The following is a 109,586-nucleotide window of genomic DNA, read 5'->3' on the forward strand; positions in this document are numbered from 1 at the left end:
CGTTCTCCAGCTGGGAGGCCTTGGGGAAGGCGACCCACTGGTCGTTGCCGGAGCCGTCGGACATGAGCGCCAGGCGGACGCCGGCGACCGGGCCGGAGAACGGCAGGCCGGAGATCTGCGTGGACGCGCTCGCGGCGTTGATCGCGAGGGCGTCGTAGAACTCGTCCGGCGCGATGCTGAGGACCGTGATGACGATCTGGACCTCGTTGCGCAGGCCCTCGACGAACGAGGGGCGCAGCGGCCGGTCGATCAGACGGCAGACCAGGATCGCCTCGGTGGAGGGGCGGCCCTCGCGGCGGAAGAACGAGCCGGGGATCTTGCCGGCGGCGTAGGAGCGCTCCTCGACGTCGACGGTCAGCGGGAAGAAGTCGAAGTTGTCCTTCGGGTTCTTCGAGGCCGACGTGGCCGAGAGGAGCATGGTGTCCTCGTCGAGGTAGGCGGCGACGGCGCCCTGAGCCTGCTGCGCGAGGCGGCCGGTCTCGAAGCGGACGGTGCGGGTGCCGTACGAGCCGTTGTCGAGAACGGCTTCGGCGAATGTGATTTCAGGACCTTCCAAGAGGTCTGTCTCCTTAACGTCTGCAGCGGCGCCCCTTCTGGGCGCCGGCGTTCGTCGGAGCAGCGGTCCGGTCAGGAATCGAGACGATCCCACGGCAGGGCTTCGCGCCGTGCCGTCGTGTGGAGGGCGTTCGTGCTGGCCACCAGTAGAAGAGCTCCGGGCTGTCGCGACCTGTGCCGCGAGCGGGACGTGCCGCCTGCGACTCGTGCCGCGGCGGCCCGTGCTCTGTCGCACGCTGCCGCCGTCCGGGACTCCACCACCGAGGACCAGCTTCCTGCCGGCCTGCTCCGTGGCTCGAATCCTGGGTCGACCGGCGGTCGCTTTCGGATTCGGAACCGGTTCATGCTATCAGCCGCGGTGCGGTTCCTCCATGGACCGCGCCGACCCGGCGGGCCCTCCGCCCGTCAGCCCCGCGTCTCGTGCATCAGCAGCTCGACGCGCAGCCCGCCCCTCACCGTCACGATGCGGGCCGGCACGCGGGGCGACCTCCCCGCCTCCGAGAGCCGGGCGAGGGCGGCCTCGACCACGTTCTCGAGACCGCGCGGCACCTGGCCGACGAGCCCCGAGGGGCGCTGGGCCGCGAACAGGCGGACCGGCATCGGAGCGTCCACGCGCTCCTCCTCCGCGGTGCGGCGCGGGATCACGGCCGTGACCTCGTCTTCGCCGAGGGCGAGCACCCGCGCGATCTCGTCCTGGTGCGGCCGGGAGTCGGCGAGGCGGAGGAGGGTGTCGCCGCGCCGCGACTTCGGGCGCAGCTCGTAGTCGTAGTCGTCGAGCTTGCCCGAGCCGCGGTCGTCGGAGGGGAGGGGGTTCGCGTCGCCGCGTCCGAACGGGAAGAGCTTCATGCCCCCATTGTCCAGCGCGCGGCCCCTCCCCCGCTCGCGTCAGGCGGTGCGCCGCATCCGGGCGATCGCCGCGAGCACCAGGACGAGCACGACGGCGACGAAGCCGAGCAGGACCGGGACGGCCGGCAGGAGCGCGAGCGCGGCACCGATCGCCAGGACCGGCACCGCGAGGCCGAGGTAGGCGGCGAGGAACACGGCCGCGAGCACCTCGCCTCGGGTCTCGTCGGTGGCGAGCGAGCCGGCGACTCCGAGCGCCAGGCGGAAGAGCAGGCCCACGCCCGCTCCCGCGAGCACCCCGCCGACGATGAAGGCGGACACCGAGACGATCACGGCGCCGGTCGCGACCAGCAGCAGCCCGGCCGTCAGCGCCACGGCCGCGAGGCGGAGCGCCGTCCGCGAGGACAGCCGGATCGAGACCAGCTGCGCGACGGCTCCGGCGGCGAAGACCCCGAAGGAGACCGCGCCCGCCTCGAGGTGGGAGGTCTCGCCGAAGCGCCCGGCGAGGAAGGTCGGCGCCAGCGAGGTGAAGAGGCCGAACACGGCGAACCCGGCGAACGCGCCGACCGCGGCCGAGAGGAAGACGCCGCGGGACGCGGCCGGCACGGCCAGGCGCTGCGGACGGTACGCCGGGAGGACCTCGCGCCGCTCGACCGTCTCGGGGACGAGCGCGACGCCGATCCCGAGGACGACCAGGAGGACGAGGAACACGGCGTACGGGACGACCAGGGGCTCGCGCACCGTCACGGCGAACACCCCGCCGACGAGCGGGCCGAGCGCCAGCCCGCCCATGTTCACCAGGGCGGAGACGGCGCGGGAGGTGCCGGGGCCCTCCTCCGGGCGGGCGACGGCGCGCAGCTCCGAGAGATGGGCGGTGGCCGTCGCGGTGAGCGCGCCGACGCCGAGCCCGGTCAGCAGGCGGGCGAGGATCAGCCCGGGCACGTCCGGCCAGAGCAGGAACACGGCGGCCGCCAGGACCTCGACGAGGATCGACGCGAGCAGGATCCGGCGGCGGCCGAGCCAGTCGCTGACGTGCCCGGCGAGGAAGAGGCTCGCCACGACTCCGACCGCGTACGCGGCGAAGACCACGGTGACGACGAAGGCCGGGAACCCGTCGCGCTGCTGGTAGATCGCGTAGAGCGGTGTCGGCACGGTCGAGAACGCCATCACCGTGAGGAAGGCGACGGCGATCACCCAGAAGCCGTGACGGTGCGGGAGCTCGCGGCGATGGACGGACGGGAGGGAGCGCTCGGTGGTGGTCACAGTGTCCACAGTGCTCCGCCCCATCATCCGTTTCCAACGGAGGATCTCGGATGAATTGATCGTCCCTGTTGGATAATGGGCGCATGGACGACCGCCAGCTCGCCGCCTTCGTCGCCGTCGCCGAGGAGCTCAGCTTCACCCGGGCGGCCGCGCGCCTGTTCGTCGTGCAGTCGACCCTCTCGGCGAGCATCCGCTCGCTCGAGCAGGAGCTCGGCTCGCCGCTGTTCGCCCGCTCGACCCGGCGGGTGGCGCTCACCGCGGTCGGCGAGGCGCTCCTGCCCTCGGCCCGATCGGCGATCGACAGCCTCGACCGGATGCGCTCGCTCGCGGCCGACGACGCGGCGGGGCTCCGCGGGCGGGTGCGGGTGGGCACCTTCTCCGCCCTCGACCTCGTCGACCTGCCCGGCGCGCTCGGCGTCTTCCGCACTCGGCACCCGCTGGTGGACCTGCTCCTGCGCACCTCGACCACCGGCTCCACCGGTCTCGCCGAGGACCTGCGCCGCGGCCTGCTCGACGCCGCTCTGCTGGCACTGCCGGCGACGCAGCTGCGGGGCCTGGCGGTGACGCGGCTGGTGCGCAGCGACTACGTCCTGCTGGTGGAGAGCGCGCATCCGCTCGCCGCGGCGGGACCGCCCTCCCCGCAGGACCTCGACGGGCTCACCTTCGTGGACACGCCCGCCGGCTTCGGCAACAGGGTCGCCGTCGACCTCGCCTTCCGCGAAGCCGGGGCGTCGCGCCGGGTGGCCACCGAGGTCGCCGATCTGCCGGGGATCCCCCGCTTCGTGCAGGCGGGGCTGGGGCCGGCGATCGTGCCGCGCGCGGGCGTCGAGCCGCTGGAGGGCGTCACGGCCCTCGCGCTCGACTGGCCGGGGCTGGTCTGGGAGCTCTCGGTCTGCACGGCGCCGCGCCCCTCCGCCGCGGTGCAGGCGCTCACGGCCGTGCTGGCGGAGCGCTCGGCCTAGGCCTCAGCCCTCGCGCAGGGGGCCGCGGACGATCGAGTCGCCGGAGTGCTCCGGGTCGTCGTCGAACGGCTCCTGGGAGACGTCCACGAGCGAGTACTCGGCGAGGTCGACGTCGTCGGGCACGGCGAAGACGCCGTCGGTCCCGTCGAGCACGCCGAGGCCGACCAGCCCGGAGGCGTCGGCGGCGAGGAGCCAGACCTCCCGGTACGAGTCGTCCGCGCTCTGCGCATCGAGGTGCACGTGCAGGCGGCGGGCGCCGTCGGCGTCCTCCAGTTCCGCGGTTCCGCTCGCTCCCTGCCAGTCGGGGAGAGCGGCGAGATCAGCGCGAGCCACGACGGCAGTGGTGTCGTCGCTCCGCGAGGCCTGCCACCAGGCTCCGCCCGCGACCCCGATGACGAGCGCGCCGAGAGCTGCCAGAACGGCGCTCAGAGCGCGGGGCCGGCGGCGGCGCGCAGGACGGTGCCGTCCCCGGGGAAGGGCGAGCGGAGGCGGCACGGCAGCCGCCGACGACGGCAGGGCGCCGGGCCCGAGGTCGCCGAGGGCGAGCTCCTCGCGGATGCGGTCCCAGACGATCGCGGGCGGCGCCTCCAGCTCGACAGCACGGCTCGCACGGCCCAGGCCCGCGGCGTGGCCGAGCTCGACCAGCTGCCGGGCGCAGTCGGGGCAGTCGCGCAGGTGGGCCTGCTCGGCGTCGCTCGAGTGCTCGCCGAGGGCGAGCAGGGCGAGCTCGTCGGGATCGAGGTGGGTCATGTGCTGCTCACCTCCAGGCGGGAGCGGAGCCGGTCGAGGCTGCGGCGGATGTGGCTCTTGACGGTACCCAGCGGCAGGCCGGTGCGCTCGGCGATCTCGGTGTGGGTGAGGTCCTCGTAGAAGGCGAGGCCGATCACCCGCCGGGGGACGGGATCCAGGCGGGCCAGCTCGTCGGCGATCAGGATCCGCGCCTCGATGTCGACGGGGGCCTCCCCCTCCTCGACCGGCGTGACGGCGACGAGGGCCTCGGTGAGCCTCCGCTCGCGCGCCCGCGCCTCGTGCGCGTCCGCGATCCTCCTCCGGGAGATCCCCACCAGCCAGGCTCCGAGAGCCGCCCGTCCGGGGTCGAAGCCCGAGCGCGAGGTCCAGGCCGAGACGAAGACGCGCTGCACCACGTCCTCCGCGTCGCCGCGGTCGCCCAGCGAGCGCAGCGCCAGCGTGAAGACCAGCGGCGACCAGCGCGAGTACGCCTCGGCGAGCGCCGCCTCCTCCCCTGCGGCGAAGCGGCGGCTGAGCCGGGCCACGAGAGCGCTGTCGGCCTCGGCGCCGTCGGCGGGCTCGATGGTCTCGATCAGGGGATCCCTCCAGGGCTGCGGGGAGCGCTGCCGCCCGGGGGCGTGCGGCGCTGCGAGGCTCATCGTACGTCGCTGAGGCTCGGGCGGGCGGATCAGCCGGCCGGGACGGCCGTGACCACCACGTTGCTGAGGTAGTGGCGGGTGTCGTAGTCGAAGTCGCCGCCGCAGGTGATCAGGACCAGCCGCGGCGGTCCGTCGGCGGCGAACACGGCCGAGAGGTCGACCGTGGTCTTCTCCGTGGTCTCCACCGTCGAGACGGTGTACGCGCGCTCCGAGCCGTCCGCGCCGGTGAGGGTCACGGTCTGGCCCGGGACCGCCTCCTTCAGCTCGACGAACGGCCCGAGGCCGTAGGCGAGGGAGTCGACGTGCGCGGCGATCACGACCGTGCCCTCCGGCTCGTCGAGGCCGGCGCCGAAGCGGTACCAGCCGGCGACCTGCGTGTCGGGCACGAGCTCCATCGTGCCGTCGTCCGCGACTCCGACCGGCTCGACGGCCATGTCGACGGGGAGCCCGTCGACGACGAGCCGCTCGGGAGCGAGCGCGGTGGGGGCGGGGGTCGCGCCGAGCCGGGCGTCCGCCACCGGGACGGACGGCACCGCTTCCGGCAGGGCCGCCGCGGGCGAGGAGGGGACCGTGGCCGGCACCGGCTGCTGGGGCGCCGAGGAGACGGCGGCGGGAGCGGGCTCCACCCGGGACTCCTGCGCCGCGCATCCGGCGAGACCGGCACCGGCCACGATCAGCCCGACCACGGCGAGGACGCGCAGAGGGAAGGGGCTCCGGCTCATGGCGTCCTCCTGGGTCGTGGTCGGGGGTGCAGGGACGGCCGCGCTCCAGCACGGCCGACCCGGCGGTCGGATCCTCGGGTCAGCGACGCGAGGCGGCGGTGCGGCGGCCGATCAGCACAGCGCCGGCAGCGGCGAGGGCGGCGAGCAGTGCTCCGCCCCACCAGCCCGCGGCGGCGTCGGGGCGGTTGTCCGCCGCGAGGCCGGCCTCACCGGCGGGGACGCCCGACGGCGAGGAGTGCAGTCCGTCGATGGTCTGCGTCGCGAGAGCGAGGTTGCCCTTCTCCAGGCTGCCCCAGGCGTAGACGATCGTGTTCACGCCCTCCTGGACCTGCACGTCGGCCGGGCCGATGACCGGCGCGGTGGTCCCGGTCGCGGCGACCACGGTCGAGATCGTGGCCGGGGCGAGGTTCAGCACGCCCTCGTTCGGGTTCGTCACGTTCGTCAGGACGGGCGACCCTCCGGCGAGGATGTCCACGGCCGGAGCGGCGGCGATGTGGCGGACCGTGAGCCGGCCCTCGCCCGCGGCGGTCTTCGAGATGTCGTTGGTGAAGAGGGTCGCGGTGGGGGTGTTGTCCGGCTTGAGGTGCGCCGCGACGGTGTAGCTCTTCCCCGCCTCGAGGCTGATGTCGATCGGGCCGATCACGGGGGCGCTGGCGTCCGCGGCGGTGGAGGCCGTGATGGCGACCTTGTAGGTGCCGGTGGGGAGGTCGAGCGGGCCGGCGAGCGAGCCGGGGGTGAAGTCGTCGAGCGTCAGCTTGCCGTCGACGTAGACGTCGACCGGGGTGTCGGGGACGGCGTGCAGGACCGAGAGGTCGGCCGAGTCGGCGTCGGCGGCGGCGGCGGGCGTGGCGGCGATGCCGACGACGGCCAGGGTTCCGATGCAGGCACCGGCGAGCAGGCTGCGGGAGAAGCGGGAGGTGGTCACGGTGTTCCTCTTTCACGATGGGACCCGCGTGGGGTCGGGGGGTGGTCGAGAAGGGCCTTCACCACTACTTCCGGCCGCGGCGCCTCCTCGGATGCACCCGGTCTGAGATTCTTCGAAAGAATTCCTGCCGGACGCGTCGAGGGCCCCTCGCAGCGCTGGCCCGAGCGCCCGCGCCGGGCTAGCCTCCGACCAGGAGGTGCGGAGGATGGGCAGGCGCGGCGTGGTCCTCCTCCTCGCCGCCGCGGCGCTCACCACGGCGGCGGTCGCGGGCGTGCAGGGCTCCCTCGCCCCCCGGGCGCCGGTCGCCGACCAGGCCGCCGCCGCCTCCGACGCCCCCGCCCAGTGCGACGACGCCCGGGAGCTGCTGGCCGCCTCGTCCGCCTTCGAGGGCGGAGCGGGCGTGCCGGCCGGCCACCTCGTGGCCTGCCTCGACGAGGACCACCGGCGCCTCACGATCCACAACCGCACCCCCGTCGTCTGGAGTCTCGGCGACTCCTCGGTGCGGGGCGTGACGAGCGGGACGGACGGAGTGACGGGGCTGCTGAGCCTGCACGCGTCGCAGTCCTCCTCCGGGCTGCTCCTCGCACCCGGATCGGCGGCCTCGGTCTCGGCCGGCGACGGGAGGATCCGACCGCGGCCCGACGAGCCCTCGACCCGGCTGCAGCTCGCGCTCACCGCGGTGGTCGCGGCTCAGGATCAGGCGATCGGCCCCTCCGCCGGTCCTGACAGCATCATCCGCGGCGCCGCGCTCACCTGCGCGGTCGTGGTCGCGGAGTCGGACACCGGCTGGCGGGTGACCTCGCCGCGGGCTCTCGCCGCGGCGGCCGAGGACCCGGTGTGCGCGCGCGACTGGGCCCGCGCCCAGCGCAGCGCGGCGGCCTGGCGGATCGCCCTGCCCGGGCTCGTCGACGCCGTGGAGGCTCCCGGCCGCCCCGAGGAGGACACGGCGCTCCAGCGGGCCGCGGCCGACTGGTTCTCGGCCTCGAGCGGCTACTCGTGGGGCGGAGTCGACCGCCCCGCTCCCCTGCCCTGACCGGCGCCGCGCGCCTCGTCCGCCCGGGAACGCGGAACGGGCCGCCCTCCGCGAGGAGGACGGCCCGTTCGGCAAGAAGTTCGCGGTGTCATCGAGACCGCGCCCTGCTCCGGGAGGAGCTAGCGGCGCAGACCGAGACGCTCGATCAGCGAGCGGTAGCGGTTGATGTCCACATCCGACAGGTAGCCGAGGAGTCGACGACGCTGACCCACGAGCAGCAGGAGACCACGACGCGAGTGGTGGTCGTGCTTGTGCTCCTTGAGGTGCTCGGTGAGGTCCTTGATCCGCTTGGTCAGGACGGCCACCTGCACCTCGGGGGATCCGGTGTCACCGGGGTGGGTCGCGTACTCTTCGATGATCGCCTTCTTGACATCTGCTTCGAGTGCCATATATGGGATCCCCTCTCTCTCGTTGCGCGGTGCCCGGCGCCTGATGCGTGGGCTCTCTTGATCCGCGGCCGTCGAACGGCAACCGGACGACTCTACCAGAGGGAGGGCGGCATCAGGAGCCGGTGGCCCGGTTCCAGAGCACGACGAGCCACGGCGAGACCAGCAGCTGCCAGTAGACGAGCACGAGGACGTTGAGGACCACGCCGATCCAGCCGGCGATCGGCGGGCGCTTCTCGCGACGCCGGGCGCGGAGGGTGGAGACGGCGAGCAGGATCCCGGCGAGCAGGACCGCGTGCACGAGCGCGGTGTAGAGCACGCCGACCAGCAGGTCGCTGACGGCCTGGTCGCCCGGGTAGGCGCCGAGCGAGATCAGGGCGTACCAGACGAAGAACGACAGCGGGACGGCGAGGACGGCCAGGAGGACCGAGACGATCCCGGCTCCGTAGCGGCGGAGGAACCCGCGGGCTCCCGAGGCCGTGGCACCGGTCCGAGCGGCTCCGGCGCGGACGCCGCCCGTGGAGCTGCGCCGACCGCCCGTGGCGGCCGCCGCGCGACGCGCGCCCGCCTCGGCGGCGGTGCGGATCGAGCGTCGCGAGGGGGCGGCTCCGGCTGCTCGCGGGGCAGGAGGACCCTGACGCCCGGGCGCGCCGTCGGATGACGTGCTCATGCCTCTCACCCTAGGGGATGACCCCTGAGCCCCCGGATCGGCGCGACGCGGCCCGCCGGGGCGGCGGAGTCAGCAGAATGGAGCGAGTGAGCCAGACCCCCCGCGCCCCCCGGCGCAGCCACGTCCTCGACGTCTCCCCCCTCCGCGAGTCCCCGGCCTTCGCCCGGCTCTGGGCCGGCAACGTGATCTCGGGCATCGGCGGCCAGATGACGATCGTCGCGGTCGGCCTGCACATCTACGAGCTCACCGGATCGACCCTCGCGGTCGCGCTGGTCGGCGTGGTGGCGCTGGTCCCGACCGTGATCGCCGGCCTCTACGGCGGGATGCTCGCCGACGCGTTCGACCGCCGCCTGGTGCTCCTGCTCGCCGCGGTCGTGGCCTGGGGCTCGACCGCGGGGATCGCGGCCCTCGCCTGGCTCGGCGCCGAGACCCCGCTCTCCCTCTACGTGCTCACCGCCGTGAACGCGGTGGCGACGACGGTGATCGTGACCACCCGGATGACGCTGGCTCCGCGGCTGCTCCGCACCGAGCTGGTCCCCGCCGCCGCCGCGCTGGGCGGCATCGCGAGCGGAGTCGAGGTGACCGTGGGGCCCGCCCTCGCCGGCGTGCTGGTCGCCTCCTCCGGCTTCGCGATCACGTACACGATCGACGTCGTGCTGTTCCTCGCCGCGTTCCTCGGCATCGCGGGGCTGCCGGCGCTCGTGCCCGAGGGCGAGCGGCAGCGGCCGGGGCTGGAGTCCCTCCGCTACGGCCTGGGCTTCCTGAAGGGCGCCCCGAACATCCGGATGTCCTTCCTGGTCGACATCGTGGCCATGACCTTCGGACAGCCGCGCGTGGTCTTCCCGGCGGCCGCCGCCGTGCTGCTCGGCGGAGGCGCGGTGACGGTGGGCGCCCTCACGGCCGCGTTCGCGATCGGGGCGCTGATCAGCGGCGTCTTCTCCGGCCGGCTCACCGGGGTCCGCCGACAGGGCCTCGCGATCGGCCGCTCGATCCAGGTGTACGGAGCGTTCGTGGTCGCGTTCGGCGCGGTCCTGCTCGGTGCCGCACTCGTGCAGCACGACGCGTCGGCGCCGAACGCGGTGCTCATCGCGCTGGCGGCGGTCGCCCTGGCCGGCGCGGGCGCCTCCGACAACGTCAGCTCGATCTTCCGGCAGACGATGCTGCAGACCGCGGTCCCCGACAACATGCGGGGTCGGCTCCAGGGCGTGTTCATCGTCGTGGTGACGGGCGGCCCGCGGGTCGGCGACCTCTACACGGGACTGCTCGCCTCGCTCGCGCTGCTCTGGCTGCCGCCGCTCGCGGGCGGGCTCGCGATCATCGCGATCCTCGCCGCGGTGCTGCGACTCCGACCGGGGTTCCGTGGGTACGACGCCCTGCACCCGACGGCCTGAGCGGAGGGGCGTCTCCCTCGAGCCGGACGGGACAGCGCGCCCGCCCGCTCGGCTCAGGCCGGCGGACGGGCGCGCCGGGGATCAGTCACCGGAGGCCGCGTCGGCGCCGCCGCCGTCGGTCAGCCGGTCGTCCGAGACCAGTCCGCTGTCGTCGTCGCGGCCCTCGACCCGCACCGGGCGGTAGACGTGGAAGCCGTCGTCGTCGGGCTCCAGCTCCCAGACCACCTCGACCTCCTCGCCGTCGATGTCGGCCAGGCGGGTGAAGGAGCGCTGCGGGGAGCCGTCGATCATCTCGAGGCGGATGCTCTCCTGCTCCGCTCCGCTGTCGAGGATGGCGGTGTACGTCGATTCGGTGTCCATGCCTCGACGCTAGACACGCGCGGTGAGGCGTCGCCACCCCTTGCGGCGGCGCACGGTCCGCGTAGCGTCGGCACCATGACCGACACCGACATCACTCCCGCCGACTCCGACGACCGCGAGCAGATCACCGAGATGGTGAAGAGCGCCGGGATCGGGCTCCTCACCACCGTCAACGCCACCGGGCAGCTCGTCAGCCGTCCGCTCAAGGCCCAGGACATCGACTTCGACGGCGAGCTGTGGTTCTTCACGCAGGACCCGTCGCCCAAGGTCGACGACATCCGCGCGAACCCGAGCGTCAACGTCGCGTTCGAGTCGAAGAAGGGCTACCTGTCGGTGGCCGGCTCGGCGACCGTCGTGCACGACCCGGCGAAGGTGGACGAGCTGTGGTCCCCGGCCGTCGCCGGCTGGTTCCCCGACGGCAAGGACGACCCGACCGTCGCGCTGATCCGCGTCGAGGCCGAGACCGTCGAGCTGTGGGCGACCGACGAGCCGCGTCCGGTGGTGCTGTTCAAGGTCCTCAAGGCCGCCGTCACCGGCGGACAGCCCGACATCGGAGAGAACCGCACCGTCTCCTTCGAGTGATCCCTCCTCCGGGGCGCCGCCGGGGCGCGGCGCCTCGCGGGGACAGGCGTCAGGCGCCGCCGAAGCGCTCGGTGCGGACGCGCTCGGGCGCGTGGCCCTGCTCGACCAGGGCGGTGGCGACGGCCTCGACGAACGAGGTCGGGCCGCACACGTAGACGGTCGGCTCGAGCGAGGCCGGCAGAGCCGCCTCGGCGAGCAGCTCCGGAGTGACGCGGCCGGCCGGACGTGCCGCTCCCGCCGGCGCCACCCGGGTGAAGACGTGGTCCACCGCGACTCCGCCCGTCGCGGCCGGCCGCTCGGCGAGCGCCGCCAGCTCCTCGCGGTAGTAGGTGAAGACGGGCGAGCGGACCGAGTAGAGCAGCTGCATCCGCGCCGCGCTCCCGGACCGGGCGTGCTCGCGCGCCATCGCCATCAGCGGCACCACGCCGCTCCCGCCCGCGATCAGCTGCACCGGCTCCGCCTGCTCGGGGCGCCAGACGAACCAGCCGCCGATCGGACCGCGGATCTCGAGCCGGTCGCCCGCTTCGAGGCCGTCGACCAGGTACGGGGAGACCTCCCCGTCGTCCAGCCGCTCGACCGCGAGCTCGACCCGCTCCCCGTCGGCCGGGGCGCCGATCGAGTAGGAGCGGCTCGCCTGGTAGCCGTCGGGCGCGGTGAGGCGCACGTCGAGGTGCTGCCCCGCCAGGTGGCCCGGCCACCCGGGCACGCGGAGCACCAGGAGGCGCGACGTGGGCGTGAGCGGCGCGACCGACTCGGCCACCGCCTCCGTCCACATCACCAGTAGCGCTCCTCTTTCCAGGGGTCCCCGTGCATGTGGTAGCCGTTCTGCTCCCAGAAGCCGGGCTCGTCGCCGGGCATCAGGCGGAGCGTCCGGACCCACTTCGCGCTCTTCCAGAAGTAGAGGTGCGGCACCAGGAGCCGGGCGGGGCCGCCGTGCTCGGCCGCGAGGGGCTTCCCCTCGAACTCGGTGACGACCCAGGCCCTCCCGCCTCGGATCTCGGCGAGCGGGAGGTTCGTCGTGTAGCCGCCGAAGCTCTGCGCCATGACGAAGCCGGCGTCCGTTTCCAGGCCCTCCAGCAGCGTGTCGACCGAGACGCCGCGCCAGCTGGTGCCGAGCTTCGACCACCGGGTCACGCAGTGGATGTCGGTGTGCACGTCCTCGTGCGGGAGCGCGTCGAACTCCTCCCGGTTCCAGCGGCGCACGCCCGCGGGGCCGCCGTCGATCGAGAAGGCCCACTCGTGGATGTTCGGGGTGGGCCCGATCGAGAGGACGGGGAAGCCGTTCTCGAGGTGCTGGCCCGGCGGGAGGTCCGGGTCCGCCTCCCTCTTGCCGAAGAAGCCCCGCGTGATGATGCCCATGTCCGCCCTCGTCGTCCTCGGGGCCTGGCCCCGGATCGCTGGAAACCGCTCGTCGCGCTCACGCTACCGCTCGGTGCTACCGCATGCGGGCCCGCCGGGCGAGCCCGGGACCGTGTCGGACGTCGGTGCCAGGATCGGGGCATGAGACGAACCGTCGTGCCGCCGTACCTCCTCGTCCGCATCGCCCGCCTCGACGATCCGGCCTTCGCCCGGGCCGCGCGGGCCGCGAGCCGCTCGCTCGAGCAGGACGTGCCGTTCCGGCGCGTCCGGCCCGGAGAGCCCGCGCCCGACCGCGGGGCGCCGACCGCCACCGCGACGTCCTCGCCGCGCACCCGCGTGCAGTCGCTCCAGCGCACCATCGCGGACGCGCGGACCGAGGAGACCCTGCCCGGCACGGTCGTCCGCCGCGAGGGCGAGGCGGCCACGGGGGACGCGGCCGTCGACGAGGCGTACGACGGCCTCGGCGCGATGTCGGCCTTCCTGCAGGGTGCGTACGGCCGCGACTCGATCGACGACGCCTGGCTGCCGCTCGACGCGACCGTGCACTTCGGCGACGACTACGACAACGCCTTCTGGGACGGCTCGCGGATGGTCTTCGGCGACGGGGACGGCCAGGTGTTCCGCCGCTTCACCGTCTCGCAGAGCGTGATCGGCCACGAGCTCGCCCACGGCATCACCGAGTACACGGCGAACCTCGTCTACCGCGGCCAGTCCGGAGCGCTCAACGAGTCGGTCTCGGACGTGTTCGGAGCCCTGCTGGAGCAGTACGGCGCAGGCGAGAGCGCCGACGAGGCGAGCTGGCTGATCGGCGAGGGGCTCTTCACCGACGAGGTGCAGGGCACGGCCCTGCGGTCGATGATCGCCCCCGGCACCGCGTACGACGACGACGTCCTCGGCTCCGACCCTCAGCCGGGCTCGATGGCCGACTACGTCGAGACCGACGACGACAACGGCGGAGTGCACATCAACTCGGGGATCCCCAACCGCGCGTTCGCCGTGGCGGCGACGACCCTCGGCGGGAAGGCGTGGGAGCGCGCAGGGCAGGTCTGGTACGACGTGCTGACCGGGGGCGTCCTCACCGCGACGGCCGACTTCGAGGCGTTCGCCGCGCTCACCGTGCAGGCCGCCGCCGAGCGCTACGGATCCGGCTCCGAGGTCGAGGCCGCCGTGCGCACCGGCTGGACGACGGTCGGCGTGACCCCGTCCGCCTGAGCCGGTCCGATCGAGGGCGGAGGCGGGTAGCATCGCGCGCATGGACGTCATCGTGTCGCGCAGCGGCGGATTCGCCGGCCTCCGCCGGGTGTGGCGGGTCGACGTCGAGCAGCAGCCCGACGAGGGCGCGTGGCGCGACCTGCTCGGCTCGCTCCCCTGGGACGCCGCCGACGGCGAGTCCCCCGGCCGGGCCGACCGCTTCGTCTACGAGATCCGCGTGCAGACGCACCTCGTCCGCCTCGGCGAGACCGAGCTCGACGGAGCCTGGCGCGAGCTGGTCGACCGCGTGAAGAAGGCGCAGCCCCGTTAGGAGCTGCGCCTTCGTCGTGTGCTCGGAGCTACTTGGTGCCGAGCAGGTCGATCACGAAGATCAGGGTCTTGCCGGAGAGCGGGTGCCCTCCGCCGGCCGGGCCGTACGCCAGCGCGGGCGGGCAGATCAGCTTGCGGCGGCCGCCGACCTTCATCCCCGGGATGCCCTGCTGCCAGGCGCGGATGAGGTTGTTGAGGGGGAAGTTGATCGACTGGTCGCGGCTCCAGGAGGAGTCGAACTCCTCGCCGGTGTCGTACTCGACGCCGAGGTAGTGGACCTCGACGGTCGAGCCGGGCTGCGCCTCGGCGCCGTCGCCGACGACGATGTCCTCGACGACGAGGGTGTCGGGGGCCGGGCCCTCAGGGGCGTCGACCTCGGGCTTGGTCAGGTTCTCGCTGCTCATGCCTCGATCCTACGGCGCTCGGGAGCGGAGTCTGGGAGCGGGCTGCGAGCACTCACTCCACGAGCGTGAGGCGCTGCGTCGGCCGGGTCATCGCGACGTAGAGCGATGCGGCGCCGCGCTCGCCGGTCTGCGCGATGAGGCGAGGGCGGGCGATGATCACGGAGTCGAACTCGAGCCCCTTGGCGTCGTTCGTCGACAGCACGGCGATTGCACGGTCGAGCCCGGTCGCTCCGCGGCCCACCTCCCGGCCGAACCGCTCCTCGAGGCGCTCGGCGATCGCGGCGAGGTCGTCGTCGGGCGCGAGGACCGCGAGCGTCCCCTCCGCCTCGATCGCCCGGTCCTCGACGACGGCCGCCAGCACGCGCTCGGCGAGGCTCGCGTCGCCGCGGTCGCGGATCGTCCGCACCGGCCACTCGGTGGAGCGCACGGCCTCCCCCGGCGTGATCTCCAGCCCGTTCTCGCGCGCCGTCCGCTCGGCGAAGGCGACGATCTGCGCGGGCGTGCGGTAGTTGACCGTCAGCTCCTCCAGGCGCCACGGCGCCGCCTCCACTCCCCGGCCCTGGCGGCCGAAGGCGTCGCGGAGCGCGGCGTCCCAGCTCGAGGCGGCGGAGGCGCCGGACGCCTGCGCGACGTCGCCCACGATCGTGAACGAGCGCATCGGGCAGCGGCGCAGCAGCACCCGCCACTGCATCGGCGAGAGCTCCTGCGCCTCGTCGACCACGACGTGCCCGTAGGTCCAGGTGCGGTCGGCCGCGGCCCGCTCGGCGGTGGTGCCGAGCACAGAGCGCTCGGCGAAGCCGGCCGCGAGGTCCTTGGCGTTGACGAGGCCGTCGACGCCCATGTTACGGATGGCGGCCTCCGCGTTCTCGACGTCGCGCTTGCGCTGCTCCTTCTCGGCCTTCTTCGAGGCGTCGGCGAGGTCGTCGTAGGCGCCGAGCAGCTCCGCGGCCTCGTCGAGCAGCGGCACGTCGGAGACCGTGAACGGAGCGTCGCGGTCGCGGCGGAGGAGGGAGCGCTGCGCGGCGGTCCAGCGCGGCGTGAGCGTCGCGAACCAGTTCGGACGGGCGTAGAGGTCCTGCAGCAGCTTCTCGGGGGTCAGCGGGATCCACGCGGTGTTGAGAGCGACGCGGACGTCGTGGGCGGTCCGCACGTCCTCGCGCAGCACCGCCTCGTCGGCCTCGTCGACCGTGCTGCCGTGGCTCCGCAGCTGATCGGCGAGCTGGCGGGTGAGCTGCGAGAGCAGCGTCTTGACGAAGGAGACGCGCGCCTCGTTGTGCGGCTTGCGGGTGTCGCGCGCCCGGGTGATCGCGCGCTCCACGTCCTGCGGCTCCAGACGGAGCTTCTCGCCGTTGACGTCGAGCACCTGGGTCTCGGCCGGGACGGTCTGGCGGGAGCGGACCGCGCGCTTGAGCAGCTCCGCCATCCGCGCCGAGCCCTTCACGCGGGCGACCGCGGGCACGTCCTCCTCGACGAGGTCGAGGCCCGGGTAGAGCTGGCCGAGCGTCGAGAGGACGACGCCCGTCTCGCCGAGCGAGGGCAGCACCGCCTCGATGTAGCGGAGGAAGGACCGCGAGGGGCCGACCACGAGCACGCCGGAGGAGGCGATGCGGTCGCGGTAGGAGTAGAGGAGGTAGGCGGCCCGGTGCAGGGCGACCGCGGTCTTGCCGGTGCCCGGCCCGCCCTGCACGACGAGCACGCCGCGCAGCTCGGACCGGATGATGCGGTCCTGCTCGCTCTGGATGGTCGCGACGATGTCGTGCATCCGGCCGGTGCGCTGCGCGCCGAGGGCCGCCATGAGCGCGCCCTCGCCCTGCAGCACGGTGCCCTCGCGCAGCAGCTCCTCGTCGAAGACCTCGTCCTCGAAGCGGAGGACCTCGCGGCCCCGAGTGGTGAGGTGGCGCCGGGCGCGCGTCCCCATCGGCCGGGCGGCGGTGGCCTGGTAGAACGCGGCCGACTGCGGGGCGCGCCAGTCGAGCAGCAGCGTGTCCTGCTCCTCGTCGCGCAGGCCGATCCGGCCGATGTAGCGGTGCTCGGCGTCGGCGTCCGCGAGCGTCAGCCGGCCGAAGGCGAGCCGGTCGTCGGCGCCGGTGAGCGAGCGGATGCGGTCCTCGTAGAGCCGCGCGTAGGCGTCGCGCTCGGAGCGGCTCTGGTGGTTGCCGCCGACGCTCTCGATGCGGACGGTGTCCAGAGCCTCGCGGGCCTGGGCGATCAGCTCGTCGAGGCGGGCGTAGAGCGCCGCCACGTAGTCGCGCTCCCGAGAGAGCTCGGTGGCCTGCACAGTGCTGCCGTCCGTCATCGTCCGCCTTCCGAGGGTCCGCCGCCGCGGGCCGGGAGGCGCGGGATGCGCTCCGGGGGCCGCGGGAAAACAGGCGGTCCAGTCTACCGAGCGATCCGAAGCGGCCCGTCCCGACAGCGGGATCCGGATGCCTCTTGCGCTCGGCGCCGCGGAGGAGCATCCTCTCTCTCACGAAGAGCTCGACGCCCCGTCCGAGCAGCCGGCCCTGCCGCTGCCGCAGGGCGTCGAGCTCTTTCTCGCGGGAGCCCGTCCGCCGTCCGGTCATCGACCGGGAAGAGAACCGGACGGCTCCGCGTTGCACGCCCCATGGCCACTCCGAGCAGCAGCGTCACCGCCCCCTCCCGCGCCTCGATCGACCTCACGGAGTCGGCGCGCGCCGGCTGGGAGTCGTGGCTCGCCCGACGCGTCGAGCGCGTCACCGGACCCCGGGGCGATCTCGCCCTCGTCGAGACGCGCTGGCTCGAGCCCGGCGAGAGCGTCGACGACGAGCAGGCGCTGGCCGGCTACGGCCCCTCGGCGACCCTGACGCGGATGCGCCGCGAGAACCTCGACACCGGCGAGCCGGAGTACGGCTACCGCGTCTGGGACGCGGCCTCCGACGGCATCCGCTCCTTCGACGCCATCGAGACCTTCCCGTTCGACGCCGCCTGGGTGCTCGAGGCGTGGTTCGAGCCGGTCGCCGAGGATCGCACGGTCCCGTTCGAGCACCTGCGCGACAACGGCGCCACCCGCGAGCTCGTCGTGCCCGGCGACATCACCTTCTCGCTCGTGGACGACGGGCGCGCCCGCGAGTACACGGTCGCGGCGTTCGACGACGGCGGCACGCTCCTCGTCCCGTTCGGCGATCCGACCAACCGCAGCGACGACCCGGAGCTCGCGAGCTACCCCGTCGGCCGCTTCCTCGTCGTGCAGCGGATCGGCGGCGCGGCCGACGCGGGCACCCCCGGTCCGGTGCTCCTGGACTTCAACCGGGCGTACATCCCGCCGTGCGGCTTCTCGCCCCACTACAACTGCCCGCTGCCGCCCGCGCAGAACCGGCTCGGCGTGCCCGTGACGGCCGGCGAGCGCCGCGTGCGCAGCGCCTCCGCCTAGCGCGCCGGGGCTGAGCGGGGGCGGCCCCGGCTCAGCGGGTGAGCACCGCCCGGCGGGCGACGAGCTCGTCGAGCAGGACCTGCTCGTCGACCGCTCCGGTGCGTCCGCCGCGGCCGAGCAGGAGGTGCTGCCGGTGGTGCGCGAGCCGCGTCGCCGAGCGGAGGAAGTCCCGCATCGCCCGCGGCCGGTCCCCTCCCGCGCTCCGGGCCCAGCGGGCGGCGGTGCGGCGCCCCTCCGCGGTGCCGATCATCCGCACCTCGGCCGGCGAGAGCCAGCCGGCGACGGCGTAGTCGTCGAGCCGCTGGAGCGTCACGCGCCGCTCCTGCCGGCGCAGCAGCACCACCACGACCACGGCGACCGCGAACAGCGGCACCTGGACCACGCCGTAGAAGCCGAACCAGTCGGACACCAGGAACGACGAGCCGTTCCAGAGCGCGTGCAGGAACGCGGCGAGCGCCAGCCCGAGCAGGGCGATGGGCAGCCGCGCGACGGCGGGCCGGTTCGAGGCGAAGCCGAGGGCCGCGCCCGTGCAGGCGGTGAAGAGCACGTGCGCGAAGGGCGAGAGCACCCCGCGGAGGAAGAAGGTCACGGCGAGCGAGCCGAGACCGCCCTCCACCAGCGCGCTGCCGAAGTAGAGGATGTTCTCGACGAAGGCGAACCCGGAGGCGACGACGGCCGCGTAGACGATGCCGTCGACGGGTCCGTCGAAGGTCCGGCGCCAGATCAGCAGGACGAGGAGGACGCCGATCCCCTTGGCCGTCTCCTCGACCAGCGGCGCCTGGATCACGGCGCCGACGAAGTCGGATCCGCTCGGCTGCTGCCCGGACGCGTAGACGGCGATCTGCACGCCGAGGTCGACCAGGAGCGCGATCGCGACGGATCCGGCCGCACCCCAGAGGAACGCGAACCACAGGCCCAGCGCGGGCTCCGGCTCCCACCGGTCGACCCAGCGGACGCCCAGCAGAACCACGGTCAGCGGGACGAGGGCGATGACCGCGCAGATCCCCGCGGCGCTGACGCCGAGTCCGAGAACCACGTAGGCGAGCACGAGCAGCAGCAGGATCCCGAGGAGCGCCACGCCGATCGAGCCGAGCACGGTCGGCACGACGGAGGGGCGGGCGGTGGCGGGCGGTGCGGGCGGCGGATAGGCGCTCATGGGGCCGACAGTAGGGCACGGGCGGGGTGCGCTGTCGGCGGTTGACACGCGCCGGGCGCGTGGAGGAGGGCCGGGGTGCGGACGCCCGTGTCCGATTCCCGCTCCTGCTCGACGTCGCCGCGTGCGAGGCTCGAGGCGTGCCCGACTCCGATCCGCTCTTCGAGGAGCGCTACCGCGCCGTCGCCTCCCGCGACTCCCGGTTCGACGGGCGGTTCCTGACCGGCGTGCACTCCACCGGCATCTACTGCCGTCCGAGCTGCCCCGCCATCACGCCGCGGCGCGCGAACGTGCGCTTCTACCCGACGGCCGCCGCCGCGCACGAGGCGGGGCTCCGCGCCTGCAAGCGCTGCCTGCCGGACGCCGTCCCCGGCTCCCCCGAGTGGAACCTGCGCGACGACACGGCGGCGCGCGCCATGCGTTTGATCGCCGACGGAGTGGTCGACCGCGAGGGGGTCGAGGGGCTGGCCGCCCGGCTCGGCTACGGCGCGCGCCACCTCGGCCGCATCCTGCGCGAGGAGCTGGGCGCGCCTCCGCTGGCCCTCGCTCGCGCCCAGCGCGCCCAGACCGCCCGGCTCCTGCTCACGAGCACCGACCTGCCCGTGTCCGACGTCGCCTTCGCCGCCGGCTTCACGAGCATCCGGCAGTTCAACGCGACCCTGGCGGAGGTGTACGAGCGGACCCCGACGGCCCTGCGCGCCTCGGCCCGCGGCACGCGCTCCGAGGCGAGCGTCCACGACGGCGCGACCACGCTGGAGCTCCGGCTGGCAGTGCGGGCTCCGTTCGATCCCGGGGTGCTCGACGTGCTCGGCGGCACCGCGCTCCCGGGCATCGAGGAGGCGTCCCCCGGCGGCTACGCGCGCTCGCTCGTCCTGCCCGGGGGCGCGGCGCTGATCCGGCTGGCGGCGGACGGGGAGAGCGTCCGCTGCAGCGCGACGCTCGTCTCCGTCGCCGACGTCGGGCCGCTGGTCGCCCGGGTGAGGCGGCTGCTCGACCTGGACGCGGACGCCCGCGCCGTGGACGAGGCCCTCGCGGCCGATCCCGCACTCGCTCCGAGCGTCGCCGCCCGCCCCGGTGTCCGCGTGCCCGGCTCCGTCGATCCGGCCGAGACGCTGGTGCGCGCGCTGCTCGGCCGGCGGGAGGCCGCACGGCTGGTCGCGGCGCTCGGCGCGACGCTCCCGGAGTCCGTGGCGAGCGGATCGATCGCACGCGCCTTCCCCTCCCCCGCGGTGATCGCCGAGCACGCCGCCGACGTGCTCCGCGGATCCGCCGACGTGCTGGTGCGGACCTGCACGCTGCTCGCCGAGGGAGCCCTGCGGCTCGACGCCGACCGGGAGGAGCTCGCCGAGCAGCTGCTGGCGGTCCCCGGGATCGACGCGGCCACGGCGGCCGAGGTGGCGCAGCGGGCGACCGGAGATCCGGACGTCCTGCTCACAGGGGATCCCGTGCTCCGGCGGGGCGCGGCGGCGCTCGGCCTGCCCGCCGGCGAACGCGGGCTGGCCGAGGCCGGGCGCCGCTGGGCGCCCTGGCGCAGCTACGCCGGGGCGCGCCTCGCGGCCGCGGTCACGCCTCCGGCGCGGGGTCGATGATCGGGAGCGCCGCGGTCATCGCCTCGATGCCCGAGAGCCGCGCCGGCGAGATCAGCCGCATGACCTCCTCGCGGGACATGAGCCCCGCCTCGACGACGAGGTCGGCGATGTTGCGGCCGGTCGCGAGGGCGGCCTTCGCGAGGGCGGCGGACGCGGTGTAGCCGATGCTCGGCGTGAGCGCCGTCACGACCCCGACCGAGGAGGCGACCATGGCCTCGAGCCGGTCGACGTTCGCGGTGATGCCGTCGATGCAGTTCTCGCGGAGCGTCCTGCAGGCCTGCGTCATCCAGGTGATGCTCTGCAGCAGCGAGTGCGCGATCACCGGCTCGAAGGCGTTGAGCTGGAGCTGACCCGCCTCGGCCGCCATCGTGACCGTGACGTCGGCCCCGGCCACCGAGTAGGCGACCTGGTTGACCACCTCGGGGATGACCGGGTTCACCTTGCCGGGCATGATGCTGGATCCCGCCTGGCGCGGAGGCAGGTTGATCTCGCCGAAGCCGGCCTGAGGGCCCGAGGAGAGGAGCCTCAGGTCGTTGCAGATCTTGGACAGCTTGATCGCGGAGCGCTTGAGCGCGCTCGAGAACGACATGAAGACGCCGGTGTCGCTCGTCGCCTCGACGAGGTCCTGCGCCATCTCGAGGTCGAGGTCGGTGATCTCGTTGAGGTGGCGGACCGCGGCTGCGCCGTAGCGCGGATCGGCGGTGATGCCGGTGCCGATCGCGGTGGCTCCGATGTTGACCTCGGCGAGCAGCCAGATGGTCTCGGAGAGGCGGGCGTGGTCCTCGCCGAGGGTCGTCGCGAAGCCGTGGAACTCCTGGCCGAGCGTCATCGGCACCGCGTCCTGCAGCTGCGTGCGGCCGACCTTCAGGACGCTTCCGAACTCGACCGCCTTGCGGGAGAACGACTCGCGCAGCAGCGCCAGCTCGTCGAGCAGGCGGCGCAGCGACCAGGTCATCGCGATCTTGATCGCGGTCGGGTAGACGTCGTTGGTGGACTGGCTGCGGTTGACGTCGTCGAGCGGGTGCAGGTGGGCGTAGTCGCCCCGCTCGAAGCCGCCGATCTCGAGTGCGACGTTGGCGACGACCTCGTTCGCGTTCATGTTCGTCGAGGTGCCGGCGCCGCCCTGGATCACGCCGACCACGAACTGGTCGTGGAACTCGCCGTCGATGATGCGGCGGCACGCGGCGTCGATCAGCTCGGCCTTGGCGGGGGCGAGGCTGCCGAGCTCGGTGTTCGCCCGGGCGGCCGCGAGCTTGACCGTGGCGAGGGACCGGACGAGATCGGGGTAGATCGAGATGGGGCGCTTCGAGATCGGGAAGTTGTCGAGGGCCCGCGCCGTGTGGATGCCCCAGTAGGCCTCGGCGGGGATCTCCATCGAGCCGAGGGAGTCGCTCTCGGTGCGCGTGGCGGGGGTCTCGGTGTCGTCCAGGGCTCTGCCTTCCGGGTCGCGGTCGGGGAGGGTGCTCGGTGCGAGGGTCACGTCCAGCTCCGTTGCTGTCGTCGTGCGGCCCCGGAGGGTGCAGGGGGCTCGCGAACTGCGCGGCCAGCCTATCGCCGGGGCGCGGGGCGGCGGCGGACGCGGGCGCGGAGCGTCCGGTCGACGGGCGCGGAACGACCGCGCCTCCCGCCGCCGGAGCGGACAGGAGGCGCGGGACGCGGGAAGCGGCGGATCAGCGGTAGTCGCTGCCCGACGCGAGGGCCGCGAGCGGCACGAGCACGACCACGACGAGCACGGCGATCGCGAAGAGCAGGACGAGGCCGAGCATGACGGAGTTGAGCACGATGCCCCAGATCGAGAGCGTGCGGCCGGTCGGCTCCCTCCGCAGGCCCAGGATGCCGAAGACGAGGCCCGCGGCCGGAGCGATCACGGTCAGTCCGAAGAAGACGGAGGTGACGCCGAGGATCAGGCTGGTGAGCGAGAACGGGGTCGAGGGCGCCGGGGCGAGGGCCGCGGGCGGGACGGCGGGGGTGCCGTAGGAGGCGCGGGCCTGCTGCGAGGAGGCGGGCTCCTCGGCGGCGGGGCGCTCCCCGGCGGACGGCCGCTCCTCGGTGAGGACGGCGGTCGCGCCCAGGTCCACGGTCGGCTGCTCGTCGGCGGGTGTGGAGAGGCGGGCGGTGCGGTCGTCGGTGGTCACGGTGTGCTCCTTCTCGGGTGCCGGTCGCCCGGCGGGATGCGGTCCCGCCGGGCGGGCCGGCGGTGCTGCCGGTGTGCTCCGGCGATGCCTCCACGCTACGGACGAGCCCGGACCCGCCCCATCCGGGGAACCCCCGGAACTCGGGGGCGATCCCCCGCCTCGACGCGGGGGCGGGTGCGAGACTGGTCCCGGCGCGAGGAGGCGGCGACGATGGACGACGACGAGCTGCGGCACCGAACCCGGGACCGCAAGGGCGCCCGGGCCGTCTGGTTCGCCGGGCTGTCGGCGCTCGCCGGCTTCGTGGTGATCTCCCCCGTGATCTCCCTCACGGCGACCGTGATGGTGTGGGGGTCGCGGCGACGGATCGGCACCCTCAGCGACCGGAACGGGCTGGTCGCCGTCAACTGGCAGCTCACCTACCTCGCGCTCCAGCTGATGCTGGTCCCGCTGCACCTCGCGCTGGTATCGGTGCGCGACTCGCTCGGCGCCGACTGGCCGCTCGCGACGATCTCGGCGATCCTCGCGCTGGCCGTGCTCAACCTCGTGCTGTGCGTCGTCCTCGGAGTCCGGTCCGGCCAGGGCCGTACCGTGCGCCTCTGGATCGCCGTGCCCTTCGCCCGCTCCACCCGTGCGCCGCGCTGACCGTCCGGGGACACCGGGCACGGCGGCTCTCCGCTCCTGGGACTCCGCCCGGCGTGTCCGCGGCGCGGTGCCCCCCTCCACGTCGCGGCGGCGGGCAGGGTGGTGGAGTGATCGCCTTCCCTCCGCCCGTCTACGTCGTGGCCGACGACGGAGTGCGGCTGGCCACCTACTCCGTCGGCGAGGAGAGCGCCCCGACCGTCCTCGCCGTGCACGGCTTCGCCTCCCACGCCGTTCTCAACTGGGAGACGTCGGGCTGGCTGCGGACGCTGCACCGGGCCGGGTACCGCGTCGTGGCGCTCGACCAGCGCGGGCACGGCGCGAGCGAGAAGCCGCACCACTCCGACTCCTACAGCGTGGACGCCATGGTGGCCGACCTGGTGCGGGTGCTCGACTCCTACGACCTCGACGCGCCCCACGTCCTCGGCTACTCCCTCGGCGCCCGGATGAGCTGGGTGCTGGGACTCGAGCACCCGGAGCGGCTCGCATCGCTGAGCCTCGGCGGGCTGACCGTGGGCGAGCCCCTCCGCTCCTTCGACGCGGAGGCGGCCCGGGCCCGCGTCGCCTCCGGTGGCGAGATCGACGACGGCTTCACCCGCGCCTTCATCGGCATGGCGGAGGGCGTGCAGGGCAACGACCTCGCGGCACTGGTGGCGGTGGCCGACGGCGTCCGCGGCGGGGCGCACCCGGAGCACGGGCGGCACCCCGGCCTGCCGACGCTGCTCGTGACCGGCGGCGCGGATCCGATCGCTCCCGGCGGAGAGCTGCTGGCGGCGGAGACGGGGGCGCGGTTCGTGAGCGTCCCCGGCCGCGACCACACCAGCACCGTGCCCGCGCGGGGCTTCAAGGACGCGGTGCTGGCGTTCCTGGCGGAGCAGCGATGAGCCGGCCCCTCGCCGGACGGGAGCACCGCGAGCGCCGAGGCCCGCGGCGTAGCATCCCCCTCATGCAGGCGATCCGCATCGAGAACCCCGGCCCCGACTCCCGACTCGTGCTGGAGGAGGTGCCGACGCCCTCCCCCGGACCCGGCGAGGTCCTCGTCCGCGTGGCGGCCGCCGGCGTCAACCGCGCCGACCTCGGCCAGCGCGGCGGGGTCTACCCGCCGCCGCCCGGCGCCTCCGAGATCCTCGGGATGGAGGTGTCCGGCACGGTCGTCGCGCTCGGCGAGGACGCGACCGGGTTCTCGGAGGGCGACGAGGTCTGCGCGCTGCTCTCCGGCGGCGGCTACGCGGAGTACGTCGCGGTCGACGCGGGCCTGGTGCTGCCGGTGCCGGACGGCGTCGGCCTCGTCTCGGCCGCCGCCCTCCCGGAGACGACGTCCACCGTCTGGTCGAACCTCGTGATGGTGGCCGGGCTCGGATCCGGCGACACCGTCCTCCTCCACGGAGGCGGGAGCGGGATCGGGACCACGGGCATCCAGGTCGCCGCCGCCCTCGGCGCCCGCGTCGCCGTCACGGCCGGCAGCCCCCGCAAGCTCGAGGCGTGCCGCGCGCTCGGGGCCGACGTCCTGATCGACTACCGCGAGGAGGATTTCGTCGAGCGGATCCGCGAGGCGACCGGCGGGCGCGGCGTCGACGTGATCCTCGACCCCGTCGGCGGCGACTACCTGGCCCGTGACCTGGAGGCGCTGGCCGTGGGCGGGCGCGTGGTGTTCATCGGCAACCAGTCCGGTGCGCTGGGCTCGCTCGACCTCGGGGTCCTGATGCGCAAGCGCGGGGCGGTGCACGCCACGACCCTCCGCGCCCGGCCCCTGGAGGAGCGGCGCGCGATCGTCGCGCGGGTGCGCGCAGAGGTCTGGCCGCTGGTCGCCGCCGGGACGGTGCGCCCGGTGGTGGACGAGGTGGTCCCGCTCGCCGAGGCCGAGCGGGCGCACGACGTGATGCGCTCCTCCGGCCACATCGGCAAGCTGCTGCTCACCCCGTGACGCCCCGCACCGGAGGAGGCCCCCGCCGCCCGCGGTGAGCGGGAGCGGGGGCCTCCTCCGATGACGCCCTTCGGCGGGGCGTCAGACGGCGGAGCGCAGGAGTCCGAGCGAGCGGTTGATGCCGTCGACGTCCACCGCGGCCGGATCGAACGATGCTCCGGCGGCGAGGCCGAGAGCCTCGAGCGCCTCCGCGTGGTCAGCCGAGGACGGGTCCGTCGCCGCCCGCACCGTGTCGGCCCAGGCCGCGGGGCCTCCCGGCACGTCGAGCGGAGCCGCGCCGCGCGCGCCCGTGCAGCGCGGCAGAGCCGTCGACAGCGGCGCGATCGCCTCCAGGCGGATGACGTGGCGCCACTCGTCCTCGAGGTCGTAGACGTAGAAGAGCTCGTCCTGCTCCTGCTCGAGCACCTCGGCGAGCGCGACGCCCGCCTCGTCCACGAGGTCGGCGCCGAACTCCTCCGCGTCGGACGGCGAGCCGATCGGAGCCTGCTCCTCGTCGGGCACGCCCACGCTGAAGTAGTGCGGCTGCGCGTCGGTCCAGCCCAGCGAGAGCTGGAGCGCGAGGTGCAGATCGCGCAGCGACGACTCGGAGGAGAGCTCGAGGCGCCGCCAGACGACGGGCTTGGTCCCGAGCAGGGCGACGTGGAGCGCGTAGGCCGTCGCCGTGTCCTGGGTCGCCTCGTCGAGGATCTCGAGGCGGGTGGCCTCGCGCTCTCCGAGGAGGACGACCGTCGCGCGGACGACGGAGGCGAGGACGGGCGCCAGGCCCTCCGGCACCGCGTAGCCGAACTCGGGCGAGTGCAGCAGCAGCCCGAGCTCGGCGGTGTCGTCGAGCATCCGCTCGGCCGTGCCGACCATGCGCTCGCGCTCGTCGAGGGCCTCGTCGAGCGAGACTCCGGAGTCGGCTGCCAGCTCGTCGACCAGCTCGCCGACGACCAGGCCCGGGTGGATCTCGGCCTGGCAGGCTACCGCGATGCGGACCAGTACGGCATCGGTGGTGGTGACCGCGCGCTCCTCCGGGGAGAAGGCGCCGTCCTCGGTGTCGGCGGCCGCCAGCGCGGTCTGGGCGCTGAGGATCCACTGCTCGAGGAAGCGGGCGACGTAGGCGATGCGCTCGGCGGCGGCCTCGTGGGCATCGGAGCTGCGCCAGAGCACGGCGGCCTCGCCGAGACCTGCGGCGGATCCCTCCTGCTCGAGCACAGCGGAGCCGACCAGCGCGTCCCACCAGGCCGAGACCGGGATGCGGACGGAGTCGTCGCTCGGGGTGGATCCCGCGGAGGAGATGCCCGCCTCGACCGCGATCTCGCGGGCGGCGCGCTCTGTGAGGGTCGCGCCGTCGTCGGCGGCGAGGTGCTCGACCACGACGTCGGCGGCGTGCACGAGAGCGGTGGCGCGCACGGCGGAGAGCTGCTCCTCGGCCGGGACCTCGTCGAGCTCGGCGAGGTCGTCGAGCACGGCCTCCACGAAGGAGCCGGCGAGGTCGAGGACCTCGTCGAGGACGGCCTGGCACTCGTCCAGCTCCTCGTCGGTGCCGGTCCAGAGGTCCTCGTCGGTGAGGAAGTCGAGGAAGTGCTCGACGACCTCGGCGACGGTGAAGAGGGTGTCGTCGAGGTCGGCCTCGCTCTCCTCCCCCGACAGGTCGGCCTCGATCTGGTCGAAGACGGCCTCGAGCAGCTCGGCGTCGGGCTGGGCGAAGGAGCCGCGCGGGCGCAGGTCGCGGGTCATCGCGAAGAGGTCGGTCAGCACCTCGACGGCCTCGTCGGCCTCGAGGTGCTCGTGCTGCATTCCCACCTCGGCGAGGTGCGAGCGGTACCAGCTGCGGAACCGCACCATCAGCGCGGTCTCGGCCGTGCGGCCGCCGCCCTGACCGCCGGACCCGCCCTGACCGCCTCCGGATCGTCCCTGGTTGCGCTTCTTGCCCATGATTCCTCCGCGACCGCTCCACTCACGACGAAGCGCTCCAGCCTACCCAGTGCGGGCGCGCGGCGGCACGCGCGGTCGCCCCCTGTTCACCCTGTGCGCACCGGGTCCGCTCCCTCTGATGCGGCCGATCGCCCGAGTCCTGGGATCAGCGCGCTGTGGGAGTCCTCGCCGCCCGGGCCCCTGCCACACGGGTCGCGATGATGAGAAATCTCGCAGCGATCGGGCGGCGAGGCTTGCGCTCGGACCCTCCGCTTCGGTGGAGTGTCCGGATGACCGACACGACGGACACCGCCGAGACCGCTCCCGGGAAGGCGTCGCTCAAGCGGGTGATCACCGGGCCGCTGCTGTTCGCCTTCATCGTGGGCGACACGCTCGGCGCCGGCATCTACACCCTGGTCGGCACGATGGCCGAGGACGTGGGCGGCGTGATCTGGCTGCCGCTGCTGATCGCGCTGGTCGTCGCCCTGCTCACCGCGGGCACGTACGCCGAGCTGATCACCAAGTACCCGCACGCCGGAGGGGCGGCGCGCTACGTGGACCGCGCGTTCGGGAAGCCGTACCTCTCGTTCCTGATCGGCTTCCTGATGATGGCCTCCGGCATCACGACGGCCGCCTCCCTGGCGAACGCGTTCGCGGGCGACTACCTCGGGGCTCTGCTGGACGTGCCGCCGATCCCCACCGCGATCGTCTTCATCGCGATCCTCACCCTGGTGAACCTGCGCGGGGTGAAGGAGTCGCTGACGGCGAACCTGGTCGCCTCGGTGATCGAGGTGAGCGGACTGGTCATCGTCATCGTCTGCGCCGCGGTCTTCTTCGGCTCCGGCGACGGCGACGCCTCCCGCGTGCTCGAGTTCAACCCCGACGTCGCTCCGCTGCAGGGGGCGTTCGCCGCCTCGATCGTCGCCTTCTTCTCGTTCCTCGGATTCGAGGCCGCGGCGAACATGGCCGAGGAGGTGCGGAACCCCTCGAAGGTCTACCCGCGGGCCCTCTTCGGTGCGCTGATCACCGCCGCCGTGGTCTATCTCCTGATCGCGCTCGGCGCCGTGATCGTGCTGCCGAACGACGAGCTCGCGGCCTCCAGCGGCCCCCTGCTGGACGTGGTCGCGGCGAGCGGAGTGGCGGTGCCGCCGTGGCTGTTCGGCCTGATCGCGCTGGTCGCCATCGCGAACGGCGCTCTGCTGTTCATGGTGATGGCGTCGCGGGTCGGCTTCGGGCTCGCCACCTCCGGGCTGCTGCCGAGCGCTTTCGGGAAGGTGCTGCCGGGCCGCCGCACGCCGTGGGTGTCGATCGTGGTCGTCGGCGGAGTGACGATGCTGCTCAGCCTGATCGGCGACGTCGGCACGCTCGCCGAGACGACGGTGCTGCTGCTCCTGCTGGTGTTCATCGCGGCGAACGTGTCGGTGCTGGTGCTGAAGAAGGACCGCGTCGACCACGCCCACTACTCCGTGCCGCGGGTGGTGCCGGTGCTCGCGACCATCGCGAGCGTGGTGCTGCTGACGCAGCAGACGGGCGTGGTCTGGCTGGCGACAGCGGGCTACGTGGTCGTGGGGACGCTGCTGTTCCTCGCCACCCGCCTGGGGAAGCGGAAGCACGCGGAGCGGACCCCGGACTGATCCGGGCCGGCGGCGATCCGTCGCGAGCGGCCCGTCCGCGGATCCCCTGCGGGCCGTCCGCGGCGGATCGATCGCGGGGGGCGGTGAGGAGTGGGATCGTGAGGCTATGACCGTCACGCTCGAGCCGATGCCCGCCGCCGCTCTCGCCGCCTGGATGCGGGTAGAGCGCTCGGCGTACATCGAGGACCGGATGCGCGCGGGCGACGACGAGGCGGCCGCGACGCGCAACGCCAACGCCTCGTACGAGAAGTACTTCCCGGGCGGCTCCCCCGCCGCCGGGCACGACGTGCTCCTCGTCTCCGAGTACGGCCGCGCGGTCGGGTCGCTCTGGCTCGGCCCGCACCCGAGCGGACTCGAGGCGTCGGGTACGTCTGGGACGTGCAGATCGACGCCGCCGAGCGCGGCAGCGGCCTCGGCCGGGCGGCGATGCTGCTCGCGGAGTCGCACGTCCGCTCCCGCGGCGGCTCCGCCCTCGCGCTGAACGTGTTCGGCTTCAACACCGCCGCGCGGACGCTGTACGAGTCGCTCGGCTACGAGACGACCTCCCTGCAGATGCGCAAGCCGCTGGCCTGAGCGGGGGCTGCTCGACTCCGGGAAGGGGCACGACCCGGTCGCGCAGAACGCCGCACGCCGTACTCGAGGGCGGACGCCGACGGGCGCCCACCGACGAGCACAGCGGCGGTGGTGGAACCGCCGGAAATCAGCGGGACCCTGCGGTCAGCTCGTGGAGGCGACGGCGGTCGGGTCGCCGGCGCCGGACGGACGCGGGGTGTCACCCGGTCCGGTCGGCACCGACGCGCCGGTCGGCACCACGGTGCCGCCGGTCGCCATCCCCCGGCCGAAGGCCTGGCCCTGGAGGATCGCGCCGAGGTCGACGCCGGTCGCCGACCTGACGCTGTCGAACGTCGCGGCGAGACCCGCCGCCTGCTCGCGCGCGATGTGGGTGCCGGCCGTGTCGCCGCCGATCAGCGTCACCGAGCCGACGTTCTGGTAGCCCTTCGCGAACTCGGCCATGAGCGAGGGCAGCTGCCCGATGAGCTCGCGACCCAGGATCGCCTCCTGGTTCTCGCGGAGCGCCTCCGCCTCGGCCGCGATGGCCGCCGCGCTCGCCTCGCCCTTCGCGCGGATGGCCTCCGCCTCGGCGGTCGCGTTCGCGCGCAGCGCCTCGGCCTCTGCGCCCGCCTTGGCCCGCAGTGCGTGGGCCTCGGCCTCGGCGCGGGCGCTCACGGCGGCGGCCTCGGCGGCGGCGGACGCCTGGCGCGCCTCCGCCTGGCGCTGGACGGCGTACGCCTCGGCGTCCGAGACCTGCTGCGCGACCTGGCGGTCCGTCTCGGCCTTCTTCTCGCGTCCGTAGGCGTCGGCGTCGGCCTCGGTCTGACGGCGGTACTTCTCGGCGTCCGCGACGCGCTTGACGTCGGCGTCGAGCTCGGCCTGCCGGTTCTCGGCGCGCTGCACGAGGACGGCCTGCTCGCGCTCGGCGCGGGCCAGGTTCTCGGCCTGCTCGGCCTCGGCGTTGGCGCGGCCGACCTCGGACTTGGCGGCGGCGGTGTTCTTGTCGTAGGCGGTCTGCTCGATCAGGTTCGCCTCGTCCGTGGCGAGCTGGCGGGCCTTGACCTCGCGGGCGGCGTTGATCCGCGCGACGTCGGCCTCGCGGCGGACACGCTCGATCTCCTGCGCTCCGAGCGCCTCGATGTAGCCGTTGCGGTCGGTGACGCCCTGGATCGCGAAGGAGTCGAGGACGAGGCCCTGGGCGAGCAGGTCGCCCTTGATGCCCTCGGCGATCTCGTCTCCCAGCTTCTGCCGGTCCTGCATGACCTCCTCGACGCTGAGCTTGGCGACGACGCCGCGGAGGGCGCCCTCGAGCTGCTCGGTCGTGAAGACGTCGATGGACTGGTCCTGCGACGCGAAGCGCTCGGCGGCGGCGCGGACCTGGTCGGCCGTGGACCCGATCTTGACCAGGGCGACGCCCGCCAGGTGGATGGTCACGCCGTTCTTGGTCTGCGCGACCGGCTCCATCTTGATCTGGCGGGAGCGCAGCGAGATGCGGTCTGACCGCTGGGTCAGCTTGTTCACGAACGCGCCGCCGCCGGTGATGACGGTCATGTTCGAGGTGAGGCCGTCCTCGCCCTTCTGCTTCTTCCCGACGATCACGATCGCCTCGTCGGCCTGCGGCACCTGGTACCAGGCGCGGAAGAGGAAGAAGCCGATGAGGGCGATCAGCAGGAGTGCGCCGACGGCGACTCCGGCGAGGACGATCCAGAGGAGATCCGGTTCCATGGGCGGGCGACCTTTCGTCCGACCCGCGCGACGCGGGTACCTGAGAGACGTACAGGTTCCATCGTGTCACAGCGCCTCGGACGGCCGCGTCGGCCGGAGGGGGGATACTGCGGACGCCGCCGAGAGCGGTTCGCGAGGGGGCGGGCCCGGACGAGGACGCCACGAACGAGGGCGTCGCGCGGAGTGCCGCGGAGGAGATCAGTGCTGGGGTACCTGGACTCGAACCAAGAACAACTGAACCAGAATCAGCCGTGTTGCCAATTACACCATACCCCAATGGTCATCCGGAGGTGATCCCGGGACCAGGCGGCGACCGGATCGGGACCCGAGCGCCGAGAGACGACAGTACCCTACGCGGGCATCCCGCTCAAATCGAGCCGCGGACGACGCTGCCCTCGGACTCCGGGGCGGCCTCGCCGAGGCGGGCGCGGACGAGGTCGCGGTTGATCGCGGAGGCGACCTGGGCGCCCGATCCGGCGGCGACGATCAGCTGCTGCGGGCCGGGAGGGGTGACCTCGCCGGCGGCGTAGAGGCCGGGGACGGACGTGCGGCCACCGGCGTCGACGCGGAGGAAGCCGTCGGCGTCGCGGTCGGGGCCGGCCGCGTCCAGGTAGTCCAGCGCGGGCGTCCAGACGGGGCGGACGAACGCGCCGGTGCGCGGCACGACGTCGCCGTCGACGAGGCGGACGCCGGTCATCTCGGCGCGCTCCCCGGCGAGGTCGGCGACCGGGCGCCGGTCGACCCGGATGCCGATGGAGGCGAGCAGCGACTCGTCGGCGTCGCTCACCGTCCCGACGCCGTTGGTGAAGACGATCAGGTCGGTCGACCACTGCGAGAGGAGCATGGCCCGCTCCGCGAGGTCGTCGGTCTCGCCGATCAGGGCGAGCGCCTCCCCCGCCTTCTCGTAGCCGTCGCACTCCATGCAGCTGTGCACGGCGGTGCCGTAGTAGGCGCGCAGGCTCGGGAGCGCGGGCGGCGTCTCGAGGAGCCCCGCGGCGACCACGACGGCGGTGGCGACGACCGAGCGGTCCGCGCTGCCGCGCACGCCGCGCGCGCCGACCACGAATTCGCCGCCGGAGCGCTCGACCGACGTGACGAGGGCGTTGTGCACCTCGGCGGCCTCGTAGCGCTCGAACTCCTCGCGGCCGAGGCGGCGCAGCTCGAGCGGCGAGATGCCGTCGCGGGTGAGGAACCCGTGCGAGTGCAGGGTCGCAGCGTTCCGCGGGCGGTTGCTGTCGAGCAGCAGCACGCTGCGGCGCGCCCGGACGAGGTTGAGCGCGGTCGAGAGCCCGGCGGGGCCCCCGCCGATCACGACGACGTCGTAGCGTCCGCCGACCGTCTCCGCCACGGTCAGGCCTGCCGGGAGGTGCCGAGGTGAGCGCCCAGGCGGTCGAGGCGGGCGATCGACTCCTGCTTGCCGAGGATCTCCATCGACTCGAACAGCGGCGGCGAGACGCGGCGTCCGGAGACCGCCGTGCGCAGCGGCCCGTAGGCGATGCGGGGCTTGAGGCCGAGGCCCTCGATCAGCGCGGAGGCGAGCGCCTCCTGGATCGAGGCCGTCAGCCACTCGGACGCGGGGACGAGCTCGAGGGCGCCGATCGAGGCGGCGAGCACCTCGCCGGCGTTCGCGGGCAGGCCCTTCAGCGCGTCCTCGTCGTACTCGAGCGCGTCGGACGCGGTGAAGAGGAACCCGAGCATGCCGGGGGCCTCCCCGAGCAGGCCGATCCGCTCCTGCACGAGGGGTGCGGCGGCGTCGAGCACGGCGCGCTGCTCGGCGGTCGGCTCGCCCGCGAGCACTCCGGCCGCCACGAGGTACGGGATCGTCCGCTCGGTGAAGTCGTCGACGGCCAGGAGGCGGATGTGATCGCCGTTGATCGACTCGGCCTTCTTGAGGTCGAAGCGGGCCGGATTGGGGTTCACGTCGGCGACGTCGAAGGCGGCGACCATCTCGTCGATCGAGAAGACGTCGCGGTCGTGCGTGAGCGACCAGCCGAGCAGGGCGAGGTAGTTGACCAGGCCCTCCGGGATGAAGCCGCGGTCGCGGTGGTGGAAGAGGTTCGAGGACGGATCGCGCTTGGAGAGCTTCTTGCTGCCGTCGCCCATCACGTAGGGGAGGTGCCCGAAGCGCGGGACGAAGGTCGTCACTCCGATGTCGATCAGCGCGTGGTACAGCGCGATCTGCCGGGCGGTCGAGGGGAGGATGTCCTCGCCGCGCAGCACGTGGGTGATCTGCATGATCGCGTCGTCGACCGGGTTCACCAGCGTGTAGAGCGGCTGGCCGTTGGGGCGCACCACGACGAAGTCGCTGAAGGAGCCGGCGGGGAACGTGATCGGGCCGCGGACCAGGTCGTCGAAGGACAGGTCGGCGTCCGGCACGCGCAGGCGCAGCGCCGGGGCGCGGCCCTCGGCGCGGAAGGCGGCGCGCTCCTCCTCGGTGAGATCGCGGTCGTGGTTGTCGTACCCGTGCTGCTTCGCGCGGCCGGCCGCCTCGTTGCGCGCGTCGATCTCCTCGGCCGTGGAGTAGCTCTCGTAGAGGTGCCCCGAGGCCGTCAGGCGCGCGATCACGTCGAGGTAGACATCGGTGCGCTCGGACTGCCGGTACGGGCCGTGCGGGCCGCCGACTCCGACGCCCTCGTCCCAGTCGAGCTTCAGCCAGCGCAGCGCGTCGAGGATCTGCTCCACGCTCTCCTCGCTGTCGCGGGCGGCGTCCGTGTCCTCGATGCGGAAGACGAACGTGCCGCCGGTGTGGCGCGCGTACGCCCAGTTGAACAGGGCGGTGCGGATGAGGCCGACGTGCGGGGTCCCGGTCGGCGAGGGGCAGAAGCGGACGCGGACGTCGCTCCCGGTCGCGGTCGTGAACGGGTGCGCGTCCGGCGCGCTTTCCAGGGGCGGGGTGAGCTCAGACATACGAGGCCGATCCTACCGGCGGGAGCCGGTGCGGCGCCCGGGATCGCGGGGGCCGTGGCGCCTCCGCCCCGGGCACGGTGCGCGCCTCGCGGCGACTGCTTCTACCGGACAGCACTGCTCCGAGTCAACGGACTCCCCGAGCGAGCAGGAGCAGTGGTGCGCTGACCCCGGGCCTCTCGTCGAGAGGGCCCGAGCGCCGCACCGCAGGCCGCGCCGGGCCTCCGCGCGAGCGTGCCCGGAAGGAGCACTGATGAGCACGATCGATCTCGACCCCCGCACCGACCGCCCGAGCGCCCTCACCGAGGCGGCGCGGGAGGAGAAGGACGCCCGCACGCTCTCGCTCTTCCAGGCGGCTGTGAGCGCGGAGGCCGCCGAGGGCGCGCGCATCCGCGAGCGCATCGTGCTCGACCACCTGGGCCTGGCCGAGGCCATGGCCCGCCGGGTCTCCCGGAGTGGAGGCGACTGGGCGGATCTGCGCCAGGTCGCCTACGTGGGCCTCGTGAAGGCCGCCCGCCGCTTCACTCCCGAGCGCGGCGACAGCTTCGCCGCGTTCGCCGTCCCCACGATCACCGGCGAGCTCAAGCGCCACCTCCGCGACCTCGGCTGGATGATCCGGCCGCCGCGCGGCGTGCAGGAGCTGCACCGCCGCTCCGCCGTCGTCGCCGACGAGCTCGCGCAGGAGCTCGGCCGGCACCCCACCGACCAGGAGATCGCCCGCCGCCTCGGAGTGGACGCGACGGAGGTGGCCGACGCGCGCCTCGCGGGGCATCCGCTCTCCCTCGACGAGACCGTGGGCGAGGGCGGCGTCGGCCTGGGCGACACTCTCGGCGGCGAGGACGACCGGCTGCTCGAGATCGACCGGCGGCACGGGCTCGCCGAGGCCCTCGCCGAGCTCGAGGAGGGCCAGCGCGAGCTCCTGCGGATGCGCTTCGTCGAGGAGCGCACCCAGCAGCAGATCGCCGACGCCCTGGGGACGACGCAGATGCAGGTCTCGCGCCTGCAGCGGCGGATCCTCGCGCAGCTCGCCGACCGGCTCGGCGCCCCCTCGCGCAGCCATCAGCCGCGTGCTCCCCGGGCCCGCGTGGCCACGGTCACTCCGGTCCGACCGGCGACGCGGCTGAAGTCCGCCTGAGGTGGGCCTCGGCACGCGACGGGAGCGACGCGAGGGCGGCGAGGACGTCGTCGACCTGGACCGCGAGCAGCGCCGGGTCCGGCTCGGCAGAGAAGACGTCTCCGCGGCGGAGGGAGGCGTCGGTCAGCACGACGTGCGGCCCCGAGGCCGGAGGGCCCCAGGCCTCGGGCGGTGCCGGACCGAAGATCACGACCGAGGGGACGCCGTACGCGGAGGCGAGGTGCGCGGCTCCGGTGTCGACGGTCACTACGACCTCGGCGGCCGCGACGACCGCGGCGAACCCGCTGAGCGCGAGCTCCCCCGCCAGCACCTCGCCCGTGCCGGCGAGCTCGGCGACGCGGCGGGCGCGGTCGGCCTCGTTCGCGCCTCCGGTGTAGACGACGCGGTGCCCCTCGGCGGTGAGGGCGCGCGCCACCGCGGCGAAGCGCTCCTCCGGCCACTCGCGAGAGCCGTAGAAGGCCCCGATGTGCACGACGGCGGCTCCGGGGGCCGAGGCGGGCTCCTCGGGGACGGCGATCGCGACGTCCTCGGGGTCGGCGTCGAGACCGATCGAGTTCACCAGGCGGGCCCAGCGGGCGCGCTCGAGCTCGCCGTCGATCCAGAGCGGCCGCGGGTCCTCCGGGCCCGCGCCCGGGTCCAGCGCCGGGACGCGGAACTCGAGCGTGCGCTCGGGCGCGATCTCGCGCAGCCGCAGCCGCGACTCCGGGCCGTTGCCGTGGAGGTTCACGCCGAGCTCGACGCGGCCGGCGGCCATCGGCAGCGGGTCGTCGAGTCCGTGGAGGGTGGGCACGAGCGCGTCCAGGCCCTCGACCAGGTCGACGATCGGCTCGAGCCAGGGCGTGGTCGCCATGATCAGCCGGTGGTCCGGGAAGCCTCGGCGCAGGGCCTTGAGCGCCGGGACGGCGACGAGCAGGTCGCCGAGCTTGAGGGCGCGCAGCGCGAGGATCTCCGGAGTCCCGTCCGGGGCGGTGAGAGCGCGCACGGCGCCTCCTTCCTGTCGGAGTCCCCGTACCCCGCTGCGCGCACCTCAGACGCGCCGCCCGCAGATGCGAGCGACGCGCCCGGACGGACCGACTTCTCCGGAAGGGGGTTTACATCCCCGGTCGAGGGGTACGAGGAGAAGGTGAACGACTCCTCCTCCCGGAGCGCCGACGAGCGCGCGAGGGCCCCGCGCCTGCGGGGGATCCTCTTCGACCGCGATGCGACGCTCGTGGTCGACGTGCCCTACAACGGCGACCCAGCGCAGGTCTCCCCGATGCCCACCGCCGTCGCCGCGGTCGAGCGGGCGCGCGAGGCGGGGCTGGCCGTGGGCGTGGTCACCAACCAGTCCGGGATCGCCCGCGGGATCATCGACCGCGGCCAGGCCGACGCGGTGAACCGGCGCGTGGACGAGCTGTTCGGTGGCTTCGACGTGTGGATGCTCTGCCCCCACGGCCCGGAGGACGGCTGCTCCTGCCGGAAGCCCCGGCCCGGCATGGTGCTCGGCGCCGCCGAGCAGCTGGGACTGCCGGCACGGTCCCTCGCCGTGATCGGCGACATCGGGGCCGACGTCCGCGCCGCCGCCGCGGCCGGCGCCCGTGGAGTGCTGGTGCCGACTCCGATCACCCGCGCCGAGGAGGTGGACGCCGCTCCGCTGCAGGCGGCGACGCTCCTCGAGGCGGTCGAGCTGCTGCTCGCGATGCAGCCCGCCGAGGACGCCGAGTGAAGCGCCGCGTGCTCGTCGCCCGCCTGGACAGCGCGGGAGACGTCCTGCTGTGCGGACCCGCCGTCCGCGCGATCGCGGCCGACGCCGAGGTGCTGCTGCTGAGCGGTCCGCAGGGAGCGCCCGCGGCCGCGCTGCTGCCGGGTCCCTCCTCCGTCCGCACCTGGTGGTGCCCGTGGATCGGCGACGCCTCCCGCCCCGTCGACTCCGAGCTCGTCGACGAGCTGCGCGCGATCGTCGAGGAGTTCGCGCCGGACGAGGCCGTGATCCTCACCTCCTTCCACCAGTCGCCGCTTCCGCTGGCCCTGCTGCTCCGCCTCGCCGGTGTCGCCCGCATCACGGGCGCCTCAGTCGACTTCGCGGGCGCCCTGCTCGATGTGCGCCTCGTGCCGGGCGAGACCCTCGAGGAGGACCAGCCGGAGCCGGAGCGCGCGCTCGCGATCGCGGCGGCGGCCGGCTTCGCGCTGCCCGCCGGCGACGACGGACGGCTCCGCGTGCGCCGCGAGGGCGTGCTGCCCGCCGCTCTCGAGGGGATCGGCCCCTACGCGGTCGTGCACCCCGGGGCAGCCGTCCCCGCCCGCGCCTGGCCCGCGGCGAACGCGGCCCGCGCCGTCGAGCTGCTGGCGGACGCGGGCCTCGCTGTCGTCGTCACCGGCGGCCCGGGCGAGCGCTCCCTCACGGCCGAGGTCGCGGGCACCCGCGGCATCGACCTCGGCGGGGCGACGGACTTCCCCGGCGCCGCCGAGGTGCTGGCCGGCGCCGAGGTCGTGATCTGCGGCAACACCGGCCCCGCGCACCTCGCCGCCGCGGTCGGCACCCCCGTGGTCAGCCTCTTCGCGCCGGTCGTCCCGGCCGTGCGCTGGGCGCCCTACGGCGTCCCGGTCGCGCTGCTCGGCGACCAGGAGGCGCCCTGCGCCGGCTCGCGCGCCCGCGTGTGCCCCGTCCCCGGCCATCCCTGCCTCGCGGGGGTGAGCGCCGAGGAGGCGGTCGCCGCCGCCCTCCGACTCCGACCCACGACTTCCCCGAGAGAGGCCATCGCATGAGGATCCTGCTCTGGCACGTGCACGGCGGCTGGGCGGACGCCTTCGTCCGCGGCGCCCACACCTACCTGCTCCCCACGACTCCGGCCCGCGACGGCTGGGGCCTGGGCACCGGCGGCCGCGACTGGCCGAGCGCCGTCGAGATCGCGCCCGAGGAGCTGCACGACGCCGACGTCGACGCGGTCCTCCTCCAGAGGCCCGAGGAGCTCGCCGAGGCCGAGCGCCTGCTCGGGCGACGCCTCGGCCGCGACGTACCCGCCGTCTACGTGGAGCACAACACACCCCGCGGGGACGTGCCGGACAACCGCCACCCGCTCGCCGACCGCGACGACCTGCTGATCGTCCACGTCACCCACTTCAACGCCCTGATGTGGGACACCGGATCGACGCGGACGACGGTGATCGAGCACGGGATCCACGACCCGGGTCCCCTCTACACCGGCGAGCTGCCGCACTTCGGCGTGGTCGTCAACGAGCCCGTCCGCCGGGGCCGGGTCGCCGGGACCGACCTGCTCCCCCGCTTCGGCGCCGTCGCTCCGCTGGACGTCTTCGGGATGAAGACCGACCGGCTCGCCGAGCTGCCGGGCCTGGAGGACGTGACGGTCCTCGGCGACGTCCGCACGCAGGCGATGCACGCGGCCCTGGCCCGCCGCCGGGTCTACCTGCACCCGTTCCGCTGGACCTCCCTCGGCCTCGCGCTGCTGGAGGCGATGCATCTCGGGATGCCCGTCGTCGCGCTCGACGTGACGGAGGCGGGGCGCGCCGTCCCGCCCGAGGCCGGAGCGGTCTCGAACGACCTCGACGCCCTCGTCGCCTCGGCCCGGGCGCTCGTCGAGGACCCGGACCGCGCCGCCCGCGCCGGCGCCGTCGCCCGCGAGGCCGCGCTCGCGCGCTACGGCCTCGCCCGGTTCCACCGCGACTGGGACGAGGTCCTCGCCGACCTCCCGGGACGCCGGTCGCCGGAGCCCGCTCTGGAAGGGAGCACCCGATGAAGCAGCACCTCTCCTCCGCGCCCGCGCTCACGATCGCCATGGTCTCGGAGCACGCGAGCCCGCTGGCGACCCTCGGCGGCGTCGACGCCGGCGGCCAGAACGTCCACGTGGCGGCGCTCGCCGACGCCCTCGCGCGCCGCGGCCACCGCGTGGTCGTCTACACCCGCCGCGACGACCCCTCCCTGCCCCGGCGCGTGCCCTTCACCTCGGGAGTCGAGGTCGTGCACATCGACGCCGGGCCGCCGCGCCGGGTGTCCAAGGACGAGCTGCTGCCCTTCATGGGCGACTTCGCCGTCGACCTCGCCGAGGAGTGGCTGCAGGAGCGGCCGGACCTCGTGCACAGCCACTTCTGGATGTCCGGGGTCGCCGCGCTCGACGCCTCCGAGCGGGTGGAGCGAGCCACGGGTCGGCGCGTGCCCGTCCTCCACACCTTCCACGCGCTGGGCGTGGTCAAGCGCCGCCAGCAGGGCGCGCTCGACACCAGCCCCGAGGAGCGCGCCTGGCTCGAGCCCGGAGTGGGCCAGAAGGCCGACGGCGTCGTCGCCACCTGCTCGGACGAGGCCTTCGAGCTCAAGGGGCTCGGCGTGCCGACCTCGCGCATCTCGGTGGTGCCCTGCGGAGTCGACATCGACCGGTTCTCGGTCGAGGGCCCGGTCGCGCCCCGCAGAGAGCGCTCGCGGCTCATGACCATCGGACGCCTGGTGCCGCGCAAGGGCATGGGCATCGCGATCGAGGCGCTCGCGCACCTGGTCGCGGCCGGCCACGACGCCGAGCTCGTCGTGGTCGGGGGCTCCGGCTCCGGCGACGCGCTGACGGCGGACCCCGAGTACCAGCGGCTGCACGGCGTGGCCGAGAGCCTCGGCGTCGCGGACCGTGTCGACTTCGTCGGCCAGCTCTCGCAGACCGAGATGCCCGCGATGCTCCGCTCGGCCGACGTCGTGGTCTGCGCGCCCTGGTACGAGCCGTTCGGCATCACTCCGCTCGAGGCGATGGCCTGCGGCGTGCCGGTCGTCGCCTCCTCCGTGGGCGGCCTGATCGACACCGTGGTCGAGGACGTCACCGGGGTCCACGTGCCTCCGCGCGATCCGGTCGCCCTGGCCGCCGCCCTCGGCTCGCTGCTGGAGGACCCCGACCGCGCCCGCGCCTACGGGGCCGCCGGCCGCGAGCGCGTCGAGTCCCGCTACTCCTGGGACCGCGTCGCCGCCGACACCGAGCGCGCCTACGTCACGACGCTCGCCGGCCTCGGCGACGAGTCGCTCCTCACCGGCGCCACGAGCGCACCCTCATCCCCCACCACCCGGAAGGCGGCTCCGCGACGATGACCATCGACACCGCGACCATCGACACCGTTCTGGACACCCCGGCCGACGCCGCCCGGCGCCTCGTCGACGACCACGTGGCGCGCGCGCTCGACGCGGTCGCGCAGCTGGAGCGCCACTCCGACAGGATCGCCGCCTGGGGCGTCGAGCTCGCCGACCGCCTGCACTCCGGCGCGCGCCTGCTCGCCGCGGGCAACGGCGGCTCCGCGGCGGAGGCGCAGCACCTCACCGCCGAGCTCGTCGGCCGCTTCGACGGCGACCGCGTCCCCTTCTCCGCCATCTCGCTGCACGCCGAGACGTCGAGCCTGACCGCGATCGGCAACGACTACGGCTTCGACCACGTGTTCTCGCGCCAGGTCACCGCGCACGCCCGGGCGGGCGACGTCGTGGTCCTGCTCTCCACCAGCGGACGCAGCGCGAACCTCCTCCACGCCGCGGAGGCCGCCCGTGCGGCGGGCGCCCGGTCGTGGGCGCTGACCGGCGAGGGGCCGAACCCGCTCACCGAGCTCTGCGACGAGGCGATCGCCCTCGAGGGCCACGGCTCCAACGTGCAGGAGGCGCAGCTGGTGCTCGTGCACGCGCTCTGCCGGGCCTTCGAGCACCGGATCCGCGCGCGGACGGCGGCCGCCTCGTGAGCCGCCTGCGCCTCGTCGTCGTCGGCGACGTGATGCTCGACGTCGACCTCTCCGGACCCGCCGAGCGGCTCAGCCCGGACGCCCCCGTCCCCGTGGTCGACGTGTCGGCCCGCAGCGCCCGCGCCGGCGGTGCCGGGCTGGTCGCCCGGATGCTCGCCCGCGACGGGCACGAGGTGACGCTGGTGACCGCGCTCGCCGAGGACTCGGATCCGGACGTGGCGGAGCTGCGCGCCGAGCTGTCCGGCGTCCGCCTGGTCGCCGGGCCCTCGGGAGCGCCGACGCCGGTGAAGACCCGCGTCGCCGCCTCCGGCCAGGCCGTCGTGCGGATCGACCGCGGCTGCGAGACGCCGCCCGTCCCCGGCGTCACCGACGCGATGCTCGCCGCCCTCGCCGACGCCGACGCCGTGATCGTCGCCGACTACGGCCGCCGCCTGACCGAGGAGCCGTCGCTCCGCACGGCGCTCGACGCGCTCACCGTGCCGCTGGTGTGGGATCCGCACCCGCGGGGCTCGCAGCCGGTCGCCGCCACCTCCCTCGCCACCCCGAACCTGGCCGAGGCCACCGCCTTCTCGGGAGCCGTCGGCCGCGGAGTGACGCGCGCCGAGTCCGCCGCGACCACCCTCCTCGAGCGCTGGGGCTGCGGTGCGGTCACCGTGACGATGGGATCCTCCGGCGCCCTGCTGCGCTCCCGCGGCGCCGGCGTCCCGGTCGTCGCACCGGCCGTCGCCGTGCCGCCCACCGACCCGTGCGGCGCGGGCGACCGGTTCGCCGCCTCCGCCGCGGTCGCCCTCGCCGAGGGCGCGAGCACCTCGGAGGCGGTGCAGGCGGCGGTCGCCGCGGCCGGCGCCTACCTCCTCGCGGGAGGGGTCGCCTCACTGTCCGCTCCCGCCGACCCCGCACCCCTCCACGGCGGCGGGGTGGACGCCCTGCGCGTCGCCGAGTCCGTCCGCGCGGCAGGAGGAACGGTGGTCGCGACGGGCGGCTGCTTCGACCTGCTCCACGCCGGCCACGCCCGCACCCTCTCCGCAGCACGCGCTCTCGGCGACTGCCTGATCGTCTGCCTCAACTCGGACGACTCCGTCCGGCGCCTCAAGGGCGCGGCACGGCCGATCATCCCCGAGGACGACCGCGTCGACCTGCTGCTCGCGCTCGAGTGCGTCGACGCCGTGCTGGTCTTCGGCGAGGACACGCCGGACGAGGCGCTGCGCCGCATCCGCCCCGACGTCTGGGTGAAGGGCGGCGACTACTCCGCCGAGTCCCTCCCCGAGACGGCGACGGTGGCGAAGTGGGGCGGCCGGGTCCTGACCGTGCCGTACCACCCGGGCCGCTCGACCACCCATCTCGCCGCCGCGCTCGCGCGCGTCGGCTGACCCGCGGCCCACGAGGCCCGCAGACCACCCCCGGAAGGAAACCATGAGCACCACTCCCACCCCCATCGGCCGCGTCCTGATCACCGGAGGAGCCTCCGGGCTCGGTGCGGCCGTCGCCGCCGCGGTCGCCGCCGCCGGCGGCACCCCGATCGTGCTCGACCGCGACGTCTCGTCGGTGAAGGAGGGCGTCGCCGCCTACCAGGTCGACGTCGCGAAGACCCGCGAGGCCGAGAAGGCGGTCGTCGAGATCGCCCGCGAGCACGGCGGGCTCGACGCCGTCGTGACCGCGGCCGGCATCGACCGCTGCGGCCGCCTCGTGGACGTGGAGCCGGAGGAGTGGGAGCGCGTCATCTCCGTCAACCTCCTCGGCACCGCGGCCGTCGTCCGGGCGGCCCTGCCCTTCCTCACCGAGACCCACGGCCGCGTCGTCACCGTCGCCTCCTCGCTCGCGATCAAGGCCGTCTCGGACGCGACCGCGTACTGCGCCTCGAAGTTCGGCGTGCTCGGCTTCACCCGCGCGCTCGCGGCCGAGACCAAGGGCGAGATCGGCGTGACCACGCTGATCCCGTCGGGCATGAAGACGCGCTTCTTCGACGACCGCGACGAGCAGTACAAGCCGGGTCCGGACGCGCTGCTGAACGATCCGGAGAACGTGGCGAACGCCGTCATGTTCGTCCTCGGCCAGCCGCGCGGCTGCGAGGTCCGCGAGCTCGTCATCACGCACGAGGAGGAGCCGTCCTGGCCGTGATCCGCTGATCCGGGCGCGCCCCGGATCCCCCTCCGCGAGACGCCGCCTCGGTCCGCACGCCCCGGCGCGTCGCGTACCGAGGTGGCGTCTCGCGGTTCAGCGGGTGGAGGCGAGCACCCCGCGGACGTCCTCGAGCACCGCCTCGACGCGCACATCGCCGACGAACGTGACGTCGTGCTCGCAGCGCGGAGCGGTCCAGCCGACCTGCGTGGCGTCGCGCCCGCAGACCGGGCAGTGCGTGGTCCAGCTCAGCTGCACCCGATGGCGCTGCCGCCCGAGGGCCGCGGCGTTGATCGCGTTGCCCACCCAGAAGACCCCGACCGTCGGAGCGCCGACCGCGGCGGCGAGATGGCGTGGTCCGGAGTCGTTGCCGAGCACGAGGTCGGCGAGCGAGAGCAGCGGAGCGAGGTCCGGGAGGTCCACGACGCCCGCCCAGGAGACCGCTCCCGGCGCTCCGGCGACGATCTCGTCGGCGGCGGGCACGTCCGAGGCGTCGCCCACCACCAGCACGCGCGCGCCGTCCGCCAGCAGCTCCGTCGCCACGGCGGCGAAGGAGGCGGCGGGCCAGCGGCGGCGGGGATCGGTCGCGCCGGGGTGGATCAGCACCAGCGGGCCGCCCGCGGGCAGCGCGGCGGCGAGGCGGTCCCGCCGCTCCGGATCCACGGCGAGCGCCGGCTCGAGGCGGGTCGCGGGCGCTCCGGCCAGCCCGACGATCTCGAGCGCCCGCAGCATCTCGTGCTGGTAGTAGACGTAGGGGATCGTGCGCTCGAGCTCCGCGGCGTCGTCGGTGCGCGACCCGATCGTGTGGCGCGCGCCGAGGCGCTGGAGGAACGGGTTGGAGTAGCGCCCGCCGCCGTGCAGCTGCACGGCCAGGTCGAAGCGGCGCGCGCGCATCCGCTCGGTGAAGTCCTCGACGACCCGGGGGTCCTCCCCCTCTCCGTCGCGGACGCCCTGCGCCACCGGCAGGATCTCGACGTCGGCGATCGGCGACTCGACGCCCGTCAGCAGGACCCGGTGCGCGGGCGTCCCGAGCAGGGTGATCTCGGCTCCCGGGTAGGCGGCCGCGAGGGCGTCGACGGCGGGCAGCGCGAACAGCAGGTCGCCGAGTCCGCCGCCGCGCAGGACGGCGATCCTCTCGACTCCGGCGAAGGGCTCTCGGAGGGGGGCGATGGCGACCACGACGGGTTCCTCTCAGGTGCGGAGGGCGCGCGGGCGCCGCTCCGGGGACGGTGCACTCCTCCACTTCCCCGCCGGGACCGATCCGAAACCGGATCGGGGGCGAGCCCGTCGCCGATCCGGGGGTGGATTCCCGAGGCGGCGTGTCTAGGCGCGCACCACCCGGGTACCGGACAGATGCGTCCGCCACTCCGCGGGCGCCCCCGACCGAGAGGTGACCGTGACCATCGACATCACGACCCCCGCCACGACCGCCGCCGACGCCGTCCGCCGCGCGCGGACCGCGTTCCCCGCGTGGGCCGCCACCGCGCCCGCCGAGCGCGGCGCCCTGCTCCGTGCCGCCGCCCACCGCGTGGCCGAGCGCGAGCAGGAGCTCGCCGACCTCAACACGCAGGAGACGGGCAAGCCCGCCGGCGACGCGCTGGGCGGCGTGCGCGCCGGTGTCGACACGCTGCTCCAGTACGCCGAGCTCGGCCCGCTGCACCGCGGGAGGAGCCTGCGCGGAGGGGCTCTCAACGTCGATCTGGCCCTGCCGCACCCGCGCGGTGTCGTGCTCGCCCTCACTCCGTGGAACGACCCGGTCGCCGTCGCTGCGGGCCTCCTGGGCGCCGCGATCGTCTCCGGTGACGTCGTCGTGCACAAGCCGAGCGAGCGCAGTCCGGGCACGGGCGCCCTCTTCACGAGCATCCTCGCCGAGGCGCTGCCCGAGGGCGTGCTGACCCTGGTCGAGGGCGACGGGGCGGTCGGCGACGAGCTGGCGCGCACCGAGGGCGTCGACGTCCTCGCCCACGTCGGCTCGACCGCCACCGGCCGCGCGCTCGCCCGGGTCGCCGCCCTCACCGGCAGGCACGTGATCCTCGAGAACGGCGGCAACGACGCGCTCGTCGTCGACCGCGACGTCGACCCGGTCTGGGCCGCCGAGCAGGCCGCGCTGGGCGCCTTCGCCAACGCCGGCCAGATCTGCACCTCCGTCGAGCGGATCTACGTGCACCGCGACATCGCCGAGGCGTTCACGGCGGCGCTGGTCGCCGAGGCCGACCGCTGGAGCGCGGGCCCGCTCCCCCGCCTCGTCGACGCCCGCATGCGCGACGCCGTCCACGAGCACGTCACGGAGGCGCTCGGCAGCGGCGCGCGCGCCCTCACCGGCGGCACTCCCGGGGACGGCACCTTCTACCCCGCGACCGTCCTGGCCGACTGCACCGAGTCGATGCTGGTGATGACGGAGGAGACCTTCGGGCCCGTCGCGCCGATCCGCGTCGTCGACTCCTTCGACGAGGGCCTGGACCTGGCCGCCGCGAGCCCCTACGGTCTGGCCGCCTCGATCCTCACCGCCGACATGGAGCACGCCCATCGGGCCGCGGCGACGCTGCCGGTGGGCACCGTCAAGGTCAACGGCGTCTTCGGAGGAGCCCCGGGCGGCAGCGCCCAGCCCCGCGGAGCGTCCGGCTCCGGCTTCGGCTACGGCCCGGAGCTGCTCGACGAGATGACCACGACCACGGTCGTGCACTTCGGCCTGCCCGTTCTGCCGGGAGGCGCGCGATGAGCCTCGAGGGCTCGGCGCTCCAGCGGGCGAGCGCCCTCCTGGCGCACGTCCACGAGCGCCCGCCGGTCGTCGCCGTGATCGGGGACCTCATCCTCGACTCCTGGTGGCTCGGCGAGGCGGAGCGCGTCACGCGGGAGGCGCCCGCGCCGGTCCTGCGGCTCGAGGACGTCGTCGACGTCGCGGGCGGGGCCGCCAACACCGCCGCCAACCTGCGCGCGCTGGGCGCCGTCGTCCGCACGGTCGGCGTGGCCGGACGCGACTCCGAGGGCGACCGGCTCGTGCGCGCCCTCGAGCGGGCCGGCCTGGACACCTCCCGGGTCGTCCGCACCGGCGCTGCGACGACGATCAAGACCCGCGTGGTCGGCGGCGACAGCGTGATGCTGCGCGTCGACTCCGGCCCGCACCACCCGGCCGACGACGAGCTGGCCCTGCTCGCCGGTGCCGCCGCCGAGGCCGCCGCGGGCGCCGACGCCGTCCTGGTCTGCGACTACGGCTCGGGGATCCTCCGCGAGGCCGTCGAACGCCTGCTCGCCGTCGGGCGCCCCGGCCTCCTCGTGATCGACGCGCACGAGCTCGCCGACTGGGCCTTCGCCCGGCCGGACCTCGTCACCCCGAACGCCAAGGAGGCGGAGCGGCTGCTCGGCGGCTCCCTCGGGCGCGGGACGGAGCGGGCCGCCGCCGTGCGCGACGCGGCGGACGACCTGCGCGCCCGCTCGGGCGCCCGGCACGTCGTGGTCACCCTCGACCGGGACGGCTCCACCGCCCTCGACGCCGACGGCACGGTCAGCCGCACCTTCGCTCAGCCCGCGGAGGAGAAGCAGGCGTCCGGCGCCGGCGACACCTTCGCCGCGACCGCCACCCTCGCCCTCGCCGCCGGCCGCTCCCTGGCCACCGCCGTCGATCTGGCGCAGGCCGCCGCCGACGTGGTCGTGCAGCGCCCCGGCACCTCCGTCTGCTCGGGCGACGACCTGCTCGCCTCCCTCGCCGCTCCCGGCGCCGTCGTGCTCGGCGAGGACGCCCTCGTCGAGGTCCTCGCGGAGCAGGCGCGCCGCGGTCGCCGCGTGGTCTTCACCAACGGCTGCTTCGACGTCCTGCACCGCGGCCACACGGCGTATCTCCGCCAGGCCCGCGAGCTCGGCGACGTGCTCGTGGTCGCGGTGAACGACGACGACTCCGTCCGGCGGCTGAAGGGCGAGGGACGGCCGATCAACCCGGAGGGCGACCGCGCGGGCGTGATCGCCGAGCTGGGCTGCGTCGACTACGTGACGCTCTTCGGCGGAGACACCCCCATCCCGCTGCTCGAGCGCGTGCAGCCCGACGTCTACGTGAAGGGCGGGGACTACAACCCCGACATGCTCGCGGAGGCGGCCGTCGTCCGCTCCTACGGGGGCGTCGTCACCACGGTCGGCTACGTCTCGGAGCACTCCACGACCGAGATGGTCCAGCGCATCCGATCGGCCGCGCCGTGACCAGCCGCCGGTGGTCCGGGCGCTGGGGGGTCCCCGAGGCTCCCCGGCAGCCGCTGATCGACGTGCTGGTGCCGACGGTCGGCCGCCGTGCCGAGCTCGCCGCCACGCTCGCCGGACTCGCCGCCCAGGACGACCCGCCCTTCCGCGTGATCGTCAGCGACCAGTCCGACGACGCGGTCGCCGAGAGCGACCCGACGATCCTCGCGATGCTGCGCGTGCTGGAGGCGCAGGGCCGGGCTCCGGTGGTGCGCCGGCACCTGCCCCGGCGCGGGCTCGCGGAGCAGAGGCACTACCTCCTCTCCCTCGCCACCGCCCCGGCCGTCCTCTTCCTCGACGACGACGTATGGCTCGAGCCGGGCACGCTCTCGCGGCTGCACGAGGCCCTCGAGCGCCTCGACTGCGGCTTCGTCGGCTCCGCGGTGCAGGGCCTGTCCTACCTCGAGGACGTGCGCCCGCACGAGACCGAGTCGTTCGAGACCTGGGAGGAGCGCGTGGAGCCCGAGCGGGTGCGGCGCGGAACCCCGGAGTTCGAGCGCTGGCCGCTGCACAACGCGGCCAATCTCACGCACGTCGCCGCCCGCCTCGACGTCCCGGAGGGCGCCTGGCGCGCGTACCGGGTCGCCTGGCTGGGCGCGTGCGTCCTCTACTGCCGCGACGCCCTCCTGGCCGTCGGCGGCTTCGACTTCTGGGAGCAGCTGCCCCCGGAGCACAGCGGTGAGGACGTCGCCGCGCAGTGGCGCGTCATGGAGCGCTTCGGCGGCGCGGGCCTCGTGCCCAGCGGCGCCGTGCACCTCGAGACGCCCACGACGGTCACCGACCGGCGCGTCGACGCCTTCGACCGGCTCTTCGCCGAAGAGCACTCGTAACACTCAGCAAGGCGACGAAAGGACAGCACGATGGACGCACCCAACCCGATCCAGATCCAGAAGTACCTCTCGGGCATCGACTACCCCGCCTCGAAGGACACGATCGTCGAGACCGCGGAGAAGGAGGGCGCGGACGGCGACGTCCTCGAGGCCCTCCGTGCGATCCCGGACGGCGACTACGAGAAGCCCACCGACGTGAGCTCGGCCGTCTCGAAGGTCTGACCCCCTCCGCGGGACGCCGCTCCGGTGCACGGCACGCCGTGCCTGCCGCACCGGAGCGGCGTCCCGCGAGCGGCGATCGGCCGGCGCGGAGAGCCGGGGTCAGGCGGAGGCGTGCTCGCGCTCGCGCAGGACGCCTGACTCGAGCGCCTGGAACGACAGCACCTTGTAGCCCTCGGACTCGAAGAAGATCGTCGCCCGGTCGGCCTCCACGCTCATCACGGTGCCGGCGCCCCACTCGCGGTGCTCCACCGACTCGTCGACGCTCAGAGGGGCGTCCACGGGCGCCTCGACTGTCTCGCCGCTCGCCTCGTGCCGCTCGCAGCCGTCGCAGTTGCCGCACCACTCGGCCGACTCCACGCCGAAGTAGTCCAGCAGGACTCGGCGGCGGCACTGGCTGGTCTCCGCGTAGGCGCGCATCATCGACAGGCGCGACTCCGCGATCCGCTCGCGGGAGGCCAGAGCCTCCTTCACCACGTGCACGGCCTCGTCGCCCGAGGCCTCGCGCGTGGCGCGCAGACCGGACCCGGTCTCCACCAGCCCCGCGTCCGCGAGATCGTTGACGATCCGGGCGATCGTGCGGGCCGGCTTCCCCAGCTCCTTCGCGAGAGCCGCGGAGTCGAGCCCCGGCTGCTCCGAGACGGCCGCCCAGATCACGCGCAGCGCGGCCTTGTCGACCGAGCGCTTGGCGAAGAAGCGGCGGAGACCGAGGTCCTCGGCGCGGTAGTGCAGCGCGCCCGTCGCCGGCTCGCCGTCGCGGCCCGCGCGGCCGATCTCCTGGTAGTACGCGTCGAGCGACTCGGTGGTCGTCGCGTGCAGCACGAAGCGGACGTCGGCCCGGTCGATGCCCATCCCGAAGGCCGAGGTCGCGACGACGACGTCGAGCTCGCCGGCGCGCCACTGCTCGTGCACGACCTTGCGCTCGGACACCTTGAGTCCGGCGTGGTACGCCGCGACCCGGCGCCCCTCCGCCGCGATGTCGGCGGCGTAGGCCTCCGTCTCCTTGCGGGTGGCGACGTAGACCAGGCCCGGAGCCGTCCAGCTGCGGGCCTCCTCGACCACGGCGGCGCGCTTCTCGTTCTCGCTCTCGTGGCGGTGCACCACCAGCCGGATCTCCGGACGGTCGACGCCGTGCACCTGGATCTCGGGGTCGGTCATCCGGAGGCGCTCGATGATCTCGTCGCGCACCGGCCCGGAGGCGGTGGCGGTCATCGCGAGCACCGGCGGGTCGCCGAGCTCGCCGCGCACATCGGCCAGGCGGAGGTAGTCGGGGCGGAAGTCGTGGCCCCAGGAGGAGACGCAGTGCGCCTCGTCGACGACCAGGAGCGACACTCCCGCGGCCGCCAGGCGCGCCACGTTCTCGGGCTTGGCGAGCTGCTCGGGCGCCAGGAGCACGTAGAGCGGGCCGCCCTCGTCGATCCGGTCCCAGGCGCGGGCGACGGCCGCGGCGCCCTGGGAGGAGTTGATCGCGACGGCGGGCGGGGCCGCCGGAGCCGCCTCGATCGCGGCGAGCTGGTCGGCCTGCAGGGCGACGAGCGGGGAGACGACCAGGACGACGCCGCCGCGCTCGGCTCCGGCGATCTGGTAGACCGCGGACTTGCCGCCGCCCGTCGCCAGCACCAGCAGCGTGTCGCGCCCGGAGGCCGCCGACTCGATCGCCTCGCGCTGACCGGGGAGCAGCGACGACCAGCCGAAGTCCGCCCGGGCGATGCGGCTGACGGAGTCGGTGCGGGAGGAGTTCATAGCTCGACGCTATGACCAGACGGCCCCGGAGGCAGTCCGCTTGACAGCGCCGGGGAGCACGGTGAAGGCGCGTCGCCCGGCCTCACGGCCCGCCTCTGCCCCCTCGCCTCCGCGCTGTCAACGTCCTGCGGAGGGGCCCGTCGCGTGCTGGGCTGGAGCCCCGACGAGAGGAGCCGACATGGCCGACCAGAACGTGAAGGAGGACCTTCCCGGATCCGGCGGCGACGCCGCCCCTAACACCGGCGGCGCGCAGACGGTGCTGCCCGGCGAGGACGCGGCCGACGCCTCCGCGGCGGGGGCCGCTCCCGGGGGCACCGCGATCGACCGCGGGGTCACGGACGCCGTGACCGACGGCGACAGCGGAGGGGACACCGTCTCCGGCGACGCCGACCTGCCGGACGAGACCGAGGGCGCGGTCGGCAGCGACCCGGCGAGCGCCGACTGACGTCCCGCTCGGACGCGTCCGGCCCGCCGGATCCGAGGATCCTTGCGGGCCGGAGGCGCTCGTCCCTCCGCGGAGGAGGGCCCGGGCTCAGCGCCGGACGACCACCGGGTTGAACAGCGTGCCGATGCCCTCGACGTCCACCGCGACGGTGTCCCCGTTCGCGATCGGCCCGACGCCGGCGGGCGTCCCGGTGAGGATCACGTCCCCGGGGAGCAGCGTGAAGATGCGCGAGACGTAGGCCACGATCTCGGGCACCCCGTGGATCATGTCGCCGGTGCTGCCCGACTGCTGCACGCGCCCGTTGACGCGCGTCTCGATCGCGCTCTCGTTCCAGACGAACTCGGTCTCGATGACCGGTCCGAGCGGGCAGAAGGTGTCGTAGCCCTTCGCCCGCGCCCACTGGCCGTCGGAGCGCTGGAGGTCGCGTGCGGTGACGTCGTTGGCGATCGTGTACCCGAAGACCACGTCCTCGTAGTCCTCCGCGCGGACGTTGCGGGCCACGGCGCCGATCACGATCGCCAGCTCGCCCTCGAACTCCACCTGCTGGCTGTCCTCGGGGAGGACGATCGCCTCGTCCGGGCCGATGACCGACGTGTTCGGCTTGAGGAACACCAGCGGCTCCGCCGGGGCGTCGCCGCCCATCTCGGCCGCGTGGTCGGCGTAGTTCTTCCCGATGCCGACGATCTTGGAGCGCGGGATCACCGGCGCGAGGAGCTTCGCCTCCGCGATCGGGATGCGCTCCCCCGTGGTGCCGAACCCGGCGAACATCGGGTCGCCGGCGAGCACGACCAGGTCGTCCTCGTCCACGATCCCGAAGTGGATCGCTCCCCCGTTGTCCCCGTCGCGCTGCGTGGCGAATCGTGCGATCTTCATGCGTCCAGCCTCGTCATCCATCCGTGCGTGTCCTCGCGGCGTCCGTACTGGATGCCGGTCAGCTCCTCGCGGAGCGACATCGTGAGCTCCCCGGCGGGCGCGCCCTCGCGGCCGACGGAGAAGCCCTCGCCCTTGAGCTCGGCGATCGGGGTGATCACGGCGGCGGTCCCGCAGGCGAACACCTCGACCACATCGCCGGAGGCCACTCCGTCGCGCCACTCGTCGATGCTCACGCGGCGCCGCTCGACGCGGTGGCCGCGGTCCTCGGCGAGCTGCAGGACGCTGTCGCGCGTGATGCCCTCGAGGATCGAGTCCGATTCCGGGGTGACCAGCGTGCCGTCCTTCTTCACCAGCACCACGTTCATGCCGCCGAGCTCCTCGATCCACTGCGACTCCTGCGAGTCGAGGAAGAGGACCTGCGCGCAGCCGTGGCTGTAGGCCTCCTGCTGCGGGAGGAGGGAGGAGGCGTAGTTGCCACCCGTCTTCGCCGCTCCCGTGCCGCCCTTGCCCGCCCGGGCGTAGGAGGTGGAGAGCCAGATCGACACAGGGGCGACCCCGCCCGAGAAGTAGGCGCCGGCGGGGCTGGCGATCACGTAGTAGCCGACGTCCTCGGCCGCGCGCACGCCGAGGAACGCCTCCTGCGCGAACATGAACGGGCGCAGGTAGAGGCTGGTCTCCGGCTCCGAGGGGACCCAGTCGCCGTCGACCGCGATCAGCTGCCGCAGCGACTCGACGAAGAGGTCCGTCGGGAGCTCCGGCAGCGCGAGGCGGCGGGCCGAGCGCTGCAGGCGGCGCGCGTTCGCCTCCGGGCGGAAGGTCCAGACGGAGCCGTCCTCGTGGCGGTAGGCCTTCATCCCCTCGAAGATCTCCTGCGCGTAGTGCAGGACGGCGGCGGCGGGGTCGAGCGCGAGCGGGCCGTAGGGCTCGACGCGGGCGCTGTGCCAGCCGTCCGTGCGGGTCCAGCGGAGGCCGACCATGTGGTCGGTGAAGTGCATGCCGAAGCCGGGGTTCGCGAGGATCCGGGCGCGCTCCTCGGCGGAGCGGGGCGCGGGGGCGGCGGTCACCTCGAAGGCGAGGTCGGCGGGGGCGGAGTCGGTGCTCATCGTGGTGGTGTCCTTCTGCGGGGGATCAGCGGAGGCGGGCGACGACGGAGTCGCCGATCGCGGCCGTGGAGCGCGGGGTGCCGTCGCGCGACTCGATGTCGGCGGTCACGGCCGCGGTGACGCGGGCGGCCTCGTCGCTCCGGCCGAGGTGGTCCAGCAGCATCGCGGCCGAGAGGATCGCGGCGGTCGGGTCGGCGAGCTGCCGTCCGGCGATGTCGGGCGCGGATCCGTGGACCGGCTCGAACATGCTGGGGAACGCGCCGTCGGGGTTGATGTTGCCCGAGGCCGCGAGTCCGATGCCGCCGCTGATCGCGCCGGCCAGATCGGTCAGGATGTCGCCGAAGAGGTTGTCGGTGACGATGACGTCGAACCTAGCAGGGTCGGTCACGAGGAAGATCGTGGCGGCGTCCACGTGGAGGTAGTCGACGGCCACGTCCTCGAAGGCGGCCCCCACCTCGTCGACGATCCGCTTCCAGAGCGAGCCGGAGAAGACGAGGACGTTCGTCTTGTGGACGAGCGTCAGCCGGGAGCGGCGCGTGCGGGCGAGCTCGAACGCGTGGCGGACGACGCGCTCGACGCCGTAGGCGGTGTTGACCGACACCTCGTTGGCGACCTCGTGCGGGGTGCCCTGCCGGATCGAGCCGCCGGTGCCGACGTAGGGCCCCTCCGTGCCCTCGCGGACGACCACGAAGTCGACCTCGCCGGGAGCCGCGAGCGGCGAGGCGACGCCCGCGTAGAGACGGGTGGGCCGCAGGTTGACGTAGTGGTCGAGCTCGAAGCGCAGCCGCAGGAGCAGCCCGCGCTCGATGTTCGCGTCCCGGAGGCGCGGGTCGCCCGGTGCTCCGCCGACGGCGCCCAGGAGGATCGCGTCGTGCCCCGCGATCGCCGCGAGGTCCTCGTCGGTGAGGACGTCGCCGGTCTCGAGGTAGCGGGCGGCGCCGAGCGAGAAGGTGGTCGTCTCGAGCACCAGGTCGGAGTCGGCGGTGACGGCGTCGAGGACCTTGACGGCCTCGGCGGTCACCTCGGGCCCGATCCCGTCTCCGGGGATGACGGCGAGCTTCACGGTGCGGGGCATGGCGGTCCTCAGGCGTACGGGGTCGGAGTCCCCCCAGCGTACTCGCGGCCCGCCCGCGCCGCGGTCCGGGGCACGCGCCCCCGTCGGGCTGGCGAGGGCCGCCCGGGAGGCGCTGCGCGTCCCGGGCGGCCTCCCTCGGGAGGAGAGGAGGAGCGTCAGCTCCGGCGGAGGCGCCAGGCGCCGACCGCGGCGGCGGCCAGCACGAGGACGACGCCGAGCCAGGCCGACCAGCCGACGCCCGAGTCGAACGCCGCGCTCGCCGACGCGACGAGGCTCGCGGCGGAGTCGGCGGGCAGCTCGCCGGCGACCGAGACGGCGCCGCCGAGGGTCTCCCCGGCCCGCTGCGCCTGCGCGGCGTCGAGGCCCTCGGGCAGCACGACTCCCCCGCGGTACACGGCGGTGAGGACGGTGCCGAGCGTCGCAGTGCCGAGGACGGCACCGAGCTCGTAGGCGGTCTCGGAGACGGCGGAGGCCGCACCGGCCTTGTCGGCGGGCGCGTTGGCCAGGATCAGCTCGTTCGACACCGTCTCGGCCGCACCGATGCCCAGGCCGAGGAACGCGAAGGCGACGGCGACGGTGAGCGCGGACGCTCCTCCGGGCGCCCCGCTGCCGAGGGCCAGCAGGATGTACCCGACGGCCGAGACCAGCAGTCCGGCCGGGACGACGAGGCGCGGAGCGACGCGGCGCGCGATCGGCACCACGCCGAGCCCGGCCAGGATCATCACGGCGAGGCCCGGCACGAGCACGAGGCCCGCCTCCAGGGGCGAGAGCCCGACCACGAGCTGCAGGTGCTGCGAGAGGAAGAAGAGCCCGCCGACCAGCGCGGTGACGCTGAGGAGGTTGACCACGATCGCCGCACTGAACGAGCCGCGGCGGAAGAGCGAGAGATCGAGCATCGGCGAGGCCCGGCGCTGCTGGCGGCGGACGAACAGAACGCCCGAGACGACGCCCACGACGAGCGCCGCGACGCCGACCGCGTCGATCCCGTGCTCGGCGAAGGACTTCACCGCGTAGACGACCGGCGCCATGGTCGCCAGCGACAGCAGGATGCTGACCACGTCGACCGGGCCGGGCTGCGGGTCGCGCGACTCCGGCACCAGGATCGGCACCAGGACGACCAGCGGGAGCAGCACGGGCACCGCGAGCAGGAACACCGACCCCCAGGGGAAGTGCTCGAGCAGCACGCCGCCGACCAGCGGGCCGATGCCCGAGCCCACGGCGAAGCCGGTCGCCCAGATCGCGATCGCGAGGCGGCGCTGGTCGCGGTCGGGGAAGACGCTGCGCAGGAGCGAGAGCGTCGAGGGCATCAGCATCGCGCCGAAGAAGCCCAGTGCCGCGCGGGCGCCGATGAGCGCCGCGGCGGTAGGAGCGAACGCGGCCACGACCGAGACGGCGGCGAAGCCGACCGCGCCGACCAGCAGGAGGCGCCGCCGCCCGACCCTGTCGCCGAGGCTGCCCATCGCCACCAGCAGGCCCGCGAGCACCAGCGGGTAGGCGTCGACGATCCACAGCAGCTCGGTGCCGGAGGGCCCCAGATCCTCGGCGATCGAGGGGAGCGCGAAGTTCAGCACCGTGTTGTCGACCGAGACCAGCAGCACCGGGAGCATCAGCACCGCGAGCGCCACCCAGGCGCGTCGCCCGACCCGGTCGGCGGCGCCGGCGGTGTCGTGGGTGGAGACGGGAGCGGTGCGCGCGGACACGGGGACGACCTTTCAGAGGAGAACGGAGAGAGTATACCGTCCAGCCGGTACAGTCGCCACTGATCCGCCGTAGGATGGTCGCCGTGCCTCCTGCCCCCGCCCGCGACCGCGTCCTCGACGCGTTCGAGCAGCTCCTCATCGAGCAGGGCGAGCGCGCCGCGACCCTCGACGCCGTCGCCCGCGAGGCCGGAGTCTCCAAGGGCGGGCTGCTCTACCACTTCCCCTCGAAGGACGCCCTCGTCGACGGGCTCCTGCAGCGCCTCGACGCGCGGCGGGAGGCGGACGTCGCGCAGAGCCTCGCTGCTCCCGAGGGCGTGGTCGCCTACCTGCTGCGCACCTCCTTCGCCGCCGACTCGGCCTTCGACCGCACGATCCTCGCCGTGTCGCGCATCGCGCAAGGGCACGACGAGCGCGCCAGCGGGGGCCTCGCGCGGATCCACGACAGCTGGAACGAGGTGGTCGCCGACGCCGTGGGCGACCCGCTCGTCGCCCGGGCGATCGTCCTGATGAGCGACGGGCTCTACTACAACTCCGCCCTGCTCCCCACGGGCTCGCAGTCGCGCGGCGAGGCCGAGGACGTCCTCGCGGTCGTCCAGCGCCTCCTCGGGAGCTGAGCCGCGCCGCCCCGGCGGACCCGCTACAGCTCGACGACCCCGTCGATCAGGGTCACCGTCGCGCCGCCGATCCAGATCGCGCCGTCCGTGCTCTCGACGCGCACGCGCCCGGCTCGGCCCAACGCCGCCCCCTGAGCGGCCGTGTAGCGCTCGGGCAGCACGCCGCTGCCGATCAGCCACTGGGCGATCCCCGCGTTGAGGCTCCCCGTCACCGGGTCCTCGGACACACCGGCGTCGGGGATGAACGCCCGCACCTCGACCGCGCACTCGCCTCCCGCCGGATGCTCGCCCACGACGCCGACGGGGAGCCCGGCGAGGAGAGCCTGGTCCGGCCGCAGCGCGAGGACCTGCTCCGCCGACGCGAGCCGCACGGCCAGCCAGCCGGGACCGTTGTCGACCCACTCGTGGTAGAGGATCTCCGCGCGCGGGATCCGCAGAGCCGCAGCCACCCGCTCGAGCGTCGCCTCGTCGACCGGTCCGGTCCGCCGGCGGGGCGGGGCGGCGAAGGCGATGCCCTCCTCCGTCACCCTCAGCCGGACGAGACCCGCGGCGCACTCCTGCACGAGCTCCCCCGCCGCGCGGGCCGTCCCTCCGGCCGCGAGCCAGGCGTGCGCGCTCCCGAGGGTCGGGTGCCCGGCGAAGGGCAGCTCCCCGTCCGGCGTGAAGATCCGCAGCCGGTAGTCGGCCGCGGGGTCGCTCGGGCGGAGGAGGAAGGTCGTCTCGGAGAGGTTCGTCCAGCGCGCGAACTCCGCCATCGCGGCGTCGCCCACGCCGTCGCCGTCGACGACGACCGCCACCGGGTTGCCCCGGAACGGCGCGGCGCCGAAGACGTCGACCTGAGCGAACCGCCGCGTGCTCACTGCTCGGTGATGTCGATCTCCTGCATGAGGTCGGCGTCGATCGCGACGCGGACCTTCTCGAGCAGGCCGTCGGGGGCGGGGGAGTCGATGGTGATCACCGAGAGCGCCTTGCCGCCCGCCTCGGTGCGCGCGATCTGCATGCCCGCGATGTTGACCGCGGCGTCGCCGAACTCACGGCCGTAGACCGCGACGATCCCGGGGCGGTCGACGTAGCTCATGACGACGAGGTGCTTCGCGAGGGGGACCTCGACGTCGTAGCCGTTGATCGCCACGATCTTCTCGACCTGCTTGGTGCCGGTCAGCGTGCCCGAGACCGAGATCTGCGAGCCGTCCGAGAGCGCGCCGCGCAGCGTGATCACGTTGCGGTACTCGTCCGAGACCGGCTCCGTGATCAGGCGCACCTCGATGCCGCGCTGCTCCGCCAGCACCGGCGCGTTGACGTAGGACACCGTCTCCGAGACCACGTTGGTGAACACGCCCTTGAGAGCCGCCAGCTTGAGGACCTTCACGTCGTAGCCGGCGAGCTCACCGCGCACCTCGACGTCGATGGAGGTGACCGGCGAGTCCGCGAGGCCCGAGAAGACCTGGCCGAGCTTCTCGACCAGCGGGATGCCGGGGCGCACGTACTCGTCGATCACGCCGCCGGCGACGTTCACGGCGTCCGGCACGAGCTCGCCCGAGAGCGCGAGGCGCACCGAGCGGGCGACCGAGACGCCGGCCTTCTCCTGCGCCTCGTCGGTCGAGGCCCCGAGGTGCGGAGTGACGACCACGTTCTCGAGGGCGAGCAGCGGCGATCCGGTCGGCGGCTCCTTCACGAACACGTCGAGTCCGGCGCCGGCGATGGTCTTCGCGACGAGCGCGCGGTGCAGCGCGTCCTCGTCGATGAGGCCGCCGCGGGCCACGTTCACGATGAACGCCGACGGCTTCATCAGCGCCAGCTGATCGTCCGAGATCATGCCCGTCGTCTCGGGGGTCCTCGGCATATGGATCGTGATGAAGTCGCTCTCGGCCAGCAGCTCCTCCAGGGAGAGGAGCGTGACGCCGAGCTGCTGCGCGCGGGCGCTGGTCACGTAGGGGTCGTAGGCGACGACGTTCACACCGAAGGCCTGCAGGCGCGCGGTGATCAGCGCGCCGATGCGGCCGAGGCCGATGATGCCGACGGTCTTCTCGTAGAGCTCGACGCCCGTGTACTTCGAGCGCTTCCAGAGGCCCTGCGCGAGCGCGCTGTGCGCGGCGGGGATGTGGCGGGCGAGGCTCAGGATGTGGCCGACGGTGAGCTCGGCGGCCGAGATGATGTTCGAGGTCGGCGCGTTCACGACCATGACGCCCGCGGCGGTCGCGGCGGTGATGTCGACGTTGTCCAGGCCCACACCGGCGCGGGCGATCACCTGGAGCGAGGGGGCCGCGGCGATCGCCTCCGCGTCGACCTGCGTCGCGGAGCGCACGAGGATCGCGTGCGCCGTGCCGAGGGCCTCGAGCAGCGCCGGGCGGTCGGTGCCGTCCACGGAGCGGATCTCGAAGTCGGGACCGAGCGCGTCCACGGTGGCGGGCGAGAGTTCTTCGGCGATCAGGACGACCGGCTTTGTCACGAGAGGCGCTTCCTTCGGAGAGGGGACGGAGCGGGCACCGAGGCGGGGGCGTCGGCAGCCCCCCGTCACTGTAGCGGAGGGGTGCGCGCGCCCCGCGCCGTGTGACGCCGCCGGTCAGCTCAGCGAGACCAGGCTCTCGACGCCGAGGACGAGCTGCACGTCGAGCGAGAGCGCCGCCGAGAGGCAGAGGGCCGCCGCGAGCAGTCCGACGCGCGCCGGGAGTCCCCGGCGGCGCCCGAGCAGGACGGCGGCGACGAAGCAGGCGACCGGCAGCACCAGGCCGAGCAGGAGCACCGCCCAGCCCGTCGGATTCAGGTCGGTGCCGAGGGAGGCCGCGTAGCTGCGCAGGCCGATCAGGTTGCCGACCGCCTCCCAGACGTCCCAGGCGAAGAAGAGCGCGAACACCACGGCGACGAGGACGGAGGCGGCCAGGCGCCGGCCGGGCCGGTCGCGCCGGCCGGTCCCGCCGAGGGTGGCCCGGGTCGAGTCGGTCATCAGGCCCCCTTGAGGAACGGCAGCGGAGCGAGGAGGACGAGTCCGGCGACCAGCCAGAGCACGCGGGTGCGCACCCGGGAGTCGCGGGTGGCGAGGAGCACCACGGCGAACCACACCGGCGGCGCCAGGACCGCCAGCCAGAGCCCGAGCGAGTAGAGGGCGCCGCCGAGCGCATCGCCCGCGAAGCCGGCCGCGGCGACCGGGGACTGCCGCGTCGCCGTGATCGCCCAGGCGATGGCGTACAGGAGGTAGAGGCCGGCCGCGATGCCCGCGGCGATCAGCAGAGCGGACGAGGATGCGGCCTCGTCGGCGGGGTCCTCGACCTCGGGGTCGTCGTCGTCCGAGCCGTCGTCCGCCGGGTCCGCCCCCGCGTCCGTGCGGGGCGTCCGGCGCACGCGCGCGGTCCCCGCGGCGAGCGTCGGGTCCGCGCCCTCACCCGCCCACTCCAGGGCCTCATCGTCGGCGTCGTCCTCCGGGCCGGCGTCCGGCCCGCGGTCCACCGGCGGGGTCGCCGCGTCGTCGTCCTCCGGGGAGCGGCCCGGTCCACCATCGATCACCGCAACACCCTAGCCGCGCGCACCTCGCAGGAGGCTCGGAGCCCGCCGCCGCCTCCCCGACACCCGGCGGACACCCCGCGTCCTCCCCCGGGGGCGAGGCTGAGCGGATGGACGACCGCCGCCGCCGCTTCGTCGCCCTCGGCGACTCCTTCACGGAGGGGGTCGGCGACCCGCACCCGCGCCTGCCGAACGGGGTGCGCGGCTGGGCCGACCGCGTCGCCGAGCGCCTGGCGAAGGCCGAGCCGGGCTGGGAGTACGCGAACCTCGCCGTCCGCTCGAAGCGCCTCGCCCAGATCACCGAGGACCAGCTCGCGCCCGCCCTCGCGCTCCGCCCCACGCTGATCACGCTGTACGCCGGCGGCAACGACATCCTCGACCTCGGCACCGACACCGTCGATCTGATCACCCGCTACGAGGCGCTCGTCGACGCGCTCGCGACCACCGGCGCCTCCCTCGTGCTCTTCACCGGCGTCGACATCCCGGGACTGCCCGCCCCGCGGATGTTCCTGCGCCGCAACCACCTCTACAACAGCGCCGTCCGCCGGATCGCCCGCGAGCGGGGCGCGATCCTCGTCGACTACTGGGCGATGCGGGAGTTCCACTCCCCCGTGCTCTGGTCGCCCGACCGGATGCACCTCTCCAAGCGCGGCCACCGCGTCCTGGCCGGCCGCGTGCTCGACGCGCTCGGCGTGCCGCACACGATCTCGACCGGGCCGTGGGACGCACCGGAGCCGCTCCGCCTCCGCGCGCGGCTGCGCGAGCAGCGCCGCTGGGCGGCCGACTGGGTCCTCCCCCTCGTCGGCCGCAAGCTGCGCCGGGTGACGCTCGGCGACCACCTCTCGCCCCGGTGGCCGGACCCCGTCCTCGTCCCGCCGAAGGGCGGTCTCCGCCGTCTCGTCCGCGAGCTCGAGCGGTAGTCGCGCCCCGGACGCGGAGGAGCCCCGGCCCGGCGAGGGGATCCCGGTAGACGGGTCCCTCGTCGGACCGGGGCTCCCCCGGTCGACGCGGTGCGACTAGCGCGCGACGCTGCCGTCGGTGTAGTCCTCGTCGGTCTGCTTCCAGGCGAAGAGCTTGCGCAGCTCGCGGCCGGTCTCCTCGATCGGGTGCTTCTCGCCCTTGGCGCGCAGCTCCTGGAACTCGGGTCCGCCCGCGTCCTGGTCGCCGATGAAGCGCTTCGCGAAGGCGCCGCTCTGGATGTCACCGAGGACGGCCTTCATGTTCTCCTTCACGCGCGGGTCGATGACGCGCGGGCCGGAGACGTAGTCGCCGTACTCGGCGGTGTCGGAGACGCTCCAGCGCTGCTTGGCGATGCCGCCCTCCCACATGAGGTCGACGATGAGCTTGAGCTCGTGCAGCACCTCGAAGTAGGCGATCTCGGGCTGGTAGCCGGCCTCGACGAGGGTCTCGAAGCCGTACTGGACGAGCTGCGAGGTGCCGCCGCAGAGCACGGCCTGCTCGCCGAACAGGTCGGTCTCGGTCTCCTCGGTGAAGGTGGTCTTGATGACGCCGGCGCGGGTGCCGCCGATGGCCTTCGCGTAGGACTTCGCGGTCTCCCAGGCGGTGCCGGTCGCGTCGTTCTCGACGGCGATGATGTCCGGGATGCCGCGGCCGGCGACGAACTCGCGGCGCACGGTGTGGCCGGGGGCCTTCGGCGCGATGAGGATGACGTCGACGCCCGCGGGCGCCTCGATGTAGCCGAAGCGGATGTTGAAGCCGTGCGCGAAGGCGAGGGTCTTGCCCTCGGTCAGCGCGGAGGCGATCTGCTCGCTGTAGATCGCGCGCTGGTGCTGGTCCGGCGCGAGGATCATGATCAGGTCGGCCCAGGCCGCGGCGTCGGCGACGCTCTTGACCTCGAAGCCGTCGTCCTCGGCCTTGGCGGTCGACTTCGACCCCTCCTTCAGCGCGATGACGACCTGGACGCCGGAGTCGCGGAGGTTCTGCGCGTGCGCGTGGCCCTGCGAGCCGTAGCCGACGATCGCGACCTTCTTGGACTGGATGATGGAGAGGTCGGCGTCGGCGTCGTAGATGAGCTCGGTCACGTGGTGAGTCCTTTTCTGTAGTGGAGAGTTCGCGGTCAGTTCTTGAAGACGCGCTCGGTGATCGACTTGGAGCCGCGCCCGATGGCGAGCAGGCCCGACTGCGCGATCTCCTTGATGCCGTAGGGCTCGATCACCCGCAGGAACGCGTTGGTCTTGCCGGTGTCGCCGGTGACCTCGATCACCAGGGCGTCCGTCGCGACGTCGACCACGCGGGCGCGGAAGAGCGTGACGGCCTCGAGCACCTGCGAGCGCGTGACGTTGTCGACGCGGACCTTGACGAGCAGGTGCTCGCGCTGGACCGACTGGTCGGTGTCGAGCTCGACGATCTTGATCACGTTGACGAGCTTGTTGAGCTGCTTCGTGACCTGCTCGAGCGGCAGGTCCTCGACGTCCACGGCGACCGTGATGCGCGAGAGCCCGGCCAGCTCGGTCGGACCGACCGCCAGCGACTCGATGTTGAAGCCGCGGCGGGCGAACAGCCCGGCGACACGGGTGAGCAGTCCCGGCTTGTCCTCGACGAGCAGGGAGAGAACGTGGTGCGTCATGCGGGTCTACTCCTCGTCGTCCCAGGTCGGGCTGTGGTCTCGGGCGTACTGGACGTAGCTGTTGGAGACGCCCTGCGGGACCATCGGCCAGACCATGGAGTCGCGGCTGACGACGAAGTCGATGACCACGGGCCGGTCGTTGGTGGCGATGGCGAGACGGATGGCGTCGTCGATCTCCTCCGGCTTCGTGACGCGGATGCCGAGCGCGCCGTAGGCGTCGGCGAGCTTCACGAAGTCGGGCACCCGGACGGTGTCGTGACCCGTGTTGAGGTCGGTGTTGGAGTAGCGGCCCTCGTAGAACAGGGTCTGCCACTGGCGCACCATGCCGAGCGAGGAGTTGTTGATCACCGCGACCTTGATCGGGATGTCGTTGATCGTGCAGGTGGCGAGCTCCTGATTGGTCATCTGGAAGCAGCCGTCGCCGTCGATCGCCCACACGGTGCGCTCGGGCTCGCCGACCTTGGCGCCCATCGCCGCGGGCACGGAGTAGCCCATGGTGCCGGCGCCGCCGGAGTTCAGCCACGAGTTGGGGCGCTCGTACTTGATGAACTGCGCCGCCCACATCTGGTGCTGGCCGACGCCGGAGGCGAAGACGCCCTCGGGGCCGGTGATCTCGCCGATGCGCTTGATGACGTACTGCGGCGAGAGCAGGCCGTCGTTCGGCTCGGTGTAGCCGAGCGGGAACTCCGTCTGCAGGCCCTTGAGGTAGCTCCACCACTCGGAGGTGTCGGCGCGACCGTCGGCGGAGGCCTTGGCGAACGCGTCGGTGAGGTCCGGGAGGACGTCCTTCAGGTCGCCCACGATCGGCACGTCGGCGGTGCGGATCTTGGAGATCTCGGCCGGGTCGATGTCGACGTGCACGACCCTGGCGTGGGGCGCGAAGAGCGCCGCCTTGCCGGTCACGCGGTCGTCGAAGCGCGAGCCCAGCGCGAGGATCAGGTCCGCCTCCTGCAGCGCGAGCACCGCGGGGACGGTGCCGTGCATGCCGGGCATGCCCAGGTGCTGCTCGTGCGAGTCCGGGAACGCTCCGCGCGCCATCAGCGTGGTCACCACGGGGGCGCCGCAGGCCTCGGCGAACGCCTTCAGCTCGACGGCCGCGCGGGCGCGGATGATGCCGCCGCCCACGTAGAGCACCGGCTTCCGCGACTCGACCAGCAGCTGGGCCGCGGCCTGGATCTGCTTGCCGTGGGCCTTCGTGACCGGACGGTAGCCGGGCAGGTCGATCTTCGGCGGCCAGAGGAACGGCGCCTGGTCCTGCTGCGCGTCCTTCGTGATGTCGACCAGCACGGGGCCGGGGCGGCCGGTGGTGGCGATCAGCGCGGCGGAGGCGAGGGCCGAGGGGATGTCCTCGGGGCGCGTCACGAGGATGGAGTGCTTCGTGATCGGCATCGTGATGCCGACGATGTCCGCCTCCTGGAACGCGTCGGTCCCCATGAGCGTCGAGAACACCTGGCCGGTGATCGCGAGCATCGGGACGGAGTCCATGTAGGCGTCCGCGATCGCGGTGACCAGGTTGGTCGCTCCGGGGCCCGAGGTCGCGATGCAGACGCCGAGCCTGCCGGTCGCCGAGGCGTAGCCCTCGGCGGCGTGGCCGGCGCCCTGCTCGTGGCGGACCAGGATGTGCCGGATCTTCGAGGAGTCCATCAGCGGGTCGTAGACCGGGAGGATCGCGCCGCCGGGCAGGCCGAAGACGTCCTCGATCCCGAGCATCTCGAGCGAGCGGACGACCGCCTGCGCTCCGGTGAGGACCTCGGCCGCGGGGGCGGCCCCGGGAGCGTGGGCGGGTCGGGGTGGCTGGGGCGTCGGTGCGGGCTGCACGGCGGACGGATCCGGAGTCATGCGGGTGTCGATTCCTTCAGGAGGTGGTGCGGCGGCGGGCAGAGCCGGAGGCGAGTGCCCGGGAACGCGAGTGCGCGGCCGGCCGGAGCGGGCCGGGTCACCCGGTGACGGCGCCCTCGGCTGCCGAGCGGACGAGCTTGGCGTACTTGGCGAGGACACCGCGGGTGTAGCGCGGAGGGAGAGGGGCCCAGCCTTCTCGGCGGGCGGCGAGCTCGGACTCGTCGACGAGTAGGTCGATCGAGCGAGCGGCGATGTCGACCCGAATCGGGTCTCCGTCGCGAACGAATGCGATGGGACCTGCGTCCACCGATTCGGGAGCTATGTGGCCGATGCACAGGCCGGTTGTGCCGCCTGAGAATCGTCCGTCCGTCAACAGTAGTACATCTTTTCCGAGCCCGGCCCCCTTGATGGCGGCGGTGATGGCGAGCATCTCGCGCATGCCGGGACCGCCCTTGGGACCCTCGTAGCGGATGACCACCACGTCGCCCTTCTCGATCCGGCCCTCGGTCAGAGCGTCCATCGCGGCGCGCTCGCGCTCGAACACGCGGGCCGGACCCTCGAAGACGGAGGCGTCGAAGCCGGCGGTCTTGACGACCGCGCCCTCGGGGGCGAGCGAGCCCTTGAGGATGGTGAGCCCGCCGGTCGCGTGGATCGGGTTGTCGAGGGTGCGGATGACCTCGCCGTCCAGCGGTGCGATGTCCATCGCGGCGAGGTTCTCGGCGACCGTCCTCCCGGTGACCGTCAGGCAGTCGCCGTGGAGCAGCCCGGCGTCCAGGAGCGCCTTCATCACGGCCGGGACGCCGCCGTGGCGGTCGACGTCGTTCATGACGTACTTGCCGAAGGGCTTGAGGTCGCCGATGTGCGGGATCGTGTCGCCGATGCGGTTGAAGTCGTCGATCGTGAGGTCGACCTCGGCCTCGTTGGCGATCGCGAGCAGGTGCAGGATGACGTTGGTCGACCCGCCGAAGGCCATCGCCACCGCGATCGCGTTCTCGAACGCCTCCTTGGTGAGGATGTCGCGGGCCGTGGTGCCGTTGCGCAGCAGCTCGACGACGGCCTCGCCGGACTTGCGGGCGAAGTAGTCGCGACGGCGGTCGGCGGCGGCGGGCGAGGCGGAGCCGGGCAGGCTCATGCCGAGCGCCTCGGCGACGCTGGCCATGGTGTTGGCGGTGTACATGCCGCCGCAGGAGCCCTCGCCCGGCGCGAAGGCGCACTCGATGCGCTTGGCGTCCTCCTCGGACATGATCCCGGCCTTGACGCCGCCGACGGCCTCGAAGGAGTCGATGATCGTGATGTCCTTCTCGGTGCCGTCCGAGAGCTTGACCCAGCCCGGGGCGATCGAGCCGGCGTAGACGAACACGGCGGCGAGGTCGAGGCGGGCCGCGGCCATCAGCATGCCGGGCAGCGACTTGTCGCAGCCGGCCAGCATGACGGTCCCGTCCAGGCGCTCGGCCATCATCACGGTCTCGACGGAGTCGGCGATGACCTCGCGGGAGACGAGCGAGAAGTGCATGCCCTCGTGCCCCATCGAGATGCCGTCCGAGACGGAGATGGTGCCGAACTGGAGCGGGTAGCCGCCGCCGGAGTGCACGCCCTCCTTCGCGGAGCGCGCGAGGCGCTCGAGCGAGAGGTTGCAGGGGGTGATCTCGTTCCACGAGGACGCGATGCCGATCTGGGGCTTCTCCCAGTCGTCATCGCCCATCCCGACCGCCCGCAGCATCCCGCGCGACGTCGTGGCCTCGATGCCGTCCGTGACGGTGCGCGAGCGGGGCTTCCAATCGATTTCCGGCATGCGATGAGGCTACCGCCTCGCGCGCGGTGCCCCTGCTCGCCGGGCGGACCCGGACCGGCCCGCGCACCCGTTCCTGCCCCGGCCTCCGGCAGCGGCACCGGATGCGGACGTCCCCGCGGATCTCCGACTCGTCGCGAACGGCCGCTCCCCGCGTCGGCGGACGGCCGTCCTCGGCGAATCGGCGATCCGGGACCCGCCGGCGCTGACCGCCGGAAGGGGGCTGCTACTCCGCGCGCAGGTCGGCCAGCAGCCGGAGTGCGTGCGCGACCTGCTCGGGACCGCGGACCCGGTAGGAGGCCGCGGTGGTGCCCTCGCCGCTCTTGATGCCGACGTCGCCGGAGCCGAGGACCGCGAAGGCGTCCTCGTCCGTCACGTCGTCGCCCGCGTAGAGGACGGCGGTCGCGCCGGTGTAGCGGCGGAGGTGCTGCACGGCCTCGCCCTTGGTGGTCGAGCGGACCGAGAACTCCAGGACGTTCTTCCCCTCGCGGACGGTGACCCCCTGCACCTCAGCGCGCGCCTCGGAGAGGGCGACGACGTGGGCGACGCGGCTGTGGCGCTCGGTCGCGAGGCGGGTGTGCAGGGCGAAGCCGGCCGGCTTGTCCTCGATCCAGACGTTGTCGATCCCGCGGGCGATGCCCTTCAGGACGTCCTCGAGCACTCCCACCTTCTCGAGCTCGTCGTCGTCGAGCCGGACCGCGTCCTCCTCGGGGTCGAGGCGGATCTCGATGCCGTGGGAGCCGACCAGCAGCGCCTCGTCCGGCAGCTGTGAGACCTCCTCCAGGCTCCCGAGCGCCCGGCCGGAGACCAGCGCGACCCGGGTGCCGGGGAGGGCGAGGAGCCGCAGCACGGCCTCGCGCGCCTCGGGGAGCGCCCGCGCGCGGGCGGGGTCGTCGACCTCGGGCGCGAGGGTGCCGTCGAAGTCGAGGGCCACCAGGAGCCGTTCGGTCGCGGCGAGCTCCCGCAGCGCCGCCGCGAGCCGCTCGGGCACTCCCTCGCTCATCGCGCGCCGCCGTCGAGCTCGCGGTCGTCGGCGGCCTCCCGCTCGAGCTCGGCCGCCTGTCCGTGGGCCGCGTCGTCGCGGTGCTCGGCCTCCTGGCCGTGCGGCGCCTCCTGCCCGCGGGCGGCGGGCCGCACGTCGAGCTGCTGGCCGGCCGCGTGCTCCGCGAGAGCGGAGAGGAACGACTCGGACCAGCGCGCCACGTCGTTCTCGAGCACGCGGCGACGGAGCGCGCGCATGCGCCGGGTGCGCTCGACGCGCGGCATCCGCGCCGAGGCCTCCATCGCGTCCTTCAGCCCCGAGATGTCGTGCGGGTTCACCTGCACGGCCTGCTTGAGCTCGTCGGCCGCTCCGGCGAACTCGCTCAGCACGAGCACGCCGTCGTTGTCGAAGCGGGACGCGACGTACTCCTTCGCGACGAGGTTCATCCCGTCGCGCAGGGCCGTCACGAGCATGACGTCGGCGGCGAGGTAGAGCGCCACCATCTCCTCGCGCGGGTAGCCGTGATGGAGGTAGCTGATCGCCGGGTGCCCGAGCGTGCTGTAGTCGCCGTTGATCCGGCCGACCTGCAGCTCGATGTCGTCGCGCAGCTGCCGGTAGGTGTCCACGCGCTCGCGGCTCGGGCTCGCGACCTGCACCAGCACCGCGTCCTCGGAGGTGAGGCGGCCGTCCGCCAGGAGCTCGCCGAAGGCCTTCAGGCGGTGGCCGATCCCCTTGGTGTAGTCGAGCCGGTCGACGCCGAGCATGATCGTCGCGGGGTTGCCCAGCTCGGCGCGGATCTCGGCGGCGCGGGCCTGGATCTCGGGGGTGCGCGCCATCGCCTCGAACGACGCGGAGTCGATCGAGATCGGGAAGTGCCGGGCGACGACCGGGCGCACGCTCGCCCCGCGCCGCGAGCGGTTGACGCGGCGGGTGCCGCCGACGGCCTCCTCCTCGACCGGGACCTCGACGACCGTGCTGCGGGTGTCGTAGCCGAGCAGGCGCCGGACTGCGCGGAGGAAGCTGCCCGCGTCGCCCTGGCGCTGGAAGCCGATCACGTCGGCGCCGAGCAGGCCCTCGACGATCTGCCGGCGCCACGGGAGCTGCGCGAAGATCCCGTAGGGCGGGAACGGGATGTGGTTGAAGAAGCCGATCGTGACGTCGGGCCGGAGCTCCCGCAGCATCTTGGGCACGAGCTGGAGCTGGTAGTCCTGCACCCAGACCACGCCGTCCTCCTCCGTCACGGCCGCGGCCGCCTCGGCGAAGCGCTGGTTGACCCGCACGTAGGCGTCCCACCAGTCGCGGTGGTAGGTCGGGGGCGCGATCACGTCGTGGTACAGCGGCCACAGCGTGTCGTTCGAGAAGCCCTCGTAGTAGTCCTCGAGCTCCTGCGCGCTGAGGGCGACGGGGACGATCTGCACGCCGTTGTCGACGAACGGGGCGACCTCCTCGTCGGCCACGCCGGGCCAGCCGACCCAGGCGCCCTCGTTCGCGCGCATCACGGGCTCGAGCGCGGTGACCAGCCCGCCGGGCGAGGTCTTCCAGGAGGCGGTGCCGTCCTCGGCCACGACGCGGTCCACGGGGAGGCGGTTCGAGACGACCACGAACGCGTTGCGCTCGGTCCCTCCCGAGGTCCCGGCGTCGGTCCTGTCAGCGGCGGAGGAGGCGGAGGCGGAGTGCGGAGGAATGGTGGTCCCTTTTCGTCGGTCGAGCCGTCGTCGTGCCCGTCGAGGCTAGCAGCCGGCCCCGCACGGGGGACGGGGGGGGTCAGCCCTGCACGAGGGCGAGCGCGAGCGTCGCTCCGCCCACCGTCGGGACGACCGCGACGAGTCCGAGGAGCGCGTACTGGCGCCACGAGACGTGCACGCCCAGCGCGGTCAGCCTCTGGTGCCAGAGCAGGGTGGCGAGCGAGGCCCACGGGGTGATCAGCGGTCCGGCGTTCACGCCGATCAGCAGGGCGACCAGGCGGAGCGGATCCGCCGCGACGGGCTCGAGGGCGAGGTAGGCGGGCAGGTTGTCGACCAGGTTGGAGGCGACCGCGCCGGAGCCGGCGAGGCGCAGCAGGTCGAGCGTCCCGCTCCCCTCCCCCGCGACCACGGCGAGCGCCGCGCCCAGCCCGAGCTGGTGCGCCGCCTCCATCGCCACGAAGAGGCCCGCCGCGAAGACGACGAGCTGCCACGGCAGGAGGGCGGGCGTGAGCGCCGCGGGACGGCGCACCGCGAAGAGGACGATCAGCGCGACCGCGGCGACCGTCGCCGGGATCCACACCTCGAGGCCCGAGACGAGCGCCGGCAGGAGCAGCGCCACGACGATCCCCGCGCCGACGAGCAGCACCCGGTCCTCCACCGGCGTCCGCTCCCCCGGGGTGTAGCGCCCGGCCAGCTCGCGCCGGTAGCGGATCGCGAGGATCAGCACGGGCACGACGGCCGCGACGAGCGCGGGCACCGCGGTCAGCGCGGCGAAGGCGAAGGGGCCTTCGACGCCCAGGCGCCGCTGCGCGAGCAGGTTGGTGAGGTTCGAGACGGGGAGGAGGAGGGAGGCGCAGTTCGCCAGCCAGACCGTGGCCATCGCGAACGGCAGGGGCGGGACGCGCACGTGCGCCGCGAGCAGGACCACGACCGGGGTCAGGAGCACGGCGGTCGTGTCGAGCGAGAGGAACACCGTGCTGACGACGGCCATCGCCACCACCAGCAGCCAGAGCACCGCGGTCCGCCCGCGGCCCCACTCGGCGGAGCGCTCGGCGACCACGGTGAAGACGCCGGCCTCGGAGGCCAGCTCGGCGACCACGGTCACCGCGACCACGAAGCCGAGGATCGGCGCCGTCCGCTCGACCAGCTCGCCCAGCGCGTCCATCGGGAGGACCCCCGTGACGACGGCCACCGCCCCGACGACGAGCAGCACCGCCCCGATCACAGCCGTGCGCATGTCGTTCCCGTTCTCCTCGGCGTGCCCCGGCTCGAGGATTCGGGTCCCGGCGGCGATCCACCGTAGCGGGACAACCCCTCGGTGCTGTCAAGCGTTCCTCTGAGAGCTTTCGCACCCGCTAGCGTCGGGGTGAACACGGGAGGCACACGCATGCGCAAGTTCATCCTCAACTCCAGCGTCATCAGCGCGATCGTCGGCGGCTGGTCGATCCTGCAGACCACGCGCAAGGGCCCGCGCGACTGGCGCCTGGCCCTCCAGTGGGTCAGCTGGGCCATCTCGGTCACCGTCGCCCTGGGCTCCGTGTCCTACGACTCGAAGGAGATCGTCAAGGAGGAGCGCGGCAGGAAGCGCGACCGCTAGGCCCTCCTGACGCGCCGCCTCCCCGCGGGGCGGCGTGTCAGCCGGTCTCCCGACCCGGTGGCGGCGACACTGTTCCCAGTCGCTGCCGGCACGGGAAACGGGGTTCGTCATGAGGTTTCGTCTGAGGCGTCGCAAGGCGGCCCCCGAGGTCGTCGAGGCGGCCCCCGTCCTCACGCAGGACGAGCTCTTCGCCGTCGTCCACGAGCGGCTCGCGGCCTTCGTCGGATCCGGGGGCGCCTGGGTCGTCACGCGCCGCAGCCACGACGACCGCGACCCGATCTTCCACGGGATGCTCGCGCGCTCCCTCGCCCACGAGCTCTCCGCCGCCATCCAGGAGGAGCAGCTCCGCGCCGGCGCCGAGCGGACGTCGTCCCCGGTCACCGAGGCGATCCCCGTGATGCGCGCCTCGACTCCCCCGGTGGAGCCGGCCGCCCTCACCTGGGAGCCGAAGCCGATCGCCGTCTGGGCGGAGCCGGCCCCCGCCGACGTCGCCGTCGACGCCCCCGTCCCGACCCGCTCCTGACCCGAGCGGTCGGCCGGCGGGTTCGCCCTCCGGCCGACCCGACGAGCGACGTCGCCCTTCCCGCTGATCGAGGAGGCGGCGCGGCCGCCGTCTCGAGATCCCCCGCGGCCGCCCCTCCCCCGGCCGCCCGTCAGAGCGTCTGCCAGCTCCCGGGTCCCTCGCTGCCCGCCGGGTACTCGTCGAGCGGCACCCGGTCCGCGTGCCAGGCGTCGATCGCGGGCTGCACGATGCGCCAGCACTCCTCGGCGGCGTCCCCGCGGACCGAGAGCGACGGGTCGTCGTCGAGGATCCCCGAGATGACCTCGCCGTACGCCAGCAGCTCGCCCGCGCCGAAGGTCGCCTCCAGCGAGGCGCGCTCGAGCGTGTACGGGTCGCCGGGGCCGTTGATGTTCAGCTCGAGCGACATCTGGTCGGGCGCGAGGAACAGCCGCAGCACGGACGGCGCCTCGGTGCCCACGAAGCCGCGGGGCAGGTGCGGCACCGGCTTGAAGCGGATGACCACTTCGCGTCGCCGCTCCCCGAGCGCCTTGCCGGAGCGGAGGGTGAACGGCACGCCGGCCCAGCGCCAGGTGTCGATCTCGACGACCAGCTCGGCCAGCGTCTCGGTCCGGCGAGCGGCGTCCACGCCTTTCTCGTCCGCGTAGGCGGGCAGCTCGCGTCCGTCGATCGTCCCCGCCGTGTAGCGGGCGCGGCGCGAGCTCTCGGCGGGGTCGTCGCCGTGCAGGCGGGTGGCGCGCAGGACGATCGACTTCGCGTCCCGGAGGTCGGCCGCGTCGAGCGAGGACGGCGGCTCCATCGCGATCACCGCGAGGACCTGCAGCAGGTGGCTCTGGATCATGTCGGTCAGCGCGCCCGCGCCGTCGTAGTAGCTCGCCCGCCCCTCGAGGGCCAGCTGCTCGTCGTAGACGATCTCGACGCTCTCGATGTGCTCGGCCGACCACAGCGGCTCGAGGATCCGGTTCGCGAAGCGCAGGCCGAGCACGTTCATCACGGTCGCGCGGCCGAGGAAGTGGTCGACGCGGTGGATGCGGTCCTCGGGGACCAGCGCGGCGAGGCGCTGGTTGAGGGCGTGCGCGCTCGCCTCGTCGGTCCCGAACGGCTTCTCCAGCGCCAGCACGGTGCCCTCCGGCAGGTCGTGGGCGGCGAGCGCCTCGCAGGCCTTCGCCGCGATCGCCGGCGGGAGGGCGAAGTAGACCGCCACCGGACCGGCGCAGCTCGCGAGCAGTGCGGCGAGCGCCTCCGGATCGGTGACGTCGACCTGCTGGTAGCGCGTGCCGGAGGTGAGCGCGTCCACGCCCTCGCCCTGCGCCTCGACGGTGGCGAAGGAGGCGGTCAGCACCTCGTGCCAGTGCTCCTGGGTCCAGTCCTCGCGTCCCGCGCCGACGAGGTGGACCCGCCGGTCGGTCTCGCGGGTCAGCAGCTGGCCGACGGCGGGGAGGAGGAGCCGCGAGGACAGGTCCCCCGTCGCTCCGAGGATGAGCAGGGTCGAGACGGTCTGTGCCATGCGGCTCACCCTACGGCGGCGCTGAAGAGCCCCGCTCCGCCTTGACTGGGAGGCCACAGCCGCACCTGAGAGGATCGCCGCATGGTCTCCCCGATCGAGGACTACGCCGTCCTCTCCGACTGCCGCACGGCCGCTCTCGTCTCCCGCGACGGAGGGATCGACTGGCTGTGCCTGCCGCGCTTCGACTCCGCCTCCGTCTTCGGCGCCCTCCTCGGCGGCGACGACCAGGGGCGCTGGTCGCTCCGGCCGGTGGACGGGGAGGCGACGAGCGAGCGCCACTACCTCGGCGACACGCTCGCGCTGGTCACCCGGTGGACGACGCCCACCGGCGTCGTCGAGGTGGTCGACGTGATGCCGCTGCGCGACGAGCGCGCCGAGCTGGTGCGCCGGGTGCGCGGAGTGTCGGGGACCGTCCGGATGCGGCAGGAGCTGCGCATCCGCTTCGACTACGCCCGCACCATGCCGTGGGTGCGGCAGGAGGGGACGGACGAGGATCCGCTGCTCGTCGCCGTCGCCGGGCCCGACGCGGTCGTGGTGCGCGGAGTGCGGTTGAAGGCCGTCGACCACGCCCACGCGGCGGAGTTCGACGTCGACGCGGACGCGGTCGTCGACCTCTCGATGGCGTGGTTCCCCTCGCACCAGCGGGCGCCGAAGCGCCTCGACGTCGACCGCGCGCTGGAGCGCACGCTGTCCTGGTGGTCCGCGTGGGCGTCGGCGATCGACTACGACGGCCCGCACCGCGACGCCGTCGTCCGCTCGCTGCTGACCCTCCGCGCCCTCACCGACGACGAGACCGGCGGCATCGTCGCGGCGGCGACCACCTCGCTCCCGGAGCAGTTCGGCGGCGCCCGCAACTGGGACTACCGCTACGTCTGGCTCCGCGACGCCTCGCTCACCCTGCAGGCCCTGCTCGCGCACGGGTTCGAGCAGGAGGCGCAGAAGTGGCGGGCCTGGCTGCTCCGCGCGGTCGCGGGCGCGCCGGAGGACGTGCAGATCATGTACGGCCTCGCCGGCGAGCGCGACCTGCCGGAGCGGGAGATGCCGAGCCTGCCCGGCTACGACGGCGCCTCCCCCGTGCGGATCGGGAACGCCGCCGTCGACCAGTACCAGGCGGACGTGATCGGCGAGGTGATGGTCGCTCTGCACGAGGCCCGCGTGGCCGGAGTGGACGAGACCGAGTTCTCCTGGCCGCTCCAGCGCGCGCTCCTGGGCTTCGTCGAGACCAACTGGCAGCGGCCGGACAACGGCATCTGGGAGATCCGGGGCGAGCCGCGGCACTTCACGCACTCGCGGGTCATGATCTGGGCCGCGCTCGATCGGGGTGTCCGCGCCGTGCGCGAGAACGGCCTGCCCGGTCCGGTCGAGACCTGGGAGCGCCTCCGCGACGAGGTGCGCGCCGAGATCGAGGCCCAGGGCTTCGACGCCGAGCGCGGCCACTTCGTGCAGTCCTACGGCTCGCCCGAGGTCGACGCGTCGCTCCTCGTGCTGCCGATGGTCGGGTTCGTCCCCGCCGACGACCCGCGGATGCTGGGCACCGTCGCCGAGCTGGAGCGCGTGCTCCTGCAGGACGGCCTGCTGCACCGCTACCGGACCGAGTCCTCGGTCGACGGCCTCGCGGGCGGCGAGCACCCGTTCCTCGCCTGCTCCTTCTGGCTCGTCCGGCAGTACGCCGACTCCGGCCGGATCGACGACGCGCGGACCCTGATGGACCGGCTCGTCGGGCTCTGCAACGACGTGGGCCTCCTCTCGGAGGAGTACGACGTCGAGGGCCGCCGGCACGCGGGGAACACTCCCCAGGCCCTCTCCCACCTCGCCCTGGTGCAGGCGGCCGACGCGATCGCGGCAGCCCGATGAGGCGCCGCCGCGTCGTTCTCGCGAGCATCGGCGGAGTCCTCGGAGTCGCGGTCCTCGGCTTCCTCACCTGGAGCTCGATCGTCAGCGGCCCCGACGAGGACGCCCTCGCCCGCGTGCGCGCCGATCCCGCGATCGCGGTCGAGCGCACGGACGACGCGCTCGTGATGACGCCGACCTCGACCGGCGAGCTGGCCGGCACGGGCCTGGTCTTCATCCCCGGAGCGAAGGTCGACGCCTCCTCCTACGAGGCGACCCTGGCTCCGCTGGTCGAGGCCGGGGCGACCGTCGTGATCACGCGGCCGATCCTGCACCTGGCCTTCTTCGATCTCCGCTCGCTCGAGACCTTCACCAGCCAGGCCGAGGGCGTCGACCGCTGGCTCGTCGGCGGCCACTCCCTCGGCGGCGTGAAGGCCTGCCAGTGGGCCGAGGACCCGGCGGTGGCGGGCCTGGTGCTGCTCGGCAGCTACTGCGCGAACGACCTCTCGGGCTCCGGGCTCCCCGTCCTCAGTGTCAGCGGATCGGAGGACGGGCTCAGCACGCCGGAGAAGGTCGCCGACGCGAGCGTCCGGCTGCCCTCCTCCGCCGACCTCGTCGAGATCGACGGCGCCAACCACGCCGACTTCGGCTGGTACGGGCCGCAGGCGGGCGACGGCGAGGCGACCATCAGCCACGAGGAGGCGGACGCCCGCATCGCCGAGGCCCTCCTGGGCTTCAGCCGCGAGGTCGGCTGAGTCGCCCGCTCCCGCTTGACCTCGAGCGCACTCGAAGTCGTAGGTTGACGCCATGTCCACCGCCACCGCCGCCCCGGCCGAGCCGGATGTGCTGTCGATCTCGCAGGTCGCCGCCGTCACCGGTCTCACCGTGCACACCCTGCGCTACTACGAGCGCGCCGGGCTCATGCTCGACCCGGTCGAGCGCGCCTCGTCGCAGCACCGCCGCTACCGGCCGGCCGACGTCGGCTGGGTCGACTTCCTCACCAAGCTCCGCGCGACCGGGATGCCGATCGCGCGGATCCGCGAGTACGCCCGGCTCCTCCGGATCGGGCCCGCCACGGAGCCGGAGCGCCTCGCGCTGCTCCGGACGCACCGCGAGGAGGTCGAGGCGCAGCTCGCCCGGACACACGCCAGCCTCGCCGCGATCGACATCAAGATCGCGGCGTACCAGGAGAGGACCACCCACTGATGAAGACGATCACCCTCGGATCCGACGTCGCCGCTCTCGAGGTCTCGCGCCTCGGTCTCGGCGCGATGGGCATGTCGGCGTTCTACACCGGCGCCGGCACCGACGACGCGGAGTCGATCCGCACCGTGCACCGCGCCCTCGATCTCGGCGTCACGTTCCTCGACACCGCCGAGATCTACGGCCCGTACACCAACGAGGAGCTGCTCGGCCGCGCGCTGGCCGGCCGCCGCGACGAGGTCGTGCTGGCGAGCAAGTTCGGCATGATCCGCCACCGCGGCGATGGGGGCCGCGGACTCGACGGCTCCCCGGAGAACCTACGGCTCGCCGTCGAGGGCTCGCTCGCGCGCCTCGGGACCGACCGCATCGACCTCTACTACCAGCACCGCATGGACCCGGGCGTCCCCGTCGAGGAGACCGCCGGGGCCTTCGCGGAGCTGATCCAGGAGGGCAAGCTCCGCGGCTACGGCCTCTCGGAGGCGGCGCCCGCGACGATCCGGCGCGCTCACGCCGTGCACCCGGTCACCGCTGTGCAGTCCGAGTACTCGCTGTGGACCCGCGACCCCGAGGCGGAGGTGCTGCCGGTCCTCCGCGAGCTCGGCATCGGCTTCGTCCCGTACTCGCCGCTGGGCCGCGGCTTCCTCACGGGCAGCATCCGCTCGGTCGCCGAGCTGGGCAGCGACGACTTCCGCCGCGACAACCCCCGCTTCGCCGACGGAGCGCTGGAGGCGAACCTCCGCATCGTGGAGGCCGTCGACCGTGTGGCGGCAGAGGCGGACGCGACCGCCGCGCAGGTGGCGCTCGCCTGGCTGCTCGCCCAGGGCGAGGACATCGCTCCGATCCCGGGCACCAAGCGCGTCTCGCGCATCGAGGAGAACGCGGCCGCGGACGCCCTCGTGCTGACCGCGGAGCAGCTCGACGTCCTCGGCGCGCTCGAGGCCCCCGTCGGCGACCGCTACGCCGACATGAGCTCCGTGAACCGCTGACCGCCCTGCGGGACGCCGCTCGCCGCGCGCACCCCGGGTGCGGCCGTGGGAGCGGCGTCCTCGCAGGAGTCAGTCCCTCGGCGGCAGCTCCCGCTTCGGGGTGTCCCGCTTCGGGGTGTCCCGCAGGTCGATGAGACCTGTGAACATCGCCCCCCGCTCGTTCGAGCGCTCGTCGCCCGAGAACAGGTTGTCCGGGGCGGAGGACCCGTGCCGGCGCGGGGTCGCGGCGGGAGCGGGCTCCCGCTCCATCTCGACGCGCTGACGCGGGAGGGCGACGGGGTCGTTCTCGTGCAGCCACGAGACGAGCCGCTCGCGCACGTAGCAGCGCAGGTCGAAGAGCGTCGGCGCGTCCTTCGCCGTGACGAGCACCCGGATCCGGACGAAGCCGCCCGTCGCGTCGGTCACCTGCAGCACGCTGGTGCGCCGGTCCCAGAGGTCGGTCTCCTCGAGCATGCGGTGCAGCTCCTCGCGCATCTGCTCGGGGCTGACCCGCCAGTCCAGGTCGAGCTCGACGGCGCCGAGCAGCTCGGACCCGGTGCGGGTCCAGTTCTGGAACGGCTGGGTCGTGAAGTAGTTCGTGGGCAGCACCAGGCGGCGGTCGTCCCAGAGGTGGACGACGACGTAGGTCAGCGTGATCTCCTCGATCCGCCCCCACTCGGTCTCGACGATCACCACGTCGTCCAGGCGGATGGCGTCGCTGAAGGCGAGCTGCATCCCGGCGAAGATGTTCGTGAGGCTCGACTGCGCGGCCAGGCCCGCCACGATCGAGAGCACGCCGGCCGAGGCCAGGAGGCTCGCACCGGCCGTGCGGGCCTCGGGGAAGGTCAGCAGCGAGGCGCCGATCGCGATGACCACGACGGCCGCCACGGCGACCCTCCGGATGATCGTCATCTGCGTGCGGAGGCGGCGTGCCCGGCGGTTGTCGGCCGTGTCGGTCCGGTAGCGCTCGGCGCCCAGGTCCTCGAGGAACACGAACAGGGATCCGATCACCCACGCCGCCGCGCCGATCGTGGCGATCTGGAACACCCGCTGCACGAGACCCGGCCAGGGGTCGGCCGTCACGGTGGCGGCGAGCGCGGCCCAGACCGCGATGGTCATCAGCAGCACGCGGAACGGGATGCGCAGACGCCGGATCAGCAGGCGCGCCCAGGTCTTGCGCTTGCCGACCGAGCGCAGCACGAGGGCGACGACGGCGGTCGCGACCACGGCGATCACGACCGCGATCACCACGGCGAGCGCGATCGAGCCGATCACGGGGAGGACGTCTTCGGGCACATCGGTCCTTTCTGGAGGGGAAACGGAAGCGAACGGAGATCCTGCCACGCGAACGGGCGTCGGTCCGCATTCTGCGCCGGACACCGTGCGGATGCTCAGGCGCCTGTTGGCGTCGGCGGACGGAGACGTCGACCTCGCCTGGAGCACCGTCGCCCGGACCTTCACGCGGACGGGCATCACCCTGAGCCTGACCGCCGCCGCAGACGACCAGGGCCGGGCCTCCGACGCGCTCGACGTCGGTATCGGCTCCACGAGCGCCGGCTTCCGCGGAGTCCTGCCGCTGCTCGACCCGTCGACCGCCGCACCCTCCAGCGAGTGAGCACGGGCCGGCGCTCCCCCCGCGGGCGCTCCGAGGAGGTCGGGAACGGACACGGACCGGGAACGACGAAGCCCCACACCTCACAAGGAGGTGCGGGGCTGGTGGTGCACCCCCTCGGACTTGAACCGAGAACCCACTGATTAAGAGTCAGTTGCTCTGCCGATTGAGCTAGAGGTGCGTTCCGGCCGGCTGATCGTGCGTGCCGAACCGAGGGATCACATTACCAGCGTCTCCCCCCGTCTCGTCAAATCGAGCGCGACGGAACGCCCGCGGCAGCGATCGGAGGCTCCGCGGGACCCACCGGTATCGTGGTCGCGTGACCCCGCAGAGCAGTGACCAGAGCTTCGACGACGACCTCCGACTCGCCCTCCGCCTGGCGGACGCGGCCGATGCGATCTCGCGGGAGCGGTTCGGCGCGCTCGACCTCGTCGTGGACACGAAGCTCGACCGCACCCCGGTCACCGACGCCGACCGCGCCGTCGAGGAGGCGATCCGCGCGCTGCTCGCCGCCGAGCGTCCGGACGACGCGATCCTCGGCGAGGAGTTCGGCACCTCGGGCGAGGCCTCGCGGCAGTGGATCCTCGACCCGATCGACGGCACCGCCCACTTCCTCCGCGGCGTCCCGATCTGGGCGACCCTGATCGCGCTCGCGGTCGACGGCGTCCCCGTCGTCGGAGTCGTCTCCGCTCCCGCTCTCGGCACGCGCTGGTGGGCGGCCGAGGGCTCCGGCGCCTGGGCCGTCGAGCTGGAGGCCGGGGCCGAGCCGCGACCGCTGCGCGTCTCGGGGATCGACACGCTCGCATCGGCGACCTTCAGCTACAACAGCATCCAGCAGTGGGAGGGCGCGGGCCGTCTCCCGCAGCTGCTCGAGCTCGCCGGCGCCGTCTGGCGCGACCGGGCGTACGGGGACGCGTGGCCCTACATGCTCGTCGCCGAGGGCCTCCTCGACGGTGCGGGCGAGTTCGACGTGAAGCCCTACGACCTGGCGGCCCTGGTGCCGATCGTGCAAGAGGCGGGCGGCCGCTTCACCTCCGCCGACGGGGAGGACGGGCCGTGGCACGGCAGCGCCGTCGCCACCAACGGCCTGCTGCACGACGAGGTGCTCGCGATCGTGGCGCCGCGATGAGGAGCCGGACGGCCGCGCTCGCCTCGGCGGCGCTCCTCCTGCTCCTCTCGGGCTGCTCCTCCGTCGTCGGGCCGGACGGCCCGGAGGCCGTGCGTGACGAGGGCGGCACGGTGGCGACCGCCGGCGTCACCGACGTGTTCTCGCTGCGGCGCGGCGACTGCCTGGCCGACCCGGGCGACGACCGCATCGCCGACGTGGACGTCGTTCCCTGCGCCGAGGAGCACGCACTGGAGGTCTTCCACACGTTCGCGCAGCCCGGAGACCGATACACCAGCCGCAACACGCTGCTCGCCCAGGCCGAGGCGGGCTGCGAGCCGGAGTTCGGCGCCGTGATGGGGATCGCCTACGGCGACTCCGCCCTCGAGTACCGCTCGCTCGTCCCCTCCGAGGTCGGCTGGCGCCACGGGGACCGCACGATCGTCTGCGCGGTCCTCGATCCGGCCGACGACTCCACCACCGGCAGCCTCTTCGGCTCCGCTCGCTGACCACGGCTCCGATCGACCCCCGTTCGGCTCATTGACACGCGCTCCGGCGGAGCGCAGGGTGAAGGGACGACCGGCAGGCGCGAGGGGGCCCGGAGACCGGCGGCTCAGGAGTCGACATGCAGGACCGGCACGATCAGGAACCCCCCGAGCGCTCGCGCACGGCCGAGCAGCACTGGGGACCGGCGGACAGCCTGTTCCCGAGGCTCCACCGGCGGAGCTCCCTGCTCGCCGCGGCGGAGGCGGTCGCGCAGGTCGACGGGCCCGGCCCGGGCGACGTCTGGTCACGGCTCCTGCACGACTACGCGCACGCCTCCGACCGCGTCGTCTCGGTGGACGGCGACGCCGAGGCCGCCACGCTCGGCTGGCTGAAGCCGCGCGGAGTGGTCTCGCTGCTGGTCACCGAGCGGTGCGACGACGACGCCGCCGCCGAGCACCTGGTGGCCGCGCTCGCCGCGATGAACGCCGTGACCCTCTCCGTGCACGAGGCGCGAGCAGCACGGCTCCGTCCTCTGCTGGACGTGCTGCACCGGCTCCTGCCCGACGCGTTCGCCGAGCTGCCGGTGGACCGCAGCGCCCACTACCCGGCCGGCACGGCCGTCGCCGTGCTGGCGCCGGGCGTGCTCTACCGGGACTGGGCCCCGCCGCAGGCTCTCGCCGGCCCGGCGCACGACGACGACGACCGGCTGGCGATGCTCACCCTCTACGGGCGGATCAGACAGCTCGACGTGCGACCGTCGTGAGGGCGGCGGAGCGGAGCTCCCAGTGTGCGACGACGACCGGTGGTGGAGATGGGGGGAATCGAACCCCCGTCCATCGCTGTGATTCTGCGCCTTCTACGGGTGTAGCCGATGAGAGCGTTCTGCTCGGCCCCGACCGTTACCATCGGCGCATCGGTCGACGGGCCCAGCCCGAGTGCAAGTCCCGCGTCGCCCTCAGGCGTAACGACGCAGCAAGTCCTCTAGATGACGCCAGGATCCGGGGCGAGGACGCACCCACGGGCTGACGGACTATCTACTCTGGCTTAGGCAGCGAGAGCGAAGTCGGTGCGCTTCTGTTCGGCACCTGTGTTTTCCAGGGATCGTTGACGAGATGACCCTGGATCCTCGACCCGCTTCTCGCAGTTTCGCAGGCAATGTCGAAACCGATCATCCCCGCGAGCACTCGACGGCCCGGAGGCCGCTGGAGTGGGTCGTTCGTCGCACACTGTGGAGTTACGGGTCCTAGTCTACCTCAGCTCCGCGGGCGGTCACCCGGCGGCGGCGCAGATCGAGCAGACCCAGCACGAGCGCGAGCGCGATCAGCCCGAGGGTGACGAAGTAGCCGTTGCGGAAGGCGTCGTGGTACCGGTCCAGCCCCTCCGCCATCCCCTGCTCGCTCGCCAGGGTCGCGAAGAAGACGGCGGAGGCGCAGGCGGTGCCGACCGCGGTGCCCACGCGCTGGCCGAGCTGGCCCACGGAGCCCGCCACGCCGCCCTGCGCCGGCGGGATCTCGGCGAGGGTGAGCGTCTGGTTCGGCGACACGACGAAGCCGCCTCCGGCCCCGGCGACGAGCATCGCGGCACCCATGCCGTAGGCGGCGGTCTCGGCCGGGAGGAGCTCGGCGGCGAGCAGCACGAGCGTGAAGCCGATGACCACGAGCACGATGCCGAGCACCACCAGTGCGCGGCCGTAGCGCTGCACGAGCTTGCCGCCGTACCAGGCTGTCACCGCCGAGGTCAGCGCGAACGGGATGCTCACCATGCCGGCGAACACCGGCTCGAGGCCGAGCCCCTGCTGGAGGAAGAGCGTGGTGAGGAGGAAGGTCGCCGGGATCGCGGCGAAGTAGGAGGTCGCGACCAGGATGCCGTTGCGGTAGGAGCTGGTCCGGAAGATGCGGAAGTCGATGACGGGCGTCCGCCCCGACGCGGCGTAGTGCGCCTCCCAGCGCACGAAGACGGCGGCGGCGGCCGCGGCGAGGACCAGCCAGAACCAGCGGTAGGGCGAGTCCGAGGAGGAGCCCGTGGTCAGCAGGAACGGCAGCATGAAGGCGAAGATCGCGACCGCCAGCAGGAGCAGGCCGACCGGGTCGAGGGACCGGTCTCCCTCGGGCCGCGAGCGCTTCTTCGGGATGAGCTTCCAGGCGAAGACCAGCGCGGCGACGCCCAGCGGGATGTTCATCCAGAACAGCAGGCGCCAGCCGTCCTGCTCGCCGCCGATCGCGATCAGGAGGCCGCCGAGGGTCGGGCCGAAGGCGGTCGACAGGCCGATGGTCGCGCCGAAGACCCCGAAGGCCCGGGCCCGCTCGGCGCCGGTGAACATCTGCTGCACCAGCCCGAGGACCTGGGGCATCTGGATGCCCGCGGCGACGCCCTGCAGGAAGCGCGCGACGACGAGCAGCTCGATCGACGGCGCGAGCGCGCAGAGCAGGCTCGTCACCGTGAACGCGGTCAGCCCGATGAGGAACAGCAGGCGGCGCGAGCGGATGTCGCCCAGCCGACCGGCCGGCACGAGCGCCAGTCCGAAGGCGAGCGCGTAGCCTGCGACGATCAGCTGCAGCTGGCTCGCGTCCGCTCCGAGCGAGCGCTCGATCGACGGCAGGCCGACGTTGACCTTCGAGAGGTCGAGGATCGTGATGGCCGCGACTCCGACGCTCACCGCGAAGGCGCGCCACCGCGTCTTCTCGTCGGCGGCGCTCAGGGCGGCGGGGGCGCTGTTCTCGGGGGAGGTCACGCGCCCCAGTCTCCCAAAGCACGGGGCGCGAAGAAGAGGCTTGCGCGGCACCCGTCGGACAGTGCCCGCCGGGGCCTACTCGCCGAGGCGGCGGCGGGTCGACATCGCACGGTCCGCCTCGCGGCGGTCCTGGCGCTCTCGGAGGACCTGGCGCTTGTCGTAGTCCTTCTTGCCCTTGGCCACGGCAAGCTCGACCTTGGCCTTGCCGTCGCTGAAGTACAGCGAGAGCGGGATCAGCGTGTACCCGCCCTCCTTCACCTTGTTGTGGATCTTGAGGATCTGCGCCTTGTGCAGCAGCAGCTTGCGCTTGCGGCGCGGCGGGTGGTTCGTCCAGGTGCCCTGGGCCCACTCGTTGATGTGGACGGCGTCGAGCCACGCCTCTCCCCCGTCGACGAACGCGTAGCCGTCGACCAGCGAGGCTCGGCCGGCCCGGAGGGACTTCACCTCGGTGCCGGTGAGCACGAGGCCCGCCTCGTAGGTGTCCTCGATGAGGTAGTCGTGGCGCGCCTTGCGGTTGGTCGCGACGACCTTCTGTCCCTGTTCTCTGGGCACGGCTGCTCCTCGGGTCGCGAGCGGATGAAGGGGGCGGGCATCGTCGGGGCGATGCACCGGTGGGCCGCCCCGAACGGGACAGCCCACCAGTATACGTCCGGTCCGGGATCAGACCCGCAGGTACCGCGCGATCGCGACGTTCGCCGAGACGGCGGCCAGGACGATGCCGACCACGATCAGGATCGGCACGACGATCAGAGCGTCGTCGAGTCCCACGAAGGAGGTCAGCGGGATCCGGTACGCCAGGAACCCCTGCACGAAGACCTGCACGATGGCGACCACCGCGACTCCCGCGAGGATCGAGCCGACCAGCGCGGCGAAGACCCCCTCGAGGATGAACGGGGTCTGGATGAACCTGTTCGAGGCCCCCACGAGCCGCATGATGCCCAGCTCCCGTCTCCGCGAGAACGCCGAGAGGCGGATCGTGGTGGCGATGAGCAGCACGGCCGCGACGAGCATCAGGACGGCGATGCCGATCGCCGTGTAGCTCGCCGCGTTGAGGATCGAGAAGATCTGGTCGAGGTACTGCCGCTGGTCGGTGACGCTCTCGACTCCCGAGACGCTCGACAGGCTCTCCACGATGACGTCCGACTGGGTCGGGTCCTTCAGGTTGATCCAGAAGGTCTGGTTGAGCAGGTCGGGAGTGACGTACTCGGCGACCGGGTTGCCCGCGAACTGCTCCTGGAAGTTCGCGTAGGCCTGGTCGTGGTCCTCGAAGTAGGAGCGGTCGATGTACGGCGCGAGCGTCGCGCCCTCGAGCTGGCCCTGCACCGCGTCGATCTGCTCGGCGGTGGCGTCGGAGCCGCTGCAGTTCGAGCCGCCGGAGGTGGCGGTGCACATGTACACCGCGACCTGCGCCTTGTCGTACCAGAAGTTCTTCATCTGGCCGATCTGCATCTGGAGCAGGATCGCCGTGCCGACGAAGGTGAGGGAGATGAAGGTCACCAGGATCACCGAGACGACCATGGAGACGTTGCGCCGGAGGCCGCTGGCGACCTCCGACCAGATCAGTGCGAATCTCACTTGACGGGTCCTACGTTCTGCTGGTCGTCGCCGGTCTCGTCGCCCTCGCCCGCGTGGGCGCGGAGGCCGAGGCGCGCGGCGAGCGACTCCTCGGGCAGGGCGCCGGTGTCGGCGGGGAGGAAGATCGGACCGGTCTGGCTCTGCAGCTCGACGACGCGCGGGGCGGCGGCGGGCTCCGGCTCGCGCTCCGGCTCGACGGCGGCGGAGCGGCGGCCCTCGGGGACGCGGGGCTGGGCGGCGGTCTGCGAGAGGCGGGCCGGCTCGGGCGGCGGGGCCGGGGCCTCCTGGCGCAGGTCGATCTCGGGGACCTCGGCGGGCGCGAGCTCGCTGTCGATGATCGCCGGGGGCGCGGGCTGCTCGGCGACCGCGTGGTCGTCGGCCGCCACGACCACGACGCCGTCGTGGACGACGGTGATGCTCTCGGTCTGGCCGTAGCCGCCCTGGCTCTCGTCGCGGACGATGCTGCCGGCCGAGAGCTCGATGACGCGGCGCTTCATCTGGTCGACGATGCCGGCCTCGTGGGTCGCCATGATCACGGTCGTGCCGCCCGCGTTGATCCGCTCGAGCAGCGCCATGATGCCGGCGCTCGTGGTCGGGTCGAGGTTGCCCGTGGGCTCGTCGGCCAGCAGGACGGCCGGCTTGTTGACGACGGCGCGGGCGATCGCCACGCGCTGCTGCTCGCCGCCGGAGAGCTCGTGGGGCAGGCGCGACGCCTTGCCCGCGAGACCCACCATCTTGAGCGTGTCCGGGACGGCCTCCTGGATGTAGCCCTTCGACTTGCCGATCACCTGGAGGCTGAACGCGACGTTGTCGAAGACCGACTTGTTCGGCAGCAGCCGGAAGTCCTGGAACACGACGCCCATGTTGCGGCGGAAGTACGGGACCTTGCGGCTCGAGATCTTGCCGAGGTTCTGCCCGAGCACGTGGATCGATCCGGAGGAGGGGCGCTCCTCCTTGAGGATCAGGCGGAGGCAGCTCGACTTGCCGGAGCCGGAGGCGCCGACGAGGAAGACGAACTCGCCCCGGAGGATCTCGAGATCGATGGCGTTGAGGGCGGGTCTCGTGCCGCCCCGATACTGCTTGGAGACGTTGTCGAAGCGAATCATGTCGGTACGAGGGTAAGCGACGATCCCGAAGAGTCCGCCGAGGGGGCGCGCGGCGCGTCGGTGGGGACGCGCCCGCGCCGCGCTAGGAGGACTTCCGCCAGCGGATCCCGGCGGCGATGAAGCCGTCCAGATCGCCGTCGAACACGTGCGAGGGGTTGCCGACCTCGTGGTCGGTGCGCAGGTCCTTCACCATCTGGTACGGAGCGAGGACGTAGCTGCGCATCTGGTCGCCCCAGCTCGCGGTGATGGTGCCGGCGAGCTCCTTCTTGGTGGCCGCCTCCTGCTCCTTCTGCAGCAGCAGGAGCCGCGACTGGAGCACGCGCATCGCCGCGGCGCGGTTCTGGATCTGGCTCTTCTCGTTCTGCATCGACACGACGGTGCCGGTGGGCAGGTGGGTGAGGCGCACCGCGGAGTCGGTGGTGTTCACCGACTGGCCGCCGGGGCCGGAGGAGCGGAAGACGTCCACGCGGATGTCGTTGTCCGGGATCTCGATCGCCCCGGCCTCCTCCATCAGCGGGATGACCTCGACCGCGGCGAAGGAGGTCTGGCGCTTGCCCGCGGCGCCGAAGGGGCTCATCCGCACGAGGCGGTGGGTTCCGGCCTCGACCGAGAGCGTGCCGAAGGCGTAGGGGGCGTCGATCTGGAAGGTGGCCGACTTGATGCCCGCCTCCTCCGCGTAGCTGGCGTCCATGACGGTCGCCGCGTACTTGTGCTTCTCGGCCCAGCGGAGGTACATGCGCATGAGCATCTCGGCGAAGTCGGAGGCGTCGACGCCACCCGCTCCCGCGCGGATGGTGACCACGGCGGGGCGGTCGTCGTACTCGCCGTCGAGCAGGGTCTGCACCTCGAGCTCGCCCATGACCTTCTGGAGGGAGGAGAGCTCGGCGATCGCCTCCTGCTCGGACTCGGCGTCCTCGGCCTCGTTCGCCATCTCGACGAGCACCTCGAGGTCGTCCAGGCGCCGGTCGATCGCGGTGATCCGCGCGAGCTCGGACTGGCGGTGGCTGAGGGCGCTGGTCACCTTCTGCGCGTTGGCCGTGTCGTCCCACAGGTCGGGGGCGCCGGCCTGCTCGCTGAGCTCGGCGATCTTCGAGCGGAGACCGTCCACGTCGATGACGGCGCGGATGTCGGCGAAGGTGGAGCGGAGAGCAGTGATCTGCTCGGTGAAGTCGTTGTCCAGCATGGTGCGTCCAGACTACCGGGGGCCGGGGGCCGCCCTCCGGCCCGGGCGTACCCTGGGGACGGTGACCAGCACCGCTCCGCGCCCCTTCCCCGTCGGGCCGCTGCTGCTGTCGACCTTCCTCCCCACCCTCCTCTTCTCCATCGGCGAGGGGGCGATCATCCCCCTCCTGCCGGCCGCGGCCGGCGACCTCGGCGCGACGCTGGCCCTGGCGGGCCTCGTGGCGGGGATGATCATGATCGGCGAGCTGGCGGGCGACATCCCCAGCGGCTGGATCGTCTCCCGGATCGGCGAGCGCGGCGCGATGCTCGGAGCCTCGGCCGCGTCGATCCTCGGGCTCGTGGTGTGCCTGCTCTCGACGTCATGGGTCGGGCTGACGATCGGCGTCTTCGTGATCGGCCTCGCGACCGCGGTCTTCGCGCTGGCGCGGCACGCGTTCATGACGTCGTTCGTCCCGATCACGCACCGCGCCCGCGCGCTCAGCGCCCTCGCCGGGGCGTTCCGCGCCGGCTGGCTGATCGGCCCGTTCCTGGCGGCCGGGGTGGTGCACCTCACCGGCTCCGTCGAGTCCGTCTTCTGGGTGCACATCGTCTGCTGCGTGGCGGCGATCGTGGTCCTGCTGCTCGTGCCCGACCCCGCGACGGTGCTGCGGCGGGCGCAGGCCGCGGCCGACCGCGCCGCTCCGGAGGACGTGGTCGCCGCGGAGGCGTCGGCGACCGTCCCGGAGTCGCCGCAGTCGCTGCTCGGGACGCTGCGCGAGCACCGCGGGGTCCTCGCTCGGATGGGGACCGGCGCCGCCGTGATCGGGGCGCTGCGGGCGAGCCGGACGCTGATCCTCCCCCTCTGGGCGGTGAGCATCGGGCTCGCCGAGACCGACACCGCGATCATCATCGGCATCGCCGGCGCGCTCGACTTCGCCCTCTTCTACGCCGGCGGCCAGCTGATGGACCGCTTCGGCCGGGGCGCCACCGCGATCCCCTCGATGATCGGCCTCGGGCTCGGCCACCTCGCCCTCGCCGCCTCGGTGCTCGCCCTCGATCCGGTGCCCTGGTTCGTCGCCGTGGCCTGCGTGCTCGCGGCCGCGAACGGCATCGGCTCCGGGATCCTGATGACCATCGGCGCCGATCTCGCGCCCCCGGCCGATCCGGCCCCGTTCCTCGGCGCGTTCCGCTTCACCGGTGACGCGGGCAACGCCGCCGCCCCGATCGTCGTGTCGGCGCTCACCGCCCTCGTCTCCCTCCCCTTCGCCGCCGTCGTGATGGGGGTGCTCGGTCTGGGCGGAGCGGGGGCGCTCGCCCGCTGGATCCCGCGGTACCTCCCCCGGGCGGCCTCCCGCGGCTGAGGCGCGGGGCCCTCCTCCTACACTGGAGCCCGCACGCGGGAGTGGTGGAATGGCAGACACGCAGGATTTAGGTTCCTGTGCCGAGAGGCGTGAGGGTTCGAGTCCCTCCTTCCGCACGGGATCGGCCGGTACGCTGAGCGCGCTCGCGTGACCGCCGACCGGCCACCGGCCCCCGTCGACTGGAGATCCGTTGAATCACGCCGCCCTCGTCCCCTGGCTCGATCCGGAGACGATCCTGACCTCGTTCGGCCCCTGGGGTGTGCTCGTGGTCTGCCTCATCGTGTTCGCCGAGACCGGACTGCTGATCGGCTTCCTCTTCCCGGGCGACACGCTGCTGATCATCACGGGCCTGCTGGCGCACGAGAACGCCTCGAACGGCGGCCTCGGCGTCCCGATCTGGCTCATCTGCCTGGCTGTCGGGTTCTCGGCCTTCGTCGGCGGCGAGGTCGGCTACCTGATCGGGCACAAGGCCGGCCCGCGCATCTTCGAGCGAAAGGAGTCCGGCTTCTTCAGCATCGAGAACGTGAAGCGGACCAACGCGTTCTTCGAGCGCTTCGGCGGCCTCGCCGTGATCCTCGCGCGCTTCGTGCCGATCGTCCGCACCTTCGCGCCGATCGCGGCCGGCGTGGCCCACATGAACTACCGCAAGTACAGCCTCTACAACCTCATCGGCGCCCTGATCTGGGGCAGCGGGGTCACCCTGATCGGGTGGCTGCTCGCCTTCATCCCGCCGGTCGCCGACTTCGTCTCGCACTACATCGACGTGATCCTGATCGGCGCGGTCGTGCTCGCGCTGGTGCCGACGCTGTTCCACTTCTTCCAGCAGCAGCGCAAGGCGAAGCTCGCCGCCGACCCCGAGACCGACTCGACCGAGTCGGCCGCCTACGTGCTCGACGCCGACACCCTGGACGACAAGCACCCGAAGTCCTGACCTCCGCCTCCGCGAGACGCCACTCCGGCACGCGGCACGCCGACAGGCGTGCACCGGAGTGACATCCCGCGGTGGGAACCCGCCGGGGTCAGAGCCGGGCGGACAGGGCGGCGAGCTCGGCGCGCAGCGCGGTGAAGGCGCGGGCGCGGTGGCTCCGGGCGTTCTTCTGCTCGGGAGCGAGCTCGGCCGCCGTGAGCGCCCCGGCCTCGGGGACGAACACCGGGTCGTAGCCGTGGCCGTTCGCACCGCGCGGGGCCGTCGCGATCGCGCCGTCCCAGCGGCCCTCGACCACCGTCTCCTGACCGCCGGGGAGCACGGAGTCCGGCACCACGAGGGCGATGGTGCAGCTGAAGTGCGCACCGCGGTGCTCCGCCTTCACGTCGTGCAGCTGGGCCAGGAGGAGCTCGAGGTTGGCCGTCGCGTCGTGCGCGCGTCCCGACCAGCGGGCCGAGAAGATGCCCGGCGCGCCGCCGAGGACGTCGACGCAGATCCCGGAGTCGTCCGCGAGCGCCACGAGGCCGGTGTGCGCCGCCGCCGCGCGCGCCTTGATCAGCGCGTTCTCGGCGAAGCTCACGCCGTCCTCGACCGGCTCGGGTCCGTCGTAGGCGCGGACGCCGACTCCGGGGAGCGCGCCGGCCAGCATGGCGCGGAACTCCTCCACCTTGCCCGCGTTGTGCGTGGCGAGGACGAGGTCCAGGCTCACGCTCCGGGCTCCGCGGCGAGCGCTTCGGCCTGGATGCGGGCGAGGTCGGAGGCACCGGCGACCGCGAGGTCGAGCAGGGCGTCGAGCTCACGGCGGTCGAACGGGGCCCCCTCGGCGGTGCCCTGCACCTCGACGAACAGGCCTCGTCCGGTGACGACGACGTTCATGTCGGTCTCGGCGCGCACGTCCTCGACGTAGGCCAGGTCGAGCATCGGCACGCCGTCGATGATGCCGACGGACACCGCCGAGAGGCTGTCGATCAGCGGCTGCGCCTTCTGCCCCACGTACTTCTTGCCGCGCGCCCACTCGATCGCGTCGGCCATCGCCACGTAGGCGCCGGTGATCGCCGCGGTGCGGGTGCCGCCGTCGGCCTGGAGGACGTCGCAGTCGATCACGAGGGTGTTCTCGCCGAGCGCCTTCGTGTCGACCACCGCGCGGAGGCTCCGGCCGATCAGCCGCGAGATCTCGTGCGTGCGCCCGCCGACCTTCCCCTTGACCGACTCGCGGTCCATGCGGGAGTTGGTGGAGCGGGGCAGCATCGCGTACTCGGCGGTGACCCAGCCCTTGCCCTTGCCCTGCAGCCAGCGCGGCACGCCGTTCGTGAAGGAGGCGGTGCAGAGCACCCTGGTGTTCCCGAACGAGACGAGCGCGGAGCCCTCTGCCTGGGTGCTCCAGCCGCGCTCGATCGTCACGGTGCGCAGCTCGTCGGGCGCCCGCCCGTCCTTGCGCGCGGCCTTCGATGCGGTGCTGTCGGTCACTCGGGTCTCCCTCGATCGTGCGGGAGCGCGGCCCGGTCGAGCTCGCGCAGGTTGATGGTGCCGGTCTCGACGAGGTCGACGCTCGAGACCTCCGGACCGAGGAAGCGGCGGGCGAGGCGGACGAAGTCGCTCGAGCCCGTCTCCTCCCACCGGTAGGTCGGAGGCGCGGCGGAGGTGCGCTGCAGGCCGTGCGCCACGAGGGTCCGGTAGACGTCGAGCGCGGTCTCCTCGGCGCTCGAGACGAGGCGGACGTCCGGCCCCATCACGTACGCGATGGCACCGCGCAGCAGCGGGTAGTGGGTGCAGCCGAGGACGAGCGTGTCGACCCCCGCGGCCTTGAGCGGCGCGAGGTACTCCTCCGCCACCGCGAGCAGCTCGTCGCTCCAGGTGACGCCCGCCTCGACGAACTCGACGAAGCGCGGGCAGGCGGCGGTGAACAGCTGCAGGTCGGGCGCGGCGACGAAGGCGTCGTCGTAGGCGCGGGAGCGGATCGTCCCGACCGTGCCGATCACCCCGACGCGGCGGTTGCGGGTGTCGCGGACAGCGCTGCGGACGGCGGGCTGGATGACCTCGATCACCGGGATGCCGCGGCCGAGCGTGTAGCGCTCGCGGGCGTCGCGCATCATCGCGGCCGAGGCGGTGTTGCAGGCGATGACGAGCAGCTTGGCGCCCTGGTCGACCAGGGTGTCGAGGGTGTCGAGGGCGTAGGCGCGGACGTCGGCGAGCGGCTTGGGCCCGTAGGGCGAGTGCGCGGTGTCGCCGAGGTAGACGATCGACTCGTTCTGCAGCTGGTCGATCACGGAGCGGGCGACGGTGAGCCCGCCGACTCCGGAGTCGAAGATGCCCAGCGGTGCGTCCGTCACAGAGGAACAGCCTACCCGCGCCCTGCGGCCCGGTCCCGGCCGCACGCCGTTCCCGGGCCCGGCGGCGTGCGCAAGCCCCGGCACCCGCGCCTGGGCCACGCGGGGGCGGCCGTGGAACACTGAGCGGATGGACTCCACGGCCTTCCTCACCGACCGGTACGAGCTCACGATGGTCGAGGGCGCCCTCGGCAGCGGCACCGCCGACCGCCGCTGCATGTTCGAGGTGTTCGCCCGGAGCCTCCCGCCCGGACGCCGCTACGGCGTGCTCGCGGGCACCGGCCGGCTCCTCGAGCTGATCTCGCGCTTCCGCTTCGGCGACGACGAGCTGTCCTGGCTCCGCGAGAACCGCGTCGTCGACTCCCGCACGCTGGACTGGCTCGCCGACTACCGCTTCCGGGGCGACGTCTGGGGCTACCGCGAGGGCGAGGTCTACCTCCCGGGCTCCCCCGTGCTCATCGTCGAGGCGCCCTTCGCCGACGGCGTGCTGCTGGAGACCCTGGTGCTCAGCGTCCTCAACCACGACAGCGCCGTGGCGAGCGCCGCCGCGCGGATGGTCTCGGCCGCCGACGGGCGACCGCTGGCCGAGATGGGCTCGCGCCGCGCCGGCGAGCGGTCCGCCGTCGCCGCGGCTCGCGCCGCCTACATCGCCGGATTCGGCGCCTCCTCGAACCTGGAGGCGGGCCGCAGCTTCGGCGTGCCCACGATGGGCACCTCCGCGCACTCCTTCACTCTCCTCCACGACTCGGAGGAGGAGGCGTTCCGCGCGCAGGTCGCCGCGCTCGGCCCCGGCACGACCCTCCTGGTGGACACCTACGACGTGACAGCCGCCGTCGACCTGGCGGTCCGCGTCGCCGGCACCGGCCTCGGCGCTGTGCGCATCGACTCCGGCGACCTCCCCCAGCAGGTGGCCGCCGTCCGGCAGCAGCTGGACGCGCTCGGCGCGACCGGCACGCGCATCACGGTCACCAACGACCTCGACGAGTACGGGATCGCCGCGCTCGCGGCCTCACCGGTCGACTCCTACGGCGTCGGCACCTCGGTGGCGACGGGCTCGGGCCACCCGACGGCGGGCATGGTCTACAAGCTGGTCGCGCACGAGGACGACGCGGGCGAGTGGGTCGCGGTGGCGAAGAAGTCGGTCTCGAAGGCGTCGATCGGCGGGCGGAAGGCCGCCGGCCGTCTGCTCTCGGACGACGGGGTCGCCGAGGCCGAGGTCGTGCACGTGGGCGCCGGCCCCGAGGGCGCCGTCGGCGAGGGCGAGCGGGCGCTGCTCGTCCCCCTGATCGAGGACGGGACGATCCGTCCCGAGCACCTCGGCATCGAGGGAGTGGCGGCAGCCCGCGCGCACCACGCCAACGCGGTCCTCGAGCTGCCGATCGACGCGCTCCGGCTCGGCCGCGGCGAGCCCGTCATCCCGACCCGCTACGAGTGAGCGGGGCGGGAGCTCACTTCATCTTCGCGTAGATCTCCTTGCAGGCCGGGCACACCGGGAACTTCTCCGGGTCGCGGCCCGGGAGCCACTTCTTGCCGCAGAGCGCGCGGACCGGCTTGCCGGTGATGGCGCTCTCGAGGATCTTGTCCTTCGGCACGTAGTGGGAGAAGCGCTCGTGGTCGCCCGGCTCGATGGACTCCTGGTTGAGGAGCTCCTCGAGCTCGCGGTCGAGCGTGGCGGTTCCTCCGCCTCCCTCGAGGGGGTCGGTGCTGCTGTTCTGGACGCGCGGAATCATGCCGACGATCCTACGCGCGGAGCCCGTGCCCGAGGCCGTGCGCTCCGGATCGGGCGGCGCTAGTAGCGGCTGGTGAACGCGACCAGCTCGGTCGCGCGGCGCTCGAACAGCCTGCCGCCGAGGAGCACGCCGAGGGCGAAGACGACCACGGCGCTGCCGAAGCCGACGAGCACGGCGTCGCCCGCCGCTTCCGGGTCGACGAACAGGGCCCTGACGCCGAGCACCACGGCTGGAGCCGAGAGGAGCAGCCCCAGGCCGAACGCCAGGGACTGCGGACCGGCGCCGCTGGCTCCGGGGGCCTGGGGCTGCGTGAACGCGCTGTCGCCCGGGCGCGGAGCCGGATAGGCGAGCCGTGCCGAGACGGCGCTGGCGACGCCGGCGGGGACGAGCAGGAGGCAGGTGTTCACCGCGAGCACGACGGGCAGCGCATCGGGGAGCCCCGAGGTCGCGCTGCTGATCAGCGAGCCGAGCACGACGACCGGCACGCCGAGCAGGAGGGTCGGGAAGGCGCGGCCGAGCCGGTCCGACCAGCCGCGGACGCCCGCGGCCACGTGGAGCCAGAACGCCGAGCCGTCGTAGGCGACGTCGTTGTGGAGGAACCAGCCGAGGAACAGCGCGATCAGCGGGACCGGGAGAAGCGAGAGCAGTGGGAAGGGGACGCCGACGACCGCGAGCAGCAGCAGGGCCGCGACCGGCAGCACCGGCACGGCGACGAGCGACGCCTGGTAGCGCGGATCCCGGAGCCAGTAGGTGATGCTGCGCGCCGCGATCGCGCCGGTCCGGGTCGAGCCGAGGACGTCGAACCAGCCCAGCCGGAGGCCGCGCGGCGGCCGGTGCGTGCGCTCGGGCCGCTCCGTCAGCAGGCGGACGACGAGCCACCAGAGCGCGCCCGCCGCGACGAGCGTCGCCAGGGCCAGCAGGAGCGGGCCGAGCGCGTCGCCGGTCCGGGCGGCCGGGGCGATCATCCACGCCGCGCCGAACGGAGTGGCCCCCATCGCCGCGCCCCAGCGCTCGAGCACCGGGGTGTCCCCCGTGTCGACCAGCGCGGCGGCGCCGAGGGCTGCGGGACCGCCCAGCATCAGCACCAGGCCGAGGACGGCCAGCAGCTCGCGGGCGGTCCGGGAGGGGACGAGTGCGGCGGAGGCGGCGAGGCCGATCCGCGCGAACAGCGAGGCCGTCGCCACCGCGAGGAGCGGGCCGACCACGGCGAAGGCGCCTGCGCCCGGGACGAGCGGCGCGCTCGCGAGCCCGACCACCAGCAGGGCGAGCGTGGGGACCGAGACGAGGCCGGCCAGGGCGAGCGCCCCGGCGAGGCGGAGCGGCGGAAGGCCGAAGAGGCGGAACGCGCGCGGATCCATCGGGTCGAGCGGGCCGAGCAGGAAGGGCAGCACCAGGAAGCCGACGGAGACGAGTCCGCCGGCGGTCACGAGAGCGCCCGCCGCCGCGTCCGAGGAGCGCAGAGCGCCGATCGCCCCGATCAGCAGGGCCGTCACCGCGACGACCACGAGCACGCCCAGGACGGCGCCGGCCGAGCGCGCGGGCCCGGAGCGGAACGCGCCCAGGAGGACGTCGATCCTCAGCCGGAGAAGTCGTGCAGCCACTGCAGCCCCTCGGCGATCTGCTTGCCGCCCGCGAGCTCGAGGAAGCGCTCCTCCAGCGTCGCGGTGCCGGCGACCTCCGCGACCGTCCCGGAGGCGAGCACGCGCCCGCCGACGATCACGGCCACGTCGTCGCAGACGCGCTCGATGAAGTCGAGCCCGTGGCTGGAGAGGACGACGGTGCCGCCGCCCTCGACGAAGCGGCGCAGCACGGTGATCACGGCGGCCGAGGAGACCGGGTCCACCGACTCGAACGGCTCGTCGAGGACCAGCACGCGCGGGGCGTGGATCATCGCCGCCGCGAGGGCGACCTTCTTCGCCATCCCCGCGGAGTAGTCCGAGATCAGGCGCTCCAGCGCGTCGGAGAGGCCGAGCGCCTCGGCCAGCTCGACCGTGCGCTGCTTCGCCGTGGCGAGGTCGATGCCGCGCAGCGCGGCGGAGTAGGCGAGGAACTGGGCGCCGGTGAGCCGGTCGAACAGCCGGAGGCGGTCGGGCAGGACCCCGATCAGCGGCTTCGCGGCCGACGGGTCCTTCCAGACGTCGACGCCGTGCACGAGGACGCGGCCGGTGTCGGGTCGAAGAAGGCCCGTCATCATCGAGAGCGTGGTGGTCTTGCCCGCGCCGTTCGGGCCGATGATCCCGTAGAAGGTCCCCGCGCGGACGGCCAGGTCGATGCGGTCGACCGCCACCGTCCTCCCGAAGGTCCGGGTCAGCTGGTGCAGCTCGAAGACGACGGGCGAGGCGCCGTCCGGATCCGCGGCACCCTCAGCGGGCTCGGCGTTCGTCACGGACGTCATCCGGCTACGGTACCAACTCGCCCGCGGGCCCCCGGCGCCCGCGCCGACACCCGGCGACACGGCGAGAGGTCAACCACCCTGGCCCCGGGGGGCGTGAACTGTACACTAGGTCTCTACCCGAGGAGTCGATCAGATCGAGACGCAGCGGTTAATTCGAGGAGAACACACGATGATGCACACAGGTTCGACGAGCAGCAGCCCCGCCACCGTCGTCATCCTCGCCGCAGGGATGGGCAGCCGGCTCGGCCGCTCCCTCCCCAAGCCGCTCACGCCGCTCAGCGACGGGCGCACGATCATGCAGCAGCAGTTCGACAACATCCACCACGCCTTCGGCACGAAGGTCCCGGTGAGCATCGTCGTCGGCTACAAGCTCGAGCACATCATCGAGGCCTTCCCCTCGGCGACGTTCGTCTACAACGAGCAGTACGACCAGACCAACACCTCCAAGAGCCTCCTCCGCGCGCTGCAGGCGAGCGGGCAGGGCGGCGTGCTCTGGATGAACGGCGACGTCGTCTTCGACCCGCGCATCCTCGACCGCGCGGCCGCGCTGATCGCGAAGGACGTCTCCTTCGTCACCGTCAACACCTCGAAGGTGTCGGACGAGGAGGTCAAGTACACGACGAGCGCCGAGGGCTTCATCCAGGAGCTCTCCAAGACGGTGCGCGGCGGCCTCGGCGAGGCGGTCGGGATCAACTATGTGTCCGCCTCCGACAAGGCCGCGCTGGTGCGCCAGCTCGGCCGGGTCGACGCCCAGGACTACTTCGAGCGTGGCATAGAGTTGGCGATCGAGCAGGACCGCCTGCTCGTCGAGCCGATGGACATCTCCGACCTCTACGCCGTCGAGGTGGACTTCGCCGAGGACCTCGAGCGCGCGAACCTCTTCGTCTGACGCTCCCGGCTCCTCCCCCGGCTCGAGCGGAGCCGACGGGAGGAGTCGCGCAGTGAGCACGGCCGACACCCTCGCGACCGAGACGGCCCTGCGCCACCGGCGATCCCGGGCCTGGCGCTACCGTCACTCCCTCTGGCTGCTCACCAGGCGCGACCTCACCGTCCGGTACGCCACGAGCGCGCTCGGCTACGTCTGGTCGGTTCTCGACCCGCTCGTGATGTCGGGCATCTACTTCTTCGTCTTCACCGTCGTCTTCCAGCGGACCGTCGGCGAGGACCCGTACATCGTCTTCCTGCTCGCAGGCCTGCTGCCGTGGATGTGGTTCAACCAGGCGACCTCCGACGCTACCCGCGCGTTCCTCCGCGAGGCGAAGCTGGTGCGGTCGACGTCGATCCCGCGGACCATCTGGGTCGGGCGGATCGTGCTCTCGAAGGGCATCGAGTTCGTGGCGAGCCTGCCGGTGCTGGTGCTCTTCGCCGTGATCGCCGGCGCGCACCTGACCTGGGCGGCGCTGCTGTTCCCCGTGGCGATCCTGCTGCAGGCGGTGCTCACGCTCGGCGTGGGTCTGCTGGTGGCCCCGCTCGTGGTGTTCTTCCGAGATCTGGAGCGGGCCGTGAAGCTCGTGCTCCGGTTCCTCTTCTACGCGTCGCCGATCATCTACTCCACGGCCAACCTGCCGGAGCAGATCCGGCCGCTCGCGGCGCTCAACCCGCTCAGCGGGATCTTCGCCCTCTACCGCTCCGCGTTCTTCGAGAGCGAGCTCGACGTCCCGCTCATCCTCGCCTCCGCGGGCATCTCGATGCTCGTGCTGGCGCTGGGCCTCGTCGTCTTCCGCCGCTCCGAGCGCGCGGTGCTGAAGGAGCTGTGATGGCCGACGCCCCGGTGGTCATCGAGTGCCGCGGCCTCGGGATCCGCTTCCGCCGCAACCGGCGGGGCCGCCGCTCCTTCAAGGACCTCTTCGCCGGCCGCTCCCGCCGCTCGCGGCCCGGCGAGTTCTGGGCGCTGCGCGGGCTCGACGTGCAGGTGCGGGCGGGCGAGGCGATCGGTGTCGTCGGCCGGAACGGTCAGGGGAAGTCGACGCTGCTCAAGCTCGTCGCCGGCGTGGTGCTGCCGGACGAGGGCGCGGTGGAGGTGCGCGGGGGCGTCGCTCCGCTCATCGAGATCACCGGCGGCTTCGTGGCCGACCTGAGCGTCCGCGAGAACGTCTACCTGACCGCGGGTCTCCACGGGATGTCCAAGCGCGAGGTCGACGCGCGCTTCGACTCGATCATCGAGTTCGCCGAGATCGGCGACTTCCTCGACACCCCCTACAAGCACCTCTCGAGCGGGATGAAGGTGCGGATCGCCTTCTCCGTCGTGTCGCGGCTCGAGGAGCCGATCATCCTGGTGGACGAGGTGCTCGCGGTCGGCGACAGGGCGTTCCGCGAGAAGTGCTACGCGCGGATCGAGGAGCTGCTCGCCTCCGGCCGCACCCTCTTCTTCGTCTCGCACAACGAGCGCGACCTCCGCCGCTTCTGCACGCGCGGGCTCTACCTGGACAAGGGCCGCCTGGTGCTGGACGCGCCGATCGAGGAGGTGCTCTCGCGTTACGCTGAGGACTACGCGCCGACACCGCGGAGCAGCACGGCGCCGGCCGAGGGCCCGCCCGTCCAGGGCACCGTCTCCGACGACTGACCCCTCCCGCACGCGGCGCCCGAGGACGCAGGAGTGCACGACATGGCCCAGAAGGACCGCAAGCGCGAGCGCGCCGTGGAGAGGGCCGGCGAGGTGGAGCAGGCCGACGGCTCCGAGAACGCTCAGCTGGCGAAGCTGCTCGACCGGCTCCTCGCGGTGCAGCGCCCGGCCGTGCTGGCGAACATCCGCCTGCTGCGGCGCCGGCGTCCCGGGGCGACTCCGGAGCAGATCATCACGTCGCTCGAGCGGCAGTACCTCTCGAGCGTGGCCGCGGGAGGCGCGGCGATCGGGGCGACCGCCGTCGTCCCCGGCATCGGCACGGCCGCCTCGGTGGCTCTCTCCGGCGCGGGAGCGGCGGGGTTCCTGGAGGCGAGCGCGCTCTTCGCGCAGTCGGTGACGGAGGTGCACGGGATCCCGCTCGAGGACCCGGACCGCGCGCGGGCCCTCGTGCTCACGCTGATGATGGGCTCCTCCGGCAGCGAGATGGTGCGCCAGGTGGCCGGGCAGGCCGTCGGCGGGGGCAGCGGCCTCAACCAGTACTGGGGCTCGGTGGTCACGAAGGGCCTGCCGTCCTTCCTCGTGGGCGAGCTGGCGGACCGCGCGAAGAAGTCCTTCGCCAAGCACTTCCTCGCCCAGCAGGGCGCGGGCCTGGTCGGCCGGGCGATGCCGTTCGGGATCGGAGCGGCACTGGGCGGCGTCGGCAACGCGATGCTCGGCCGCAAGGTGATCCACAGCGCGCGCGATGCGTTCGGGCCGGCACCGCAGGCGTTCGGCAACACCCTCGTGCTCGAGCCGACCCGCGCCGAGCGGAAGGCGCTGGCCGCCGCGCCGGCCGAGCCGCTGGCGTTGTTCGTCCGCGACTACGGCGGGACGGGCGAGCGCACCGCGCTCCTCCTCCACGGCCTCGGCTCCGACTCCCGGATCTGGTACGCCCTGGTCCCGACGCTGCACGAGCACGGCTACCGCGTGGTGGCCCCCGATCTCGCCGGTCACGGCGGCTCGCCGGCATCGCCCGCGTACTCGCCGGAGCGCTGGGCGTCGGACGTCCGCGCCTCGGTGCTGCAGACCCCCGACCTCGTCATCGGCCACGGCCTCGGCGCCGTCATCGCCGCCCGGCTCGCCCCCGAGTACGGCGCCGACCGGCTCGTCCTGCTCGACCCCGCGTTCTCCGACGCCCGCGGCCTGACGAGCGCGCTCCACCGCGGCGGCTCGGTCGCGCACGTCGAGAAGGGCGACGCCGACTCCCTCCGCCACCGCCACCCGATCTGGACGGACGAGCAGATCGAGCTCGACGTGTCGGCCCACGCGCTCTGGGACCAGGACTCCGCCGGCGGGCTGACGGCACGGGGTGCGGCCGAGGCCCCCGAGACGTTCCCCGTGCCGACGCTCGCCGTGATGCCGGAGGACCCGCTGGGCCACGGCTCGCTGGGCGACGTCCTCGCCGGCCGCGGCGTCGAGGTGCGGACCGTGCCGGGGGGCGGGGCCTCGATCCTCCGTGAGGACCGCGCGGCGCTGATCGCGGCGCTGGAGGACCGGATCTAGCTCAGGATCTGCTCCAGCTCAGGGCCTGCTCCGCGCGCGATGGTCCGGAGCCGTCGGAGGCGTTCGGTCAGCGTTCCCGAGGCCGGCGCCCGGGCCCGACGAGCGGCATCCCGAGCACGGTGCGGACGAGTCCGCCGCCGTCGCGGTCCTCGGCGATCACGCGGAGGCCGGTCTTCTCGGCGACGCGCCTCGAGGCGGCGTTGTCCGGGTGCACGAGCGCCACGAGTCGTCCCGCGAGGCGGTGGGCGAGCGCGAGGTCGCGGCAGGCCGCAGCCGCCTCGGTGGCGTAGCCGCGGCCGTGCAGACCGGCCCGTACGTGGTAGCCGACCTCGAGCTCGATCCCGCCGTCGACGCGCTGCCAGGTCAACCCGCAGTCGCCGACGAACTCGCCGTCGAGGGTCTCGACGATCCACAGCCCGAAGCCGTGCTCGCGGTAGTTCCGCCGGTTCCACTCGATCCAGGCGGCTGCCTGCTCGCGGTCCTTCGGCGCGGGGTAGTACCGCATCACGACCGGGTCGCCGAGAAGATCCGCCATCTCGGGAAGGTCCTCGGCGGTCATCTCGCGGAAGCGCAGCCGGGCGGTGGGGGCGGGGATCATCGGGTCAGGCTACTCGGCCGGCGACTGCGGAGCCGGCGACCGGGACCGTCGTCGAGCGCTCGATCGATCCGGCCGCCGCCCCGGCCCTACTTCTCCGCCTTGGCGGCGGCCTTCGCGGCCTGCTTGGTGGCGCGGACCTTCGTCAGCGACTCCGGAGAGACGATGTCGGCGACGGAGCGGAAGGCGCCCTCCTCTCCGTACGCGCCCGCGGCCGAGCGCCAGCCCTCCCCCGAGAATCCGCGCTGCTTGCCGAGCAGGGCGAGGAAGATCCGCGCCTTCTGCTCGCCGAAACCGGGCAGCGCCTTCAGACGCGCGAGGACCGTGCGGCCGTCGGGCTCGTCCCGCGTCCAGACAGCCGCGGCGTCGCCGTCCCAGTCGTCGACCAGAGCCCGGCAGAGGACCTGCACGCGCCCCGCCATGCTCGCCGGGTAGCGGTGGATCGCGGGCGGAGTCCGGCAGAGCTCCGAGAACGCGTCCTCGTCGAAGCCCGCGATCGACGCGGCGTCGAACGAGGCGCCCTCCGCCTCGAGGCGCTCCTCGATCTTGCGGGGCCCGGAGAAGGCCGTCTCCATCGCGACCTGCTGGTCGAGGAGCATCCCGATCAGCAGCGCCAGCGGGTCGCGGCTGAGCAGCGCGTCGGCGTCGGGATCATCGGTGATGTGCAGGGCGGAGTCGCGGGTCATCCTCCAGGGATACCACGGACGGCCCCTGCGGCGAGCGCGCGGACGGTCCGGTCGACGAGGTCCAGCGCCGCAGCGAGCTCGAGGTCGCCGACATGGCCGTAGCCGAGGACCAGCGCCTCGGTCGCCGCCCGTCCCGACAGGGCGTACTCGTGCAGAGTGGCGACGAGCAGTCCCTCCCGGAGCAGCGCGGCCGCGACGGCGTGCGCGTCCAGAGGCGCGGGCAGGGAGAGGACGACGTGCAGACCCCCGTCGAGTCCGCTCGCGCGCCCCCAGGGCACCGCCTCCGCGAATGCGTGGACCAGCTCACGGCGGTGGGCGTAGCGCCGTCTCGAGCGCGTGAGATGCCTCCGGAACGCCCCGCTCGCCATGAACTGCGCGAGCGCCGCCTGCGTCGGACCCGAGGCGGAGGCGTCCTTCTCGTCGTCGAGGCCGGTCAGCGCCCCGCGGAGCCAGGACGCCCGCGGAACGGCCAGGTAGGCGATGCGGAGCCACGGCGAGACGGTCTTCGAGAACGACCCGACATGGGCGACTCCGCCGCCGGAGTCGAGCGAGGCGAGCGCGGGCAGCGGGGCGCCGACGTAGCGGAACTCGCTGTCGTAGTCGTCCTCCACCACGAGCAGGGGGCCGGCCGACGCGCGGCGCACCAGCTCCAGGCGCTCGGCGAGGGCGAGCCTGCCGCCGGTCGGGTACTGGTGCGACGGAGTGACGACGACCACGTCCGCGCCGGAGCTCGCGAGAGCGTCGAGGTCGATGCCGTCGCCGCGCACAGGGACGCCGACGACCTCGTGCCCGTCGGCGCGCAGGCGGCGCCGGACGGCCGGGTAGCCGGGGTCCTCGACGGCCACGCGCACCTCGCGTCCGAGCGAGGCCGAGGCGGCGCGGGCCAGGAGCGCGACGGCGCCCGCGGTGCCGCTGGTCACCACTACGTCCGACGCCTGCACGTCGACGCCGCGGGACCGGCGCAGCTGCTCGGCGATCTGCTCCCGCAGGGCCGGGTCCCCGGAACCCCGAGGAGGCGCCGAGGGCGGCGAGACGAGCGCCAGGCGCCAGGCGGCCCGCCACTCCGGGGTGTCGAGGGCGCGGGTGTCCGGCCTGCCGGGCCGCAGGTCCGCCGCGGCGGGCGGGACGACGGTCTCCCCGGACTCCGGCCGCGGCTCCTCCGGCGCCGGCGCCAGCAGTCCGTCGGAGGCGACCGTCACCGCCGCGCGCGGGTGGGCGACGAGGTAGCCCTCCCCCACCAGCTGATCCACCGCGGCGACGACGGAGCCCCGCGAGACGCCGAGCCGCTCGGCGAGCACGCGGCTCGACGGGATCGGATCCCCCGCCCGGTAGCGCCCGTCCAGCACCGCCTGGCGCAGCGCCTCGGCGAGCCCGGCGCGGACCGAGCCGCGCGGCGACGGCCCGAGGAGGAGCGGGATCTCCAGATCGCCCGACGCCATCGACCGCTCCGCTCTGGACCACTCCGATCGCGGCCCAGTGGCATCCTGGCAGATCCAGTCGGCGCGGGACGATTCCGACATGGACAGCCTCCCCGTCACCGACCGCACCCGCGTCTCCCGTCTCCGCGACCGCCAGCGCACCGATCCCGCCGAGCTGCACGGCCTGCTCGACGAGGCGCTCGTCGCCCACGTCGCCGTCGTGCGGGAGGGCGCCGCGATCGTGCTGCCGATCCTCTTCGCCCGCGACGGCGACTCCCTCCTGCTGCACGGGTCGAGCGGCGGAGGACTGCTGCGGGAGGCGGCGCGGCACTCGCTCCTCACCGCCTCGGTCACGCTGGTCGACGGACTGGTCGTCGCCCGCTCCACCTTCGACAGCTCGATGAACTACCGCTCGGCGATGGTGATCGGCCGGGCCGAGGCGCTGGAGGGCGAGGAGAAGGCGCGGGCCCTCGATCTGCTGGTGGCACGCCTCCTCCCGGGGCGCGACGAGGAGGTGCGAGCGAGCACCGCCCGCGAGATCGCGGCCACGCTGGTGCTGCGCCTCCCCCTGGCCGAGGCGAGCCTGAAGGTGCGCGCGCACGGAGTGGGCGACGAGCCGGAGGCCGGGGTCTGGGCGGGCGTCGTGCCGCTGGTCACCCGCACGCTCGCGCCGGTGCCGGCGGAGGAGGGCGTCGCGGTCCCGGAGTCGGTCCGCCGCTTCAGCGCTGCGGTCGACGGCGCGGTGCCGCCCTGGCGCTGAGCGGACCGGCCGTCGCGGTGCGGTCCGCTACTTGGCGTCCTGACGGGGGAAGACGACCTTCTGCACGACGATGATCACCGAGGCCGCCACCGGGATCGCGACCAGGGCGCCGAGCACGCCCGCGATGGTGCCGCCCGCGACCGCCGCGATCACGACGACCGCACCGGGGACCGAGACGGCCTTGTTCATGATGCGGGGGCTGAGGAGGTACGCCTCGACCTGCATGTAGACGAGGTAGTAGATCGCGGCGACCAGCGCGGTCAGCGGCGAGGCCAGGAGGCAGGCGAGCGAGATGATCACGGCGCCCGAGAGCGTGCCGACCAGCGGGATCAGGGAGCCGAGGAACGCGACGCAGGCCAGCAGCGCCGGCACCGGGGCGCCGATCGAGAGCAGCAGGATGAACGTGAGCACGCCGTTCACGCCGGCGAGCGAGACCTGGCCGACCACGTAACGGCCCACGGCGCCGGTGATCTCGTCGCCGACCTCGTGCGCCTTCGCGCGGTGCGAGGCGGGGGCGAAGCGGTAGGCGACGGCCTTCATCGAGCGCAGCGACGCGAGGAAGTACAGCGTCAGGATCAGCACGATGACGGCGCCGGTCACGCCGCTGGCGATGCCGGTCCCGACCGCGATCAGTCCGCCGCCGAGCGAGAGCAGGTTGTTGGGGTTGCCGATGAAGCTCTGGACGCTCTCGATGAGCTCGTCGATGTCGATCACGCCGCGCAGCTGCTGCTCGAGGTCGAGCACCCACTGCTGCGAGGCGATGTCGGTGACGATCTGCGGGGCGCTCGTGACGAACATCGTCAGCTGCTCGACCAGGATCGGGATGATGTAGACCAGCAGGCCGGCGAAGATCAGCACCACCGCGGCGAAGACCGCCGTGATCGCGAGCGGCCTCGGCAGGCGCTTGCTCTCGAGCCAGGAGACCAGCGGATCGAGGCCGAGCGCGAAGAACAGCGCCACGAAGATGTAGGTCAGCACCGTGCCCAGCTGCACGACGAGGCCGCCCAGGACGAGCGCCACCAGCACGCCGAGCGCGCCGAACAGGCCGATGCGGAAGGAGCGGATCGTGAAGACCGGCTTCTCCGGGTCTGCGGAGACCACGATGTCCGGCTCGACCGCGGGCTGGGCGGGTGCCGACCGGCGCCGGCGGGAGCGGGCGAAGGCGCGCGGGGTCATCATGGGACGAGCGTAGCGGGGCGCCGGGAGGCCCCCCGGCGACCGGGCCGACCCTTGACGCGGCGGTTCGAGCGGTGCTCCCGCCCGCTCAGCCCTCCGGATCGTGGTCGTCGACCGCGCCGTCGCCCCGGTGCAGAGCGGCGTGCCGCTCCCACTCCGCGAGCAGGTGCTCGACCGCCTCGTGGAAGCGCCGCGTGGCCGCTCCGGGCGACGTGTCGCCGAAGTAGCGGTGCACCCAGCGCTCCAGCCGCTCGACCGACTCCGGATCGTGCTCGGCGCTGTCGATCCGCGCGATGATCGCGGAGGCGTCCTCGGCGAGCAGCCACTCCGCGTCGCCGAGGTAGCCGCTCTCGTCGACCTCCGCCTCGGCGCTGACGGGCCGGGTGACCAGCAGCGGGCGCCCCGTGGCGAGCCGGTCGTAGACCATCGCCGACACGTCGAGGATCGCGAGGTCGGCGGCGGCGAGCTGCCAGCCGAGCTCGGCACCGGTGTCGTGCACGTGACCGGCGCGCGGATCGGCGGCGTTGGCGGCGGCGATCATCGCGACGATCGCCCGGTCGGCCGCGGCGTAGTCGGAGTCGACCGCGCCGCTGCGGGGATGCGGGCGGTAGACGAGCCGGAACCGCGGGTCGGCCAGGAGCCCGCGAACGAGGGCCGTGCCGTGGCTCCGGATCGAGCCGTAGCCCGCGGCGGGGCGGTCGCCCTCCCAGGTCGGCGCGTAGAGCACCACGCGGCGCTCGTCGGGCGTGAACGGCACGGCGCCGGCGAAGTGGTCCGCCTGAGGACGGCCGATGGCGAGGGCGCGCCTGTCGAAGTCGTAGTCCCAGAGCACACGGCGCAGCCGGGCGAGGGCGGCGTCCCCGGCGATCATGCTGTAGTCGTACGCCTTGAACTGGTTCGTCGTCATGTACATCTTGTCGCTCTCGCCGTGATTGACGAAGACGTGCCAGCGGCGCCCGTAGCGCATCATCTGGAAGTTGCGGGCGTTCTGGTTGACGTAGAGCACGATCCGCAGCGGCTGGCTCGCGATGGTGCTCTCGAGGTCGGCGACGGAGCGGACGTAGGCGACGGGGACCGGGCTCTCGCGCAGCAGCACCTCCGCGGCGCCGGCGTTGCGGCTGAGGAGCACGACCGGATGCGTCTCCGCCAGCTCGGCCAGCGGCCGGTACCACTGCCGCAACTGGTACAGGTTGATGTCGCCGTCGGCGAAGTAGACGCCGATCTCGAACCGGCCCTCGGGCAGCGGCCCGCGCTCCGCGAGCAGCCGGGTCACCGCGTGGCGGGCCCGGCGGGCCGCGAGCAGCTCGCCGCCCACCTTGCGCGCGAGTCGCGCATCGGTGCGGAGGCGGGCGAGCAGGGCACGAGGAGCGGGAGTCATCCGCCCCAGGGTACCGGCGACGGCCCCCGCGCCGGGGGCCTCGCGCGGGCCGATCAGGCCGGGGTCACCCTCAGCCAGACGAACTGCAGCGGAGCGAGTCGGAAGCCCTCGCGCAGGTCGACCGCGATCTCGGTGACCAGGTCGACCGCCTCCGCGGCGAACCCGCCGAACCGCTCGGCCGCGACCTCCTGGACCTCGTCCGACACGTTCGCGAGCACGAGCACCGACTCCCCGTCGCCGGGGCGCTGGTAGCCGAGCACGTGGTCGTTGACCGGGTCGAAGACGCTCAGCTCGGTGCCCGCGAACATCGGCACCGCCTTGCGCACGGCGATCAGGTGCAGCAGCCCGCCGAAGACCTCGCTCGCGGCCGTCCCCGGGACCTCGCGCTCGACATAGCGCTCCGCAGGGCGGCGGGGCCGGTTCACCCAGCGCGAGTCGCCGGCCGTCGTCGGGTCGTCGAGGTAGCCGTGGTCGTTGAGCTGGCCGACCTCGTCGCCGAGGTAGAGCAGCGGCAGCCCGCCGGTGCTCAGGGCGATCGAGTGCGCGAGCAGCACGCGGTCGATCCCGTAGGCGTCGCCCGCCTCCACTCCGGCGAGGGACGCGGTGGTGCCCGAGACGCGGCGGTCGCCGGTGCGCGGGTTCTCCTGGAACGGCACTCCGCGGGCGAACGTGCCGTCGAACCGGTCCGTGTAGAAGTCGTTGAGGAACCGGCGGTGGCCGGCCGCGTCGATCCCGAGCTCGGCGGCGTCCTCGTCGGCGAAGGTCCAGCCGATGTCGTCGTGCCCGCGCACGTAGTTGACCCAGGCCGTGCCCTCGGGGAGGGCGTGCCGGCGCTCGAGGGCCTGCGAGAGGAGACGGACGTCGCGGGTGGCGAGCGCCTCCCAGGTGAGCGCCATCTGCAGCGGGTTGTACGAGAGCTGGCACTCCTCGACGTCGATGTACTCGATCACCTCGTCGGGGTGCACGATCGCCTCGGACTTGAACAGCAGCGCCGGAGCGGCCAGGCGGCAGACCTCGTTGAACGCGCGCAGCAGCAGGTGCGCCTGCGGCTGCGACTCGCAGGTGGTGCCGAGCTCCTTCCAGATGAACGCGACCGCGTCCATCCGCAGGGCGTCGACGCCCTGATTGGCGAGGAAGAGCATCTCTCCCGCCATCGCCCGGAACACCTCGGGGTTGGAGTAGTTGAGGTCCCACTGGTAGCGGTGGAACGTGGCCCAGACCCAGCGGCCGTCCTCCAGCTGCACGAAGGAGCCGGGATGGTCGTCCGGGAAGATCTCGCGCGTCGTGCGCTCGAAGGCGTCGGGCTGCTCCCGGTCCGGGTAGATCCAGTAGTAGTCCTCGAAGCGCTGCTCGCCGGCCAGCGCGCGCTGCGCCCACTCGTGCTCGTTCGAGGTGTGGTTGAAGACGAAGTCGACCACGAGTGCGATGCCCTGCTCGCGCAGCTCGGAGGCCAGCCCGCGGAGCTGCTCCATGTCGCCGAGGTCCGGCCGCACGCGCCGGTAGCTCGAGACCGCGTAGCCCCCGTCCGACTCGCCCTCGGGCGCATCGAAGAGCGGCATCAGGTGCAGGTAGTTCAGGCCGATCTCGCGGAGGTACGGGATCTCGGCGCGCAGCCCCTCGAGGTCGCCCGCGTAGCGGTCGACGTAGCAGACCCCGCCCAGAGCCTTGTTCGAGAGGAACCAGGTCGGGTGCTGCTCGCGGGCGCGGTCGAGCGCGCGGAGCTCCTCGGGCCGCTCCTCCCAGGAGGCGGCGGCGAGCTCGACGATCGCGACCAGCTGGTCCTCGAGGTCGTCGCGGCCGGCGTACACCGTGGCGAGCAGATCGACCAGGCGCGGGAGGTGCTCGTCGAGGCGGCCGGAGAACTCGTCGTCGACGGCGCCGAGGCGCTCGCGGACCGCCGTCAGGAGGTCCGGTCCGGCAGGGGTCGCCTCCGCCTCGGCGCGCTCGGGCGGGGAGAGCTGGGTCGAATCGAACACCGTCGTCCTTTCGGGGGCCCCGGCGGGGGCGGATTCCCCGATGCTAGACGATCGGCGGACGCCCGGCGAACGCCATCCGGAGCACCGTGCGGGCCGAGAGGACGCGCCGGCCGCCCGGATCCGAGCGCCATCCCTCCCGCCAGCCGGCGAACCAGGCGCGCAGGGCGGCCGGGTCGCGACGCCAGCGGAGGCACTGGATCGCGGTCCAGGACCCCACGTAGACGAGCGCCAGAGGTGCGGCGAGGTTGCGGCGGGCGAGCCAGACGCGGTTGCGCGCGTTCAGCCGGTAGTAGTCGGCGTGACGGGTCGGCTGGATGACCGGGTGCTGGGCGACGAGCTCTCCCGCGTACCAGGCGGTGCGGCCCGTGTCCCAGACCCGCCAGGCCAGCTCGATGCCCTCGTGGGCGTAGAAGAACGGAGCCGCCCAGCCGCCCGTCCGGGCGAACACGTCGCGCCGCAGCACGACCGCTCCCTCCCAGACCGAGAAGACGGGGCCGGAGCGGCGGGGGTCGCCCTTGAGGATCCGCGGGATCCAGCGCCGCGGGCTCGGCGTGCCGTCCGTGCTGTCGACGCGGGGCTGCACCAGGCCGATGCGGCGGTTCGAGGCGAGCAGCGCGACCGCGTCGACGAGGAAGCGGGGGGACGGGATCCGGGCGTCGTCGTCGAGGAAGAAGAGGTACTCGCCCGCGACGGCGTCGACTCCGGCGTTCCGGCCCGCCGGGATGCCGAGGTTCTCGGGGAGCGCCAGGGCGCGCACTCCCTCGGGCAGGCCGTCCGGCTCCCAGCCGTTGCCGACGCAGACGACGTCCAGCTCGACGCCCTCCTGCGCGAGGACGCCGGCCAGCCCCGTGGCGAGGTCGTCGGGCCGGGTCCCCTGCGTCAGGACGACGACGCCGACCCGCGGCTCAGGAGCGGACACGCTTGGACGCCATGATCGCGACGAAGTGGCCGACCAGGGCGAGGAGGGCGAGCGGCAGCAGCGCCCCCACGAGGACCCGGTCGGCCGTGCCCGCTCCGACGACGAGGCCCACGAGGGCGGTCGCGAAGGCCAGCATCGTCAGCTCGACGGAGTGGTAGAGGCGGTGGAAGGGCAGGAAGCGGGCCGCGCGGCGAAGCCCCGCCAGCCCGGACGAGGACGGCACCGCCTCGCCCTTCGTGTCGGCCAGCTTCGTGAGACCGGCGTTCGCGCGCGCCACGTGCACCATGTCGTTGAGCGCCTTGTTGAGGACGATCACCAGGGCCAGGGCGAAGCCGATCGTGGTCCAGAGGAAGTCCGCCGGCGACTCGAACGGGACGCCCGCCGCTCGCAGCCCGAGCGCGATCGGGATCAGCGCCTCGGTCGTGTAGTGCCCGACCTTGTCGAGGAACACGCCCGCCGGCGAGGACGTGCGGCGCCAGCGCGCGACCTCGCCGTCGCAGCAGTCCACCAGCATCTGCAGCTGGCCGAAGAGCAGCGCCAGCGCCGCTCCGGCGATCCCCGGGATCAGGAGGGCTGCCGCCGCGCTCCAGCCGACCAGGATCATCAGCCCGGTGACGCCGTTCGCCGAGATCGAGGTCTTCAGCAGCAGCCAGGTCAGGTAGGGCGAGAAGCGGCGCAGGTAGAGCGACGCCGTCCAGTGCTCGGCGTTGCGGCGCCCGCGCACCTCCGGGGGCTGCGCGACGGCGCGCAGCTCGGCGATGGAGCGGGGTCTCGTCGTCGTGGTCATGCGCCCCTCGGCGAGTCGGACCGCGGCTGGTGGCGGTGGGCGGAGATGTTGCTGGTCAGCCCGGCGAAGCCGAGCACGAAGCCGGTCCCCCAGGCCACGTGGACCGCCGGGATGACCACGGCGAACCACAGCATCGCACGCGCGCCGTCCGGCCGCGCGACCACGAGAGTGGCCGCCGCCACCAGGAGGAGGTAGGCGGCGGGCACCGCGAATCCGAGCAGGAGCCAGGGCGCGGCTCCGGCGAGCGCCTGGACGACTCCCGCCAGCCCGACGAGCAGCCCGATGGCGAGCATGGCGACGAGCACGGGCGGAGCGAAGTAGCGCAGCGACCGCGAGGCCGGGAACATCCGGGTGAGCTCGCCGCGCCACATCCCGGTCGAGAGGAACTGCCGGAGCAGCGCGCGCATCGAGGGCCGCGGCCGGTAGGTGACGGTGAGGCGCGGAGTGAACCAGACGACCTCGCCGCGCTCGCGCAGCCGCCGGTTCAGCTCCCAGTCCTGCCCGCGCTTGAAGCGCTCGTCGAACAGGCCGGCGCGCTCGAGGGCGGAGCGGCGGAAGACGCCGAGGTACACCGTGTCGGCCGGGCCCTCCTCGCCTCCCACGTGGTGGGGCGTGCCGCCCAGGCCGATGCGGGAGCCGTACGCCCGGGCGACCGCGCGCTGGAACGGGGTGAGGCCCTCCGCCGCCATCACTCCGCCGACGTTCGCCGCTCCGGAGCGCTGCAGCGCCTCGACCGCCGTGCGCGCGTACTCGGGCGGCAGGACGGAGTGCGCGTCGACCCGGACGACGACCGGGTGACGCGAGGCGCGGATCGCGGCGTTGAGGCCCGCAGGAGTGGAGCCGACCTCGTTCGGCACGACGCGGATCCGCGGATCGGCCGCGCTCAGCTCGGCGACGAGCTGCTCCGTGCCGTCGATGCTCGGGGCGACGGCGAGGACGACGTCGAAGGGGCCGGTGTAGTCCTGGTGCAGCAGCGAGTCGACCGCGGCGCGCACGTGCGCGACCTCGTTGAGGACGGGCATGACGTAGGAGACGCCGGGCAGGTCGGAGAGGTCGTCTTCCGGGATCTCGTGCTGCATGGGTCCAGTTCGTGCGGGAGGAGCGCGGGCGCAGGGATCCATCACCCTACCAGCGGGGAGCGCCGCGCCCCGGGCCGGGCCCGGACGCGGAACAGCCCCCCGGGGACGGATCCTCGAGGGGCTGTGCGCGGTGGCGGAGCACAGCCCCCCGGGGACGGATCCTCGAGGGGCTGTGCGCGGCGGCGGCGGGTCAGCCGGCGGCCATCTGGCCGAGCGTCGCCTTCGCCTGGTAGCTCTGGCCGTTGCGGACGTAGGTCAGCTCGACCGCGGCGTTCGCGGCCTGCGCGCGGACCTGCGCGGTGAGGTCGGACGCGCTCGTGATCGGAGTGCTGTCGATCGCGGTGATGATGTCGCCCTTGGCGAGACCGGCCGCCTGCGCGGCACCGCCTCCGGAGACCTCCTCGATGCGGGCGCCGAGGACGTCCGCGGTCGAGTCGGAGACGCTCGCGCCGAGCAGGCCGTGCGAGGCGGAGCCGTTCGCGATGATCTCCTTCGCGATGCGCTCGGCGATCGCGCTG

At 73.6% G+C, this 109,586-nt stretch carries 108 protein-coding genes, 3 tRNA genes and 1 other RNA gene (2 of these 112 only partly in view); 47 read left to right on the top strand and 65 right to left on the bottom strand.

The features are described from left to right. From C5D36_RS03125 to C5D36_RS03135, 3 genes are all read right to left on the bottom strand, one after another. Positions 1 to 556 carry the 5' portion of a polyribonucleotide nucleotidyltransferase gene (locus C5D36_RS03125; RefSeq protein ID WP_104224806.1) on the bottom strand. Its footprint begins 1,703 nt before the window's first position, so the window shows 556 of its 2,259 coding nt (coding positions 1–556); it begins with the start codon at positions 554 to 556; its stop codon lies beyond the left edge, outside the window. Positions 557 to 960: 404 nt separating this feature from the next. After that, a complete protein-coding gene (locus tag C5D36_RS03130; protein WP_104226292.1) occupies positions 961 to 1,401 on the bottom strand; it encodes a hypothetical protein in 441 nt (146 codons plus the stop codon). Between the two features lie 39 nt (positions 1,402 to 1,440). Beyond that, the gene (locus C5D36_RS03135) at positions 1,441 to 2,661 is read right to left on the bottom strand and encodes an MFS transporter (RefSeq protein ID WP_258062854.1); all 1,221 of its coding nucleotides are present in this window, start codon (positions 2,659 to 2,661) and stop codon (positions 1,441 to 1,443) included. 83 nt (positions 2,662 to 2,744) lie between these two features. On the opposite strand from C5D36_RS03135, the gene C5D36_RS03140 reads away from it, so the two are divergent. Further along, positions 2,745 to 3,623: a LysR family transcriptional regulator gene (locus C5D36_RS03140; RefSeq protein ID WP_104233255.1), complete on the top strand. Its 879-nt coding sequence runs from the start codon at positions 2,745 to 2,747 to the stop codon at positions 3,621 to 3,623. Positions 3,624 to 3,626: 3 nt separating this feature from the next. On the opposite strand, the gene C5D36_RS03145 is transcribed toward C5D36_RS03140, so the two are convergent. The 4 genes from C5D36_RS03145 to C5D36_RS03160 all read right to left on the bottom strand — a co-directional run bounded on the left by C5D36_RS03145 (position 3,627) and on the right by C5D36_RS03160 (position 6,658). Further along, complete coding sequence (locus C5D36_RS03145; RefSeq protein ID WP_104233254.1) at positions 3,627 to 4,373, bottom strand: anti-sigma factor; 747 nt, start codon at positions 4,371 to 4,373, stop codon at positions 3,627 to 3,629. Further along, positions 4,370 to 5,011, bottom strand: a complete 642-nt coding sequence (locus C5D36_RS03150) for an RNA polymerase sigma factor (protein ID WP_104233253.1) — start codon at positions 5,009 to 5,011, stop codon at positions 4,370 to 4,372. The genes C5D36_RS03145 and C5D36_RS03150 overlap by 4 nt, the downstream gene beginning before the upstream one ends. Positions 5,012 to 5,040: 29 nt before the next feature. Further along, the gene (locus tag C5D36_RS03155) at positions 5,041 to 5,733 is read right to left on the bottom strand and encodes a class F sortase (protein WP_104233252.1); all 693 of its coding nucleotides are present in this window, start codon (positions 5,731 to 5,733) and stop codon (positions 5,041 to 5,043) included. Between the two features lie 79 nt (positions 5,734 to 5,812). After that, entirely contained in the window at positions 5,813 to 6,658 is an 846-nt protein-coding gene (locus C5D36_RS03160) for a DUF4397 domain-containing protein (protein ID WP_104224813.1), read from the bottom strand. Between the two features lie 205 nt (positions 6,659 to 6,863). Between C5D36_RS03160 and C5D36_RS03165 the strand changes: the two genes are divergently transcribed. Beyond that, positions 6,864 to 7,691, top strand: a complete 828-nt coding sequence (locus C5D36_RS03165; RefSeq protein WP_104283796.1) for a hypothetical protein — start codon at positions 6,864 to 6,866, stop codon at positions 7,689 to 7,691. 119 nt (positions 7,692 to 7,810) lie between these two features. On the opposite strand, the gene rpsO is transcribed toward C5D36_RS03165, so the two are convergent. Both rpsO and C5D36_RS03175 read right to left on the bottom strand, forming a co-directional pair. Beyond that, the gene (rpsO, locus tag C5D36_RS03170; RefSeq protein ID WP_068252328.1) at positions 7,811 to 8,080 is read right to left on the bottom strand and encodes a 30S ribosomal protein S15; all 270 of its coding nucleotides are present in this window, start codon (positions 8,078 to 8,080) and stop codon (positions 7,811 to 7,813) included. A 112-nt stretch (positions 8,081 to 8,192) separates the two neighbouring features. Further along, positions 8,193 to 8,747 (bottom strand): hypothetical protein, encoded by a 555-nt coding sequence (locus C5D36_RS03175; protein ID WP_104224815.1) that lies wholly within the window; start codon positions 8,745 to 8,747, stop codon positions 8,193 to 8,195. Between the two features lie 86 nt (positions 8,748 to 8,833). Between C5D36_RS03175 and C5D36_RS03180 the strand changes: the two genes are divergently transcribed. Then, positions 8,834 to 10,138 carry an MFS transporter gene (locus C5D36_RS03180; RefSeq protein WP_258062855.1) on the top strand — a complete coding sequence of 435 codons (1,305 nt, stop codon included), beginning with the start codon at positions 8,834 to 8,836 and terminating at the stop codon, positions 10,136 to 10,138. Between the two features lie 81 nt (positions 10,139 to 10,219). On the opposite strand, the gene C5D36_RS03185 is transcribed toward C5D36_RS03180, so the two are convergent. Beyond that, the gene (locus C5D36_RS03185; protein WP_104224817.1) at positions 10,220 to 10,498 is read right to left on the bottom strand and encodes a hypothetical protein; all 279 of its coding nucleotides are present in this window, start codon (positions 10,496 to 10,498) and stop codon (positions 10,220 to 10,222) included. Positions 10,499 to 10,573: 75 nt separating this feature from the next. Between C5D36_RS03185 and C5D36_RS03190 the strand changes: the two genes are divergently transcribed. After that, the gene (locus C5D36_RS03190) at positions 10,574 to 11,080 is read left to right on the top strand and encodes a pyridoxamine 5'-phosphate oxidase family protein (RefSeq protein ID WP_104224818.1); all 507 of its coding nucleotides are present in this window, start codon (positions 10,574 to 10,576) and stop codon (positions 11,078 to 11,080) included. 49 nt (positions 11,081 to 11,129) lie between these two features. Here C5D36_RS03190 and C5D36_RS03195 read toward each other — a convergent pair whose 3' ends face one another. Next, positions 11,130 to 11,855: a ferredoxin reductase gene (locus tag C5D36_RS03195; RefSeq protein WP_104295174.1), complete on the bottom strand. Its 726-nt coding sequence runs from the start codon at positions 11,853 to 11,855 to the stop codon at positions 11,130 to 11,132. Continuing rightward, entirely contained in the window at positions 11,855 to 12,439 is a 585-nt protein-coding gene (locus C5D36_RS03200; protein ID WP_104224820.1) for a molybdopterin-dependent oxidoreductase, read from the bottom strand. Before C5D36_RS03200 ends, C5D36_RS03195 begins: the two co-directional genes overlap by 1 nt. Positions 12,440 to 12,580: 141 nt before the next feature. On the opposite strand from C5D36_RS03200, the gene C5D36_RS03205 reads away from it, so the two are divergent. Continuing rightward, complete coding sequence (locus C5D36_RS03205; protein WP_104295175.1) at positions 12,581 to 13,651, top strand: M4 family metallopeptidase; 1,071 nt, start codon at positions 12,581 to 12,583, stop codon at positions 13,649 to 13,651. A gap of 40 nt (positions 13,652 to 13,691) precedes the next feature. Next, a complete protein-coding gene (locus tag C5D36_RS03210; protein ID WP_104295176.1) occupies positions 13,692 to 13,961 on the top strand; it encodes a protealysin inhibitor emfourin in 270 nt (89 codons plus the stop codon). Positions 13,962 to 13,989: 28 nt separating this feature from the next. On the opposite strand, the gene C5D36_RS03215 is transcribed toward C5D36_RS03210, so the two are convergent. Both C5D36_RS03215 and C5D36_RS03220 read right to left on the bottom strand, forming a co-directional pair. Continuing rightward, on the bottom strand, positions 13,990 to 14,364 hold the full coding sequence (locus tag C5D36_RS03215; protein WP_104226280.1) for an FKBP-type peptidyl-prolyl cis-trans isomerase: 375 nt from the start codon (positions 14,362 to 14,364) through the stop codon (positions 13,990 to 13,992). A gap of 52 nt (positions 14,365 to 14,416) precedes the next feature. After that, positions 14,417 to 16,660, bottom strand: a complete 2,244-nt coding sequence (locus C5D36_RS03220) for a UvrD-helicase domain-containing protein (protein ID WP_104295177.1) — start codon at positions 16,658 to 16,660, stop codon at positions 14,417 to 14,419. Between the two features lie 306 nt (positions 16,661 to 16,966). Here C5D36_RS03220 and C5D36_RS03225 point away from each other — a divergent pair, with 306 nt between their 5' ends. Further along, complete coding sequence (locus C5D36_RS03225) at positions 16,967 to 17,752, top strand: DUF1684 domain-containing protein (protein ID WP_104233244.1); 786 nt, start codon at positions 16,967 to 16,969, stop codon at positions 17,750 to 17,752. Positions 17,753 to 17,783: 31 nt separating this feature from the next. Here C5D36_RS03225 and C5D36_RS03230 read toward each other — a convergent pair whose 3' ends face one another. Further along, complete coding sequence (locus tag C5D36_RS03230; protein WP_104233243.1) at positions 17,784 to 18,908, bottom strand: PrsW family intramembrane metalloprotease; 1,125 nt, start codon at positions 18,906 to 18,908, stop codon at positions 17,784 to 17,786. A gap of 137 nt (positions 18,909 to 19,045) precedes the next feature. On the opposite strand from C5D36_RS03230, the gene C5D36_RS03235 reads away from it, so the two are divergent. Next, positions 19,046 to 20,494, top strand: coding sequence for a DNA-3-methyladenine glycosylase 2 family protein (locus tag C5D36_RS03235; RefSeq protein WP_181067784.1), 1,449 nt, complete (start codon positions 19,046 to 19,048; stop codon positions 20,492 to 20,494). Here the strand turns inward: C5D36_RS03235 and C5D36_RS03240 are convergent. Together C5D36_RS03240 and C5D36_RS03245 are read right to left on the bottom strand one after the other, a co-directional pair. Further along, entirely contained in the window at positions 20,469 to 21,923 is a 1,455-nt protein-coding gene (locus C5D36_RS03240; RefSeq protein ID WP_258062860.1) for an aspartate ammonia-lyase, read from the bottom strand. The genes C5D36_RS03235 and C5D36_RS03240 overlap by 26 nt on opposite strands. Before the next feature lie 241 nt (positions 21,924 to 22,164). After that, a complete protein-coding gene (locus C5D36_RS03245) occupies positions 22,165 to 22,629 on the bottom strand; it encodes a DUF4190 domain-containing protein (protein ID WP_104233242.1) in 465 nt (154 codons plus the stop codon). A gap of 210 nt (positions 22,630 to 22,839) precedes the next feature. Here C5D36_RS03245 and C5D36_RS03250 point away from each other — a divergent pair, with 210 nt between their 5' ends. The 3 genes from C5D36_RS03250 (at position 22,840) to C5D36_RS03260 (ending at position 25,192) form a co-directional block, all read left to right on the top strand. Then, a complete protein-coding gene (locus C5D36_RS03250) occupies positions 22,840 to 23,271 on the top strand; it encodes a DUF4870 domain-containing protein (protein ID WP_219812572.1) in 432 nt (143 codons plus the stop codon). 107 nt (positions 23,272 to 23,378) lie between these two features. Next, entirely contained in the window at positions 23,379 to 24,152 is a 774-nt protein-coding gene (locus tag C5D36_RS03255) for an alpha/beta fold hydrolase (protein ID WP_181028772.1), read from the top strand. A gap of 62 nt (positions 24,153 to 24,214) precedes the next feature. After that, the gene (locus tag C5D36_RS03260) at positions 24,215 to 25,192 is read left to right on the top strand and encodes an NAD(P)H-quinone oxidoreductase (RefSeq protein ID WP_104233239.1); all 978 of its coding nucleotides are present in this window, start codon (positions 24,215 to 24,217) and stop codon (positions 25,190 to 25,192) included. An 81-nt stretch (positions 25,193 to 25,273) separates the two neighbouring features. Here the strand turns inward: C5D36_RS03260 and C5D36_RS03265 are convergent, their stop codons facing one another. Then, positions 25,274 to 27,112, bottom strand: coding sequence for a plasmid pRiA4b ORF-3 family protein (locus tag C5D36_RS03265; RefSeq protein WP_104233238.1), 1,839 nt, complete (start codon positions 27,110 to 27,112; stop codon positions 25,274 to 25,276). A gap of 269 nt (positions 27,113 to 27,381) precedes the next feature. Between C5D36_RS03265 and C5D36_RS03270 the strand changes: the two genes are divergently transcribed. Continuing rightward, the gene (locus C5D36_RS03270) at positions 27,382 to 28,725 is read left to right on the top strand and encodes an APC family permease (RefSeq protein ID WP_104226270.1); all 1,344 of its coding nucleotides are present in this window, start codon (positions 27,382 to 27,384) and stop codon (positions 28,723 to 28,725) included. 327 nt (positions 28,726 to 29,052) lie between these two features. After that, the gene (locus C5D36_RS17095; protein ID WP_258062861.1) at positions 29,053 to 29,298 is read left to right on the top strand and encodes an N-acetyltransferase; all 246 of its coding nucleotides are present in this window, start codon (positions 29,053 to 29,055) and stop codon (positions 29,296 to 29,298) included. Between the two features lie 144 nt (positions 29,299 to 29,442). On the opposite strand, the gene C5D36_RS03280 is transcribed toward C5D36_RS17095, so the two are convergent. The 4 genes from C5D36_RS03280 to gltX all read right to left on the bottom strand — a co-directional run bounded on the left by C5D36_RS03280 (position 29,443) and on the right by gltX (position 33,909). Further along, positions 29,443 to 31,002, bottom strand: coding sequence for a flotillin family protein (locus tag C5D36_RS03280; RefSeq protein ID WP_104233236.1), 1,560 nt, complete (start codon positions 31,000 to 31,002; stop codon positions 29,443 to 29,445). A gap of 204 nt (positions 31,003 to 31,206) precedes the next feature. Next, positions 31,207 to 31,278: transfer RNA gene (locus C5D36_RS03285), tRNA-Gln, on the bottom strand. 91 nt (positions 31,279 to 31,369) lie between these two features. After that, a complete protein-coding gene (locus C5D36_RS03290; protein ID WP_104276156.1) occupies positions 31,370 to 32,350 on the bottom strand; it encodes an NAD(P)/FAD-dependent oxidoreductase in 981 nt (326 codons plus the stop codon). 2 nt (positions 32,351 to 32,352) lie between these two features. Next, positions 32,353 to 33,909, bottom strand: coding sequence for a glutamate--tRNA ligase (gene gltX, locus C5D36_RS03295; RefSeq protein ID WP_104233235.1), 1,557 nt, complete (start codon positions 33,907 to 33,909; stop codon positions 32,353 to 32,355). A 250-nt stretch (positions 33,910 to 34,159) separates the two neighbouring features. On the opposite strand from gltX, the gene C5D36_RS03300 reads away from it, so the two are divergent. Continuing rightward, complete coding sequence (locus tag C5D36_RS03300; RefSeq protein ID WP_104223520.1) at positions 34,160 to 35,041, top strand: sigma-70 family RNA polymerase sigma factor; 882 nt, start codon at positions 34,160 to 34,162, stop codon at positions 35,039 to 35,041. On the opposite strand, the gene C5D36_RS03305 is transcribed toward C5D36_RS03300, so the two are convergent. Next, the gene (locus C5D36_RS03305; RefSeq protein WP_104233234.1) at positions 35,001 to 36,023 is read right to left on the bottom strand and encodes a glycosyltransferase family 9 protein; all 1,023 of its coding nucleotides are present in this window, start codon (positions 36,021 to 36,023) and stop codon (positions 35,001 to 35,003) included. The two genes, C5D36_RS03300 and C5D36_RS03305, sit on opposite strands and share 41 nt — an antisense overlap. A 141-nt stretch (positions 36,024 to 36,164) precedes the next feature. On the opposite strand from C5D36_RS03305, the gene C5D36_RS03310 reads away from it, so the two are divergent. Genes C5D36_RS03310 through C5D36_RS03340 form a run of 7 tightly spaced genes read left to right on the top strand, consistent with a single transcriptional unit; the run spans position 36,165 to position 42,847 of the window. After that, a complete protein-coding gene (locus C5D36_RS03310) occupies positions 36,165 to 36,746 on the top strand; it encodes an HAD-IIIA family hydrolase (RefSeq protein WP_104233233.1) in 582 nt (193 codons plus the stop codon). Then, positions 36,743 to 37,786 carry a glycosyltransferase family 9 protein gene (locus tag C5D36_RS03315; RefSeq protein WP_104233232.1) on the top strand — a complete coding sequence of 348 codons (1,044 nt, stop codon included), beginning with the start codon at positions 36,743 to 36,745 and terminating at the stop codon, positions 37,784 to 37,786. Before C5D36_RS03310 ends, C5D36_RS03315 begins: the two co-directional genes overlap by 4 nt. Next, positions 37,783 to 38,775 (top strand): glycosyltransferase, encoded by a 993-nt coding sequence (locus C5D36_RS03320; protein ID WP_104233231.1) that lies wholly within the window; start codon positions 37,783 to 37,785, stop codon positions 38,773 to 38,775. The genes C5D36_RS03315 and C5D36_RS03320 overlap by 4 nt, the downstream gene beginning before the upstream one ends. Further along, positions 38,772 to 40,097: a glycosyltransferase gene (locus tag C5D36_RS03325; RefSeq protein WP_104233230.1), complete on the top strand. Its 1,326-nt coding sequence runs from the start codon at positions 38,772 to 38,774 to the stop codon at positions 40,095 to 40,097. The genes C5D36_RS03320 and C5D36_RS03325 overlap by 4 nt, the downstream gene beginning before the upstream one ends. Beyond that, a complete protein-coding gene (locus tag C5D36_RS03330) occupies positions 40,094 to 40,729 on the top strand; it encodes an SIS domain-containing protein (protein WP_104223523.1) in 636 nt (211 codons plus the stop codon). Before C5D36_RS03325 ends, C5D36_RS03330 begins: the two co-directional genes overlap by 4 nt. A gap of 5 nt (positions 40,730 to 40,734) precedes the next feature. Continuing rightward, on the top strand, positions 40,735 to 42,099 hold the full coding sequence (locus C5D36_RS03335; protein ID WP_104233300.1) for a PfkB family carbohydrate kinase: 1,365 nt from the start codon (positions 40,735 to 40,737) through the stop codon (positions 42,097 to 42,099). A 43-nt stretch (positions 42,100 to 42,142) separates the two neighbouring features. After that, positions 42,143 to 42,847 (top strand): SDR family oxidoreductase, encoded by a 705-nt coding sequence (locus C5D36_RS03340; protein ID WP_104233229.1) that lies wholly within the window; start codon positions 42,143 to 42,145, stop codon positions 42,845 to 42,847. 96 nt (positions 42,848 to 42,943) lie between these two features. Here C5D36_RS03340 and C5D36_RS03345 read toward each other — a convergent pair whose 3' ends face one another. Continuing rightward, on the bottom strand, positions 42,944 to 44,026 hold the full coding sequence (locus C5D36_RS03345; RefSeq protein WP_104233228.1) for a glycosyltransferase family 9 protein: 1,083 nt from the start codon (positions 44,024 to 44,026) through the stop codon (positions 42,944 to 42,946). A 217-nt stretch (positions 44,027 to 44,243) separates the two neighbouring features. On the opposite strand from C5D36_RS03345, the gene C5D36_RS03350 reads away from it, so the two are divergent. The 4 genes from C5D36_RS03350 to C5D36_RS03365 are packed head-to-tail and all read left to right on the top strand — an operon-like array spanning position 44,244 to position 48,123. Further along, positions 44,244 to 45,566: an aldehyde dehydrogenase gene (locus C5D36_RS03350; protein ID WP_258062856.1), complete on the top strand. Its 1,323-nt coding sequence runs from the start codon at positions 44,244 to 44,246 to the stop codon at positions 45,564 to 45,566. After that, on the top strand, positions 45,563 to 47,035 hold the full coding sequence (gene rfaE2, locus C5D36_RS03355; protein ID WP_104233226.1) for a D-glycero-beta-D-manno-heptose 1-phosphate adenylyltransferase: 1,473 nt from the start codon (positions 45,563 to 45,565) through the stop codon (positions 47,033 to 47,035). The genes C5D36_RS03350 and rfaE2 overlap by 4 nt, the downstream gene beginning before the upstream one ends. Next, positions 47,032 to 47,901, top strand: a complete 870-nt coding sequence (locus C5D36_RS03360; RefSeq protein WP_219812573.1) for a glycosyltransferase family A protein — start codon at positions 47,032 to 47,034, stop codon at positions 47,899 to 47,901. The genes rfaE2 and C5D36_RS03360 overlap by 4 nt, the downstream gene beginning before the upstream one ends. A gap of 30 nt (positions 47,902 to 47,931) precedes the next feature. Beyond that, on the top strand, positions 47,932 to 48,123 hold the full coding sequence (locus C5D36_RS03365) for a DUF2795 domain-containing protein (RefSeq protein WP_104223528.1): 192 nt from the start codon (positions 47,932 to 47,934) through the stop codon (positions 48,121 to 48,123). A gap of 99 nt (positions 48,124 to 48,222) precedes the next feature. Here C5D36_RS03365 and C5D36_RS03370 read toward each other — a convergent pair whose 3' ends face one another. Beyond that, the gene (locus C5D36_RS03370; protein WP_104295180.1) at positions 48,223 to 49,863 is read right to left on the bottom strand and encodes a RecQ family ATP-dependent DNA helicase; all 1,641 of its coding nucleotides are present in this window, start codon (positions 49,861 to 49,863) and stop codon (positions 48,223 to 48,225) included. Positions 49,864 to 50,041: 178 nt separating this feature from the next. Here C5D36_RS03370 and C5D36_RS03375 point away from each other — a divergent pair, with 178 nt between their 5' ends. Continuing rightward, positions 50,042 to 50,308 carry a hypothetical protein gene (locus tag C5D36_RS03375; RefSeq protein WP_104295181.1) on the top strand — a complete coding sequence of 89 codons (267 nt, stop codon included), beginning with the start codon at positions 50,042 to 50,044 and terminating at the stop codon, positions 50,306 to 50,308. 87 nt (positions 50,309 to 50,395) lie between these two features. On the opposite strand, the gene C5D36_RS03380 is transcribed toward C5D36_RS03375, so the two are convergent. The 4 genes from C5D36_RS03380 to C5D36_RS03395 all read right to left on the bottom strand — a co-directional run bounded on the left by C5D36_RS03380 (position 50,396) and on the right by C5D36_RS03395 (position 55,059). Further along, the gene (locus C5D36_RS03380; protein ID WP_104295182.1) at positions 50,396 to 51,181 is read right to left on the bottom strand and encodes a fumarylacetoacetate hydrolase family protein; all 786 of its coding nucleotides are present in this window, start codon (positions 51,179 to 51,181) and stop codon (positions 50,396 to 50,398) included. Continuing rightward, positions 51,178 to 52,284 (bottom strand): branched-chain amino acid aminotransferase, encoded by a 1,107-nt coding sequence (locus tag C5D36_RS03385; RefSeq protein WP_104226252.1) that lies wholly within the window; start codon positions 52,282 to 52,284, stop codon positions 51,178 to 51,180. The genes C5D36_RS03380 and C5D36_RS03385 overlap by 4 nt, the downstream gene beginning before the upstream one ends. Before the next feature lie 25 nt (positions 52,285 to 52,309). Beyond that, complete coding sequence (locus tag C5D36_RS03390) at positions 52,310 to 53,359, bottom strand: 3-isopropylmalate dehydrogenase (protein WP_104257252.1); 1,050 nt, start codon at positions 53,357 to 53,359, stop codon at positions 52,310 to 52,312. A gap of 155 nt (positions 53,360 to 53,514) precedes the next feature. Then, entirely contained in the window at positions 53,515 to 55,059 is a 1,545-nt protein-coding gene (locus C5D36_RS03395) for an MFS transporter (RefSeq protein WP_258059394.1), read from the bottom strand. Positions 55,060 to 55,133: 74 nt separating this feature from the next. On the opposite strand from C5D36_RS03395, the gene C5D36_RS03400 reads away from it, so the two are divergent. Then, positions 55,134 to 55,673: a TetR/AcrR family transcriptional regulator gene (locus C5D36_RS03400; RefSeq protein ID WP_208543367.1), complete on the top strand. Its 540-nt coding sequence runs from the start codon at positions 55,134 to 55,136 to the stop codon at positions 55,671 to 55,673. 23 nt (positions 55,674 to 55,696) lie between these two features. Here the strand turns inward: C5D36_RS03400 and C5D36_RS03405 are convergent, their stop codons facing one another. From C5D36_RS03405 to C5D36_RS03420, 4 genes are all read right to left on the bottom strand, one after another. Further along, positions 55,697 to 56,533, bottom strand: a complete 837-nt coding sequence (locus C5D36_RS03405) for a PhzF family phenazine biosynthesis protein (protein ID WP_104295183.1) — start codon at positions 56,531 to 56,533, stop codon at positions 55,697 to 55,699. Further along, a complete protein-coding gene (gene serA, locus C5D36_RS03410) occupies positions 56,530 to 58,122 on the bottom strand; it encodes a phosphoglycerate dehydrogenase (protein ID WP_104295184.1) in 1,593 nt (530 codons plus the stop codon). Before serA ends, C5D36_RS03405 begins: the two co-directional genes overlap by 4 nt. Positions 58,123 to 58,236: 114 nt before the next feature. Next, positions 58,237 to 58,617 carry a hypothetical protein gene (locus C5D36_RS03415; RefSeq protein ID WP_104233218.1) on the bottom strand — a complete coding sequence of 127 codons (381 nt, stop codon included), beginning with the start codon at positions 58,615 to 58,617 and terminating at the stop codon, positions 58,237 to 58,239. Continuing rightward, positions 58,617 to 59,174 carry a hypothetical protein gene (locus C5D36_RS03420; RefSeq protein WP_104292019.1) on the bottom strand — a complete coding sequence of 186 codons (558 nt, stop codon included), beginning with the start codon at positions 59,172 to 59,174 and terminating at the stop codon, positions 58,617 to 58,619. The genes C5D36_RS03415 and C5D36_RS03420 overlap by 1 nt, the downstream gene beginning before the upstream one ends. A gap of 107 nt (positions 59,175 to 59,281) precedes the next feature. On the opposite strand from C5D36_RS03420, the gene C5D36_RS03425 reads away from it, so the two are divergent. After that, complete coding sequence (locus C5D36_RS03425) at positions 59,282 to 60,091, top strand: SGNH/GDSL hydrolase family protein (protein ID WP_104292018.1); 810 nt, start codon at positions 59,282 to 59,284, stop codon at positions 60,089 to 60,091. A 96-nt stretch (positions 60,092 to 60,187) separates the two neighbouring features. Here C5D36_RS03425 and ilvC read toward each other — a convergent pair whose 3' ends face one another. The 7 genes from ilvC to C5D36_RS03460 form a co-directional block, all read right to left on the bottom strand. Beyond that, a complete protein-coding gene (ilvC, locus tag C5D36_RS03430) occupies positions 60,188 to 61,213 on the bottom strand; it encodes a ketol-acid reductoisomerase (RefSeq protein ID WP_104223539.1) in 1,026 nt (341 codons plus the stop codon). Between the two features lie 35 nt (positions 61,214 to 61,248). Then, positions 61,249 to 61,758, bottom strand: a complete 510-nt coding sequence (gene ilvN, locus C5D36_RS03435) for an acetolactate synthase small subunit (protein WP_104223540.1) — start codon at positions 61,756 to 61,758, stop codon at positions 61,249 to 61,251. Between the two features lie 6 nt (positions 61,759 to 61,764). Further along, positions 61,765 to 63,597: an acetolactate synthase large subunit gene (locus tag C5D36_RS03440; RefSeq protein WP_104295185.1), complete on the bottom strand. Its 1,833-nt coding sequence runs from the start codon at positions 63,595 to 63,597 to the stop codon at positions 61,765 to 61,767. A gap of 97 nt (positions 63,598 to 63,694) precedes the next feature. Then, positions 63,695 to 65,389 carry a dihydroxy-acid dehydratase gene (gene ilvD / locus C5D36_RS03445; RefSeq protein ID WP_104233215.1) on the bottom strand — a complete coding sequence of 565 codons (1,695 nt, stop codon included), beginning with the start codon at positions 65,387 to 65,389 and terminating at the stop codon, positions 63,695 to 63,697. Between the two features lie 223 nt (positions 65,390 to 65,612). Next, entirely contained in the window at positions 65,613 to 66,389 is a 777-nt protein-coding gene (otsB, locus tag C5D36_RS03450; RefSeq protein ID WP_104262689.1) for a trehalose-phosphatase, read from the bottom strand. Beyond that, positions 66,386 to 67,969, bottom strand: coding sequence for a trehalose-6-phosphate synthase (locus tag C5D36_RS03455; protein WP_104250140.1), 1,584 nt, complete (start codon positions 67,967 to 67,969; stop codon positions 66,386 to 66,388). Before C5D36_RS03455 ends, otsB begins: the two co-directional genes overlap by 4 nt. A gap of 163 nt (positions 67,970 to 68,132) precedes the next feature. Further along, entirely contained in the window at positions 68,133 to 69,290 is a 1,158-nt protein-coding gene (locus C5D36_RS03460) for an SLC13 family permease (RefSeq protein ID WP_104226243.1), read from the bottom strand. Between the two features lie 150 nt (positions 69,291 to 69,440). Between C5D36_RS03460 and C5D36_RS03465 the strand changes: the two genes are divergently transcribed. Further along, positions 69,441 to 69,650 (top strand): hypothetical protein, encoded by a 210-nt coding sequence (locus C5D36_RS03465; protein WP_104226242.1) that lies wholly within the window; start codon positions 69,441 to 69,443, stop codon positions 69,648 to 69,650. Between the two features lie 109 nt (positions 69,651 to 69,759). Continuing rightward, the gene (locus C5D36_RS03470) at positions 69,760 to 70,173 is read left to right on the top strand and encodes a hypothetical protein (RefSeq protein WP_104295186.1); all 414 of its coding nucleotides are present in this window, start codon (positions 69,760 to 69,762) and stop codon (positions 70,171 to 70,173) included. A 130-nt stretch (positions 70,174 to 70,303) separates the two neighbouring features. Here the strand turns inward: C5D36_RS03470 and C5D36_RS03475 are convergent, their stop codons facing one another. Beyond that, the gene (locus tag C5D36_RS03475) at positions 70,304 to 71,677 is read right to left on the bottom strand and encodes a glucose-6-phosphate dehydrogenase (RefSeq protein WP_181068342.1); all 1,374 of its coding nucleotides are present in this window, start codon (positions 71,675 to 71,677) and stop codon (positions 70,304 to 70,306) included. An 81-nt stretch (positions 71,678 to 71,758) separates the two neighbouring features. Here C5D36_RS03475 and C5D36_RS03480 point away from each other — a divergent pair, with 81 nt between their 5' ends. Genes C5D36_RS03480 through C5D36_RS03495 form a run of 4 tightly spaced genes read left to right on the top strand, consistent with a single transcriptional unit; the run spans position 71,759 to position 75,696 of the window. Further along, complete coding sequence (locus C5D36_RS03480) at positions 71,759 to 73,531, top strand: glycoside hydrolase family 15 protein (protein ID WP_104295187.1); 1,773 nt, start codon at positions 71,759 to 71,761, stop codon at positions 73,529 to 73,531. Then, the gene (locus C5D36_RS03485; RefSeq protein WP_104223550.1) at positions 73,528 to 74,262 is read left to right on the top strand and encodes an alpha/beta hydrolase; all 735 of its coding nucleotides are present in this window, start codon (positions 73,528 to 73,530) and stop codon (positions 74,260 to 74,262) included. Before C5D36_RS03480 ends, C5D36_RS03485 begins: the two co-directional genes overlap by 4 nt. 52 nt (positions 74,263 to 74,314) lie before the next feature. Then, entirely contained in the window at positions 74,315 to 74,713 is a 399-nt protein-coding gene (locus C5D36_RS03490; RefSeq protein ID WP_104292015.1) for a MerR family transcriptional regulator, read from the top strand. Then, positions 74,713 to 75,696: an aldo/keto reductase gene (locus C5D36_RS03495; protein WP_104238158.1), complete on the top strand. Its 984-nt coding sequence runs from the start codon at positions 74,713 to 74,715 to the stop codon at positions 75,694 to 75,696. The genes C5D36_RS03490 and C5D36_RS03495 overlap by 1 nt, the downstream gene beginning before the upstream one ends. 69 nt (positions 75,697 to 75,765) lie before the next feature. Here C5D36_RS03495 and C5D36_RS03500 read toward each other — a convergent pair whose 3' ends face one another. Continuing rightward, positions 75,766 to 76,971: a mechanosensitive ion channel family protein gene (locus C5D36_RS03500; protein WP_258062857.1), complete on the bottom strand. Its 1,206-nt coding sequence runs from the start codon at positions 76,969 to 76,971 to the stop codon at positions 75,766 to 75,768. A gap of 91 nt (positions 76,972 to 77,062) precedes the next feature. Here C5D36_RS03500 and C5D36_RS16765 point away from each other — a divergent pair, with 91 nt between their 5' ends. Beyond that, complete coding sequence (locus C5D36_RS16765) at positions 77,063 to 77,290, top strand: hypothetical protein (RefSeq protein ID WP_181068352.1); 228 nt, start codon at positions 77,063 to 77,065, stop codon at positions 77,288 to 77,290. Between the two features lie 102 nt (positions 77,291 to 77,392). Here the strand turns inward: C5D36_RS16765 and C5D36_RS03505 are convergent. After that, positions 77,393 to 77,468: transfer RNA gene (locus C5D36_RS03505), tRNA-Lys, on the bottom strand. A gap of 138 nt (positions 77,469 to 77,606) precedes the next feature. Here C5D36_RS03505 and C5D36_RS03510 point away from each other — a divergent pair. The 3 genes from C5D36_RS03510 to C5D36_RS03520 all read left to right on the top strand — a co-directional run bounded on the left by C5D36_RS03510 (position 77,607) and on the right by C5D36_RS03520 (position 79,641). Beyond that, on the top strand, positions 77,607 to 78,416 hold the full coding sequence (locus tag C5D36_RS03510) for an inositol monophosphatase family protein (RefSeq protein ID WP_104223554.1): 810 nt from the start codon (positions 77,607 to 77,609) through the stop codon (positions 78,414 to 78,416). Continuing rightward, the gene (locus C5D36_RS03515) at positions 78,413 to 78,901 is read left to right on the top strand and encodes a septum formation family protein (protein WP_104238162.1); all 489 of its coding nucleotides are present in this window, start codon (positions 78,413 to 78,415) and stop codon (positions 78,899 to 78,901) included. Before C5D36_RS03510 ends, C5D36_RS03515 begins: the two co-directional genes overlap by 4 nt. A 116-nt stretch (positions 78,902 to 79,017) precedes the next feature. Continuing rightward, positions 79,018 to 79,641, top strand: coding sequence for a hypothetical protein (locus C5D36_RS03520; RefSeq protein WP_104295189.1), 624 nt, complete (start codon positions 79,018 to 79,020; stop codon positions 79,639 to 79,641). A 40-nt stretch (positions 79,642 to 79,681) separates the two neighbouring features. Here C5D36_RS03520 and ssrA read toward each other — a convergent pair. The 6 genes from ssrA to prfB all read right to left on the bottom strand — a co-directional run bounded on the left by ssrA (position 79,682) and on the right by prfB (position 85,473). Continuing rightward, positions 79,682 to 80,054, bottom strand: a transfer-messenger RNA (tmRNA) gene (gene ssrA, locus C5D36_RS03525). A 67-nt stretch (positions 80,055 to 80,121) separates the two neighbouring features. Continuing rightward, positions 80,122 to 81,609, bottom strand: coding sequence for an MFS transporter (locus C5D36_RS03530; RefSeq protein ID WP_104223557.1), 1,488 nt, complete (start codon positions 81,607 to 81,609; stop codon positions 80,122 to 80,124). Between the two features lie 75 nt (positions 81,610 to 81,684). Then, entirely contained in the window at positions 81,685 to 82,161 is a 477-nt protein-coding gene (gene smpB, locus C5D36_RS03535) for an SsrA-binding protein SmpB (protein WP_104223558.1), read from the bottom strand. Between the two features lie 108 nt (positions 82,162 to 82,269). Further along, positions 82,270 to 83,184, bottom strand: a complete 915-nt coding sequence (gene ftsX, locus C5D36_RS03540) for a permease-like cell division protein FtsX (RefSeq protein WP_104223559.1) — start codon at positions 83,182 to 83,184, stop codon at positions 82,270 to 82,272. Beyond that, positions 83,181 to 84,290 (bottom strand): cell division ATP-binding protein FtsE, encoded by a 1,110-nt coding sequence (gene ftsE / locus C5D36_RS03545; RefSeq protein WP_104223560.1) that lies wholly within the window; start codon positions 84,288 to 84,290, stop codon positions 83,181 to 83,183. The genes ftsX and ftsE overlap by 4 nt, the downstream gene beginning before the upstream one ends. Before the next feature lie 82 nt (positions 84,291 to 84,372). Next, entirely contained in the window at positions 84,373 to 85,473 is a 1,101-nt protein-coding gene (gene prfB, locus C5D36_RS03550) for a peptide chain release factor 2 (RefSeq protein ID WP_104226967.1), read from the bottom strand. Positions 85,474 to 85,534: 61 nt separating this feature from the next. Between prfB and C5D36_RS03555 the strand changes: the two genes are divergently transcribed. The 3 genes from C5D36_RS03555 (at position 85,535) to C5D36_RS03565 (ending at position 87,743) form a co-directional block, all read left to right on the top strand. Then, positions 85,535 to 86,812 (top strand): MFS transporter, encoded by a 1,278-nt coding sequence (locus C5D36_RS03555; RefSeq protein ID WP_258062858.1) that lies wholly within the window; start codon positions 85,535 to 85,537, stop codon positions 86,810 to 86,812. Positions 86,813 to 86,847: 35 nt separating this feature from the next. Then, positions 86,848 to 86,928 (top strand) — tRNA-Leu (locus tag C5D36_RS03560). A gap of 74 nt (positions 86,929 to 87,002) precedes the next feature. Next, on the top strand, positions 87,003 to 87,743 hold the full coding sequence (locus C5D36_RS03565) for a DedA family protein (RefSeq protein WP_104238166.1): 741 nt from the start codon (positions 87,003 to 87,005) through the stop codon (positions 87,741 to 87,743). 88 nt (positions 87,744 to 87,831) lie between these two features. Here C5D36_RS03565 and rdgB read toward each other — a convergent pair whose 3' ends face one another. From rdgB to murI, 3 genes are read right to left on the bottom strand one after another with little or no spacing between them, the layout of a single operon-like run. After that, positions 87,832 to 88,446: an RdgB/HAM1 family non-canonical purine NTP pyrophosphatase gene (gene rdgB, locus C5D36_RS03570; protein WP_104223564.1), complete on the bottom strand. Its 615-nt coding sequence runs from the start codon at positions 88,444 to 88,446 to the stop codon at positions 87,832 to 87,834. Continuing rightward, positions 88,443 to 89,204, bottom strand: coding sequence for a ribonuclease PH (gene rph / locus C5D36_RS03575; RefSeq protein ID WP_104233199.1), 762 nt, complete (start codon positions 89,202 to 89,204; stop codon positions 88,443 to 88,445). The genes rdgB and rph overlap by 4 nt, the downstream gene beginning before the upstream one ends. After that, the gene (murI, locus tag C5D36_RS03580; RefSeq protein ID WP_104223566.1) at positions 89,201 to 90,067 is read right to left on the bottom strand and encodes a glutamate racemase; all 867 of its coding nucleotides are present in this window, start codon (positions 90,065 to 90,067) and stop codon (positions 89,201 to 89,203) included. Before murI ends, rph begins: the two co-directional genes overlap by 4 nt. 127 nt (positions 90,068 to 90,194) lie before the next feature. Between murI and C5D36_RS03585 the strand changes: the two genes are divergently transcribed. Beyond that, the gene (locus C5D36_RS03585) at positions 90,195 to 91,499 is read left to right on the top strand and encodes a nicotinate phosphoribosyltransferase (RefSeq protein ID WP_104233197.1); all 1,305 of its coding nucleotides are present in this window, start codon (positions 90,195 to 90,197) and stop codon (positions 91,497 to 91,499) included. Positions 91,500 to 91,512: 13 nt separating this feature from the next. Here the strand turns inward: C5D36_RS03585 and C5D36_RS03590 are convergent, their stop codons facing one another. From C5D36_RS03590 to C5D36_RS03600, 3 genes are read right to left on the bottom strand one after another with little or no spacing between them, the layout of a single operon-like run. Next, a complete protein-coding gene (locus C5D36_RS03590; protein WP_104223568.1) occupies positions 91,513 to 91,794 on the bottom strand; it encodes a DUF3039 domain-containing protein in 282 nt (93 codons plus the stop codon). A 59-nt stretch (positions 91,795 to 91,853) separates the two neighbouring features. Then, entirely contained in the window at positions 91,854 to 93,395 is a 1,542-nt protein-coding gene (locus C5D36_RS03595) for an ABC transporter permease (RefSeq protein ID WP_104233196.1), read from the bottom strand. Continuing rightward, a complete protein-coding gene (locus tag C5D36_RS03600) occupies positions 93,371 to 94,189 on the bottom strand; it encodes an ABC transporter ATP-binding protein (RefSeq protein WP_104223570.1) in 819 nt (272 codons plus the stop codon). Before C5D36_RS03600 ends, C5D36_RS03595 begins: the two co-directional genes overlap by 25 nt. A gap of 169 nt (positions 94,190 to 94,358) precedes the next feature. Between C5D36_RS03600 and C5D36_RS03605 the strand changes: the two genes are divergently transcribed. From C5D36_RS03605 to C5D36_RS03620, 4 genes are read left to right on the top strand one after another with little or no spacing between them, the layout of a single operon-like run. Continuing rightward, positions 94,359 to 95,078 (top strand): phosphocholine cytidylyltransferase family protein, encoded by a 720-nt coding sequence (locus tag C5D36_RS03605; protein WP_258062260.1) that lies wholly within the window; start codon positions 94,359 to 94,361, stop codon positions 95,076 to 95,078. 52 nt (positions 95,079 to 95,130) lie between these two features. Continuing rightward, positions 95,131 to 95,946 (top strand): ABC transporter permease, encoded by an 816-nt coding sequence (locus C5D36_RS03610; protein ID WP_374953767.1) that lies wholly within the window; start codon positions 95,131 to 95,133, stop codon positions 95,944 to 95,946. Continuing rightward, positions 95,946 to 96,752, top strand: coding sequence for an ABC transporter ATP-binding protein (locus C5D36_RS03615; protein WP_104295191.1), 807 nt, complete (start codon positions 95,946 to 95,948; stop codon positions 96,750 to 96,752). The genes C5D36_RS03610 and C5D36_RS03615 overlap by 1 nt, the downstream gene beginning before the upstream one ends. Before the next feature lie 42 nt (positions 96,753 to 96,794). Beyond that, complete coding sequence (locus C5D36_RS03620) at positions 96,795 to 98,294, top strand: alpha/beta fold hydrolase (protein WP_104295192.1); 1,500 nt, start codon at positions 96,795 to 96,797, stop codon at positions 98,292 to 98,294. Positions 98,295 to 98,361: 67 nt separating this feature from the next. On the opposite strand, the gene C5D36_RS03625 is transcribed toward C5D36_RS03620, so the two are convergent. The 3 genes from C5D36_RS03625 to C5D36_RS03635 all read right to left on the bottom strand — a co-directional run bounded on the left by C5D36_RS03625 (position 98,362) and on the right by C5D36_RS03635 (position 101,014). Then, entirely contained in the window at positions 98,362 to 98,892 is a 531-nt protein-coding gene (locus C5D36_RS03625; RefSeq protein WP_104295193.1) for a GNAT family N-acetyltransferase, read from the bottom strand. An 86-nt stretch (positions 98,893 to 98,978) separates the two neighbouring features. Next, positions 98,979 to 99,575 carry an HhH-GPD-type base excision DNA repair protein gene (locus tag C5D36_RS03630; protein ID WP_104223574.1) on the bottom strand — a complete coding sequence of 199 codons (597 nt, stop codon included), beginning with the start codon at positions 99,573 to 99,575 and terminating at the stop codon, positions 98,979 to 98,981. Beyond that, positions 99,572 to 101,014 (bottom strand): PLP-dependent aminotransferase family protein, encoded by a 1,443-nt coding sequence (locus C5D36_RS03635; RefSeq protein WP_181072756.1) that lies wholly within the window; start codon positions 101,012 to 101,014, stop codon positions 99,572 to 99,574. The genes C5D36_RS03630 and C5D36_RS03635 overlap by 4 nt, the downstream gene beginning before the upstream one ends. 79 nt (positions 101,015 to 101,093) lie before the next feature. On the opposite strand from C5D36_RS03635, the gene C5D36_RS03640 reads away from it, so the two are divergent. After that, a complete protein-coding gene (locus tag C5D36_RS03640; protein WP_104295195.1) occupies positions 101,094 to 101,753 on the top strand; it encodes a pyridoxamine 5'-phosphate oxidase family protein in 660 nt (219 codons plus the stop codon). Between the two features lie 27 nt (positions 101,754 to 101,780). Here the strand turns inward: C5D36_RS03640 and C5D36_RS03645 are convergent, their stop codons facing one another. From C5D36_RS03645 to C5D36_RS03675, 7 genes are all read right to left on the bottom strand, one after another. Beyond that, positions 101,781 to 102,932 (bottom strand): AI-2E family transporter, encoded by a 1,152-nt coding sequence (locus tag C5D36_RS03645; RefSeq protein ID WP_244229611.1) that lies wholly within the window; start codon positions 102,930 to 102,932, stop codon positions 101,781 to 101,783. An 85-nt stretch (positions 102,933 to 103,017) separates the two neighbouring features. After that, a complete protein-coding gene (locus tag C5D36_RS03650; RefSeq protein ID WP_258062859.1) occupies positions 103,018 to 104,307 on the bottom strand; it encodes a CDP-glycerol glycerophosphotransferase family protein in 1,290 nt (429 codons plus the stop codon). Between the two features lie 53 nt (positions 104,308 to 104,360). Further along, on the bottom strand, positions 104,361 to 106,211 hold the full coding sequence (locus tag C5D36_RS03655; RefSeq protein ID WP_104295214.1) for an amylosucrase: 1,851 nt from the start codon (positions 106,209 to 106,211) through the stop codon (positions 104,361 to 104,363). 115 nt (positions 106,212 to 106,326) lie between these two features. After that, positions 106,327 to 107,202: a glycosyltransferase family 2 protein gene (locus C5D36_RS03660; RefSeq protein ID WP_104295197.1), complete on the bottom strand. Its 876-nt coding sequence runs from the start codon at positions 107,200 to 107,202 to the stop codon at positions 106,327 to 106,329. Beyond that, a complete protein-coding gene (locus tag C5D36_RS03665) occupies positions 107,189 to 107,989 on the bottom strand; it encodes a CDP-alcohol phosphatidyltransferase family protein (protein ID WP_104295198.1) in 801 nt (266 codons plus the stop codon). Before C5D36_RS03665 ends, C5D36_RS03660 begins: the two co-directional genes overlap by 14 nt. Beyond that, complete coding sequence (locus C5D36_RS03670) at positions 107,986 to 109,068, bottom strand: glycosyltransferase family 2 protein (protein ID WP_181027226.1); 1,083 nt, start codon at positions 109,066 to 109,068, stop codon at positions 107,986 to 107,988. The genes C5D36_RS03665 and C5D36_RS03670 overlap by 4 nt, the downstream gene beginning before the upstream one ends. A 190-nt stretch (positions 109,069 to 109,258) precedes the next feature. Beyond that, positions 109,259 to 109,586 carry the 3' end of a S1C family serine protease gene (locus C5D36_RS03675; RefSeq protein WP_104295199.1) on the bottom strand. The gene runs 1,241 nt beyond the window's last position, so 328 of the gene's 1,569 nt are visible here — the last part of the coding sequence; the start codon falls outside the window, past its right edge; the stop codon is at positions 109,259 to 109,261.

Origin of the sequence: Rathayibacter sp. AY1C6, from assembly GCF_002931535.1 — a bacterium.
Classification (GTDB): domain Bacteria; phylum Actinomycetota; class Actinomycetes; order Actinomycetales; family Microbacteriaceae; genus Rathayibacter.

What these genes read in the sequence shown, in the direction of transcription:
- C5D36_RS16765 (WP_181068352.1), top strand. Translation starts at nt 77,063, where the DNA reads ATGCTCAGGCGCCTGTTGGCGTCGGCGGACGGAGACGTCGACCTCGCC.
- C5D36_RS03625 (WP_104295193.1), bottom strand. Translation starts at nt 98,892, where the DNA reads ATGATCCCCGCCCCCACCGCCCGGCTGCGCTTCCGCGAGATGACCGCC.
- C5D36_RS03650 (WP_258062859.1), bottom strand. Translation starts at nt 104,307, where the DNA reads ATGACTCCCGCTCCTCGTGCCCTGCTCGCCCGCCTCCGCACCGATGCG.
- C5D36_RS03175 (WP_104224815.1), bottom strand. Translation starts at nt 8,747, where the DNA reads ATGAGCACGTCATCCGACGGCGCGCCCGGGCGTCAGGGTCCTCCTGCC.
- C5D36_RS03620 (WP_104295192.1), top strand. Translation starts at nt 96,795, where the DNA reads ATGGCCCAGAAGGACCGCAAGCGCGAGCGCGCCGTGGAGAGGGCCGGC.
- C5D36_RS03155 (WP_104233252.1), bottom strand. Translation starts at nt 5,733, where the DNA reads ATGAGCCGGAGCCCCTTCCCTCTGCGCGTCCTCGCCGTGGTCGGGCTG.
- C5D36_RS03605 (WP_258062260.1), top strand. Translation starts at nt 94,359, where the DNA reads ATGATGCACACAGGTTCGACGAGCAGCAGCCCCGCCACCGTCGTCATC.
- C5D36_RS03340 (WP_104233229.1), top strand. Translation starts at nt 42,143, where the DNA reads ATGAGCACCACTCCCACCCCCATCGGCCGCGTCCTGATCACCGGAGGA.
- ilvD (WP_104233215.1), bottom strand. Translation starts at nt 65,389, where the DNA reads ATGCCGGAAATCGATTGGAAGCCCCGCTCGCGCACCGTCACGGACGGC.
- C5D36_RS03145 (WP_104233254.1), bottom strand. Translation starts at nt 4,373, where the DNA reads ATGACCCACCTCGATCCCGACGAGCTCGCCCTGCTCGCCCTCGGCGAG.
- C5D36_RS03385 (WP_104226252.1), bottom strand. Translation starts at nt 52,284, where the DNA reads ATGAGCACCGACTCCGCCCCCGCCGACCTCGCCTTCGAGGTGACCGCC.
- C5D36_RS03490 (WP_104292015.1), top strand. Translation starts at nt 74,315, where the DNA reads ATGTCCACCGCCACCGCCGCCCCGGCCGAGCCGGATGTGCTGTCGATC.
- C5D36_RS03250 (WP_219812572.1), top strand. Translation starts at nt 22,840, where the DNA reads ATGGACGACGACGAGCTGCGGCACCGAACCCGGGACCGCAAGGGCGCC.
- C5D36_RS03520 (WP_104295189.1), top strand. Translation starts at nt 79,018, where the DNA reads ATGCAGGACCGGCACGATCAGGAACCCCCCGAGCGCTCGCGCACGGCC.
- prfB (WP_104226967.1), bottom strand. Translation starts at nt 85,473, where the DNA reads ATGCTGGACAACGACTTCACCGAGCAGATCACTGCTCTCCGCTCCACC.
- C5D36_RS03390 (WP_104257252.1), bottom strand. Translation starts at nt 53,359, where the DNA reads ATGCCCCGCACCGTGAAGCTCGCCGTCATCCCCGGAGACGGGATCGGG.
- C5D36_RS03375 (WP_104295181.1), top strand. Translation starts at nt 50,042, where the DNA reads ATGGCCGACCAGAACGTGAAGGAGGACCTTCCCGGATCCGGCGGCGAC.
- C5D36_RS03195 (WP_104295174.1), bottom strand. Translation starts at nt 11,855, where the DNA reads ATGTGGACGGAGGCGGTGGCCGAGTCGGTCGCGCCGCTCACGCCCACG.
- C5D36_RS03425 (WP_104292018.1), top strand. Translation starts at nt 59,282, where the DNA reads ATGGACGACCGCCGCCGCCGCTTCGTCGCCCTCGGCGACTCCTTCACG.
- C5D36_RS03630 (WP_104223574.1), bottom strand. Translation starts at nt 99,575, where the DNA reads ATGACCCGCGACTCCGCCCTGCACATCACCGATGATCCCGACGCCGAC.
- C5D36_RS03205 (WP_104295175.1), top strand. Translation starts at nt 12,581, where the DNA reads ATGAGACGAACCGTCGTGCCGCCGTACCTCCTCGTCCGCATCGCCCGC.
- ftsE (WP_104223560.1), bottom strand. Translation starts at nt 84,290, where the DNA reads ATGATTCGCTTCGACAACGTCTCCAAGCAGTATCGGGGCGGCACGAGA.
- C5D36_RS03475 (WP_181068342.1), bottom strand. Translation starts at nt 71,677, where the DNA reads ATGGCACAGACCGTCTCGACCCTGCTCATCCTCGGAGCGACGGGGGAC.
- C5D36_RS03615 (WP_104295191.1), top strand. Translation starts at nt 95,946, where the DNA reads ATGGCCGACGCCCCGGTGGTCATCGAGTGCCGCGGCCTCGGGATCCGC.
- C5D36_RS03210 (WP_104295176.1), top strand. Translation starts at nt 13,692, where the DNA reads ATGGACGTCATCGTGTCGCGCAGCGGCGGATTCGCCGGCCTCCGCCGG.
- C5D36_RS03225 (WP_104233244.1), top strand. Translation starts at nt 16,967, where the DNA reads ATGGCCACTCCGAGCAGCAGCGTCACCGCCCCCTCCCGCGCCTCGATC.
- C5D36_RS03185 (WP_104224817.1), bottom strand. Translation starts at nt 10,498, where the DNA reads ATGGACACCGAATCGACGTACACCGCCATCCTCGACAGCGGAGCGGAG.
- C5D36_RS03260 (WP_104233239.1), top strand. Translation starts at nt 24,215, where the DNA reads ATGCAGGCGATCCGCATCGAGAACCCCGGCCCCGACTCCCGACTCGTG.
- C5D36_RS03165 (WP_104283796.1), top strand. Translation starts at nt 6,864, where the DNA reads ATGGGCAGGCGCGGCGTGGTCCTCCTCCTCGCCGCCGCGGCGCTCACC.
- C5D36_RS03365 (WP_104223528.1), top strand. Translation starts at nt 47,932, where the DNA reads ATGGACGCACCCAACCCGATCCAGATCCAGAAGTACCTCTCGGGCATC.
- C5D36_RS03140 (WP_104233255.1), top strand. Translation starts at nt 2,745, where the DNA reads ATGGACGACCGCCAGCTCGCCGCCTTCGTCGCCGTCGCCGAGGAGCTC.
- rpsO (WP_068252328.1), bottom strand. Translation starts at nt 8,080, where the DNA reads ATGGCACTCGAAGCAGATGTCAAGAAGGCGATCATCGAAGAGTACGCG.
- C5D36_RS03400 (WP_208543367.1), top strand. Translation starts at nt 55,134, where the DNA reads ATGGTCGCCGTGCCTCCTGCCCCCGCCCGCGACCGCGTCCTCGACGCG.
- C5D36_RS03370 (WP_104295180.1), bottom strand. Translation starts at nt 49,863, where the DNA reads ATGAACTCCTCCCGCACCGACTCCGTCAGCCGCATCGCCCGGGCGGAC.
- C5D36_RS03150 (WP_104233253.1), bottom strand. Translation starts at nt 5,011, where the DNA reads ATGAGCCTCGCAGCGCCGCACGCCCCCGGGCGGCAGCGCTCCCCGCAG.
- C5D36_RS03200 (WP_104224820.1), bottom strand. Translation starts at nt 12,439, where the DNA reads ATGGGCATCATCACGCGGGGCTTCTTCGGCAAGAGGGAGGCGGACCCG.
- C5D36_RS03380 (WP_104295182.1), bottom strand. Translation starts at nt 51,181, where the DNA reads ATGAAGATCGCACGATTCGCCACGCAGCGCGACGGGGACAACGGGGGA.
- C5D36_RS03330 (WP_104223523.1), top strand. Translation starts at nt 40,094, where the DNA reads ATGACCATCGACACCGCGACCATCGACACCGTTCTGGACACCCCGGCC.
- C5D36_RS03415 (WP_104233218.1), bottom strand. Translation starts at nt 58,617, where the DNA reads ATGACCGACTCGACCCGGGCCACCCTCGGCGGGACCGGCCGGCGCGAC.
- C5D36_RS03220 (WP_104295177.1), bottom strand. Translation starts at nt 16,660, where the DNA reads ATGACGGACGGCAGCACTGTGCAGGCCACCGAGCTCTCTCGGGAGCGC.
- C5D36_RS03130 (WP_104226292.1), bottom strand. Translation starts at nt 1,401, where the DNA reads ATGAAGCTCTTCCCGTTCGGACGCGGCGACGCGAACCCCCTCCCCTCC.
- C5D36_RS03190 (WP_104224818.1), top strand. Translation starts at nt 10,574, where the DNA reads ATGACCGACACCGACATCACTCCCGCCGACTCCGACGACCGCGAGCAG.
- C5D36_RS03480 (WP_104295187.1), top strand. Translation starts at nt 71,759, where the DNA reads ATGGTCTCCCCGATCGAGGACTACGCCGTCCTCTCCGACTGCCGCACG.
- C5D36_RS03670 (WP_181027226.1), bottom strand. Translation starts at nt 109,068, where the DNA reads ATGCAGCACGAGATCCCGGAAGACGACCTCTCCGACCTGCCCGGCGTC.
- C5D36_RS03215 (WP_104226280.1), bottom strand. Translation starts at nt 14,364, where the DNA reads ATGAGCAGCGAGAACCTGACCAAGCCCGAGGTCGACGCCCCTGAGGGC.
- C5D36_RS03270 (WP_104226270.1), top strand. Translation starts at nt 27,382, where the DNA reads ATGACCGACACGACGGACACCGCCGAGACCGCTCCCGGGAAGGCGTCG.
- C5D36_RS03640 (WP_104295195.1), top strand. Translation starts at nt 101,094, where the DNA reads ATGGACAGCCTCCCCGTCACCGACCGCACCCGCGTCTCCCGTCTCCGC.
- C5D36_RS03470 (WP_104295186.1), top strand. Translation starts at nt 69,760, where the DNA reads ATGAGGTTTCGTCTGAGGCGTCGCAAGGCGGCCCCCGAGGTCGTCGAG.
- C5D36_RS03300 (WP_104223520.1), top strand. Translation starts at nt 34,160, where the DNA reads ATGAGCACGATCGATCTCGACCCCCGCACCGACCGCCCGAGCGCCCTC.
- C5D36_RS03635 (WP_181072756.1), bottom strand. Translation starts at nt 101,014, where the DNA reads ATGGCGTCGGGCGATCTGGAGATCCCGCTCCTCCTCGGGCCGTCGCCG.
- otsB (WP_104262689.1), bottom strand. Translation starts at nt 66,389, where the DNA reads ATGAGCGAGGGAGTGCCCGAGCGGCTCGCGGCGGCGCTGCGGGAGCTC.
- C5D36_RS03465 (WP_104226242.1), top strand. Translation starts at nt 69,441, where the DNA reads ATGCGCAAGTTCATCCTCAACTCCAGCGTCATCAGCGCGATCGTCGGC.
- C5D36_RS03230 (WP_104233243.1), bottom strand. Translation starts at nt 18,908, where the DNA reads ATGAGCGCCTATCCGCCGCCCGCACCGCCCGCCACCGCCCGCCCCTCC.
- C5D36_RS03440 (WP_104295185.1), bottom strand. Translation starts at nt 63,597, where the DNA reads ATGACTCCGGATCCGTCCGCCGTGCAGCCCGCACCGACGCCCCAGCCA.
- C5D36_RS03485 (WP_104223550.1), top strand. Translation starts at nt 73,528, where the DNA reads ATGAGGCGCCGCCGCGTCGTTCTCGCGAGCATCGGCGGAGTCCTCGGA.
- C5D36_RS03495 (WP_104238158.1), top strand. Translation starts at nt 74,713, where the DNA reads ATGAAGACGATCACCCTCGGATCCGACGTCGCCGCTCTCGAGGTCTCG.
- C5D36_RS03280 (WP_104233236.1), bottom strand. Translation starts at nt 31,002, where the DNA reads ATGGAACCGGATCTCCTCTGGATCGTCCTCGCCGGAGTCGCCGTCGGC.
- C5D36_RS03515 (WP_104238162.1), top strand. Translation starts at nt 78,413, where the DNA reads ATGAGGAGCCGGACGGCCGCGCTCGCCTCGGCGGCGCTCCTCCTGCTC.
- C5D36_RS03460 (WP_104226243.1), bottom strand. Translation starts at nt 69,290, where the DNA reads ATGCGCACGGCTGTGATCGGGGCGGTGCTGCTCGTCGTCGGGGCGGTG.
- C5D36_RS03665 (WP_104295198.1), bottom strand. Translation starts at nt 107,989, where the DNA reads ATGACCACGACGACGAGACCCCGCTCCATCGCCGAGCTGCGCGCCGTC.
- C5D36_RS03325 (WP_104233230.1), top strand. Translation starts at nt 38,772, where the DNA reads ATGAAGCAGCACCTCTCCTCCGCGCCCGCGCTCACGATCGCCATGGTC.
- C5D36_RS03265 (WP_104233238.1), bottom strand. Translation starts at nt 27,112, where the DNA reads ATGGGCAAGAAGCGCAACCAGGGACGATCCGGAGGCGGTCAGGGCGGG.
- ilvN (WP_104223540.1), bottom strand. Translation starts at nt 61,758, where the DNA reads ATGACGCACCACGTTCTCTCCCTGCTCGTCGAGGACAAGCCGGGACTG.
- C5D36_RS03600 (WP_104223570.1), bottom strand. Translation starts at nt 94,189, where the DNA reads ATGACGTCCGTGACGAACGCCGAGCCCGCTGAGGGTGCCGCGGATCCG.
- C5D36_RS03590 (WP_104223568.1), bottom strand. Translation starts at nt 91,794, where the DNA reads ATGATTCCGCGCGTCCAGAACAGCAGCACCGACCCCCTCGAGGGAGGC.
- rfaE2 (WP_104233226.1), top strand. Translation starts at nt 45,563, where the DNA reads ATGAGCCTCGAGGGCTCGGCGCTCCAGCGGGCGAGCGCCCTCCTGGCG.
- C5D36_RS03585 (WP_104233197.1), top strand. Translation starts at nt 90,195, where the DNA reads ATGGACTCCACGGCCTTCCTCACCGACCGGTACGAGCTCACGATGGTC.
- C5D36_RS03320 (WP_104233231.1), top strand. Translation starts at nt 37,783, where the DNA reads ATGAGGATCCTGCTCTGGCACGTGCACGGCGGCTGGGCGGACGCCTTC.
- gltX (WP_104233235.1), bottom strand. Translation starts at nt 33,909, where the DNA reads ATGTCTGAGCTCACCCCGCCCCTGGAAAGCGCGCCGGACGCGCACCCG.
- C5D36_RS03645 (WP_244229611.1), bottom strand. Translation starts at nt 102,932, where the DNA reads ATGATGACCCCGCGCGCCTTCGCCCGCTCCCGCCGGCGCCGGTCGGCA.